This is a genomic window from Mesorhizobium sp. LNJC405B00 (assembly GCF_000502615.1).
Lineage (GTDB): Bacteria > Pseudomonadota > Alphaproteobacteria > Rhizobiales > Rhizobiaceae > Mesorhizobium.
Map to the genome: position 1 here is coordinate 343814 of NZ_AYWC01000003.1, position 114720 is coordinate 458533.

Genomic DNA, 114720 nt, shown 5'->3' on the forward strand with positions numbered 1-114720 from the left:
TGCAGGCGAAATTGCAGTAGGCGCCGGTACATTGTCCGGCGCGATCTCCGTTCGATCTCTGGGAGATCGACGCCGGACAAGCAGTCCAACATCGGCGCTAGTTACGCGGTCAAGCGCGAAATCAGCCGGGTCAATATAACGACAGGCGGCTGGCCGGGCATGAAGACCTGCGGATTGGAGAGGGCGCCGACGATATGACCCACATAGTCTGATTTGTCGTAGCCGATTGACGATATCGGGTAGGCGTCGAAATTGGTCAGGGACACATTGTCGAAGCCATAGAGGCGGAAGCGGCTGGGCCGGTTGTCGGGGAAATCCGCCCGGCAGACATCCAGAACACCCATGGCCATCGCGTCGGACGTACAAAAGACCGCATCTGGACAGCCGCGTCCCGTCAGGCCGGCGGCTGCCGCATAGCCCGACTCGTAGGAATAGTCTCCCTGGACCGTCTGCAGCAGTTCAATTCCATGATGCCGGAACGCTTCGAGGTAGTGGCCGATGCGCAGCTGTTCGACCCGCGAGGACGAACGGCCGGTCAGCAGGCTGGCCGTGCGCGCGCGCTTGGCCGCCGCATCCGCCACGGCCTCGGCGATGCCGACGACTTCATCGGGAATGACGGTGGGTGACAGATCGTCATGCAGTCCGTTCAGCATGATGACCAGGTCCGAGCGAAACATGCGCCGCATCGTCGCTGCATCGGCAAAGTCGGAGAACACCACGGCGGCATCGACATGATAGGCAACGCCGTTGCGCAGAAAATCCTCGACCCCTTCCGCCGAGCCGATGCGGATGAGGATGACCTGCTTGCCGATCGACTGGATTGCGTCGAGCAGCCGGTCGAACAGGTCGAGATCTGAAAGGTCGTGAATGTGGTTGACCACGACGGCAACCAGATTGACGGTCTTAGTGGTCAGGCTTTGCGCCAGGAGATTGGGTTTGTAGCCGAGCTGCGCGGCGGCCTGCACGACACGTTCGCGTTTGTCCGCCGAGACCGGTCGCGGTCCGCTCGACAGCGCACGGCTGGCCGCGGCACGCGACACGCCTGCCAGCCGCGCGACATCGGCGATCGTTGCGACGGCGCCTCGGGTGTGCGCCGATCGGTTACCGGTAGTGGGTGTCACCACAGCGGGTTGAGCGTCGGCGGGTTGGAGTCCGGCCCCCACCACTTCTTGTAGGTCGTCTCATAGGTGCCCGACTGGATGAAGTCGGACACGAACATGTCGAGCCAGCGGACGAATTCGGGATCGCCCTTGGCGACCGCGATGCCGATCGGATCGTTGGAATAGAGGCCAGGCAGCGTTACCAGGCTCGGTGTCTTGGTCGCGAGGTAATCGAGCAGCGAGGAATCCTCGATCGCCGCATCGACGCGCTTCTGTTGCAGCTGCAGAACCCCGTCGGGCGCGAACTGGTCGACATAGACGAGCTCTGCTTCCGGCACGGCCGCCTTGAGGAAGGTTTCGCCCGTGGTGCCGCGGCCGACGACAACCTTCTTGCCGGCGAGCCCCTTGAGGTCGGTTATCCCGGCATCCTTCTGGACGATGACGCGCAGCCCGGCCCGGTTGTAGGGGATGGTGAAGTTGACGGTCTTGGCCCGCTCGAGCGTTGCCGAGGTGTTTGCGACCGCGACATCGATCTGTCCCGACACCAGCATGGAAATACGGGCATCGCCCGAGACGTCGACGAACTCGACCGGCACCCCGAGCTTTTGCGCCAGCAGCGTCGCGACATCGACATCGTAGCCGACAGGGTTGTTTTGTGCATCGCGAAAGCCGATCGGCTCGCCGCCGAGCGATACGCCGATGCGAATGGTGCCGCGTGAGCGGATGTCGTCAATCATGCCGGCAAGGGCCGGAAAAGCCGAACCGGCCACGATGGCCAGCGCGGCGAAGGCACGCAGTACGGTTTTCATGGTTCCTCTCCTTATTTTCTAGTGACACGCTTTGCTGTCCGCAATTCGGGTGCGGGCATGGAATCCTTCCAGAGCCAGTAGCGGACCTCGCCCTCGCATCTGAAATTCACCACCTCGTGGTTCTGCTCGGCGTCGACGGCGTGGATGACCACTCCGGCCAGGAAGCCGGTGTCGAGTTCAGCCAGTTCCTCGACCGCCAGCGCGACCGCATCCGACAGGGATCGGCCAAGCTTCATGGCCAGCACGACGGTCCGTGCGGTGGCGCAGCGCATCGTCATCTCGCCGGTATGGGTGCACGCCGCCGCGCCATAGCGGCTGTCGGCGTAAAAGCCTGCGCCGGGAATGGGAGAATCGCCGAGCCGGCCCGGATATTTCCACGCCCAGCCCGAGGTCGAACTCGCGGCATGGACGCCGCGCCGCGCATCCGCCGACAGGAAGACGGTGGTGTCGCGGACCCGCTCGGGATCGGTGATAGTACGGCTGAGCGGCGCCAGATCGATATCGGGGAATTTCGCCAGCTGTTGCGGTGTGAGTTCCTGTTGCAGCCGCTCCCACCAGACGCGCTTGCTGTCCTCGAACAAGACTTCGTCTTCGGCAAAACCGATTTCGCTGGCAAAGCGCCGCGCCCCTTCGCCGGTCAGCATCACATGCGGCAGGCGCTTCATTACCTGCTGCGCCAGGGCAGCGACCGCCAAGGTCCTTGGCACGGCGCCGACTGAACCGACCTCTCTTGTATTGCCGTCCATGACGCCGGCGTCGAACTCCATCTCGCCCAGCATGTTCGGCCAGCCGCCATAACCGACGCTGCGAACCTTGACCTCTTTCTCCACCATGCCGATGCCGGCAACCATCGCGTCCAGGCTGACGGCGCCATCGCGCAGCATTTGCACCGAGGTTTCGAATCCCGGCCATGCTTCGTTGTTGGCTAACAGCAGCATTCCTAGTCCTTGCGCATCTTGGAGAGAAACTGCGCAACCCGCGGCTGCGCCCGGCCGCCGTCCGCGGCGAAGAAACGATCCGTTGGCAGATCGACCACCAGCCTGCCCTTGTCGAGGAAGACGATGCGGTTGGAAATCTCGCGCGCGAATTCGATCTCGTGGGTGACGAACAGCATCGTCGTGCCTTGCGCGGCGAGCTCTGCCAGGATGGCCAGCACCTCGGAAGTCATTTCCGGGTCGAGCGCGCTGGTCACTTCATCGAGCAGCAGATAGCGCGGCTGCATGGCGAGCGCCCGGCAGATGCCGACACGCTGGCGCTGCCCGCCCGACAACTGCGCCGGGTAGGCGTTGGCCCGATCGGCGAGGCCGACGGACTCGAGCAGCTTGCGCGCCAGCGCCTCGGCCTCAGGGCGCGGCATCTTCAGCACCTCGATCGGGGCGAGCGTAATGTTCTGAAGCGCGCTCATATGCGGATAGAGGTTGAACAGCTGGAAGACGGTGCCTGAGCGCTTGCGCGCCTCGGCCAGCTCCTTCGGCTTGCTGACATCGAAATCGTCGACCGTGATGCGGCCCGACTTCAGCTTTTCGAGGCCGTTGATGCAACGGATCAGTGTCGACTTGCCGGACCCCGACGACCCGAGGATCGAGACCACTTCGCCGGGCGCGATCGTCAGGTCGACGCCGTCCAGCACAGTGACCTCGCCGAACGCTTTGTGCACGTTTTCGATCTTGAGCATGTTAAAGCCCCCGCCAGGCGCTGTGCGCCCGCAGGCGGTTTTCAAGACGCTCGCCAAGCAGGGCGACCAGCTTTGCCGCGCCATAGTAGAGCAGCCCGACGACGGTCCAGACCACGAACGGCTTCAAGGTTCGCATGTTGAGGATGTGGCCAATCTTGGTCAGGTCGACGACGCCGATGACAGAAATCAGCGACGTCACCTGAAGCTGGTTGACCAGCAGCGCGACGAGCGGGCCGACCGCGAAGGCGGCAGCCTGGGGCGAAACGATATGGCGCAGGACCTGCCACCGGGTCAGGCCGAAGACACGCGCGGCCTCGACCTGCTCGCGTTCGATCGACTCGATCGCCGAGACCGCGATGACATAGACGAATGCCGCGGTGTTCGCCGACAGAGTGATGGTCGCTGCGGTGACAGGCGTCACCCTTATATGCAACAGCGCCGGCAGGCCGAAGAACACCAGGAACAGCTGCACCAACACCGGCGAGTTCTTCAACAGCTCCGACAGGAAGGTGACGACCTGGGCCAGAACCGGCACACGGTAGAACCGCACCAACGCCCAGCTCAGGCCAATCAGCAGTCCGATCAGAGAGGTGACGAGAAACAGCGCGATGTTGGTGCCGAGACCTTGCGCCAGCAGGATCAGGTCGTAGGAGGTGAAGTCGCTGAACCGCATCAGTCGACCGCCTCCATCATGTCCCGATTGAGATGGCGGTGGAGCAGGGTGACGCCCAGCGAGACCAGATAGGTCAGGGCCGCATAGGCACAGAGCAGCACCATATAGACCTCGAAGGGCCGATAGGTCTGCGAGACCACGATCTGGGCTGAGCCGGTGAGCTCGTTGAGCGTGATGGTCGAGAGGATCGAGGACGTAAGGATCATGTTGATGAGCACGGATCCGAGCGGTCGCACGGCGGTGCGCAGCGCAATCGGCAGCACGATGCGGGTGAAGATCTTGCGCCTGGACAGGCCGCTCACTTCAGCGGCGTCGATGATGCCCTGGTCGATGGCGAGGATGCCGGCGCGAATGATGTCGGAGGCATAGGCGCCGCCGGCAATCGAAAGCGCCACGACGCCGGTGGTGAAGGCATCGATGTAAATGCCGAGCTCGGGCAGGCCGTAATAGAAGAAGAACAGCTGGACGATGAACGGCACATTGCGGAAGAGATCGACGTAGACGAAGGCGATCCGTCGAAGCAGTGCCGAGGCGGAGGTGCGTGCGATCGCCACCAACGCGCCCATGACGACGCTTCCCACCAGCGACAGCGCGCAAGCCGCCGCCGTAAGTTCGGCGCCGCGCGCCAGAAAACCCAGATGCGGGAGCAGAATGGACAGATCGAAATGCACCGGCGGTCCCCAGTGAAACCGGTTTCACTCTTTTGGCTTTCGCCTCGTCTGTCAAGATGCAGGGTCTGGTTGCCGGCCTGTGGCTTGCATTCGTTGCGATGATTCCGGTTCGCCTCATGCGCGCTATGTCTCAAGCGCCGGCAATTCGCCGCCGGCTTTCAGCTCGAGGACGCCTATGCCAGCCGCGCGTCGCCGCAATCCCTCGGCCATGGCGGCTGGGGGCGGCGCCCTCGATTTTGCCGATCCCGGCGCCGGTGTCGGATTCGGCTACGTCACCAACCGCATGCTGGGTTTCGACGACGTCGATCCACGCCGCAAGGTGTTGATTGATGCCGTTTACGACGCGCTCTGACGTTGGGAGCCGTTATGGGCGGATGTTCCACATGGCGTCCGGCACAACCACCAGCTTGCCGACGAAATCCTTGGCGATGAAGTCGGCCTGCGCCTTGTGGAAATCGGACAGTTTGTAGACACCGCCGACCAGCGGCCGGATTTTCTTCGCTTCGATGTATCCAATGATGCGGCGGAAGTCGGCGCGCGTGCCCTGGCTTGAGCCATGCAGTTGCAGCTGCTTGAGATACATGGTCCGGAGATCGAGCTGCACGACCGGGCCGGCGATGGCGCCTGCCGTGGTGTAACGGCCTTCAGGTCGCAGGATGCGCAGCAGGTCGTTGAAGATCGCGCCGCCGACGAGATCGGCGACCACATCGATCGGCTGGCCGCCAGTGGCTTCATTCACGGCGGCGGGAAGATCGGCAACCCCACGGGTAATAACCGCTTCGGCGCCGATGTCGCGCACCGCCTGCTCCTTGCCCTTGCCGACGACGGCGTAGGGAACGGCGCCGCGCGCCCGCGCCAGCTGCACGATGCCGGAACCGACGCCGCCCGAGGCGCCGGTGACCAGCACGCGTTCGCCGGTTTTCAGCCCGGCGCGCTCCAGCATCTGCTCGCCGGTGAGGTAGGCGCAGCAGAAGGTGGCGAGTTCGACGTCGCTCATGTCAGTATCGACGACATGCGCATTCTCGCCCGGCACCGTCTGGTACTCGGCGTACCCGCCGTCGCGACCGTGGCCCATATAGTCGATGTCGGCGAGGGAATCGTCGTCGCGGTTGTAGATCGAAAAATCGACCATTACCCGTTCGCCGACACGGCCCGGGGAAACGCCTTCGCCGACGGCAGCGATGGTGCCGACCGTGTCGGTGCCCTGGATGCGCGGGAAGGTAAGCGTGTTGCCTTGCCGCCGCCACGTCGACACGGCGGCAGCGTCCTCCTCCGTGCCATAGGCGCCCTGGCGTACCCAGACATCGGTGTTGTTCATACCGCAAGCGCTGACCTTAACCAGCACCTCGCCGGCGGCAGGCACAGGCACTTTCACATCGCTGCGATAGACGAGCTTTTCCGGTCCGCCATGCCCGGTGAGCAGCACGGCGGCCATGGTGGCGGGGAGGGTCTTGGTCATGGCATTCATGGGTCGATCTCAGAGATTGGAAAACACGCTGTTGACGGCATCGGCGGTTTTCGAAACGACGATGTCGGCTTCCTCACGCGTCAGGCAGAGCGGCGGCGCGAAGCCTAGTATGTCGCCCTGCGGCATGGCGCGGCCGATGACGCCGCTGGCGGCAAGTGCTGTCGCCACTTGCGGCCCGATCTTGAGCGAGGCGTCGAAGAACACCCGGTCGTCCTTGTCGGCGACAAATTCGACCGCCGCCAGCATGCCATCGCCGCGCACGTCGCCGACGTGTCTGTGCCCGCCGACAGCCTTGGTCAGTTCGGCGCGGAAATAAGCGCCGGTCTCACCGGCGTTCGTTACCAGGTCCAGTTCGTCGATCAGTTCGAGATTGGCGACACCTGCGGCGACGCAGATCGGATGCGCGGCATAGGTCCAGCCATGGCCGAGCGAACCGAGCTTGTCGGAGCCCTGCACCAGCACCTGCCACATCTTGTCGGCAACGATGACACCCGACAGCGGCGCATAGGCCGAGGTCAGCCCCTTTGCGATGGTGATGAGGTCCGGCTTGATGCCGTAATGGTCGGAGCCGAACATGGTGCCCAGACGGCCGAAGCCCGTCACCACCTCGTCGGCGACCAGCAGCACGTCATACTTCTTCAGCACCGCCTGGATCTTCTCCCAGTAGCCGGCCGGCGGCGGCACGATGCCGCCAGTACCGAGGATCGGCTCGCCGATGAAGGCGGCGACGGTTTCGGGACCTTCGGCCAGGATCATCTCTTCAAGCTTGTCGGCGCAATGCTGCGAGAACTGCTCCTCGCTAATCGAGCGGTCGGCGCGGCGGAAATAATAGGGCGCCTCCGTGTGCAGGACCGGCGCGCGCGGCAGGTCGAAAGCGTTGTGGAACAGGTCGAGCCCGGTCAGTGATCCCGTCATCACGCCCGAGCCGTGATAGCCGCGCCAGCGCGAGATGATCTTCTTCTTCTCCGGCCGTCCCAGCACATTGTTGTAGTACCAGATCAGCTTGATGTTGGTCTCGTTGGCATCCGAACCCGAGAGGCCGAAATAGACCCTCGACATGCCCTTCGGCGCGCGGTCGATGATCATCTTGGCCAGCGTGATCGAGGCCTCGGTCCCGTGGCCGACATAGGCGTGGTAGTAGGCGAGGTTCTTCGCCTGGGTGGCGATCGCGTCGGCGATCTTCTGGCGGCCATAGCCGACATTGACGCAATAGAGACCGGCAAAGGCATCGATGCTCTTCCTGCCATTGTTGTCCCAGACGGTGACGCCTTCGCCGCCGGCCATGATGCGGGTCGGCGATTCACCCCGCGCATGCGTGCCCATATGGGTCGAAGGATGGAAGAAGTGGTCGCGATCCCAGGCATTGAGTTCGTTGGATTGGTCGAGCATTTTTTGACTCCTTGAGAGATGGCCGGACGGACTTATGCGACGTCCAGGCAGAGGTACTTCAGATCGGCGAAAGCTTCGAGCCCATGGCGCGAGCCTTCGCGGCCGATGCCGGATTGCTTGACGCCGCCGAATGGGATCGGCGCGCCGGTGATCTTGACGCGGTTGATAGCGACCATGCCGTAGTCGAGCGCGCGGCCCAGGCGCTGCTGGCGGGCGCCGTTCTCGGTAACGACATAGGCAACCAGGCCATATTCTGTGGCGTTGGCACGGGCGATCACTTCGTCCTCACTGTCGAACGGCGTGACGGCGGCGACCGGCCCAAAGGTCTCCTCGCGCATGATCAGCGCTTCGTCGCTGACATCGGCCAGCAGCGTCGGCTGGTAGAACAGCGGCCCGGCCTGATGCCGCTTGCCGCCGGTGAGACAGCGCGCGCCACGAGCGATGGCATCGGCGACCTGCTCTTCGACCCTTGCGACGGCACGCTCATGCATCAGCGGCCCGATGTCGATCTTGTCGGTAAGGCCGTTGCCGGTGCGCAGCGCCTCGATACGCCTGGCAAAAGCGGCGCAGAAGCGATCGTAGATCGGGCGCTGGACATAGATGCGGTTGGCGGCGAGGCAGTCCTGGCCGGAGGTGGCGAATTTGGCATCGATGGCGATGCTCACCGCCTTGTCCAGATCGGTATCGGCAAAGACGATCAGCGGCGCGTGGCCCCCAAGCTCCATCACCAGCCGCTTCATCGTCGGCGCGCTTTGCGCCGCGATCAGCCGGCCGATCTCGGTCGAGCCGGTGAAGCTCATGGCGCGAACGCGCGGGTCTTCGCACATGCGGCCGACGATGGTTGCAGCCTTTCCGGTGATGACGTTGAAGACACCGGCGGGGATGCCGGCGCGCTCGCCAAGTTCCGCCAGCGCCAGCGCCGACAGCGGCGTCTCGGATGAAGGATGCGCGACGATGGTGCAGCCGGCGGCAAGGGCGGCCGCCGCCTTGCGGGTCAGCATCGCCGCCGGAAAATTCCAGGGCGTGACGACGCCGACAACGCCGAGCGGCTCTCGTCGCACCATCATTTCCGCTTTGGGCAGATGGCTGGTGACGCTCTCGGCGTTGAGGCGCTTTGCCTCTTCGGCATACCACTCGACGAAGGAGGCGGCGTAGTCGATTTCGCCAAACGATTCCTGCAGCGGCTTGCCCTGTTCCAGTGTCATCAGCAGGGCCAGATCATCCTTGGCTGCAACGATCAGCTCGAACCATTTTCGCAGAATTCTGGACCGCTCCTGCGGCAGCAGTGACCGCCAAGCCGGGAAGGCACGCGCGGCGGCACCGATTGCCCTTGTCGTTTGCTGCGCATCGAGCGCGGCGACAAACGCGACCGTCGCGCCTGTGGCCGGATCGGTGACTTCAAAGCTTTCGGCCGCTTCGCTCGCGGTCCAATGCCCATCGACATAGGCAAGCTCGCGCAGCAGCCGGCGGTCGGAGAGGCGGTCGAGCGCCTCATGGCGATGCGAGCGGGCAAAATGCGCGGACATGGTCGAGGCCTCCCGGTTCGGACGATGCGGGAAGACTATCCGTCACATGCAGACAGAGAGACTGTTTCGACGCCCTGAAGGAGAGAGACTCTCTCTATTGTGCCGTCCCGACAGACATTCTCTCCGGGCTTATGCCGACGCCGGCAGCAGATCGGCTATCGGCAGCACGATTTCGTCCTTCACCGTCTTGGTGACGATGTAGGTGAAGTAGCGGTCGATGCCGATCTCGCGCTCCAGCAGGTCGTCGACCAGCCGCTGATAGGCGTCGATGTCGCGCGTCATCACCTTGACCACATAGTCGACGCCGCCGCCCACCGACCAGCAGGCGACGATTTCGGGGATGTCGCGGACGACGCGTTCGAAGCGGTCGAAATCGGCCTGGCGATGGCTGGCCAGCGTCACCTCCATCAGCACCGTTGCGACCGGCGCCACGACGCGCATGGCGATCCTTGCGTGATAGCCCGAGACGATGCCGGCCTTCTCCAGCTTGCGCAACCGCATCCAGCACGGCGTCGGCGACAGCCCGACCTGTTCGGCCAGCGCCAGCTTGGTGATGCGCCCGTCGCGCTGGATGACGTCGAGTATCCTGAGGTCGATCGCGTCGAGTTTCGCTGATGTCATCGGCGTCCGCTTTTTTGTCGGCATCACCATGACGGCGCATTATTTCGATTGTCAATTGCACTGATTTCGATCTCTAATAAGTCATGACATTATGGCAACCCGACCCCGCGCTCCTCCGCCGGCCAGCCTATCAATCGCTGGCCGACCAGTTCGCGCGCGCCATTCATGACGGGCGGCTGGCCAATGGCGCGCGGCTGCCGACGCATCGCCGGCTGGCCGACGATCTGAAACTGTCGGTGCAGACCGTCAGCCGCGCCTATGAGGAACTGATCCGGCGCGGCCTCATCTCGGGCGAGATCGGCCGCGGCAGCTTTGTCCAGACGCAGCGCCGCGAGCCGGAACCGCCCTATCTGCCGGAGCGCCTCGGCGAGGTCATCGATCTGTCAATCCTGAAGCCGGTCTGCGAGCCGATGCATTTGGAGCGGCTGAAGCAGGCGCTGGGCTGGCTGGCCGAAAACCTGCCATCCAGTTCGGCGTTGTCGTTCCGGCCCAACATGGTGTTCCCGCGTCACCGCGCGGTGGCTGTCGAATGGCTGAAACTGTGTGGGCTCGACACCTCCGCACAGAATATCAGCCTGACCAATGGCGCGACCGCCGGGATGACCGTGGCGCTGATGAGCGTTGCGCCGCCGGGATCGACTGTCGCCACCGAGGCTATCGGCCACCACACGCTGGTGCCGCTGGCGCGCTATCTCGGCTTCAACCTGGAAGGCCTGCCGATCGACGGCAATGGCCTGATCCCGGAGGCGTTGGACGAGGTCTGCCGGCTCACCGACATTCGCGCGGTATTCGTGCAACCGTCGGTGATCAACCCGACGGCGACGCTGATGGACGCTCGGCGGCGCGAAGAGATCGCCGCGGTCGCGCGCAAGCACGACATCGCCATCATCGAGAACGATGTGCTGGGTCCGCTGGTCGAGGACCGGCCGCCGCCGGTCGCCGCCTTTGCGCCGGAGCGCACGCTCTACGTCACTTCCTTCACCAAGATCACCGTACCTGGCCTGCGCATCGGCTATCTCGCGGCGCCCGACCGCTATGTCGCCGCCGTTGCCAACCGGCATCTGGTGTCGAACTGGATGGCGACGCCGCTGGTGGCCGAGATCGCCACCAAATGGGTGACCGACGGCACGGCGATGGAACTCGTTCGCTGGCAGCGCGCGGCATTGCGCCGCCGCCAGGACATCGCAGCCGAGGTGCTGGGCGGGGTTGGTTATCGCGCCAGGCGCGACGGGCTGCATGTCTGGTTGCAACTGCCCGCGGACCGTGCCGAGGAAAGCTTCGTCGCCCAGGCCCGCCTGCAAGGCGTGGCGATCGCGCCCGGCACCTCCTTCCGCATCTCGGATGCGCCCTGGCATCCGGCGGTGCGCATCTCGCTAGGCTCGACCACCGAGGGGGAACTGCGCGCCGGCTTAGGCGTTGTCACCAAGCTGCTGCTTGGCGATCCGGAGCATCTGTTGCTCGCAATCTAAGCGGGAATTGCTCTGGAATCACTCAGCGCCGGAAATATTGTCATGATTTTATTTTCCCAATTGACATGATTTGGCGCGTTCCGCATCGTTAAGGGCACAGGCTTCTCCAGTAGGGGAAATTCATTTGTCCGCACCCATCATCAAGGTCGACGCCATTTCGAAGAGCTTCGGCTCGTTCAAGGTGCTGGACGGCCTGTCGATGCAGGTCATGCCCGGCGAGAAGCTGGCGCTGATCGGCCCGTCCGGCTCGGGCAAGACGACGATCCTGCGCATCCTGATGACGCTGGAGAAGATCGACGGCGGCCATATCCAGATCGATGGCGAGCAGCTCTACCACATGGAGCGCAATGGCCAGCTGCTGCCCGCCGACGAGCGGCACCTGACCAAGATGCGGCAGAAGATCGGGATGGTCTTCCAGCTGTTCAATCTGTTTCCGCACAAATGCGTCATGGACAATGTCACGCTGGCGCCGATGCTGACCAAAGGCACGCCGCGAGCCGCTGCCGAGAAGCGGGCGATGGAGCTGCTCGACATGGTCGGCATGGCCGACAAGGCGAAGTCGATGCCGGCGCAGCTGTCCGGCGGCCAGAAGCAGCGCGTGGCGATTGCCCGTGCGCTGGCATTGTCGCCGAAGATCATGCTGTTCGACGAGGTGACGTCGGCCCTCGATCCGGAGCTGGTCGAGGAGGTGATGAACGTCATGCGCAAGCTCGCGGCCGAGACCGACATGACCATGCTGCTGGTCACCCACGAGATGGGCTTTGCCCATGACTTCGCCGACCGCGTGCTGTTTTTCGACCGCGGCAAGATCGTCGAAGAGGGCAAACCCGACGAGATTTTCCGCCATCCCAAGCAGGAGCGCACGCAAGGCTTCCTGAAGAAGATCATCGCGGCCGGACATCGTGTCTGACCGCTTTGCGGGGCGGAAGACCGCCCCAGACAAAACCAAGAAGACAACAAGGAGTTGGGAACAATGAAGAAACTTGGCATTCTGGCCGGCGTCGCCGGTCTCGCACTGACGGCGGTGCTCGCCGCGTCGAGCACCGGTTCGGCCGATGACAGCAAGCTCGAGCAATTGAAGGCGCAGGGCTTTGCCCGCGTCGCCATCGCCAACGAGCCGCCCTACACTGCGGTCGCCGCCGACGGCAAGGTTTCAGGCGCGGCGCCGGACGTGGCCCGCGAGGTCTTCAAGCGTCTTGGCGTTGGCGACATCGTCGCTTCGATCTCTGAATATGGCGCGATGATCCCCGGCCTGCAGGCCGGCCGCTTCGACGTCGTCACCGCCGGCCTGTTCATGAAGCCAGAGCGCTGCGCGGCGGTGGTCTATTCGGAACCTGTGCTGTGCGACGCCGAGGCGATGCTGGTCAAGAAGGGCAATCCGAAGGGCTTCAAGAGCTACGAGGATGTCGCCAAGGACATGTCGGCCACCATCGGCGCGCCGGGCGGCGGCACCGAGGAGAAGCTGGCGCTCAACGCCGGCGTGCCGCGCGAGCGCGTCATCGTCGTGCCGGACGGCCAGAGCGGCCTGAAGATGCTGCAGGACGGCCGCATCGATGCCTATTCGCTTCCCGTCCTGTCGATCAACGACCTCGTCAAGAAAGCCAACGATCTGAACCTCGAAGTCATCGCCCCGGTGGTCGGCGCGCCGGTCTATTGCGACGGCGCCGCCTTCAAGAAAGGCGATGAGGCCCTGCGCGATGCCTTCGATGTCGAGCTCGCCAAGCTGAAGAAATCCGGCGAGTTCGCCAAGATCATCGAGCCCTACGGCTTCTCGGCCGCAGCCGCGATGTCGACAACGCGAGACAAGCTCTGCGCGGCGAAATAGCGCCGTTTTTGCCTTCTCCCTGTTCACGGAGAGAAGGTGGCCCGAAGGGCCGGATGAGGGGCGGCGCCAGGTTCTGAGAATTTAGCGCTGCCCCTCATCTGCCTGCCCGTCCTCCGCAGCAGCTGCGCTGCAGCTTCGGAGGGTCGACTGGCATCTTCTCTCCGTGAACGGGAGAAGGAAGCTAACCGCCAACGTTGGAACCCGAATGACCCAGTGGTCCGGCTACCTCGGCCTGATATTGCAGGGAGCGCTTGTCACCATCGAGCTGACGCTGATGGGGTCGGTGCTCGCCCTGATCATGGCCTTCCTCGCCGGCATGGGCCGCGTGTCGCGCTTCTTTGCGCTGCGCTGGCTGGCCACCGCCTATATAGAATTCTTCCGCGGCACCTCGATCTTCGTGCAGCTGTTTTTTGCCTATTTCGTGTTGCCGTTGATCGGCCTCGAACTGACCCCGCTGCAGGCGGGTGTGCTGGCGCTGGGCCTCAATGTCGGCGCCTATGCGGCCGAGGTGGTACGCGGCGCCATCCAGTCGGTCGGCCGCGAACAATATGAAGCCTGCATCGCGCTCAACCTCGGCCGCTGGCAAGGCATGCGCCACGTCATCCTGCCGCAGGCGCTGCTGGTCATGCTGCCGACCTTCGGCAACAATGCCATCGAACTGCTCAAGGCGACCTCCGTGGTGTCGCTGATCTCGCTCGCCGATCTCACCTTTCAGGCGCAGGTCGTGCGCTCGCAGACCGGCAACACGCTGGCGCCGTTCACCACCATCCTGATCATCTATTTCGCCCTGGCGCTGATCATCTCCTGGGGCGTGCGTTCTCTGGAACGCCGCATGGCGCGCGGCCTCGACGGGGTGCGCGTCTGATGGCCGGAGCTTCCTGATGGATTGGGATTGGAACTTCGTTTGGGAAATCCTGCCAACGCTGATCCAGGGCGTGAAGATCACCATCCTGGCGACGCTGCTCGGCTCGGTGCTGGCCGCGATTGTGGGTCTGGGCATCGCGCTGGCGCGACGCTCGCCCAACAAGGTCCTGTCACGCAGCATCGGCTGGGCGGCCGAATTCATCCGCGGCACGCCACTTCTGGTGCAACTTTATTTCATCTTCTATGTCCTGCCGGATTTCGGCATCCTTTTGCCGCCCTTGGTCGCCGGCGTCATCGGGCTCGGCCTGCACTACGGCACCTACACGGCGGAAGTCTATCGCGCCGGCATCGACAACGTGCCGCGCGGCCAGTGGGAGGCGGCCAAGGCCTGCAATCTGAGCGCCACGCAGACCTGGACCAACATCATCATTCCGCAAGCGATCCCACCGATGATCCCGGCTTTGGCCAACTATTTCATCGCCATGTTCAAGGAGACGCCGCTCCTATCGGCGATCACCGTGCTGGAGCTGATGAACCAGGCCAAGAGCGTCGCCAACACCTACTACCGCTACATTGAGCCGATCACGCTGGTCGGCGCTTTCTTCCTCGTCATCAGCCTCTTCTCGGTCGTGCTGCTGCGCTGGCTGGAACATCGCTACGGCAAGATCGAAAGGTAATTCTCAAGATGAAACCGCTGCCCGAGATCAGGCTGATGCCGACAAGGCCGGCGCTCGATGCGCGCCCGCTGGAAAAGCGCGTCGGCCTGATCATCCTTGCCACCGACCACACCAGCGAACCGGATTTCCGCCGCATGGTGGCGAGCGAGCGGGTCGGCGTCTATGTCGCGCGCATTCCCTACAAGAATCCGACCACACCCGAGAATCTCCGCAAGATGCAGCCCGAGCTGGCGGCGGGTGCTGCCCTCATCCTGCCCGATGAGCCGCTCGACGCGATCTGCTACTCCTGCACCTCGGCCTCGGTGGTGATTGGCGACGCTGAAATCGAGGCCGCGATCCAGTCTGCCAAGCCGGGTGTTCCCGTCGTCACGCCGCCGATGGCCGGCGTGCGCGGGCTGCAGGCGCTGGGCGCGAAAAAGATCAGCATCCTCACCCCTTACACCGTCGAAACCTCCAGGCCGATGGCGACGTATTTCGGCGAGCGCGGCTTTGAGATCGTCAGCTTCACCTGCCTCGGCTTCGAGGACGATCGCGAGATGGCGCGCATTGCGCCGGCAGCGATCGTCGACCTAGCTCGTGAGGCGACGCATGCGCAGGCCGATGCACTGTTCGTATCCTGCACCGCATTGCGCGGAGCGCTCGCGGTTCCCGGCATGGAACAGGCGATCGACAGCCCGGTCGTCACCAGCAATCAGGCCAGCGCCTGGAATTGTTTGCGGTTGTGTGGCGACGGGACGTCGCATCCCGAATTTGGCCGTCTGATGACGCTGCCTTTGCCGCGCGATTGACGATCATGACGAGAGTTACCCTTAGCGATATCCGTGCCGCCCGGGAGCGAATTGCCGGCAAAATCGAGCGCACGCCAACCGTGCCATCCCCTAGTCTATCCGGGCACCTCGGCGTCCCCGTCCATCTCAAGCTTGAACACCGCCAGACCACCGGCAGCTTCAAGCTGCGCGGCGCCTCGAATGCCGTTGCTTCGCTGAGCACCGAGGAGAAGGCGCGCGGCATGGTCGCGGCGTCGACCGGCAATCATGGCCGTGCGCTGGCCCATGCCGCGAAGCTGGAAGGCATGCGCGCGGTGATCTGCATGTCGCGACTGGTGCCGGGCAACAAGCTCGACGAAATCCGTCGGCTTGGCGCGGATGTCCGCATCATCGGCAACAGTCAGGACGAGGCGCAGCAGGAGGTCGAACGGCTGGTGGCGCAGGAGGGACTGGTGATGCTGCCGCCCTTCGACCACCCGGCCATCATCGCCGGGCAAGGCACGCTCGGACTGGAGATGATCGAGCAGGTCCCGGACGCCGCTCTCGTCCTGGTGCAACTCTCAGGTGGCGGACTCGCCTCGGGCATCGCCGCCGCTGTCAAGGGCGTCAGCCCCGGGACAAAAATCATCGGCGTTTCGATGGCACGTGGTGCTGCGATGAAGGCCAGCCTCGACGCCGGCCGGCCGGTCGAGATCGAGGAGTTGCCGACACTGGCGGATTCGCTCGGCGGCGGCATCGGTCTCGACAACCGGCTGACCTTCGCCATGTGCCGCGATCTGCTCGACGACGTCATCCTGCTCAGCGAGGACGAGATCGCCGCCGGCATCCGCCATGCCTATGAACAGGAGCGCGAGATCGTCGAAGGCGCCGGAGCGGTCGGCATCGCTGCGCTACTCGCCGGCAAGGTCAGGGCGACCGGGCCGGTGGTCGTTCTTCTCTCGGGCCGCAATATCGACATGAACACGCATCGCAAGATCGTCTGCGGTGACGCAATCGCGGAGCGCGCGGCATGAAAACTCTCCCACGCCGAATTCCCGCCCACCCCCCTCTGCCCTGCCGGACATCTCCCCCGCAAGGGGGGAGATCGGCAGCTTCGATGCGGTCGCTGTTCTTGCTGCGCTGGAGATTGGCGAAGGCAGGAGTGCAGTCCAATCTCCCCCCTTGCGGGGGAGATGGCCGGCAGGCCAGAGGGGGGTGTGACGGAACACTATCCTTCGTGGTGCGCGCTAGTACGGAGCGCGTCGCATGAGCCGGATGACGATCCTCACCGAGAATGAACTGCGCACAATCGTGACGCTCGATCTTGACGCGGTCGCCTGCGTCGAAAACGCTTTCCGCGCGCTCGCCACATTGCCGGTGGCGATGCCGCCGATTCTGCGGTTGGACATTCACGAGCAGCGCGGCGAGGTGGATGTGAAGTCCGCCTATGTGCCTGGAATAGACGGTTTCGCCGTCAAGATAAGCTCCGGCTTCTTCGACAATCCGAAGCTCGGTCTGCCCAGCGGGGGCGGCATGATGGTGTTGCTCTCGGCAAGAACCGGTGTGGTCGAGGCGCTGCTGCTGGACAATGGCTATCTCACAGATGTCCGCACCGCTGCTGCCGGCGCCGTCGCGGCGAAGCATCTGTCGCGGCCGGATTCGTCCGTCGCCGCAATCTTCGGCGCCGGCGTGCAAGCCGGGCTGCAACTCGAAGCACTCATGTTGGTGCGGCCGATCGCCGAGGCACGTATCTGGGCGCGCGATGCGGTCAAGGCGCAGACGGCCGCAGGCGCGCTGCGCGAAAAGCTCGGCATTCTCGTGCGCGCCGAGCCGGATGCAGCCAAAGCAACCATCGGCGCCGACATCATCGTCACCACCACGCCGTCGACCGAGCCGCTGATCAAGGCCGGCTTTGTCGTTGCCGGGCAGCACATCACCGCCATGGGCTCGGATGCCGAACACAAGAACGAGATCGCGCCGGCGATCCTGCGCATGGCCGATCTCTATGTCGCCGACAGCGCCAAGCAGACACGGCGTCTGGGAGAACTGCATCACGCCATCGCATCGGGCGTGATGGGAGCCGATGCCGCGGTCACCGAACTCGGCCAGATCATCGCCGGCGAACGGCACGGAAGGCGCTCACCCAGCGATATCACCATCGCCGACCTCACCGGCACCGGCGTGCAGGATACGGCGATCGCCACGCTCGCTCGCAACCGGGCGCGGGCGGCCAATGCCGGAACCATTTTTGAAAGCTGATGCTGGCCAAAGCGTGATCCGGAAGTGGAACCCGGTTTTTCCCAGAGATCACGTTCAAACAAGAACGACGAGCCTGTTTCCAACAAAGTTGAAACAGGCTCCAGGCCCAACAAACGAGGACCAAGAACAATGCAGCCGAACCTAAAATTCTCGCGTGGCGAATTTGCGGATCGCCTCGCCAAGACGAGAAAAGCCATGGAGGGGAAAGGCGTCGATCTGCTTGTTATCAGCGACCCATCCAACATGGCCTGGCTGACCGGCTATGATGGCTGGTCGTTCTATGTGCATCAGGCGGTGATCGTGCCACCATCGGGCGAGCCGGTCTGGTACGGTCGCGGCCAGGATGCCAATGGCGCCAAGCGCACCGCCTATCTCGCGCATGACAACATCGTCGGCTATGCCGACCACTACGTGCAGTCGACCGAGCGCCACCCGATGGATTTTTTGGCCAGAGTGCTCAGTGATCGCGGCTGGGGCAAGCTGACCATCGGCGTCGAGATGGACAATTACTGGTTCTCGGCTGCCGCCTTCGCCGCGTTGCAGAAGCACCTGCCCAACGCCCGCTTCGTCGACGCGACAGCGCTGGTCAACTGGCAGCGCGCCGTGAAGAGTTCAACCGAGATCGACTATATGCGCAAGGCGGCTCGGATCGTCGAAGCCATGCACCAGCGCATCGTCGACAAGATCGAAGTAGGCATGCGCAAATGCGATCTGGTCGCCGAGATCTACGATGCCGGCACGCGCGGTGTCGATGGCATCGGCGGCGACTATCCGGCGATCGTGCCGCTGCTGCCGTCGGGCGCCGACGCCTCGGCGCCGCATCTCACCTGGGACGACCAGCCGATGAAGTCGGGCGAGGGCACCTTCTTCGAGATCGCCGGCTGCTACAACCGCTACCATTGCCCGCTGTCGCGCACCGTCTTTCTCGGCAAGCCGACACAGGAATTCCTCGATGCCGAGAAGGCGACACTGGAAGGCATGGAGGCGGGGCTGGCGGCGGCAAAGCCCGGCAATGCCTGTGAGGACATCGCCAACGCCTTTTTCGCCGTGTTGAAGAAATATGGCATCGTCAAGGACAACCGCACCGGCTATTCCATCGGTCTCTCCTATCCGCCGGATTGGGGCGAACGCACCATGAGCCTGCGCCCCGGCGACCGCACCGAACTCAAGCCTGGCATGACCTTCCATTTCATGACCGGTCTCTGGCTGGAGACCATGGGACTGGAAATCACCGAATCCATCCTGATCACCGAAACCGGTGTAGAGTGCCTCGCCAATGTACCGCGCAAACTGGTGGTGAAGAATTGAGCCCGATGCCTAGCCTTCGCCCATCCCCGATCGCCCCGACCGTCGATTTCGACAAGGACGGCGTGCAACATGGTTTCCTGCGCCTGCCCTACAGCCGCAACGACTCGGCGTGGGGCTCGGTGATGATCCCGATCTGCGTCATCCGCAACGGCAAGGGGCCGACTGCCCTGCTCACCGGCGGCAATCATGGCGACGAGTATGAGGGGCCGCTGGCGCTCTACGATCTCGCCCGCACGCTCGATCCCAAACAGGTCAGCGGCACGGTGATCATCGTGCCGGCGATGAACTATCCGGCCTTTCGCGCCGGCACCCGGACATCGCCGATCGACAAGGGCAATATGAACCGCAGCTTTCCCGGCCGTCCCGACGGCACGGTGACGGAAAAGATCGCCGACTATTTCCAGCGCGAATTGCTGCCCCGCGCCGACCTCGTCTTCGACTTCCACTCCGGTGGCAAGACACTGGATTTCGTGCCCTTCTGTGCCGCCCACACGGTGCCCGACAAGGTGCTGGAGCAGAAAGCCTTCGATGCGGTCGCGGCGTTCTCTGCCCCGTTCTCGATGCGCATGATCGAGATCGACTCCGTCGGCATGTACGACACGGCGGCGGAGGAAATGGGCAAGGTCTTCGTCAGCACCGAGCTTGGCGGCGGCGGCACCTCGCGCGCACAGACTGTGCGGATCGCGCGGCGCGGCATCAGCAATGTGCTGCGCCATGCCGGCATTGTTGATGGTGCGGTCGAGAAGGGCAGAACTCAGTGGCTCGACATGCCGTCAGGCGATTGTTTCTCCTTCGCCGAGGAGGACGGCATGATCGAAACCATGGTCGATCTCGGCGAGCCTGTGAAAGAAGGCTCGGTGCTGGCGCGCATCCATTCCACCGGCCGCACCGGCATCGCTCCGCAGGAAATCCGGGCAAAAATGTCCGGCATTCTGGCGGCGCGGCATTTCCCCGGCCTGGTCAAAGCCGGTGACTGCGCCGCCGTCCTGGCCGTTGTGGTTTCATCGTGATTCGCAGAGTACGCCGCGCGAATATCAGTCGGTCTGGATCCAGACCGACTTGGTCTCCAGATACTCGTGCAGATGCTCGATGCCGCCCTCGCGGCCATAACCCGACATCTTCGTGCCGCCGAACGGCACCGCCGGGTCGATGGCATGGTACATGTTGACCCAGACCGAGCCGGCCTTGACGCGGCGCGCAAGCTTGTGCGCGGTGCCCAGATGTGTCGTGAAGATGCCGGCGGCCAGGCCATAGGGCGTCGCATTGGCACGCGCCACCGCTTCGTCGAGCGAGTCGAAGGGCATCGCCGAAATGACCGGGCCGAAAATCTCCTCGCGCGCGATGGTCATCTGGTCCGACACGGCGCCGAAGACCGTCGGCGCAATGAAGTTGCCGCCATCGTAGAGCTCGCCGGTCAGCCGCGAGCCGCCGGCGACCAGTTCGGCGCCTTCGTCGCTGCCGGCCCTAATATAGCCCTCCACCTTGGCTGCCTGCTTGGCATTGATGAGCGGTCCGATTTCCGTCTCTGCCTCGATGCCATGGCCGATCCGCAGTCTGCCGGCGAAATCGGCGAGCCGGCGGACGAACTCGTCATGGATTTCGCGCGCCACGAACAGCCGCGAGCCGGCAATGCAGATCTGGCCCGAATGCACGAACACCGCCATCGCCGCGATCGGAACAGCCTTGTCGATGTCGGCGTCGCGGCAGACGATGATCGGCGACTTGCCGCCGAGCTCCAGTGAAACGCGTTTGAGGTTGGCCACGGCTGCCCGCGCGATGGCCTGGCCGGTCAGCGTCGATCCGGTGAAAACGATCTTGTTGACGTCTGGATGTTCGGCGAGCCGCGCACCGGCTTCGGCCCCGGTGCCGGTGACGACGTTGACGACGCCGTCGGGCACGCCGGCTTCCTGCATCAGTTGCGCGATCAGCAGCGGCGTCAGCGACGCATCCTCGGACGGTTTCAGCACGATGGTGCAGCCTGTCGCCAGCGCCGGCGCGATCTTCCAGATCGAGGCGGCGGTCGGCGCGTTCCAGGGAATGATCGCACCAACGACGCCCACCGGCTCGCGCCGGGTGAAGGTGACGATCTCGCCGGGAATCGAATTGTCGATCGCCTCGCCATGCAGCGCCGTCGCCATGCCGGCATAGAAGCGCAGCATGCCGATGACGCGGCGCCGGTTGGAGAGCGTGCGCGTGATCGGCAGTCCCATATCGAGCGTGTCGGAAACGCTGAGCTCTTCCCAATGCGTCTCGAACAGATCGGCGATCCTGAGCAGCACGCACTGCCGCTCGTAGGGCGAGAATTTGGACCATGGGCCTTCGAAGGCCGCGCGCGCGGCGGCCACCGCCGAGTCGATATCGGCAGCCCCGCCGCGCGGCACTGTCGCCAGCACCTCGCCTGTTGCCGGATTGAGTGCCTGCATGCCCTGGCCGGACTGCGCGGCGACCCACTTGCCGCCAATGAACATCGGTCGGAATTCGCCATGGTACAACGCCGTGGCCTTCGCCTTCGGGTCGAAGTTCAGCGTCATCTCTTCCTCCTCGCAATTCCTTGGCGACTATTACTTCCGCCGCCGACCTCAAACAAGGAAAGCTAAAGGGCGCTCAGATAACCAGGTTGTGCGGGTGACTTCCGAATCGCGCCAGCAACAAGAAACAGACAGCCGCTAGAGCATGGTCCCGAAAAGTGGAAACCGGCTTTCGGAAAAGATTGTGCTTCGACAAATGGCATCTAGAAAAATCATCGCGAGTTGTCGGAGCGCGTCGCTAAAAGCTCAATGAGGCAAGCCGATCATTGCCCACGGCGACCGTGATGCCGGCATTGCAGACGAGAGCGCAACAGGCAGTCGCCAGCCGCCACCCAGCGCTCACCCGTGGCCGGATCGATCGTGGCCGTTCCAGCCGGCTTCACCGTGACAGAGGTTTCGCGCGCCGCTTCGCTGCAATCGCTGTTGGATGACTGCTCGCGGAAGCAAGATCGGTCGAGCGGCCTCGCGACGTGCAAACATTGGCAGGATTGATCCGCAACCGACGGTGCCTGGCATCGATCGAGCACGCCGGTCCGTCACTCCGGAAGGCCGGCCTTTCGGAAGCCATCGACGAAATGGTCGAGCGTGGCAGTGTCGCGGAACGGCTCCGTCTCGACCCAGTGACGGGTGGTGAAATGTGGGTTCGCGACAAGGAACAAGTCGACCTCGGCGCGCGCCTCGTCGATCCGGCCGAGTTGCGCAAGGCTTGCCGCAAGGAAACGGCGCGAGCTTGTCCGATACGTCTCGTCCCGGCGCGTCGTCTCGACGGCGGCTTCATAGTCGCGCGCCGCATATTGCGCCTGGCCGAGCGTCAGATAGTACCAGCTTGCCGGAAACGGGTTCAGCCGGAACGCCTTGCTGATATAGTCGAGGCCCTCCTCGACGCGCCCGGCCAGGACCGCGATGTCGGACAATGTCGCCCAGGCATCGGCCTCGTTCGGGTCGAGCTCGAACGCCTTGGCAAATCCCACATCCGCTTCGTCGAATCTGCGCTCATAGGCAAGCAGGTTAGCAAGCACCCAGTGGCAGCCGGCATCGTTGGGATCGATCGCCACAGCCTTGCGCGCCAGTTCCAGGGCAAGGCCGCGGGCAGGCTCAATGGGCTCTCCCCAATGCACCCATCCCATCCAGTGGTTCATGGCAAGCCAGCGATAGGCTTCGGCATAGTCCGGATCGAGCGCAAGCGCGCGCGTCAGCAACAGATGCGCTTCGCGCGCCGTCTCCGGCGAGACGTCGATCAGGTTGCGGGCTCGCACGCACAGATCGTAGGCCTCGAGATTTCGGGGCCGGTTGCGCGGCAGCGGCGCGCGCAGCCGGCCAAGCAGCGCCTCGACGATCTTGGCCGTCACCTCGTCCTGAACGGCAAAGATATCTTCCAGGCCGCGATCGAAGCGGTCTGCCCACAAATGCTCGCCGCTCAGCGCGTCGACCAGCTGGGCGTTGATGCGCACGCGCCCGGCGGCGCGTCTGGCGCTGCCCTCCAAGAGATAGCGCACGCCTAGTTCTCTGGCGACCTCGCGCACATCCACCGCCTTGCCCTTGTAGGCAAAGGTCGAGTTGCGCGCGATGACGAACAGGCCGCCGATCCTCGACAGGTCGGTGATCAGGTCTTCGGTCAACCCGTCGGCGAAGGCTTCCTGCTCGGGGTCGTTGCTGAAATTGGCAAAGGGCAGCACGGCTATCGACGGTTTGGCGGGCAGCGGCAAAGCCTGTCGCTTCTCGTCGCCGAGCTGTTCGATGGCGCCGGCGAAGCGATAGCCGACGCGCGGAACGGTCGATATCCATTCTCCGCCGTTCGTGGCCGGACCCAGCAGCTTGCGCAATTGCGCAATCTGGACGGTGAGGTTGCCTTCCTCAACGGCGGTGCCTGGCCATGCCGCATCCATCAACTCGGCCTTGGCCACGATCTCGCCGGGCCGGGCGACGAGCGCCGCCAGCAGCTGCAGTCCGCGGTGGCCGGCGGCGACGGGAACTTGGTCCCGAAGGAGCGTTCCCGCACCCGGATCGAGCACGAACGGACCAAAGGCAAAGCGCGATCCCTGCATAACGCGCATCTATAGAGCAATTCCAGGAAAGGTGTGAAGGCGGTTTTCCCACGGGAAAGCGCAGAGCGCTTCACGGACGTATGGCGTCAAAACAAAGAGTTGAGCACCTCGTCGTTTCGATGAATCGGCGAGGTGCTCTAACTGCTTTGGAACTTTTGAGAACTATTTGGCCGCGCTTAATTACGGCGCCGTCCGCATGCGGCAGAATTCAACCTCTTTCAAGCCGAGGGCTGTCGCCCCTCAAACCGAATGGAGGTTGCCATGAACGATACCCTTGCTTCTGCTCGTGCAGCCTTGCCGGAAAAGGCGGTGTCATCGGGCCGGCGTCCGACGGGCCCGCGGGGCATGATCGCGGCCTGGCGCGAGCGGATACGCTTTCGCTGGGACCTCAAGCAGATGGCGGAGACCAATCCGCACCTTATCGACGATATCGGTCTGACCAGACGCCAGGTCGAGGCCGAAATCGTCAAACGCTTCTGGCAAGTGTGAGCTGATGTCGCGGATAAGACCCGCCCGCCTGTTTGGGCGTACCGCGGCGTTTTGCCGGCATTTGCACTTGCCGGAACGTGCCGATCCTGCTTCGAAGTCGGCATGAGCGCCGAAGACGCGACGTCACCGCCGGAGAACCACATCGCATGGGCCGCGATGGCCGGCATCATCGCGACAGTTACGGTGTTCGCCATAGCACAGGGGCTGACGTATCCGCTGCTCAGCTTCATCCTGGAACGGCAAGGGACGACACCGGGCCTTATCGGCCTCTCGGCCGCGATGACGCCTCTGGGTTTCATTATATCGTCGCTCTTCACGCCGGCGCTGGTCCGGCGGGTGGGCGCGGCGCGCTTTGCGGTTGTGTGTTCGATCCTGGCAGCAACCGTCCTGATCGCGATTGCCTGGACGCAGGATGTATGGGCCTGGATGCCGTTGCGCTTCCTGCTCGGCTTCTTTGCCAATCCGCTTTACGTGATCAGTGAAACCTGGCTGGTCTCGATCACACCCGCCGCACGCCGAGGCCGCATCATGGGCCTATACTCCTCCATCGTTTCCGCCGGCTTTGGCCTCGGCCCGCTGTCGCTAGGCTTGGTCGGCACGCAAGGATGGCCACCCTTCATCATCGGCAGCGCGGCCTTCCTTGTCTGCGGCCTGATCGTGCTTGCCGTCGCGCCACGCCTGCCCGACATGCCGCGTGAGGGCGAAGCGGTGTCGGTCGGCGGCTTCTTCGCGCTGGCGCCGCTGCTCTTGTTCGCAGTCTTCACGGCTGCCGCCTTCGAGCAAGTCCTGCTTTCGCTGTTCGCGGTCTATGGTGCCGCGCTCGGCAGCACTGAGCAGCGCATCGCTTCGCTCATCACCTGTTTCATCGCCGGCAATGCCGTGCTGCAGGTCGTGCTTGGGCGCGCCGCCGAACGGTTTGGCTCGAAGCCGATGATGCTGTTCTGTGTCCTGGCTTGCCTGGCCGGTTGTTTGCTGTTGCCGTTGCTCTTCGCTACATGGCTTGTCTGGCCGCTCTTCTTCGTCTGGGGCGGGGTCTCGTTCGGGATCTACACGCTGTCGCTGATCCAGCTCGGCGAGCGTTTCACCGGTCAAGCCTTGATCGCCGGCAATGCCGCCTTCGCGTTCGTATGGGGGGTAGGCGGCATCGTCGGCTCACCCGTGGCCGGGCTGGCGATGCAACTGACCGGACATCAGGGACTGCCATTGTCGCTTGGCCTGCTGTGCTGCGTGCTGGTGGTGTTTCTGCTGGCGGAGTTACGGCGGGTTGACCGCGTTCAGGCGTAAGGCGTGCCTGCCATTGCGGCCTTCAGGCCGATGCTGCCCTTGTCGACAATAGCGAGAAAGGCCGGACCCGCCTCGTCGCCGTCCTGGGTTTCTCGAAGCGTCCGATCCGCCTCGATGAACGCCACGGCCGCCAGGCGGGTGTCGGGGTCTGCAGCTTACGCCCGCCGCCTTCGGATAGTGCCACCATTAGGATATCCCAGCTCGTCGCGTTCGCTCTCGCTCGCGCCGACGCCGGCCCAGTCCGGACCAGCAATGTCTTCAGCTGCCATGTCTTCAAACCTCGATGTCAGGCGAAAACGCGGCCGCCGTAGAAACTCGGCGGCCGCCAATGGCGACGCTATATTCGCCCGAGAACAACCAGAATGATCACGATGATCAGCACCAGCCCGAGGCCACCGCCGCCATAGTAACCAGTGCCGTAGAACGGGCCGCCGCCGAGGCCGCTGAAGCCGCCGAGCAACGCGATGATCAGGATGATAATAAGAATGGTACCCAGGCCCATATGCCGTCTCCTTCGCTGCCGCGCCGTTCACGGCGCGGCTCGAAGAACTAAACTCCCAGCAAGCCTTCCTGTTCCCCGGCGATTTTCATCCGACGGCTAAGGAACGAAAGCCATCATGACGGCGTTTGCTGAGGTTCAGGCGCAAGCTGCGCGTGCATCGCGCGCCAGGCGGCGCGTAGAATTCAGAATTTACGCGGGATTGCCCTTTAGGCGGCCGGCCGCTCCTCCACCTGAACGCGCGGCAGGCGTGACGCCGGGCTTACGCTGGAAGGCGAGCTGAAACGTGTCGTCATCTGAAGCCGAATTGGTCGACGACGAGTTTTGGCCCCGCACCATTCCCAGTCGAGCTGAACCGGCAGCAGCTCACGTCGCCTTGCCGGCCGGCGCGCCTATGTCTTCCTCGGCAATATCGTCGAACGATGCGTAGTTCATGTTGTAGAGCCTGGCATAGAGGCCCTTGGCCGCCATCAGCTGCTCGTGATTTCCGCTCTCGACGATCTCGCCGTTCTGTAAGACGATGATGCGGTCGGCGCCGCGTATGGTCGCCAGCCGGTGCGCGATGACCAGCCCGGTGCGGCCTTCCAGCAGCGTGACCAGTGCCTTCTGGATCAGCATCTCGGTGTAGGAATCGATGCTCGCCGTCGCCTCGTCCAGCACCAGGATTTTCGCATCCGCCACCAGTGCGCGTGCAAAGCTGATCAGCTGGCGCTGGCCGAGGGACAGATTGCCGCCGCGCTGTTCGAGCTCGGTGTCGTAGCCGTCAGGCAAATGCTCGATGAAGTCGCGCGCGCCAACGGCTTGCGCGGCGCGCACAACCTCTTCGCTGGTAGCCGATGTCTTGTGGTAGCGGATGTTCTCCAGCACCGTGCCGGAAAACAGGAACGGCTCCTGCAGCACCATCGCCACCTGATCGCCGAGCGAATCCTGCGTCACGTCGCGCACATCGTGGCCGCCGACCCGCACCTCGCCCGACCAGACATCATAGAAGCGGTGCACCAGCGCCATGCAGCTCGACTTGCCCGAACCGGTGGGGCCGACAAGCGCAACCGTCTCGCCCGGATTGACGCGGAAGGAGATGTTTTTCAGCACCGGCTGGTTCTGCCGGTAGCCGAAGGTGACGTTCCTGAACTCGACCGAACCGTCCATGTCGCGCGTCAGCGTCACCGCGCCCTGTCTGTCGCTGACGTCGACCGGTACGTCGAGCACTTCGGAGATGCGTTGGCCCGACGCCATGGCGCGCTGCATGACCGAGTACTGCATGGTGAGCGAGCGGATCGGGTCGAAGAAGCGCTGGATATAGAACAGGAACGCCACCATGACGCCGATGTCGAGGCTGTGCGACAGCACCATCGAGCCGCCGACGACGATCACGGTTGCCATCGCAATGCCGGTCAGCGTGTCGACGATCGGCACCATCACCTGCGCATATTTGGCCGAGGTCAGGTGAGCCCTGAGATTGGCCAGCACCTTCTCGTCATAAAGGTCGAAATTGACGTGCTGGCGCTCCAGGCTCTGCACCGTGCGAACGCCATGGATGCCTTCGGCCAGCGCGCCATTGGCGATCGAGTTGGTCTCATGCGCGGCCATGAAGGCGATCTTGGCGCGCGGCAGCCAGAACAGGCGCACGATGAACAACGCCGGCATGGTCGACAGCGTCAGCAGACCGAGCCGGAAATCGAGCCACAACAGAACGCTGACGATGCCGAACAGCAGCACGATGTCGCCCACCGACATCACCGAGGTCTCGAGGAATTCCTGCATGGAATTGACGTCGCCCTGCAGGCGCGACATCAGCCGGCCCACCTCGGTCTTGTCCATGAAGCTCAGCGAGACGCGCTGCAGATGGCTGAACATGGCGCGGCGCAAATCCGACAGCACATTCTCGGCCACCTTGCCGACGACGCTTTCCTGGACATAGCTGGCGGCATAGTTGATCAGGATGATCAGGGCGAAGGCACCGATCGCCCAGTTCATGACGGAGCTGTCGGCCTTGCCCGCCGCCATGCCGTGGTCGATGGCGTAACGGATGACCAGCGGGATCGCCAATTGCGTCAGAGTGAACACCAAAACGGCGGCCACCGAGATGAAGATCCGGCCCTGGTACGGTCTCACGAAGCTCCAGATGCGGCGCACGATGCGCGGATCGTAGACCTTGCCGAAGACCTCTTCCTCGTCGCGGTGCGAACCGACGACGGCCCTGGTGGGCCGCCGGCTGGTGTCTTCTTTTTCGTCGTGACCCGGTGTCGACATTATGCGGCTCCCACCGCCACCGGCAAATCGTCGTCCGGCCGCAGCTGCAGGTCGTAAAGCGCGCGGTAGCGACCACCCAGCGCCAGCAATTCCTGGTGCGTGCCGCGCTCGGCGATGCGGCCATTCTCGATGAACAGGATCTGGTCGGCATGCATCAGCGAACTCAGCCGGTGCGAGATGATCAGCGTCACGCGGTCCTTGGCGAAGCGCTTCATCGCGGTGCGGATTCGCTGCTCGGTGCCGGCGTCGACAGCCGCGGTGGAATCGTCGAAGACCAGCACCGAAGGCCGCAGCATCAGGGTGCGGGCGATGGTCAGGCGCTGCCGCTGGCCCCCGGAAAGCGATGACCCGCGCTCGCCCACGACCGTGGTGTAGCCGGCCGGAAGCCCGATGATGTAATTGTGCAGCTGGGCGTATTCAGCCGCCTGCCCGATGCGGGTCTCGCGCGCCCACGGATTGCCATAGGCGATGTTGTTTTCGATCGAGGTGGTGAACAGGAAAGCGTCCTGCTGCACGACGCCGACCGCCTTGCGCAGCGATTGCAGCGTGACCTCGCGTATATCCTGCCCGTCGATGGTGATCGCGCCTGACCTCACATCGTAGAAGCGCGGGATCAGATGCGCGATGGTCGACTTGCCGCTGCCCGGCGGGCCGACAATGCCGACGGTCTCGCCGGACCTGGCCTCGAAGGAAATGCCCGACAGCGCCGGCCGGCCCCCGGCGCCCGCGTAGCGGAAGCCGACATTGTCGAAGCGCAGCAAGCCTTCGGTGACCACGAGATCCTTGGCATCAGGCGCATCCTCGATGTCAAGTTCGGCGTCAAGCAGTTCGAACAGCCTTGTGCCGCAGGTCGAGGCGCGGGCGAACGAGTTGACCATCAGCCCGAGCTGGCGCACCGGCATCTGCAGGATGGTCATGAAGGTGAGGAACTGCGCCAGCGTGCCGACGCTGATCTGGCCCGCGATCACCTTCTGGCCACCGAACCACAGCACCAGGCCCATGGCCGCCAGGAAGGAAAAATTCATGGCGCTGGTGTTAGAGACGCGGATGTCGACGCGCTGGTCGGCAAGCTCCAGCGCCGACTTCTTGGCGCGGTCGAATTTTTCCAGCTCATGCCGCTGCGCCGCAAAGGCGCGCACGACGCGGATTCCGCCGAGGTTCTCGTCCATCACCCGGCTCAGCACTGACAGCCGCTCCTGCAGCGTCAGCCAGGTGCTGCGCAGCCTGAGCTGTGCGACCGAGGAGCGCCAGGCGACGAACGGCACGAAACTCAGACTGAGCAGCCCGAGCTCGAGATCGGTGCTGATCAGGAGATAGGAGCCGACGCCGATCAGCACGCCGAGCAGCACCACGCGCAATATGCCGGTGGAAAAGAACATGCGCACGCCGTCGAGGTCGAGCAGGCCAAGCGTAATCAGGTCGCCGGTATGCACCCGGTCATGGAAGGAGAAGCTCAGCCGCTGGATCTTCTCGTAGAAGGCCAGGCGCAGCTCATAGCCGGTGCGGTGGCCAACGGCCTCGCCATAATAATTCTGCGCCATGGTGAAGAGGCCGCGCAGAATGCTGACGACGAGCAAGGTGATCGCCGTCGTCCACAGCGCCTGCTCAGCCGCCGCGCCGCCGCCTCCAGCCATCACGCCTTGCGCCTGGTCGATGGCGTGGCCCAGCAGGCGCGGGATGAACAGCTGCAGCGTCGCGGCGGTGAAGGTCGAGGCGATGGTGATCGCAACCTGCCAGGGATGGCGCAACGTCATGCGCAGGATGCGCAGCAGCGTGCTGAGGCCCTTGCCCCAGGACGCCTCCGCCACATGGGCAAACGATTTGCCGCGCATCGCTGCGCCGCGGGTTGCATCCATTGCCAAGGAAAATACCCAATCCGATCCGGACATTAGCCCAGACGAATGAAAACAGACTCAGTTTCAGATACCGCGATGGTACGCCTCGATTTTGACCGTTCAAGGGCCAATGGCGGTATCGCACTGTGCCTGAAAGGGGCTGATCGTCCGCGGCTGCCTAAGCCCGAGTCGGCGTTAGAAGCGGCTGGTCGTCACGTTAGGCCGATTGAAAAGATGCGAGCATGCACCAGCCACCATCATGCCCGACCTCGACCAATATGGTCCGCCGCGGGACCGAGCGCCGTGAGCAGCGCCTTGCCGCTTTCCAGCGTTGCATTCTGGTGCGGGGCGCGCAGGTTCAGCCAGCGTTTGTCGCCGGAGCGCACCGCCAGCACGGCCTTCATTGCCGGGATCAGGCCTGCATCCTGGATCACCTTGCGGAACGCCCTGATCGCGGCGTCCGCTTCCGTGACGTCTTGGCCAGCGATCGTCGCGTCGTAGAGGTCGCGGATGGCCGCAGCGTTGAGATTGACGGTCGCGGAGATACAGCCCGCAGCACCACTGGCGAGCCCCTTGGTCAGTTGCGCCTCCGAGCTGGGGAACACCGCGACGTCGGGTGCGGCGGCAATCACCGCCGCCGTGTTGTTCCAGTCGCCGGCGCTATCCTTGTAGGCGACGACCGTCTCTGGAAACGCCGCGCTCAACCGGGCGGTCAGGGCAGGGCTTACCGGCACGCCGGAGTTCTGCGGGATGTGGTAGAGGATCATCTTCAGCGCCGGGTTGGCCACCCTTTCGATCAGCTCGCTGTAGTAGCGCGCCTGGCCATCGTCCCCGGCGGCCGTGTAGAAGAACGATGGCAGCACCATCACGGCGGCGCAGCCGAGGCCGACCGCGTGCTTCGACAGTTCGACGGTTTCGGGGAGTGCGGTGACGCCGGTGCCGGGCATCATGCGCGCCGGCGAAATGCCGGCCTCGATCAGCCATTCCAGCGCCTGCATGCGCTCATTGAGCGAGAGCGACAGTGCCTCGCCCGTGGTGCCGAACGGCGACAGGAAATGCGCGCCCTGGCCCAGCACCCATTTGGCGTGTGAGATCCACAAGTCACGAGCAATCCGGCCGTCATTTTCGAACGGTGTCAGGATCGGGGCGATGGTTCCTTGCGGGCGGGGCATGTCGGTCCTTCCATCGGTGCTGGAAATCAGCTTGGCATAGAGCATACGTACGATGCGATCTGCCAGAGGCGATCTCTTGGGCCACCGCGCCGGCCGTGGGAAAACTTGCGGGTCATTGCCGCGAAATTCTGGCCCTTCGGTCTGCCGCAACCAGATGACGCCGGCGTCAATGGGTTGCAAATGGACCGGGGTTGCAAATGGACCAGGGTTGCAAGTGGACCAGCCAAGCCCGAAATGTCGAACAGAGACAGATCCGGAAACGGCATGCACCCACGATTGCTCAAGACCTTCCTCGCCGTGGCGCGGCACCGCAACATCACCCGCGCAGCGCGGGAGGTTCATCTGGCCAGTCGAGCGTCAGCGACCAGATCCAGTCGCTGGAAAGCGAACTTGGTGTCGTCCTCTTCATCCGCTCGCGCCACGGCCTCGACCTGACGACGGCCGGCGACGCGCTGAAACCCTATGCGGAAGAGATTCTGCAACTGGCGGAGGAGGCGCGTATTGCCGTCGAGGCAACGACGGGAATGACCGCCGGAACGGTTACGGTCGGCGCGCTGGAGACGATTGCCACCGTCAGACTTCCGCAATTGCTGGCGGCCTTTCAAGGCGACCACCCGGAGATCGGTCTGCGGCTGAAAATCGCCGGCAGCGATGCCCTGCTGCGGCAGCTCGAAGAGAGCGAGATCGACATCGCCTTCTGTTTCGACAAGGGCGGTCTGGACGAACGTCTGGCCCGGCGCACGATATCGGCCGAGCCGCTGGTCCTTGTCGCCTCGCCCGAAGATGCGGCCGCATCGCGACAAAACGACCTGGCCGCGCTCGCCGCGATGCGTTTCGTGGTGACGGAAACCGGATGCGTCTACCGGCATCTGTTCGACACTGCCTTTGCCGAGATGGCAGCGCCAGAACTTGCCGCCGAAGTCGGCAGCATCGGGGCCATTGCGGGTCTGGTGGCGACTGGTGTCGGCATGGGCCTGGTGCCGCGGCTGGCCGTTGCCGACGCGCTCGATCGCGGCGAGATCGTCGAATTGCCGTGGCCGGGGTCGGCCCGCACGGCGTCGCTGGTCATGGTCTGGCGCCGCCGGCGGGTTCAGCCGCCGGCGCTGAAACTGCTGCTGGCGGCCGCGGCCAGGAATTTCGCTGCGCTCAGATCAGCCGATGACCGCCCTCGACATGCAGAACCGTCCCTGTCGTAAAACCGTTGCCCATCAGAAAGGCGATGGCATCGGCAATGTCGTCCGGCTGTCCGACGCGGCCGACCGGCAGGCGCCTGGCCAGTGCATCGAGCGTCTCGTCCTTCTTGTCGCCGGCCACAAAACTCCAGATCGGCGTGTCGACCCAGCCCGGCGAGACGGCGTTGACACGGACCGGCGCCAGCTCGACCGACAGCGCCCGCACCAACCCTTCCAGCGCAGCGTTGACAGCGGCAACGACCGAGCCGCGCGCCGCCGGCCGGTAGGCGGCGATGCCTGAGGTGAAGGTGATGGAGCCGTTGGCCGAAAGCTGCGGCGCGCCATGCTTGGCGAGCAGCAGCGGCCCGTAGAATTTGCTTTCGACGACCCGCTGCGCCGCCTTCAGGTCGACTGAAGGCAATAGCTCATAGGCGCCTTCGATGTCGGCGGCGGTGCTGACGATATGGTCGAGCCGGCCAATTCGCTTGAACAGGTCAGCGACCTGATCCTCCCTGGCAATATCGGCGGCGACGGCGCTCAAAGCGGAAGGGTTCTGCAGCGCCTCGCCGGCACGCTTGAGCCTGGCTTCACTGCGGCTGACGATGATGACTTCGGCGCCTGAGTCCAGGCACCGCCTTGCCAACGCCAGCCCCATTCCGGAGCTGCCGCCAATGATAGCGATTTTCGATTTTGCGATGTCTGCCATGTTTCCGTTCCTGTCCTGAACCGCTCCGGCGAGAGTCGCAGACCGGCGGCAGGAGTGGAAACGGAAGAAAGCGATAGTGCCATCGGAGGCTCCGATGGCACTATCGTCGATAGGAACCGACGCGGGCCGCTCCGTCGAGTGCCCCTGTCAATGAAGTGCGCTCAGTAGCCGACCGTGAAGCGCTGCTTGATATGCGCCGGCTTTTCGATCTCGTCGGCCATGACGATGGCGTAGTCCTCGAAGGAAATGCTGCTGCCCTTGTCGGACGTCAGCAGCGTGTCCTTGCCGATGCGGTATTTGCCGGTCCGCTCGCCGGCGACGAACAGCGCCGAAGGCGACAGCAAGGTCCAGTCGAGATCGTCGACCGTCCGCAGCGTGTCGAGGAAGTCGGCGCCCTTCTGCGCCTCGGCCTTGTAGATATCAGGGAAGGTCGGCGTGTCGACCAGGCGCTTGCCGGGCGCAACCTCAAGGCTGCCGGCGCCGCCGACGACGAGGTAGCGTTTGACGCCGGAAGCACGCACGGCTGCGATGAGCGTATCGGGATCGCTGTCGAGGAAATGAACCGAGGAGATCACCGCGTCATGACCCTTGATCAGGGCGGCAAGGCCATCCTTGTCGAAGACGTCGCCCTTCTTGGCAGTCACGCCCGGAAGTGCCGCGATCTTGTCTGGATGCCGGGCAATGGCGGTGACGCTGTGACCGCGATCGGAGAGTTCCTTAAGCAGGCGCGAGCCGACCTGGCCGGACGCGCCGATAAGTGCGATTTTCATGGGGATTTTCCTTTCGTCTGGGGAGAATTTCGTCTGGGGAGAATTTCTGGGACTACGCCGCCTCGATGTGAGCGACGAGATTGTCGTAGCTGCCGAACAGCGCGTTGGCGCCGATCAGGCGCGGCGCCGTTTGGCCGATCACCGCGAGCGCGGGAACGCCATTGACATGCAGCCGCTGGAACAATGTCCGCCCGCGGCTGACCAGGTCGTCATGCTTCGCCAGAAACGCCTGCGTCGGCGCTTTCAAAAGCTTTGCCGCGTCGCTCATGCCGGCGTCGGCCAGTACCGCGGCGACGCCGTCAACCGTCACAATATCGCGGCCGTCGACATAGCGGGCATGCTGGATCGCCTTCAGTGCCGCAAGTCGCTGGCGCCAGTCGTCCAGTCCGGCGGCGTTGATGCCCATGGTGGCAGCGGAAGAATCGAGCAAGGTGCCGCTGACATTGAGCACATTGTCGAGATAGGCCTGGCTGAAGCGCTGTCCGCTCAGCCGCGCGATGCGCTGGTCATTGTCCCAGGCATGGGCGGCGAAGCCTGCATCCAACGGCCGCGCGCCGGCACCGGAGAAAAGCCCCACCGGCAGCAGTTCGAGCGCGGTCCCGGCGGCCAGTCGATCCAGCATCGGCGTGGCGCCATAGCACCAACCGCAGAGCGGGTCGAAAAGATAGGTTAGGGTTGCATTGGTCATGGCGGCCTCATTCTGTTGCCCGATAGATGACAGCTGGACCGCTTGCGAGAAATAGCGATCAATCATACAAACTGTCTGATAAAATCAGACAATGGCGGCCTATGACCGAACTCCTCAATCTCAATCGGCTCGTCTACTTCGCCACCGTGGTGGAGACCGGCTCGTTCACGGCCGCTGCCGACCGTCTCGATGTTGCCAAGGCTGTGGTCAGCCATCAGGTCGGCAAGCTCGAAGAAGAGCTTGGCGCTACGCTGTTGCGGCGCACGACCCGGCGCGTGACGGCGACCGAAGAGGGTCGTCTGTTCTATGACCGGACCGCGATCATCCTGCGCGAGGCGGAGGCAGCCTATGGCGACATTTCGCAGCGAGCGGCGCAGCCGACGGGGACGCTGCGGCTGACGGCGCCGCTCGATTATGGCGAGAAGGTCGTGGCGCCGACCATCGCCGCCTACATCAGAAAATACCCGAAAATGCGGGTCGAGACGATCTTCGACGATGCGGTCAGCAACCTGGTCGACGAGCAGATCGATCTTGGCATCCGCGTCGGCTGGCTTGCCGGTTCCAGCAATCTGGCGCGGCGGCTGGGCAGCCTGCAGCAATTCGTCGTCGCCAGCCCGGAACTGGCCGCCAGGCTGCCTGGGGAAGCCAGCCCCAGGCAGGCGAAGTCGCTGCCCTGGGTCGGCAACGCCCAGTTGCGCGGGGTCGGCCAATGGCTGTTCTCGAGGGGCACGGAAACGGTGCTGGCCGAACTCAACCCCGTCGTCAGCTGCGACAAGACACCAGGCGTGCTGTCCTGCGTGCTGGCCGGCATCGGCCTCGGCATCTTTCCGGATTACAGTGTCGCCGACGACATTGCGCGCGGCCGGCTGGTGCGGGTGTTCGCGGACTGGACCTTGCCGTCCGGTGGCATCCATGCCGTCTTCCCGCCGGCGCGCTTCAGGCCGGCCAAGGTGCGCGTTTTCGTCGACCTCCTGGTTGCAGCCGAACGGCGGCGCGCGCGCAGTGCGGGCTGATTTCGGCACCGGCCGGCAATGCCGGCGAGGGAACCTTTGTTCGGCAGGCGCTTTTGGATATGCTGCGATTCCGAACCGTCAGAAGGGGTACTGCCGATGACCACCAAGATCTTTGCGACCTGCATGCTCGCTCTCGCTGTCGGCTGCAGCCTGTCCACAGCGGCTGTCGCCAAGGACAAGCATCGCCATCGTCAGCCAGAACCCGAACGCTACGTCCCCGCCCATCGCGACCTCATCTACGCCCTGTTCGGCGGCCCGCGCTACTATGACAAAATGCTGATCACCACGGCGGCCGGCCCGTGCTCTTACGACCGGGTCGGGCCGGACGCGAATGCGCTGAACAAGGTCAACGATCACCATTGCGGAAAGTAGATTGGTCCCAACGGCGGTGTTGTCCTGCGTCGCAGGTTTTACCGGCTGACGCCGCCGCGAACACGATAGAGACAGTCGATGACCGCTGGTGAGAAATGGTCTCCGTCCGAAAAGAAAGTCGCCCGCACTGCCTATGACGCAGCGCTGAAGGTGACGCTCGACAAGACGTTGGCTGAACTCAAGAGCAGGGCCCACGTTGCGGCAACGCCTTCCGAAATATGGGATGTCGAAGACTTTCTGCGGCAGCAGCGACGGAAGATCGACCAGATGTTCGCCTATCGGTATTCACAGCTAATACAGGTCTTCGCCAATCTCATCCGGCAAGGCTATCTCGAGGAGAATCTCCTTGTTGGCTTGTCGGAAGACAAGCGGCAAACGATCCGAAAATACGCCAGCTGGAATCGCGAAGGGTAGGGGTCCTCTTCGGGGACCTTGGCGCTGCATTCAAAATGGACCATTCACCATCTTCGCGCGCGCCGCGCAGCTCGAGTTCAGCCATGGCGTGCCTCCGTGGCATCGGCGGTCGCGCCTCTGTCCTTGTCGTCCTGCGCCATCGCCAGCGGCGCACCCGGTTCGCCTTCCCACAGGATCAGGCTGGCGGCGCCGATCAGCCCGGCGCGGTCGCCGAGTTCAGCCTGCACGATCGGCACGTCGCGATAGGCCGGCATCGCCCGCTGCTGGATGACCGCTCTGATCGACGGTGCCAGAAGGTCGAACCCGTTGGAAAGGCCGCCACCCATGACAATCAGATCGGGCGAATAGAGATGCAAGAGATTGGTGAAGCCGATGCCCAGCCATTGTGCTTCCGCCTCGATCAGGTCGAGAGCGTTGGCGTCGCCGGCCTTGGCAGCCTCTACGACATGCCTGGCCGAGACGTCGCCGTCATTTGACAGCCGTCGTAAGAGCGAGCCGTCGCCCGGCGCGGTCAGTCGCGTGGCGCGGCGGCCGAGCGCGGTTCCGGAGGCAACGGCCTCGAAGCAGCCGATGGCGCCGCAAAAGCAGCGGTCGCCTTCACCGGTGATGGTCATGTGGCCGATCTCGGCCGCCAGTCCGCGCCTGCCGTGATAGATGTGGCCATCGGCGACGACGCCGCCGCCAATGCCGGTGGACACAGTCACGAACACCAGCGATCCGCTGCCACGTCCGGCGCCAAAACGCCATTCGCCGAGCGCCGCCGCATTGGCGTCGTTTTCCAGCCGCACCGGCAGCCCGAAATGCCGCCCCAGAATGTCGATCAGCGGCACATCATGCCAGCCGGCCAGCGTTGGCGGCGCAATGACGATCCCCGCCTTGGGGTCGAGTGGCCCCGGCGCACCGACGCCGATGCCGGCGACGTTTGCCTGCGGGTGTTCCCTGAGGAGCGTGCCTGCCAGAGCGACGATCTGGCTGATCACCGCCTCCGATCCCGCACCGGCAAGCGTCGGCGCCGAAGCATGAGCGACGATACGGCCATCGCTCTCGACCAGCGCACCGCGCAGCGCCGTGCCACCGAGATCGAAGGCGAGCGCAAGCTTGGTCATCAGGCGGCGACCTCCAGCCCGTGCAGCCAGGCCATGCGCCGGGCAAGGTCGGGATCGCCGAAGGCCAGCGAGCCCAGCACCACGGTCTCCGCACCTGCGGCGCGCAGCAGCGGCACGGTCTCGTGGCGGATGCCGCCATCGGCGGCAAGCACGATGTCGGCCTCGCGGCCGGCTTTGCGCATCAGCGCGCGCGCCTCGATCAGGCGCGGACACGCCTGCTCCGACAGGCTCTGGCCCTTGACGCCGATGGAGGTGCCGAGCAGCGTCACGAACGCCACTTCCGCCAGGAAGGGCGTGACGGCCGCGACCGGTGTTTCCAGCCGCAGTACCACGCCGGCCTCGGCCCCGAGTTCATGCGCCAGTTTCACGGCGCGCAGGCCGGTCTCGCCGTTTTCGGCGTGCACGCTGATCAGGTCGGCGCCGGCCTCGATGAACTGGCGCGTCTGTTCTTCGACGATCTCGGCTTCGACCATCAAATGGACATGGATCGGCTTCGCGGTGAGCTTGGCGATGCGCGCCACCAGGTCCGGGAAGAACAGGAAGCCAGGGGTGAAGCGGGCGTCGGCGACGTCGATATGATGGACATCGGCATGGGTCTCGATGCGCTTCAAATCGCGCTCCATGTTGGCGAGGTCGGCCGACCACAGCGAGAACTCGCCGATCAGCCGGTTGCGCGGCAGGGCAGCGATCGCGGCGGGGCCGGACAGGGGCTTGTTCGTCGTCATCGTCTCAGGCTCCGTAGCCGCGCATTGTCTGGCGGTTGGTTTTGACGGCGCCGGCAGGGTCGGCGGCAGCCGTTTCGGATTCTTCCTCCAGCACCAGCCAGCCGTTGAAATTGGGTGCAGCACCAGCGATCTCGATCACCTTCGCCGTGTCACAGACGCCCTTGCCGAGCATCGCCCAGGTTCCATACGCGTCGACATCCTTCAGATGCAAATAGCGGATGCGGTCGCGATAAGTGGTGAGCGTATCCGCCATGTCCTGGCCACCGCGCAAGATGTGGCCGGTGTCGGGCACCCAGCCCACCAGCGAGGCGTCGAGCAGCCCGAAGATGCGGTCGTAGTCGGCGCGGTCGAACAGCAGCGTATTGTGATGCGAGCTTGGATGCACCGCGACCTGGACGCCGGCCTCGCGCCCGAGCTCGCCGGCTTTGTTGTAGACCTCGGCGGCGATGGCAAACTTGCCGTCGCGCGGCCCGTCGGAAACGATCGTGGCCGAGCCCATCGACACCAGCGCGCCGGGAAAGGCGGCGGCGAAGTCGATCCAGCGTTTGGCGGTCTCGAGGTCGGCGCCGATCTCATCCCTGAGCGTGAAACCGCTCTTCGAGCCGAAGGCGAAGGAGACGAGCGTCAGTCCGGATGATTTCAGCGCGGCCGCGAACTCCGNGAAACCGCTCTTCGAGCCGAAGGCGAAGGAGACGAGCGTCAGTCCGGATGATTTCAGCGCGGCCGCGAACTCCGCCGGCTTTTCGGCATAGCGGCCGATCATCGTGTCGGTGATCTCGATGCCGGCATAGCCGCCATCGGCGATCGCCTTGAGCAGATCGTCCGGGCCGCCGGCGAAGCGGTCCCCGAGCATTTCCCAGGTAAAGGTCTGGCAGCCGACTTTCAGGTCTTTCACGGTCATCCTTTCATTCCTTGATTCCACCTCCGTTCGAGGGATACCCTACTTGACCGAGCCCGCGGTCATGCCGGCGAGGAAGAACCTCTGGGCAACCAGGTAGATAACCAGCAGTGGCAGCGAGCCGAGCACGCTCATCGCCATCATCTGGTTCCATTCGAAGGCGTGTTGTCCCATCAACAGCTGGATGCCGATCGGGACGGTGCGCATGGACGTCGACTTCGTCAGCGTCAGCGCAAAGAGAAATTCGTTCCAGCACAACAGGAAGGTGTAGACCGACGTCGCCACGATACCAGGCAGTGAAATCGGGACGATCACCCGCCACAGTGCGGTCCAACTGGTGCCGCCGTCGACAGCCACCGCTTCATCGAGGTCGCGGGGCAAGGTGTTCAGATATCCCGTCATCAGCAGGATCGCATAGGGCAGCGTAAACACCAGATAGGTCAGGATCAGCGCGACATAGGTGTCGAAGATGCCATACGAGACGACAAGCCCGAAGAACGGGATCAAAAGCGTGATCGGCGGGATCGTCTGCGTGCTGATGATGAGCGTGTTGAGGCTGCCCTTGCCGCGAAAATTGAAACGGCTGAACCCATAGGCCGCCAGCAAGGCGATCAGCACCGTCAGCACGGTCACCGCTCCAGCCACGAAGTAGCTGTTGAAGAAGAAGCGCAGCTTTACCGGGTCGCTCAGGATGGCCGCATACGCTTCCAGCGTGAAGGCCTTCGGCAGGATGGTTGGCGGCAGGGCAAAGATTTCGGTGTTCGACTTGAACGAGCTGCTCAGCATCCAGTAGATCGGGAAGGCCGCGAAAAAGAGCCCTGCGGCAAGCGCGACATGGAGCGCGGCGGTGATCAGCCTGTCTTTCGGCGTGTGCCTTTTCCTCATGTGACTACCGAGCCTTTTGATAGCGGATGTAGAACAGCGTCAGGCCGAGAGAGATCAGCAGGATGACCACGGCGCTCGCCGAGGCCTGCGACAGGTTGTAGCTCGAAAACGCCAGCTTGTACGTGTAGGTGCTGAGGACCTCGGTCGAGTAGATCGGACCGCCACCCGTCGTTATCCAGATCAATGGAAAGACCTGCATGGTCCAGATGAAGTCGAGCAGCGAGATGCTGATGATGATCGGCATCAGCTGCGGAATGGTGATGAAGATCAGCTTCTGGTAGGCCTTCGCGCCGTCGATATCGGCGGCCTCGTAGAAATCCTTGGGAATGCCCTGCAAGCCTGCGAGCAGGCTGACCATGAAAAGCGGGTAGCCCGCCCAGATGTTGGCGAAGGTGACGGCGTGCAGCGCGGTCGCGGGCGAGGAAAACCACTCGACCTTGGAACCGATGATGCCCATCTGCATGAGAACGCTGTTGACGACACCGTTCGGCTCAAGCAGCAGGCGCCAGATCACCGCGATAATCACCGCGGTGAACAGCCAGGGCAGTATGTAGAGCACGCGCAGGACATTGCGCAGCGTCGGATTGATGCGGTCGCTGTTCAGCATGAGTGCGAAGAGCATGCCGATGGTCATATGGAAGACGACACTCATGCAGGTGAAGTAGAGCGTGTGCCACAGCGAGGCCCAGAACACCGGATCGGCAAAGATCGCCTGGTAGTGTTTCAATCCGGCAAAGGACGGGTCGCGACGCAGCACCGCGCTGTTCTGGAACGAATAGCCAATCACCGTCACCATCGGCAGCAGCATCAACAGGCCGATTATGAGGAGCGAGGGTGACAGATAGAGATAGGGTGCGACCGCTCGTTTCAGTCGATGGTGGGAGCGCTTCTGCCCGGTCATGTGCGACCCCTGGGATGTGCCTTGAAGAGGAAGGTGCGCTTCAAAAAAAGGTCCATCTCAAATTGCCGATCCGTTGTTGACGGGTGGCCTGGCGAGGCCGGGCCACCCGGTGGAAGATAGCAAACGGGGAATGGGCCGCTCAGAATTTCGCCATCCAGCCCTTTTGAGCGTTGGTTGCGGCTTGTTCCGGAGACTGCTCGCCGGCAAGCATCTTCTGAGCCTCCACGTCGAACTGGGTCATCAGGTCTTCAGCCACCGGCAGGCCCGTGAACTCGTTGGCGAGATAGCCGGTCTTGAAGATTTCGAAAGCCTTGGCGAAAGCCTTGTCCGAGGTCACGAAATCGGGCTTGGCGTTGACGTTGCCCGGGAAGGCGTTTGCAAGCGACACGAGCTTGGCATTCACCTTTTCGCTCATCAGATATTGGACGAGCTTCCAGGCTTCATCCTGATGTTTCGAGGCGGCGGAGATGCCGATGCCCCAGGAGGCGTAGGGAAGGCCGCGCTTGCCGTTGTAGTCCGCCACGACCGGGACCGGGATGAGGTCGAAGTTCAGCTTGGGATTGCGTTTGCGGATGAGATTCACATGCGCAAGCGAGTCGATCATCATTCCGACCCGATCGTTGACGAATTCCTCGACCTTCTCCTGCTCGGTCTTGGTGGCAATGCCGGGCGAGATGACGCCGGCGTCGTTCAGTGATTTGACGAAGGTGAGCATATCGACGACCGGCTTGCCCTCGAGAGCCGGCTTGCCCTCAACCATCATCGATTGGCCCGAGGCCCAGACCCACGACATCAGGTCGTTCTGGACACCGGACGGCGTTTGCAGCGACAAGGGCAGCACCCAGCCATACTGGTTCTTGTCGGCGTGGGTCATCTTCTTGGCGGCTTCGAGAAACTCCGCGCGGGTCGACGGCAGCTTGGTCACGCCTGCCTGGGCGGCGAGGTCCAGATTGACGAAGACCGGATAGACGAACGAAGCCACGGGAAACATCACCGCCTTGCCGTCCACCTTGATGATATCCGCGACCTGGGTCTTGTCGAACCCGCTCGCATCCATCATCGGGTTCATGTCGGCCAGCGCACCCTGCGCGTTCAGATTGTTCACCCAGGCGCCGTCGAGACCGACGACGTCGCTAAGCGTTCCGGTTGCGGCGCCGACCGAGATCTGGTCTCGCGTGGTCGCATAGGGACCGCTGACCAGCGTCACCTTGATGCCGGGGTTTGCAGCCTCGAAGTCGTTCATGATTGCCCTGAGCGATCCCGCCGGCAATTCGGGCTCCCACCATTGGGTGAATTCCAGCGTCGTGTCCGCCATGGCGCCGGTTGCACCAAGCAACCATGCGGCCGCGGCTATTTTCAGCATCGCGGGTCGTATCCGAAACATCATTTTCTCCTCCTTCTTCAAGATCGGCCGCACAATGCGGACGATCGTCTGTTCATTCAGAAGCCTTCTTGTATCTTCCGCAGGCACCTCGCTCCCGCCCGCGGTCTTCCGCAGATCTTCAGATCGCCAGATGCGTTTCGGGATCGAAGAAATGGAACTTGGCATCATCCACGGCCAACCGGATTTCCGAGCCGGAGCGGACGGCGCTGATCGGCTCGAACCTCGCCACCGCGTTCGACGCCAGGCCGAAATCATCCACCGCATCCGGATCGCCGGAGTCCACCCGGACCGCGTCGATGTTCATGTGGACGATCTGTTCGGAGCCGAGTTCCTCGATCGAGGTCACCCTGGCCGGTATCGTCTGATACTTGCGACCGGATTCAAGGCTGCTGTCATAAAGATCCTCCGGTCTGATCCCGAACACGACCTTGCGCCCCGCATACGACCTCAAGGCCGGCCTGCGCACGAAGGCTGCATCCTGCAGCCGGACGGCGAAGTCGCGAAAAGCGAGCTCGCCGCCCTTCAGGGTCGCCTCGAAAAGGTTCATCGAAGGAGAGCCGATGAAGCCGGCAACGAAGGCGTTAACCGGCGATTCATAGAGCCTCTTGGGTGTGTCGACCTGCTGCAGCACACCGCCTTTCAACACCGCGACTCTGTCGCCCATCGTCATCGCTTCGATCTGATCGTGGGTCACGTAAATGGTCGTGACGCCGAGCTGCTTTTGCAGGCTGGTGATTTCGGCGCGCATTTGCACACGCAGTTTCGCATCCAGATTGGAAAGCGGCTCGTCCATGAGAAAGGCGGCCGGCTCGCGCACCATGGCGCGGCCCATGGCAACCCGTTGACGCTGCCCGCCTGACAGGTTCGCGGGTTTGCTGTCCAGCAAAGACGTCAGCTGAAGAGTTTTGGCGATCTCGTCCACGCGCTTCTTGCGCTCGGCCTTCGGCTTGCCTGCCAGCCGCATCGAAAAGGCGATGTTTTCGGATACCGTCATATGCGGGTAGAGCGCGTAGCTCTGGAACACCATCGCGATGTCGCGGTCCTTGGGCGGCATGTCGGCGACGTCGACCCCGCCGATCCGAAGGCTGCCGCTGGTGATGTCTTCCAACCCCGCGATCATTCGCAACGCCGTGGATTTGCCGCAGCCCGACGGCCCGACGAGAATCAAGAACTCGCCGTCCTTGACCGATAGGTTCAACTGATCGATTGCGCGAAAACTGTTCCCGTAGGTTTTGCAGATATTCTCAAGAATGACTTCTGCCATATTCCTCCCTCCACAAGTATAAGCCCCGATTTTTATGATTCTCCTGGGCTTGTGTTCGCCTGCGAAATGTTTCCTCGGATCGTTTCAGTTCATGCTCCAGCATCCACATGCGCATTTTTCAGGTCGACTGCTGACGGCGCGTTCGCCGATGCCAGGAGTTGCGTGACCTGGTCCTCGGTCGGAAGCGCCTCGCGCCCGCCACGCCCCGTTATCGAAACGGCCGCCGCCGCGGCCGCGAATGCGATCCGGCCCGCGGTGTCGGCTCCGCGCGTCAACGCATGGGCATAGGCGCCATGAAAGCAGTCACCCGCGCCTGTGGAGTCGACGACCGCAACCCGGTGCGGGGGCAGGTGCCAGAGACCTGTCTCTTCACGGCCGCGATAGTACACACCCCTGCCTCCATCGGTCAGAACCACGGCGGATCGCGATGGCAACCACAAGACATCGAGCATCTCGGCAGGCGATCGGCGCCCCGTGGCAGTGCGTGCAAAGCTAAGTGGAAGAATGAGATGGTCGCAGAGCGCGATCAGCCGCTCCGTGGCGGGGCCGCTGCTCCATTCGATATCGCCGAGGATCGCAAGGCCGAGATCGCGAGCCCGAGCCACTACATCCAGCGACCCGGTCGCGTAGCTATCGACGATCAGGACGGTCGCGCGGCTGAGGATATCGTCCGGAAAGTCCGGAGCGGTGCCCAGCATCGCATCGTCGTCATACGCGATGAACCTTTCCCCGTCCGAGCCGACGGTGATCCGCGAGTGCACCGGGCGCGCGTCGGGATGGCGCGGCGCGAATGCGGTTTCAATACCGCTCGCCACGAGATCGAGCTGCACCGCGTCGTCCGCGGCACTGGCCAGCCATCCGACGAACCCGGCGGTTCCGCCGAGCCGCGCGACGGCGGCCAGCGCCGTCGCGACATTTCCCCCGAAGGCGCGGGTACTTTGCAGAACCTTACCCTTGCCCGCCGACAATGGCTGATCGACGTAGACGATGTCGTCGATCGCAATAGCGCCGAAGCCGAGGATCGAGGGGATGGTGGGCATCGTTCAGGCACCCACCTTCGCCAGGGCGTCTTGCGCCGAAAGGCCGTCATGGATGACGCCGCGAAAGGCAAGCGCTGCCTTCTCCGGATCGCCGTGCCCCCAGAGATTGCGGCCGACCACGGCGCCGTGCGCGCCGGCACGGATGGCGTCCGCCGTCTGCTGAAGCGCGCCGAGCAGCGTATCGGTCTTTGGACCGCCCGCGATGACAACCGGCACCGGGCAGGTCCGGACGGTCTCCCGGAACGACTCGAAATCGCCGGTGTAGCCGATCTTGATCACGTCGACGCCGGACTCGTAACCGATGCGCGCCGCATAGGCGATCTCGTCGGGGGTGAAGACGATCTTTGCTCCGTCGGTGAAATCGCGAGGGTAGATATGCGCCACCACAGGCATGCCGTAGCGGGCCGCCGCATTTACCGAATCGGTCAGCCAGCGTATGTATTTGCCCTCCGTCGCGCCGCGCACCGGAATGGCCACGGCCAACGCATCGGCCCCCGCGCGCACCGCGTCCTCGGGCGTTGCGATCAACTCGCTGATGCGATCGTCCGCAGTGAAGCAGCCCGCCTGAATCACCAGGGAAGCTTTGCCCGCATATTGCGGCCACAGATGGCGCGCGGTGCCAGGCTGGATGCTGACGTAGTCGGGTTTGCCCGCCATGACGCGTGCGAGCGCACCCGGCAGGTCGGCAAGGCCGCCTTTGCGCACGTCGCCATAGCCGACGAAGTGGTCGACCGCGCCGCCAAAAAGGTTCCCCGATGGATGCGAGAAGAGGCGCGCGAGGCGCACCTTGGTTCCTAGGCTCATGAGTGCAAAATTCCCTGATCGGTTGATTTAAAAATGCTCGATCCAGTGTTTCCGAAAGAAAAAAGAAAAACAATCTTTCGAAAGCTTTCGAATCTGCATATTTCCGGTAAGGTGAGCCAAGGCCAGGGCGATTGCCTGGCGCGGGAAGGCAAGGGCAGGGCAATGTTGTCGGAGCAGAGACGCCAATCGATCCTGGGCGAGGTGCAACGCAGCGGACAGGTTCGCATCAAGGACCTGTCGGACGGGTTTGGCGTGTCGGAGGTCACGGTGCGCTCCGACCTCGAAATACTGGACCGCAAGGGACTGCTGACCAAGACCCGTGGAGGAGCGGTGACCCGGACTACCGATTCGACGACGGCCGCGTTCGCCCGCCGGATGCAAACGAACCTCGACGCAAAGAAGCGCATCGCCCGGGCGGCGCTGGACCTGTTCGAGGACAACCAATCGGTCATCTTCGACGGCGGCTCGACATTGATGCAGCTTGCCATGCAGTTACCGCCGCTCAGCAATGTCGTGGTCGCGGCCACGGCCATGAATATCGTGCAGCATCTTATGCATCGTCCCGGGCTCGACGTTCATATGATCGGCGGCCGGGTCTATCCCGACACGGTGAGCACGCTGATCACCGATGCCGATACGGCTCTCGGCGGCCTGGTAGCGCATCAGGTCTTTGTTGGAGCGCATGCGATAGACTCGTCACTGGATGTGGTCGACGTGAACGAAGACATGGCGCGAACGAAGCGAAACCTCGTTCGCATGGCCCGGCGCGTTGTCCTGCTCGCCGATTCGAGCAAATGGGGCGTCAGCGGGACGTCCAAGGCATTTTCGCTGTCGGCCGTCGACGTGGTGATCACCGACGATGGCCTGCCCGGTCCAATACGCAGCGAGCTTGATAGGATCGGGGCCAAGGTGATCTATGCCTGAACCCATCCCGGTCTCTGATGCGCGACGGAAGACGCGCATGACCCACGGGCTTCGCAGCGGCCGTCGGCCGTTTTTCATGCCGGTCATGTTCTCCTCCTCACGCTGGCGGCCTCCCAATCCTGCGCCAGAACTCTCACATGCTCTATAAAAAATTTACGCGCGTCAACATTTAAAGTCCTGTATAGCGGATTGCGGGGGGTCGTGGGAACTGCAACGGTTGCGCAGCATGCCCTTGGCTTGGGAGGAAAGCTGGAAATGCACGGAAAATCAGAGACAAAGCTCGGCATCGGTGTCATCGGCTGCGGCAACATCTCGATGACCTATCTGCGCAATGCAGCGCTCTTCGGTGGTGTCGAGCTACGCGCCTGCGCCGACATTTCCGCTGACATGGCTGAGCTGCGCGCCAGGGAATACGGCATCCGCGCCCTGGGCGTTGACGCGCTGCTGGCCGACCCCGATATCGACCTCGTGCTGAACCTGACAATCCCCGCGGCGCATTTCGACATTTCGTTGTCAGCGCTCTCGGCGGGCAAGCATGTCTTCACCGAAAAGCCGCTGGCAACCTCTGCCGCCGACGGCCGCCGCCTTGTCGCCGAGGCCGCGAAGCGCGGCCTGCTGATCGGCTCGGCGCCGGACACATTCCTGGGTGCAGCCGGCCGCCGCGCGCGCCGGCTGATGGATGACGGCGCGATCGGCAAGCCGGTGACCGGCACCGCTTTCATGATGGGACGGGGCATGGAGCACTGGCATCCCAATCCGCAATTCTATTATCAGCCCGGCGGCGGTCCGGTGTTCGACATGGGTCCCTATTACCTGACCGTGCTGGTCAATCTGCTCGGGCCGGTCGAGCGCGTCATGGCGATGGCGACGCGCGGCCAGGAGGAGAGGCTGATCACGGCCGACGGGCCGTTCAAGAACACGACATTCAAGGTCGGCACGCCGACCAACATAATATCGCTGCTCGAATTCCGCTCGGGCGCCACCGTCACCTTCGGCGCCTCATGGGATGTTTTCAAACACTCCAACCATCCCATTGAACTGCACGGCACCGAAGGCTCGCTCAGGCTGCCCGACCCCGACACGTTCGGCGGCACCGTTTCGCTGTCGGAGCGTGGCGCCGACTGGGTCGATTTCGCCAGCGACAGCGAACTCTACGGCGCCCGCAACTGGCCCTATTCCGCGCCCGACCGTGCCAATTACCGCATGCTCGGCGTCGCCGATCTGGCGGGCGCGCTGGCCACGGGCAGAAAGCCGCGCGCCTCCGGTGAGCTGGCGCTGCATGTGCTTGAGATCATGGAGGCGATCCTGGCTTCGGGCGAAAGCCGTGGCTCGGTTGCCGTCAGCGGCACGGTCGACCAGCCGCCGCTGCTTGGCGAAGAGGAAGCGGCAACCCTGCTTGCCTGACGGGAGGTTCGTCCGTGACATCGCCGCCGTCCCTGCCGACACTCGATCCGGAGGCCCGGCATGTGCTCGAGCTCGGCAGCCAGGCCGGCGCGCCGCCGTTCGAAACGGGAACGCCAGAACAGGCGCGCCTTGCCTACAATGAAGGCTTCCCAAACCTGCAAGGCGAGCGTGAGCCGGTCGCAGCACTCAGCGAGCGCATCGTCGCCGAACCCGGCGGACCACTTAGGCTCAGGATCTATCGCGGGCAGGGCGCGCCTTCGGCAGGCGCTCCGGCGCTGCTCTATCTCCATGGCGGCGGCTGGGTGATCGGCAATCTCGATTCGCATGACGAGATCTGCCGCTGGTTCGCCAACGAGGCAGGCGCTGTCGTCGTTTCCGTCGACTACCGGCTGGCGCCGGAACACAAATTCCCGGCGGCGATAGAGGATTGCCGAGCGGCACTTGCCTTCATGCAAAGCGCCGCGGACGAACTCGGCATCGACGCTGCCCGCATCGCGGTTGCCGGCGACAGCGCGGGCGGCAATCTCGCCACGGTGCTCGGCCTGCTCACGCGGGGGGACAAAAATCCGCCGGCAGCGCAGCTGCTGTTTTATCCCAACACCGATGCCGGGCAGACGACGGACAGCTATCGCCGCTTCGCCATAGGCTTTGGCCTGACCGCCTCGACCATGGCCTGGTTCCGCGACCATTATGTCCGCAATGCCGCCGACATCGGCGACTGGCGCATCTCACCGCTGAAGGCGGAAAGCCTCGCCGGTGCGCCGCCCGCCTTCATCGCCATCGCCGGTCACGACATCCTCGCCGACGAAGGCGAGGCCTATGCCAGGCGTCTGCAGGAGGCCGGCGTGCCGGTCGTGCTGGAACACTGGCCCGGTCAGATCCACGGCTTCGTCTCTATGGGCCGTCACGGCCCGGCAGCGAGACAGGCGGTTGCCGCCGCCATTGCCGCGTGGCTCAGCTTCGATCCCGCCTTTGGAAATTTCAAGCGGACTGACGCATCACCAGGGCGGCGTCAAGGCTGACCTTCGGCGCGACGTTCGCCCTATCCTCGTTGAGCAAAGCGAGCAATGTCTCGACGCTGCGCCCCGCCATGGCGGCAAAATCCTGCGCGATGGTGGTCAGTGCGGGGCAGGTGTAGCGGCTCAGCGGATGGTCGTCATGGGCGGCGATACGCAGGTCGCAATCGGCCTTGCGGCCGATCTTCAGCCCTTTCGCGAAGGCTGCCGCCATCACGCCGAAAGCCAGGCGGTCATTCGCACACAGTATGGTCTTGCCGGGCAGACCTCCGGTCTTGCCGGGCAGACCCCCGGTCTTGCCGGGCAGACCCCCGGTCTTGCCCGGCAGGCCACTGGCCCCGAGCATCTGTTCCATCTGCTCGTAGCCGATGCGCTCGAAATCCCATGTGTAGTCTCGGGTGTTGCCGATAACCACCGGGTCCTGGCCAAGCTGACGCATCGCGGCTACGTAACTGTTCAGGCGCTCCGGCGAATTGTGATTGACATGCGGGATATCGAAATAGACCGGGGCGTCGCCGGAGCGGCAGAGATAGTCGACGATGGTCGAGACACTCTGGGCATTGTTGTTGCCGACAAAGGGCGTGCCGCCTTCAAGATAGGTGTCGAAATAGACGACCGGCATTGTCTGGGTCAGCTTCTCCAGCGTGCGCCGGTCCGAACGCAAGCCGAGCGGCGCGATCAGCGCGCCCGAAACTTTCAGCGACAGGATGGTACGTGTCGCCTCCATTTCGAGCTCGGTTGAGCCATGCGAGGAGATGACGATCGGCCAGTAGCCCTCGTCGCGCAGCCTGAGCTCGATGCGGCTGACCATTTCGGAATAGAAGGGATCGGTGACCGTCGGTACGACAATGCCGATGGCGCGGGTGCGCTTGCGGTTGAGGTTGCGGGCAAACAGATTGGGCTGGTAGTCGGATGAGCGCAACGCCTCTTCGATGCGCTTGCGCGTTGCCGGCTTGACGCTGGTCGGATCGTCGAAATATTTCGACAGCGTCGGCCTGGAGACGCCGCAGGAGCGGGCGAAATCCTCCATCGTCTTGTGCGTCATCGGCATTCAATCCCTCGTCTGGCACGCGCCAGAACCTCGGTCATCCCTTGACGCTGCCCAGGGTCCTGCAGCCGGCGCGTCCGCCACGCAACGGCAGACGAAATTTACAGGAAACGTCAGTGGGTTCAACGCGCAATGACAGATTATACCGTGCGTAAAATTTGTTCAATTGACGCGAAAATTGTCGCGCATCAAAGTCTCGGTCACAAAGAGCGCTGAAACAGTCCAGGCACCATGACACAACAGATCGATCGGCTTCTTTCCCAGCTTTATCGTCGGCTCGATGCCGCCGCGATTGTGATCGGCGATGCCATCGATCCGCGCTACAGCGACGACCTCTCCGGCAAGGGCGGCGGCCAGCCCGAACTGGTCTTGCGTCCGCGCAACGCCGCCGACGTCGCCGAAATCCTGCGCCTATGCAGTGGTATCGGCCAGAAGCTGGTCGTCCATGGCGGCCGCACCGGGCTGGCCGGCGGCGCGCGCGTGCAGCCGGGCGAAGCAGTGCTGTCGCTGGAGCGCATGACCGCGGTCGAAGCGCCCGACGGCGCCGCGGCAACCATCATCGCGGAAGCCGGCGCGCCGCTGCAAATGGTGCAGGAAGCGGCCGATGCGTCCGGCCTGATGTTCGGCGTCGATATCGGCGCGCGCGGCACGGCGACGGTCGGCGGCAACATCGCCACCAATGCCGGCGGCATTCGCGTGCTGCGCTACGGCATGTACCGCGCCCAGGTGCTGGGGCTGGAGGCCGTGCTTGCCGACGGCTCGATCCTGACTTCGTTGCGTGGCCTGGCCAAGGACAATTCGGGATACGATCTCAACCAGCTTTTCATTGGCAGCGAAGGCACGCTGGGCGTGGTTACTCGCGCCTGCCTGCGGCTGCATCCCAAGCCCGCCACCGAGGTTGCCGCCTTTTGCGCCCTTGGCTCGCTGGAGGCGGCGATTGCGTTGCTGGGGTTGCTCAAGCAGCGGCTCGGGCCCTTGCTTTCGGCCTATGAGGTAAACTTCTCGCCGCTCTACGGCGCCATGATTGCCGGCATGGCCGCGCCGGCGCCGCTGCCTGCCGGCGCGCCGGTTTATGTTTTGGCCGAGATCCAGGGCAACCAGGCCGAGCTGGACGGCGAGCGTTTCGCTTCGGTGCTGATGCAGGCGGTCGAGGACGGCATCGTCGACGACGTGGTCGTCTCGCAGTCGCCGCGCGAATTCCGTGCGCTATGGGATGTGCGCGAAGAGGCCAACCGATTCCTGTTTGCGATCGAGGGCATGATCGGCGTCGACATCAGCATCCCGTTGGCGACCATGGCGGGTTTCCTGCGCAACGCCGAAGCCGCGATCCACGCCGTCGACAGCCGCGCCGAGATCTACGTCTTCGGCCATCTCGGCGACGGCAATCTGCACTATCAGGTCGACACCACGGAACCGGCGGCCGCCTATGAGATCATCTATCGCGGCGTGGCGGCATGCGGTGGCGCCGTCTCGGCCGAGCACGGCATCGGCCTCGACAAGAAGAAATGGCTGAACCTCGTGCGCAGCGACGCCGAACTATCAGCCATGCGCCGGCTGAAGGTGGCGTTCGATCCGCACAACATTCTCAACCCAGGGCGGATTTTTTGATCGCCGGGAGGATCTAGCTTGCAACTGGCGAGAGCAGCGCGTGGAAGGCGACCGTTCTCATCTGCTCGACGCCGTCCAGAGTCATATTTCCCGCGACATAGACGATGATTGCCAGACCGAGCCAGCCGATCCAGCGATACTTGGCAAGCAGCGCCGCCACCAGCGTCGAGGCGACCGCCATCAGAACCACCGACAGGATGAGACCGAACACCAGCGCATTCATGTCGTGGGCGGCGGCTCCCGCCACTGCCAGCACATTGTCCAGCGACATCGAGACATCGGCGACGACGATCTGCAGGATCGCGGTGCGCAGCGCCTTGGCCGGCCGCGCCGTCGCAAGTGCTACGGCTTCAGTGTCGACGTCCTCGCCGTCGCCGGCCGAGCGCAACTCCTGGAACATGTTCCAGCACACCCAGAACAAAAGCATGCCGCCGACCAGCATGATCCCCGGAATTTCCAGCAGCTGCACCGCGATCACGGCAAAGACGATGCGGATCACCGCCGCCGCGGCAATGCCGGCGATGATCGCCTTCTGCCGCAACGCCTTGGCGAGGCCTGCGGCCGCCATGCCGATCACCACGACATTGTCGCCAGAGAGCACAAGGTTGATGGTGATGACTTCCAGATAGGCGGCGACAGTCGTCTGGTCGAAACTCATAAAGCGGTCTCCCCGGAAGGCTCCGGCTGGTTGCGGGCGCATCGGACCGATGTCTGCGCAAACGCGAAGACAGCTGATTTGAGTGCAGCCCGGTATTGAAACAAGACGCCAGCGCGGCCAATCGGTCCTCATCCACGGAATTCATCGCCGGGTCGTGATTTCCGACCAGAAATGCCCGTCCCAGAATGCCCATCATGGAAGGAAGACAAAAACGTTCCGCTTGCCTATCAATATTGCCGACCAAAGGAGAGACGAGCATGAGCAAGACGGCACTGATTTTCTGGGGCGGATGGGAAGGCCACACGCCGGCTCGCAGCGCCGCTGTCGTCAGCGAGATATTGACCCGGCATGGCTTCGAGGTGCGGACAGAAGAGGGCACATCGGCGCTTGCCGATCCGCAGCTCCCGGCCATCGATCTGATCGTGCCGGTGATCACCATGTCGACGATCGATAAACCGGAGCTGCAAAACCTCACCGCCGCCGTCAGCGGCGGGACCGGCCTTGCCGGCTTCCACGGCACCATGGGCGACAGTTTTCGCAACGAGCCGAACTATCAGTTCATGACCGGCGGCCAATGGGTCGCGCACCCCGGCGACATCATCGACTACCGTGTCGACATCATCAGCGACGATCCGATCGTCAGGGGTATCGAGGGTTTCGCCTACCATTCCGAGCAGTATTACATGCATGTCGACCCGAGCAACGAGGTGCTGGCGACGACGACGTTCAGCGGTGAGCATCTCGACTTCATCGACGGCGTCGTCATGCCCGTGGTCTGGAAGCGCCGCTATGGCAAGGGCCGCGTCTTCTTCAGCGCGCTCGGCCACACCGCGGATGAGTTTTCCGTGCCGCAAATGCGCACCATCTTCGAGCGTGGGGTGCTGTGGGCCAGCCGGTAACCGGGGCCTGTCCAAGCAAGCAACGGCGATATCACGCCTCCGCTACTCGCTAAGCCGCGGCTAACGCACTATGGTGGCTGAGGTGACGACGTTCGACCGCCGTCATCGCAACTGAAATGTGTTGTCACGGGGGGCATGCATGTTCGGGGTCGTCGGATTAGTAAGGCATGGAAAGCCGTCGCAGCGCTGGCGTCCGCCGGCTCTGGTGGTCGTGGTGTTCGGGCTGTTGCTGCTCGCACCGGAAGTGGCGAATGCGAAGCCGAACTGGACGCTCGATCCGGCGAATTCGACGCTCACCTATCAATCGGTGAAGAAGAACACCATTGTCGAAACCAACAAGATCAGGAACCTCTCGGGCACGCTGACATCGGATGGCGCCGCCAAGGTCACGTTCGACCTCAACTCGGTCGACACCGGTATCGACCTTCGCAATGTCCGCATGCGCTTCCTGTTCTTCGAAACCTTCAAATTCCCGACGGCGGAAGTGACGGCGAAAGTCGATCCCGCCGCTTTTGCCGATCTCGCCACCAAACGGCGCATGAGCGCGCATATCCCGTTTCGCCTGAGCCTGCACGGCGTCGACAAGGACCTTGAGGCCAATGTCGTGGTCACCATGATCACCGACAGCATGGTGTCGATCGCCTCGGAGGCGCCGGTCGCCGTGCATGTCGAGGATTTCGGCCTGTTGCCCAACATCGAAAAACTCCAGCAGGCGGCCAATGTCAGCAGCATCGTCCCGACGGCTTCGGTGTCGTTCGACTTCGTCTTCACCGCTGATGGCGCCAAGCCTGCGGCCACGCCTGCCGTCGCGGCCGCAGCCCCAGCCGATGCCGGGCCGGTCGCCACAGATGCAGGCAAGACGTCCTTCAGCGACGATGAATGCCTGAACAGGTTCGAGGTGCTGTCGCGCACCGGCGCCGTCTATTTTCGCCCAGCCAGCGCTCGGCTCGATGAAAAGAGCCGCCCACTGCTGGCCGAGGTGGTCGGCGTCGTCGGCAAATGTCCGAAACTGAAGGTCGAGGTTTCGGGCCATACCGATTCCGACGGCTCGCCGACGGCCAACAAGAACCTGTCGGAACGGCGCGCCAAGGCGGTCGCCGACGCGATCATCGCTGCGGGCATTCCATCGGCGCAGATCACGGCTTCCGGCTATGGCGAGGAAAAGCCGGTGGCGCCGAACGATACGCCGAAGAACAAGGCGCTGAACCGGCGGATCGAGTTCTCCGCCACGCCGCTCTCCAACTGAGCCGGTCCTTAACTGAGAAGGCCCGTCAACCGAAAAGGAACCCGGTGCGTTTGGACATGATTGCAAGTTGCGGCAACTTCATGCGCGGCATCGGCCTCGCCGTGCTGGCGCTTGCGTTGACCATGACCATTACCATGACCGCGGCCAGTGCCGAACGCCGCATCGCCCTGGTGCTCGGCAATTCCCATTACCGGAACGCGCCGGTGCTGCCCAATCCGGTGAACGATGCGCAGGCAATGTCCGATCGCCTGAAGGGGCTGGGCTTCGAAATCGTCTCCGGCCTCGATCTCACCAAGGCGCAGACGCAGGAAAAGATCGCGCAATTCGCGCGGCAGGTGCGTGGCGCCGATATCGCGCTGTTCTTCTATGCCGGTCATGGCCTGCAGGTCTCGGGCAGGAATTACCTGCTGCCTGTCGATGCGGCGCTGGAGGACGAGACCTCGCTCGACTTCGAAGCCGTGCAGGTGGACTTCATCCTGCGGCAGATGTCGCGCGAGACCAGCATCAGGCTGGTGTTCCTCGACGCCTGCCGCGACAACCCGCTCGCCGATGTGCTTGCCAAGGAGACTGGCGGCGACAGCACGGCAAGCAGCGGCCTTGCCGAAATACCGATCGAGAATGGCGGCGCCGGCACGCTGGTCGCCTTCGCTGCCAGTCCCAACCAGCTCGCCTATGACGGACCGGGCGAGCACTCGCCATTTTCGGCGGCGCTGCTTGCCCATATCGGCGAGGTCAACGTCTCGATCACCGAAGCGATGAACCGGGTTACGTCGGATGTGTTCAAGGCCACAGCCGGACGCCAGCGGCCCTGGATCAACGTTTCGCTGACCACCGATGTCGTGCTTCACAAGGTCGATCTCAAGGCGCCGCTGATCGTCGGCGATTCCGGCCCGGCTGCGCCCGAAGGCGATACGCAGGCGCGCACCGGCGCGGCCGCCAATCCGCCGGGTACGGACGCCGGCGAGCAGGCGCTGGAACAGCTGCGTGAGGAAATTCCGAAGCTGGGCTCGGACGCGCCAATCCTTTTCGATGTTCCGGTCAATTTCGGCGACCCGGCGATCGACGGCAAGAGCATCGCCCAACTCATCCAGGGCAAGCCGCACTTCAGTCCGGTCGAGGGCCTGGAAAAGTCCGTCTGGGACAACCAGTGCAGCAACTGTCATCAATGGACCGAGGAGCGGCTGTGCGACCAGGCCAAGACCTACGTCACCAATGATGCCTCGGTGTTGCGCCTGCAACACCCGCTGGGCACGCGCTTCAAGGTGGCACTCGGCAAATGGGCGCAAAACGGCTGCAAATGAGACCGCCAACAATGGGTTGGATCAGATTTCAATGAAATCTCATCACGATCCAGAGCAATCAGGCTCGGCGCAGCGCCTCGGTTTCGGCCAGATGGATGCCCATCTCGACAAAGGCGGTGAGCACGGAGAAACGGTCCGCCACCGCAACCCGCGCCAGTCCGGCCAGTATGCCGGCATTGACGGCATGCGCAGCCGGCAGCGGCCGCAGCCTCGACCCGTTGGTCTGCGGCGTCAGGCCATTGATGTGCCGTTGCGCCGCTAGCGCGATCCAGCCGGCAGGCGTGTGCTGCTGCGTCATCGCCGCCCCGGCGACAGCCTCCCGGCGGGTTGCATTGTTGGGGTCGCCGACCCACTCCTGGATCAGTGTCAGCGTTGCGAGGTCCTGCTCTTCGAGCAGCTCGGTCAGATGCCCCAGGCACTCATGGCCCCACCAGATTGCGGCCCGGTCAGGCAGGAGATAGGCGCAAAAGGTAATCGCTTCCTCGGGGATGCGCCCGGCCATCAGCCGGCGGCAGAACTCGAGCGAGGGTTGGTCGGTCGGAACGGCCGTCATGTCCCGAGCGACAGCCGTGTTCGCGGCGAAGAGATCGCGTGCGGTCTGGAATCGAAGCCCGTTGACCATCGCTGCTGTTATCCTCCCCCAGCCCTCACTCAACCCGCCTGCGAGGCGCGGGTCAAGTCTGTCGACCACCACATGTCCATGACGTTGTTCACAGACAAACGCCTCACGGTTTGGTATATTCCACAGCCGACCGTGATCTCGACAGATCATTGTCGAACAGGAAGAGTTGGCCCGGATCCATGGATCGGGCCTGAGTGAAAATCGGATGCTCGAAACGGGAGTAACCGTTATGCAGCGGCACATTTCAGTCTTGGCATTGGCGACCGTGCTTTTCTCGACTCACGTCTATGCCGACCCACTTCAGAAATCGGAAGACATTGTGAAGTTCTTTGCCGGCACGATCGATCACGGCGCGGCACGCGGGATTTGTGTCGGCACCGAGGACGAGTGCAAGAGCAAGACCGGCCAGAAAGAAAAGCCTCCGGAGAAGACCGGCCTCGATATGCTGATCAATTTCAGCCTGGATTCGTCCGAGCTCGACGCCAAGGCGCGCAGCGAACTCGACGAATTCGCCAAGGCGCTGAAGGACGATCGGCTGAGCAAGCTGTCCTTCGTCGTCGAAGGCTATACCGACGCATCCGGCTCGGCGACCTACAATGAGGGGCTGTCGCAGCGCAGGGCGCAGTCGGTGACGGCCTTCCTCGAATCCAACGGCATCGAAGCCACCCGCATCAAGGCGGTCGGTCTCGGCGAGGCCAATCCACGCAACCCCGACCCCTACGATCCCGTCAATCGCCGGGTCGAGATGCGGATCAAGGCGCAGTAGCGTCGCCGGCTGCGTTTTCCGGCCATCAACGCCGCGCGTCCAACGGACACGCGGCGTTTTTGTCGTTCGATGTGATCGATCAGTTCTTGAGCACGCCGCCGACCGCTACGCCGGTGCCGAAGATCAGCGCCTTGGTCAGGAAATCATTGTTGTCCCGCGGCGGCGGCTCATCCTCGCGCACGACCTCCCGGTTGCGCCTTTTCTGCACGAACTGCTGCTGTCGGCGCGGCTTCTGGGCGTACTGCTTCTTGCGTGGCTTTTCCGCCACCGGCTTCAGCGTGCGGGCCTTCTGCACCATCTGTTTTTTCGGCTTGTCCACGCCGGCCTGGTCGGCCTCATGCTTGGCACGCACGGCCTCCATCATCGGATCCGTCTGGATAACCAGGAATGCCAGTTGCTCGCGCGTCAGGAAGGTGGTCGGAGGCAGCCCGTTCCCCTCTTGCCAGTCGCCGATCGCTTGCCGGGTCTTGGCGCCGATATTGCCGTCAACGCGGCCAAGCTCGTTGCCCAGCGCCTCGACGCGCAATTGCAGGTCGATGCGGCCCTGGCGATCGAGACCGATCGCGTTCTCCGTCGCCTCGGTGCCCAGCACCTTCTTCATGTCGTCCGAAATGCCGACCGAGGTGCGCACGGCAGAACCCGAGTTCGCTTCGTCGGCATCGAGCGCTGCCACCTGCCGTTCCTGGGCTTTCGGATCGTTCAGCGCATCGATGTTGAGCCGCGCCACCGTGGCGAAGCGGCCATTCGGGAACTGTTCGAGATAGGCTTCGTAGAATGGCGCGGTGTTGCGCTTCGAGGCCTCGTCCCAAAGCCGCTGCTCGACTTCCCACGAAGGCGGTTCGCTGGTGACGGGGGCAGGGGCGGGCGCTGTCGCGGCGTTCGCGTCGTCGGCGGCCGGTTTTGCCACCGGCACGGCTTCGGCGGCCGGTTTGCCAAGGAAAACCTCGCGGCCCAGCGATGCGTTGTGCCATGGCCGCTGGCGGCCTTGCGTGGTCTCGGCCACTTCGCCGCGCACCCGCGTCAGCGCGCTCTGGATCTCGACGCCGGGTTCGGTCAGGTGCCTGGCGAGCGCGGTCGAGTAGGGGCTGTCGACGCCGTTGCCGTCAAAGGCGATGGCGCCCGGGTCGGTGGCATAGGCAATCAGGATGCCGCCGGTGCCGACGCCCTCTGATTTAGGGTCGATCGGCGCCAGGCCGGTGCCCAGCGCGGTGGAGCGGGTCTTCGGCATCGCGGCCGCCAGCGTCCGTGCCAGCGGATTGTCGCGGCAGGCATCGAGGATGATGACGCCGACCGCCGGGTCGGGCGGCAGTGCGGCCATGAAGTCGTCGATCTGGACGGTGCGGGTCTTGAGATAGGCAGGTGACGTCAGTTCGGCGTCGACCGGGATCAAAAAGTTCTTGCCGTCGACTTGCATGCCGTGGCCGGCATAGAAGATGACGGCGAGGTCGGCATCGTAGGACTGCTCGGTGAATTTGCTGATCAGGCTGTGCATGCCGGCATTGTCCTGGTCGACGCCCTCGATCACCTCGAAGCCGGCATTGCGCAGCGTCGATGCGATAAGATGCGCGTCATTGGCCGGATTGGGCAATTCGACGGCATGGACGTATTTGCTGTTGCCGATGACCAGCGCGACGCGTTTGACGCCACCGGCATCCGGCGCCGCCGCCTGGACGGTGTCAAGCGCGGTCAGCATTAACAGAAAAAATCCGCTCAAAAGGACGGCAAACGCTTTCATGAGATCGGCCCTCCGCCCCAATGGGGCGCGTTATAGATGGCTGCGCATGCTAGATTTCACCAGCGACTGTATCGCTTCTGCCAAAATGGCCCTTGGGCGTATGTGATCCCAGCCACAGTTTTGGTTCACAAGGACCCAAAAACCAAATATCCGCAAACATACCATTCGCCGGCCTCAGAACCAATCGGCTTGGCGAAAGCCGGGGCGAACTGCCAGCTCTAGCCCGGCTCAAGAGTATTTTGGATCGAGCCGACCAGTGCCGTTATCGCCTGCTTGTATTTTTCGAACTCCGGCGATGTCTGGCGGACTTCCGTCGTCGTCGGCTGGCCCGCATCGGTGGTGGCGGGCGTCGGCAATTTGCGGCCCATCTTCCGTTCCGCCCAGTCGACGACGTAGCTGGCGGTCTTGCCGGCAAGAAATGGGTTGGCCTGGATAACGGACGATCCGAGCACGGCGCTCAACTGCGCCGATCCCGGCGACGCCAGCACCTGATGTGCGCCTTCCATGCCGAGGAAATGGCAGAGATAGAGCCGGCCGGCGGTAATCTGATGGCCGCGCGCCTTGAGATAGGCTTCGCCCTCGCGCGCCAGATTGCGCACCATCTCACGCGAGATGGTGGCGTCGTAGCGCAAAGCGAGCAGGTCTGCGGTCGACAGCGATCGCGCGAGTTCGGGACGATAGGTGTTCATCATCCGGATCCAGGTCTTGGATATGAACTGGCCGGCGCCTGTCGCCGAAGACAGCGGGTTCTTGGCCCGCGCGCTACCGCCCGATTCGACGTGGACGATACGGTCGGTCAGCGTTTCGACGGCGGGATCGCTGGAAGTGACGGCGATTGCAGCGGTCACTGTTCCGAGCGGATCGATCGCCTGACCGCTCTGGTAGAGTTCGAAATGCAAATGTGGCCCGGTCGACAGGCCGGTGGTGCCGATATAGCCGATGATGTCGCCGGCCTTCACCTTGGTGCCGACACCGCTGGCAATGGCGAATTTCGACATATGCGCGTAGCGCGTCTCGCGGCCGCCGCCATGGGCGATCTTGACCACATTGCCGTAGCCGCCGCCGTCGCCCTGGAAGATGATCTCGCCGTCGAAGGCTGCGGCGATCGGGGTCCCCACGGGTGCTGCCCAGTCGACGCCTTTGTGGATGCGAACAACGCCCAGGATCGGATGCTTGCGCGGCCCGAAGGTCGACGTCATGACACCGTTGACCGGCGTCACCATGCCGTTGGCCACCGTCAGCGAGCGCACCTGGTCATCGCCCGAGACGCAGGAAAACTGGCCGTCGCTCTGCTGGAAAACGAAACAATCGAGGCTCTTTTGCGTGCCTTGGATGCCGACATAGAGCACCCGTCCGTCGGTCTCGTTCTTGCCGCGCGGCGTCTGCGAATAGATCAGCACAAGGCGCTGGTCCTCGCTGGCGAAAGCATCCAGATCCTGTCCGCGCGACAGATACATGATGGCTTCGCCGATGATGCCGCTCGGCACATTGTTGCGGGCCGCCGTCGAGTAGATCGCGTCGAGCAGGCGGTATTGCCGTTTCTGCGTGCCTTCGGTCTCGGCGCCCGAATAATTGAACAGGTCCTCGCGCACCCACGGGTCGACGCCCGACACGAAGGCGCCGGCCGCGTTGCGTGTCAGCGTGCCTACAAAGACGTTCCTGGCGTAGATCGAGACCTGCATCAGCGACATCGTCGTGGTCTCGCGCGTCGGCCTGAAGCCGCGCATCGCCACGACATAGCCAGGCTGCAGGCCGTCCTTGTCGAACAGCGCCTTCAGCGCCTCGCCGGCAAGCTTTGCGTCGTCGGCGGAAAAATGCGCATCGAGCGCCACGCTGTCCAGGCTGCGGTCGTTGAGGATTTTCACGAAAATGTCCTGGGTCGCCTCGAAGCGCTGGTATTCCGAGCTGACGGTGGCAACGCTGGTGTTGTTTTCGACCGCTGTCTTCTGAAAGGCGGGGAGTGCTGCTTCGCCCTCATCGATGGTCTCGCCCCAGCCGGCCTCGGGGTCATCGGCCGCCGTCGATGCACCCGGAGAGGTCTGCGGGTCAGGAGCTGGGCCGGAGGCCGCCGGAGCCCCGTCCGCGCCGGGCGATGGTTGAAGATCGTTCTGCAGGTCATTCTGCGGATCGTTGGGTTCGGCGGGTGGCGCGACCGCGGTCTTCCGCTGCGCCTGAAAGAAAGCGAAATCCTCTTGCGTCGAGGGGATCGTCGTCATGAATTTTTCGCTGGCGCTCAGCATCACGTCGGAGAGAACCATGATCTGAGGGGAGATGCCGGCCTGGTCGAGCTCCGTCGGGCGCGGCATCCCGCGGCTCTTGGCGGCGCCGGCTTCTGGCGCCAGTGTGATCCACATCGGGTCGCCGGCAAGGTCGATGATGGCCGGCACGTAGACCGATGCGTCGGCCGGTACGTCGTCCGAGCCTTCGACGGCGTGCAGTTCCTCGTCCTCGTCGCCAAACGACCAGTAGTCGGCGGTGAGATAAAAGCCGGTGGCAATCGCGGCGAGGACGATTGTCGCCAGGCCAGCCGCCAGTCCGAGCCAGATCCTGCGCCTGCGCAGCGCGGCGCGCGCCTGCTTCTTTGCTTTGAAGCTGGTGTCGATGCTGTGCGTCACGGCGCGCTTCCGGTCAGGAAGAAGGTCCAGCGCACCTGTTCCTGCGTGTCGACTTCGAGAAACTTCGCCGCGATATGGCCGCGCTGCCAGCATTCATCGATGCCGCGGATCGAGAACCGCCGCCGCTCGATGCACATGTCGGTGGAGCCTGCCAGAATGGCGTGGCCGAAGACATCCGTCGCGTAGATGTAGATGTAGCGGTTGGTCAGCTCCTCGCGGATGACGTTGACGCATTGATTGGCGCCGATGGTCCACCAGCCATCGGTCTGGTCGGCATCGTCGACCTTCTGACCGACGGCAAGATTGACGACGTCGAGCGTCTGGTTGCAGACGGTGAATTCGGCGCGCGCCTGCCCGGTGGAAAGAAGCGCCAGCAACAGCGTCGCGACCGCGCTCGCGGCGAGCTTCACGCGCACGTTCCGGGCAAGCAGGACGGGATCTCGGCGACGGCGTTGCATCGGCGTCGGTGCTAGCCGCCGAGGCGGAAGTATTTGGCGGTCGCCGAAAATGCCGAACTCCTGGCGCCGATCTCGTCGAGTATCCTGGGCAACAGCACCGAGGCCGGCGTCGGCGTTGTGAAGTCCGCCGCCTTAATGTCCTGCGGCCCGGTGATCACCATGATGATCTGCGGCAACGCCTTGCCTGCCGCCTTGTCGGCGGCGCCGAGCCCGATCGGGATCGAGAAGGTCGCCTTGTCGGCTTGTACGACAACATGGTCGTCGAGGTTGAAGGCGATGCCCCTGTGGTCGATCAGGAACACGCTCGACACCAGCCCGCCATGCGTCACCAGCGTGCCGTCGATCGGCGAGCCGTCCGGCACCGATGTCTGGTCGAGGACAAGCTGCGGCCTGTCGGCCGTGCTCGCGCCCATGAAACGCAGGAAGCCGGTGATCCCGCATTGCGGGGGCTGGATAAGGCGGACGCTGATATCCGGCTCGACATGGAACTTCGCCTGGAATTCCCCAAGCAACTGTTCGAAGGGTGGCACCGACGTGCCGAAGCCCTCGATCGCGACACCCTTGTCGGCGGCCGACGTCACCGTCGCAAAAAAACAATCACCACCATTGAAGGCGCGTACCCAGGTGACCCGCTCCGCGGCCGCATCGGCCGGTGGCGGCACCTCCGGCTTGGGCACGTTCATGGCAATGTCGGGCTCTGCGGACTTGTCGGCCTGCTCGCCGCTGGCGATATTGGGCCGGCTTGGGTTGGGCTCTGCGGTCGTTTCAGGCGCCTGCGTGTCCGGCTTGGGCGCCTGTGTGTCCGGCTTGGGCGCCTGCGCGGTCGGTTCAGGCGCCTGCGCCTTGGGCTCGGGCGGTTGAGCGGTGGGTTGCGGCGCCGATGCTGTGGGCGTGGGTGCCTGGGCCGTTGGTTCAGGTGTTTGCGTCGCCGGCGCTGTCGCCTTGGGCTCTACCGGCGGACTGACAGGCTCGGGGTTCTTCGCGGCATCGGACTGTGACGGGCCGGATGGCGGTTGCAGCGCAACGGTCTTGTCGATTGGTGCGGCCGGCAGCGGGGCCGTAGCGCTCGACGCGACTGGTGGCGTCGGCTGCGGCTCGACCGGCGTTTTGGCCTGATCTTCAGCCGCAGTCTCCGCTGGTTGCGTCTTTGGCACCGTCTTCTCGACCGGCGCAGTGTCCGGAAGGGGCTTGTCAGCGACGATCGGCTTTGTCAGTTCGGGTTGGAGCGGCTTGCCGGTGTCGGTGACGCGAGGCCGGTCTCCGAATCCCACGATACCCGATGCATAGAGCCCTCCAAGCGATACCATGACCACCGCCGCCAGCACCGCGATCGTCAGATTTCTGCCTGTAGTAGCACGCTTCGGCGGTGTGCTTGCTCGCTTGGGAGTTTCAGCAGCCGGTTTCGGCTGCGACAGGTGCGCCGGGCGCACGTGCGGCACGAAAGACGGCTCCGCCGTGCCGCTTGGCGGGGCCGAACCGAAGCCTTGGGCCGGCGAGTCCCCGATCTTCGAGACAGGCCCTGCGGTCTGCCCGGTTCGCGGCAGACCGGGCCGGGGCGCGAGCGATGCCGGCGGCAAGGTCGCGTCGCTGTCGTCGCGCGTCAACCGGGCGATTTCGGCCATGCTGGCCGGTCGATCATCCGGGTCAGGCTGCAGCATCGCTTCGACAATGTCCCTGAAATCGGCATCGATGCCGGAGAGATCAGGGACGGTCCGCCGTTTTTCGACGATCTCGTATTGCGAGCCGCCCATGTCGATCGGCTTGCCGCGCAGCGCCGCCGCCAGCACCAGCCCCAGGCTGTAGATGTCGGACTGTTCGCTGACCTCGCCGCCAAAGAGCCCGAGCTGCTCGGGGGAGACGTAATTATATTTTCCGGCAAACTTGCCGCCGATCAGCGTCTCGCCACCGACCGCGGCCGATCGCGCAATGCCGAAATCGATGATCTTTGCCCGCTCGACCCGGCCGCCCGGCAGGATGATGTTGTCAGGCGACAGATCGCGGTGGATGGCGCCGGCCTGGTGCACGGCGCTCAGGCCCGAGGCCAGCCGGTGGCACAGTTTGCGCACATCCGGAGCCGCCATCGCCCCGCCGCGCATGACGTCGTACAGCGACTGGCCGTCGACGAATTCCATCGCCAGATAGGGCCGCCCGATGCCGGGATCTATGGTGAAGACGTGGTAGCGCACGACCGCGTCATGCGACAGATGGTTGAGGATCGAGGCTTCCTTGCGAAACAGCGACAGGATCGTCTGATCGCGGGCGAATTCCGGCAGCACGATCTTGATCGCGACATGATCGCCGGTCTGGATGTTGTGGCCGCGATAGACTTCGCCCATGCCGCCCGACGCGATGCGTTCGTCGAGCTCGTAGATGCCGCTGAGCTGCGTGCCGACGCTGGTATCCGCCATGTTGGGCAATAGCCGGGTCTTGTCGTCGGAGCTCATCGGTCGCGGCCTTCTGCTCGGGACAGGCCATTGCCTTTGTCTCTGATCTTGACCAGAACGATGGTGACGTTGTCCGTGCCGCCGCGCTCAAGCACCATGGAAAGCAGCTTTTCGCAGGCAGCCTGCGGCGCTGCCGAGAGCACTGCAGCGGCAATCTCCGCGTCACTGACATGCGCCGTCAGGCCGTCCGTGCTGAGGATGAAAATGTCGCCGGCAAGGGTCTCTCCCTGCTGGAAGTCGATGGCGATTTCGTCGTTGACGCCGATGGCGCGGGTGATGACGTTGCGGCGCGGCCAGTTCTCCGCTTCGGCTGCGCTGATCGCGCCGCTGTCGAGCAGTTCCTGGACCTCGGTGTGGTCGCGCGAAATCTGCGAGATCGCGGCGTTGCGCACGAGATAGACGCGGCTGTCGCCCGACCACAGGCAGGCGAACCTGCCCTCCATGGCCAGCAGTGCGGCAACGGTGGAGCCGATGGTCACGCCGCGTGAGCGCGAAATCCGGCGGATCTCGGCATGCGCCCGGTTCAGCCGATCCTCAAAGCGGGCGCGCAGATCCGGCGCCGAACTGGCGATGCCGATCGTCGCCAGATGCTCGACAATGCTTGCCGAAGCGACTTCTCCGGCCTCGTGCCCGCCCATGCCGTCGGCCACCACCCAGAGGCCGATCCGCGGCTCGACCAGGAAGCTGTCCTCATTGTGGTCACGCACGCAGCCCTTGTGGCTCACGCCGTAGCTCTCAAAGGCGGCATCGTTCACTTGCCTACGCTCCGCAACGCCTTGGCTGACGTGCCTGGCCAGTCTGCCACAGCCCCATTCATTAGAGTATCGAAATCTAAGCCGCTGATGACGGTGCCGCCGCTGTCTCTGCGTCCTGCAATCGCTGGTCCTGCCATGCAATTCCCCATCAGAAAGCCTTCGGGCAGCTGAACGCGGAAAGCGCCGGCAGCGTGAATGGGTTGCCGTCCTCCCCGGTCTTGATCGTGTAGGCGACATCCCGTCCGCCGATGACGAAATGCGCTTCGAGACTATCGCCATTGGCGGTGACCTGCCCCTTGTCCAGCAATCGTTTCAAAGCCCAGGGACCGTCGAACTTGATTGCGGACTCGCGGCCGGGCAGCTCCGGCGTCAGGCTGAGACTGGCCGAACCGGTCTTGCCCGGCCACGGAATCAGTCCCGGCGTGTTGCCGGCCTGGGTGGCCTGCAGCACCTGGCCGTCGATATTGAGCAGCGCCATGTCGGCATCGCCATGCAGCGACAGCGGCGTGAAGGTGATGTTGATCGACGGCACCGGCCCGCCGAGCGGAAAGAAAGCCGCGCGGATTTGTGCCGCGAGCTGAAAGTTCTTCAGCGTCGATTTCGCCAGATTGCGGCCGAACCTGGTGTCCTGTTTCCAGTCCCAGTCCTGGCCGCTCATGTCGACCAGCGACGCCAGGTTCTGCGCGAAGAACCGGTCGAGAACCCCGCCCGGAGAAAACAATCTGGCAAAATCCGCCATGGCGACATCGTCGGTGCCGGCGGGGGCAAATGGAAAGCGCCCGGCAATCACCTCCTCGCACAGACGGCCGACGGTCTCCTCCAGCATCTCGTTGAGACGCGTGGTCGATGTTTCGGCGACGGTGCCCTCGAAATCGTCCGCCGCCGCGCTCACCATCCTGGCCAGCGCCTTCGGCAGCCGCGAGGCGTTGGCGCGTAGAGTCGATATCTGCAGCTGCAGATTGGCGTTGGCCTGGTCCGTCTGGGCGGGGACATCGGCGGCCAGCCGCACGCTCTGATAGATTTCGCGGAAATTCTGGGTCAGGGCGTCGAGCGGCCGCTGCCCCGGCGCCCCGGCCACCAAAGCCTGGAAAGACCGGAACTGGGCTTCGATGTTGGCGCCGGGATCCTGGTTCTGGGTGCTGACAAAGGCGGTCCCGGCCCTGCTCTGCGATTTGCGCGCCGCAATCTCGATGCCGATGCGGGCGAGGCCCTTGGCGCGCGCGGCGGTTTCCTGGTCGCTGTCTTGAGACGGCGCAGCCGGATTGCGCTCTTGCGTCAAAGCTGTTTCGCGCGCGATCGCCTCGAACAGCTGCATCAGCGGCGAACTCGGTGATCCCGCTGCGGACAGTGCCAGATATTGCGGTTTGTCGGCGGCCATTGCCTTGAACTTCAACCTGTCGAGCACCTCGTTCCACGCCGCCGCAAAGCCCTTGCCATAGCGATCGAGCAGCTCCGGGCCGAGCTTGAGCAATTCCTGGTCGAAACCGGCTTGCTCGCCGCTCGAGCCGATCACCCATTGATCGTCGACCAGCGCCTGCGCGCTCCTGGCAAGTTGCGCCAGATAGAAGTCGAAGCCGGCATGGGTGTAGAGACCGGGGACGCGAAGGCCGGCGACATCGTTTCCGTCATTGCGCTCGAACAGCATCGGCGCTTCCGGGCCGGCTTGCGAGGCCACCGAAAAATCGTCCAGCGCCGCCGCATAGGTGGCCGACTGGATGAGAGCGGTGGCGCGATCGGCAAGGCTCATGCGGCCGAGCGAGCGCTGGGCGGATTCGACCAGCGTGCGGTTGAGTTCGAACGAGGGATCCTGGTCGTTGTCGAGCGCCAGCATGGCGCGCAAATGCTTCTCCAATTGCGCCCGGCCGTCGCGATTGTGGGCGCCGGGATAGCGGTTCTGTTCCCAGTCCCGTTTCAGCCAGGTGACGACCAGCTCGTCATCCACTTTCGGCGCCTTGCCGCCCAGCATCAGGTAAATCTTCAGCGGCTCGTACAGCGCCATCGGATCGGCCATCCTGGCCTCGATCGTGCGTTCGAGCTGGAACAGCAGGCGCGAGCGGAACATGCGCTCCAGCCCTTGCCGGTAGGCAGTCTCGGAAGCCGAAAGGATACGCTCGCGCTGGCTGAGGCCGAACGTCGCCGTGGCCGGCGTCGGCTGATCCTTGGTGTCATAGCCGGCCGGCAGGCCGCGCAGCGCATCTAGCGCACCGATGACGGTTTCGAGGTCGGCATCCGACACCGTCGTGCTGGCCAGCAGCGGCGCGGCTGTCGCGCGGTATTGGCCTGCCGCCTGTCCGGTCGCGGCGACCAGCGATTTGTTGGTCGTAAAGCTCAGGCCGAGAACGCCAAGCGCGGCGATCGCTATGGCCGCGATCGCTGTCAGGCCGGCGTAGCGGGCGATCGCAACGCGCCTGTCGGCCGCCCTGTCATAGGACACCCAGCCGGACTCGGCGAAAATGACGCGGCTCAACAGATCGTGCAGGAAGAAGCTTTTGCCGGTGCCGGAAAGATGCGCCTGGGCACTCCTGCCGAAAGTGCGGCCTATGCTGCCCAGCAACTGGTCGATCGGCGTGCCTTCCTGCGTGCCGGAAGAAAAATACAGGCCGCGCAGGGGGGCGTTCAGCTGCTTGCGCGTCGGCTCGAAAACGCCCTCGAGGAAATGCACGATCCGGCCTTTCAGCGCGCCGAGCTGCGCGGCGAAGCCGAAAATGGCGATGCGCGCGACCGGATCGGTCTCCGCCTGCAGCCGCTCGCTCATCTCTTCGGTCAGGCGCTTCACCAGCGCGTCGAATTCGGCTGGCGCTTCCGCGACCATGTTCAGGCCGCGCTCGGCGGTCTGGAAGGTCGCGCCCCACACCTTGCGCCGGCGTGCTTCGTCGAAACCGCCGAAATATTCCATGAATCCGGAGACCAGGTCGGCCTTGGTGAACAGCACATAGACGGGAAAGCGGACCTTCAGGACCTCGTGGATTTCCTGCAGGCGGCTGCGGATCTCGGCGACGCGGGCCGCCTGCTCGCTGTCCGCCATCAGATCGGAAAGGCTGATCGCCAGGATGACGCCATTGATCGGCTGGCGCGTCCGGTGCCGCTTGAGCAGCGACAGGAACGCCAGCCAGCTTTTGCTGTCGGTCCGTGCATGGGAATCCTGCGTCGTGTAGCGCCCGGCCGTGTCGATCAGCACCGCCTCGTCGGTGAACCACCAGTCGCAATTTCGCGTACCGCCGACACCCGCCACCGGCTGCGCCTGGCCCGACCCGGCAAGCGGAAAGTTCAGGCCGGAATTGACCAGCGCGGTGGTCTTGCCGGCGCCCGGCGGGCCAATGACGATGTACCAGGGGACGTCGTAGAGGAAGTTGCGCTTGCCGCTCGACTGCCTGAGCGTCGCGACTGCTTCGTTCATGCGAGCTTCCAGCATCTTTGCATCGCTGCCGTCATCCTCGGCGCTGGCCATGGCGGCCTCCAGCGCCTTCTGCGCCTTGCGCCTGCGCCAGAGCCGGATTGCGTAGATGATCGCCACCGTTCCGACGACGATGCCGATGATCATTGCCCGCAGCCAGATGGGATCCAACGGCCGGGCGCCGGCAAAGCGGATTAACGGGCCGGCGTACCAGACCGCGGCGGCAAAGCCGGCGAGCGCGAGCGCGCTGAAGATGCGCAGCAGCCAGCCGGTCACAGCGTCTCCTCCCGCGGGATCATTACATCGACACGGCGGTTTTTGGCGCGGCCCTCCGGCGTTGCATTGTCGTCGATGGGCTCGTCCTCGCCCTTGCCCTCGACCTTTGTCCGCGACGGATCGCTGAAATGCGCTGCGATCATCTTTTCCACCGACTGGGCACGTGCGACGGAGAGGTCGAAATTCGATTTGAAGGCGCTGGTCTTCTTCGGTTTGACGTTGTCGGTGTGGCCGACGATCCGGATCGGCCCGCGCTCCGCGTCGAGAGCCGCCGCGATGCTGGCGGCCACCGGCTCGAACTCCGGCTTGACCTCGGCTCGTCCCGACTGGAACAGCAGGGCGTTGCTGATTTCCACGATGATGAAATCACCCTTGGTGCCGACGCTGACGCCGCCGCCTTCGATCTCCTTGGCCAAGGCAGTGCGGATGCGATCGACCTGCGCAATCGTCGTTGGCGCTGCGACGACTTTCACCTCCTCGGTCAGCGGCACGAAACCGGTGCGCTCGATGGTGACCGGCGTCGCCGGATTGAGCGCCAGCAACTCGCCGGCAACAGCCTCGCCATCATTGGTGATGAGCACGCGCAGCGTGAAAAAGGCTGCGGTCAAAACTGCCGCGGTTGCAGCGGCTATGGCCCAGAGCGGAACCCGCCTGGAGCCTTGCGCCGATGTGACCGACAAGCCTTGCCAGCGCGGCGAGATGTCGTCGTCACCGAGGACGCGGAAATAGGCTGATGTCTCGTAGACGTCGCGGCGGACCCGTTCGAGGCTCTCGCGCGGCTGGCCGCGATACTGGCCTTCGAAGCCAAGCGACAGGCAGACATGCATCAGCTCGATGAGATTGCGATGAGGTTCCGGCGTCGCCAGCACCGTGTTCAGCGCCTGGAAAAAACCGGCGCCGGTGGGTTTGACCTGGAAGAAGCGCTGCAGCATGGCGTGCTGCGCCCACGCATCCCGGCTGGAACCGGGCAGATTGGCGACGATATCGTCGGCGGTTTCGCAAAGCACATAGCTGGCGATGCGCGCATCCTCTTCCGAGGTATCGGTCCTGGCGATCTTGCGGTCGAAATCCTCGATCAGGCCGGCGACATGCTGCGCCAGCGGCTCGGCCGGTCTTTCGACAGCCATCAGCCGCAGATGCCCAAGCAGTATCAGCAAGGGCGCCGCGGCAGCGACGATCGGGTTGGCCGCGCCATAATCGACGGCATCGCTGGCGCCGAGCAGCGCATCCCATGGCGTTTTCCCCGCCGTCCCGGCTGAGCCGTGAACGGGCGGATCGGCCGGCGCGTTGGCGAAGGGCGTTCCCTGATAGATCACCGTCCCCGTGACGTCGGACGGCGGCTGGCGGCCGGCGTTGGGATCGAAAACCGTGGGTTCCGGGACGCTGGCAGGGGCGATCACCGTACTGCCGGGGGCCGGCGCATCGCGGGCGAGAACCGTCTTTTGCTTGCGGCCGGGATTGGGGCGGCTGGGGCGGATGACGGTTTTGCCGGTCGGATCGAAAGGATCATCCTTCGAGCTCATCGCCGATCCCTGCCTCTACGCCCGCGCGCCGCGACGCACAGCGCCATGTCCGCGCAAACGCGGACCGCAGGACGCTATCTCGCCGTGACATGACATGTGCCGCAGACCCCCGAGGTCGACCAACCGTACCCGCGTGCTCAATCGTCGTATGTGATCGTAGTCTCAGAAGGTTGCGATGGAAACCCGGCGCAATTTTGGTGGCCGGCCCGTGCTCGGGTCGCCTTCACGGTGTCTTCAGCGGTGCGCGGGCTTAGCCCTTGCCGGTCTTCTGTTTGGCGGCCTTGGCATAGGCTTCACTGAAATAGGTGAGGAATATGTCCAGCATGCCATTCTCGTGCGCTTCCTCCTTGGCCCGCCAGGTCGCGACCAGCGCGTCCCAGGCGCGCGTTTTCTTCGAGGCAAAGGAGGATGGCGGCAGTTTTTTCGCAATCGCCTCGGGCGACAGATCGTCAAGCAACCGCGACAGCGCTGCCTGCATGGCGGCGAAGGTGGCGAATTCATGCGTCTTGAGGTCGTGGAAAGCGTCTTCGATACTGTGCCTGGCATCAAGATAGCCGGCCCTGCGCCGCGCGAACATGATGTCGAGGATTTCGTCGGTCCCGGGCACGAACTTCAGCGGATTGTTGTCGGCGGAATTGATCATGGTCCGATCGCTAGTCTTGGCCAGGACTTTCGCGGCGGCGCGCGCCTTCAACAGCAGCACGAGTTCGTCGACGACGATGCGCAGCACCGCGCCGATCTCGCCGGCCACCTCCTGCGGCTGGCGCAGCAAAAGCACCTCTGGCGGAATGCCGGCGCCGGCGGCAATCGCGCGCAGGATCTCGTCGGCTTGCTGTGGCCGGCTGGAGACCGAAGCGGGCGGCGCGGTCAGTGGCCGTGGCGAAGCGGCATGGTCTGGAAAGGATCCGGCAACGGGCATCTGCCGTTGCGTCGAGCCATGGCCACCGAAGGCTGGGTTCCCGTCATCGATCGATACCGAGACGATATAGCGGCCGATCCGGAGCCGGTCCCCTTGCGCCAACCGATGCGGGCCGGTCAGGCGCTGGCTCGACCTGTTGACGAATGTGCCGTTGCGCGAGACGTCGTGGAGAAAAAAGGCGCCGCCTTCGTAGCGGATCTCGCAATGTCGGCCGGAGATGAACTTGTCCGGATCGGGCAAGGTCCAGGCGCAGTTCTCCCGCCCGATCTCGAAGCCGCGGTCGCGCGATGCGTAGCCGGGCGGCAGCCCGGCAGGCAGGACATCGACATTGCTGATCTGCAGACTGATGAACATGCGCTATGGACCGTCGACCGCTGCGCTTCCATTGATCCGATGTGCCACAGTCTAGCAGCTTGCGGGCACAGCGGGAGAGCGGCGTTTCACACTGGCGAAAGCGGCGCAAACAGCAACGGCCTGCCGCCTTGTCCTCTTTGGTCTGCCATAGAACATGTGGTAGGCTCAACATGGCTTGGGTGGCAAGTTGCGAAATATCCCTGAACGTGAGGTCGTTAACACAAGAAGGGCTTCGAACCTGCCACACTAGCGCTCAGGAGGGGCACGACCCATGCCGAGTGAACAACGCGCCGCGCTTGTGCAGACGCCGGTCGGCGCCGAACTGTTGACTTTCACGCATCTCGTCGGCCGCGACGAGATCAGCCGCTGCCTTGCCTACACCGTTGGATTTGTTTCGACCAATGCCGATATCGACCCGCTGAAGATGCTGGGCGGCGCCGTTTCGATCGAAGGCGAGGCCGACCCCAAGCGCTGGTTCAGCGGCCTCATCGCCGAGTTTCGCCTTACCCGCATCGAAGATCGGCTGGCTCACTACGAGGCGGTCGTCAGGCCGTGGCTGTGGTTCCTCGGCAATACCACCGACTGCCGCATTTTCCAGGACAAGACTGCCGTCGAGATCGTGGAGGAGATCTTCTCCAAATATGGCGGCATCGCCAAGTTCGAGAAGCGCTTGCAAGGCTCCTATCCGCCGCGCGAATATTGCGTGCAGTACGACGAGAGCGACCTCGATTTCGTGCAGCGGCTGCTCGAGCATGAAGGCATAATGTACTTCTTCGAGCATGCCGAGGGCGAGCACACGCTGATCCTGGCCGACGCCATGAGCAAGCTCAAGCCGGCGCCGGGCTATGAGACGGTGCTATATCAGTTCGAAGGGCAGGGCTCGCGCCGCGACGTCGAATACATCACCGACTGGATTCCAGGCAGCGCGGTGCGCCCCGGCGCCTATGCCCACACCGATTATGACTTCGAAAAACCCGCCGCCGATTTGATGGCGAAGTCGGAGCAGCCCTTCGGCCACAAGCAGGCCGCGGGCGAGAACTATCGCCACCCCGGCGCGCATCTGGAAGTCGGGCGCGGCGACAGCCTGGCGGCGATCAGGCGCGAAGAAATCCAGGCGCCACACCTGCGCATTGCCGCCGTCGGCACGGTGCGCGGCCTGTTTTCCGGCTGCACCTTCAAGCTCGACGGCTTTCCGCGCGACGACCAGAACAAGGACTATCTGGTGCTCAGCGCCGAGTACCGGCTGTTCGATCCGGGCTATCGCGCCGGCGTCGACACCGATGGCGAGAATTTCAAGGTGGTGCTCGGTGTGGCGCCGACCTCAGTTGCTTATCGGCCGCCGCGCATCACGCCAAGGCCGATCATGCGCGGGCCGCAGACGGCGACCGTGGTCGGTCCGTCCGGCGAGGAGATCTTCACCGACAAATATGCCAGGGTGAAGGTGCAGTTCCACTGGGACCGCCTCGGCAAGAAGGACCAGAAGAGCTCCTGCTTCGTGCGGGTGTCGCAGACCTGGGCCGGCAGCGGCTGGGGCTTCATCCAGATCCCGCGCATCGGCCAGGAAGTTATCGTCGATTTCATCGAAGGCAATCCGGACCTGCCGATCATCACCGGCCGGGTCTACAACGCCTCGCAGATGCCGCCCTACGGACTGCCTGGCAACGCCACGCAGTCCGGCTGGAAGTCCAACTCGTCGAAGGGCGGTGGCGGCTACAACGAACTGATGTTCGAGGACAAGGCCGGCTCGGAGCTGGTCAACTTCCAGGCGCAGAAGGACCACCACCTTCTGATCAAGAATGATCGCCAGAAGCTGGTCCAGCACGACCAGTCCGACCGCATCGACCACGACGCCAAGCACTCCGTCGGCCACAACCTCGACGAGGACGTCGGCAACAACAAGACGGTCAAGGTCGGTGTCGACCAGACCACCGATATCGGGTCGAACGACACCGAGACGGTGGGCAAGAACCGCTCACTGACGGTGGGGGTCGATGAAACGATCAACATCGGCTCGAACTCGACCGAGACGATCGGCGCCAATCACACACAGACGGTTGCGATCGTCCAGACGGTGACGGTCGGCGCGGCGCGGGTCGACAGCGTCGGTGCGGCGGAGACCAGGACCGTCGGTGCCGTCCAGACTAACACCATCGGCGCTTCGCGCTCGGTGACGGTTGGTGCAGGGCAGAGCCACAGCATCGGCGCAAAGGACAGCTGGCAGATCGCTTCCGACCAGAGCGTGTCGATAGGCGGCGGCCACACCGAGAGCATCGCGAAGGATCAAGGCTCGACGGTCGGCGGTGGACGCACCGCTTCGGTGGGCAAGGACGATTCGACATCCGTGGCGGGCGCGCATTCGCTTTCCGTTGGCAAAGACAGTGCCATTTCGGTCACTGGCAATGGCACCATCAAAATCGGCAAGAAGCTGGTCATCGACGCGGGCGACGAGATACTGATCCAGACTGGGTCAGCAAAAATTATGATGAAAAAAGATGGCACGATCGCGATCGAAGGCAAGGATATCTCGGTCAAGGCGTCGGGCAAGATCAGCATCAAGGCTTCCAGCGACATCACCATGAAGGGCTCGAAGATAAGCGAGAATTGAGGTCCAACGATGAGTGACGTTCGTGAACGCATTGACGGTGTGGTGATAGGAATCTTTCTCGGTTTCGATGATGATGCATCACCGCTGGTGGTGTTCCCCGGTAACCCGGAAGAGACAGCCTTACCCGCGCGAAGCCTGTCCGAGCTGACAGCCGACATGATCGGCTCCGAAGTGGCCTTGCTGTTTCAGGAAGGTGACGCGATGAAGCCGCTGATCGTCGGCCGCATCGTCGAGCCGGCGCGCAAGACCGGTGCGCCGCAAATCGTGCGCGACGGCGAGCGCGTTCGCGTCATCGGCGAGGAGCGTATCGAACTGCGTTGTGGCAAGGCGACGATCATCATGGAAAAGGACGGCCGCATCACCATTCGCGGCACTTACGTCACCAGCCAGGCGAGCGCCGCCAATCGTATCCGCGGCGGTTCGATCGACCTGAACTGATGATGGCCGCGACCCGCAGTCAAAATTTGAAAGGCGCGCCGGAACGGCCAATCGTTCCTGACATCGTCAGGCAGCACGCCGAGCAGGCCGCCTTCTTCTGGGCGCAGCGCGACACGCTGATGATGGACGATCCGCCGGACCTTCATGTGGTCGCCGGCGTCGACCGGCGCATGGAAGCCAACCTCGATGGTTTGCGCATCGCCGGCCCGGCCGCCTGGCCGTTCGTCGTCGCGGCCTATGAAGACTTCCCCGAAAAGGGCGAACTGTTCCTCTACGCATGGATGGCGATCGAGCAGCGCGACGGCGGCCGTCTGGCAGAGGCTGTCGAGCTCGGCCGAAAAAGCCAGGACGATGCACGTGGGTTGGTCGGCGCGCTGGCTTGGCACAAGCCGCAAACCATCGCCGCGGAGGTGCGGGACTGGATCGGCGCGCAGGATGCGTTCAAGCGATTTCTCGGCGTGTCGGCCTGCCTCGGGCACGGCGTCGATCCCAAGCAGATGCTGACGCGGCTTGTGCGCGATCCGGATGCGCGTGTGCGCTCCGCCGGCCTGCGCCTCGCCGGCAAGCTGAAACGCAAAGACCTTGCCCCGGATCTACGGACGGCGCTGGAGGATGCTGAAGAGCAGCCGCGCTTCTGGGCCGCATGGGCGCTGGCCGAACTCGGCTCCGGCGACCTCGCCAGTCCCGCGCTGCGCAAGGTGGCGGTTAGCGGCGGCCCCGACGCAATGACGGCGTTGCGTGCGGCGGTCAAAGCGGCGCCCGACAAGGATGTACGGGCCTGGATGGGAGGATTGCTCAAATCGCCTGAAACCGCGCCGTTGGCCGTGCGCGGCGCCGGCATGCTGAGTGACCGCGCAGTCCTGCACTGGCTGATCCACCAGATGCGCGCACCGGCGCTGGCCGTGCCGGCGGGCGCCGCGTTTCTGGAGCTGTTTCCCGAGGCGCGCGCGGCGGATCTCTTCACCGCCGAACCGAGCCAAATTGGCCAGGCTTTCGAGGATCATTTCGGAGATGACAGTGCTAGAGTTCCGATATCGGACAAGGTGAAAGAGTGGGGTCAACTCTGCAATCTGCTGTAAAAATATTACACGCGACGGATTCTATCGGCTGATAGTAACTTCCTTGATTCGAAATATATTGTGATGAAGCCATTCAAAGATATTCAACAGGCTGTCCAGAGCTTCCATCTGTGTTCGGAATCGATCGACGTACCAAATTAGGCTATCGGGCTCTATATCGATATCTTCCCCCGGGAAAACTCCAGATGCTGACGGCTCGAAAGTGTCGCTGGAAAATGCACCGCGGTGTGTTGCCATGAACCAGATATCAACTACATCTACAAATTGTTTAAGTATATCATCACTAGCTAAGCCGTCTAGATCGACCTCTATATCGAACTCGTCGGATATTTCATCGATCCTTTGATTAAAAGATAATTTTGGAAATGTGCTCGGGAATTCAACAAATGACGCGTCCTTAACTAATTGTTCAGGAGGCCATAGAATGAAAGCCGATCTGAGAGAAGACACCTTGATGTGAAACCAGTGAAGCATGTTTACAAGTATAAAGTGCGATGAAGGGTCAACAATAAGATTTTGTAAGGAGCATTGTGCGGAACGTTGTGAAAGCGTAACTCTCCATGTCAGTCCTTGAAAAGCGCCAGGGTAAATTGAGTCTCCAGATAGGCCCCCGTGATCTGCCAAGTTGGCGAAAACAGAGAGAACATCGTTGTTAAGAGAGTTCATGGCGAATTCCGTTGGAATATCCGTGAATTCGACAATTACGTTCAACTCGCGAGGGGACGAGTTCGGGGAAAACGAAACGGGAAATGGCCGATCCATATCTTTAAGCGCTCAATTGTTTAATGAATCGAAGCGACTAAGCCACCGTTCGGCAAAGTCTGGAATGCTCGGTCCAACGTTGGCCACCTCGATTCTGGCTGGCTTTGTCACCGTGGCAAGCTGAACCATAGGCTCAATGTCTTTCATCCCTCGGTTTACGTCGCCAGCAACAGGCTTTTCCGACGACTGTATCAGAAGGCCGCCATTGATTTCCGTGACCTTGAGAGAAGCTGCGAGGGCGCGTCGCAAGCCGTCGCTTCCACCAAGTTTCCTCATGATATTCGGACCAAGCAAAGTTATCCAAGAAACATTGTAAACATGACCTCGCGCCCAAAGTCTTACCGCGTCTTCTGGCACATCGAATCCTACAAAGCGCATCGCCTTGGATGCGATAAAGGCGAAGGCTTGGTCAGTGAACGTCATAAAGAGGTGCTTAAACGCGTACCCACAATAGCCAGAATCCGGCATTCTGAATCGTATAAGTTGCTCAACGAAGCTGGCTAGCCTCGCCGCTTGTGGTTCCTCAGCGTAATAAAGTGGAAATTCCAGGTGAAGGACATTAGTCGAACGATCGAAAAAGGGGTCGTTGAGTGGCCCCGCCTTATAATGCGCTCCGAATTCTCCAACGTTTGAATTCGGTTCTTGACCGAAATGAAACTCAGCAAAGTTGCCCTTCTTGACCCTTCTAAGATTCTCAAGGGTAGAGCTGAAGACCTTAGATTTCGCGGATTTCCAAGCGCCGTCCGTGGCCAGGTAGGAATTCAAGTAGTTCGGTTTGATGAAGTCCATATAGGCTTCAAGTATCCGTGCAACGTCAGCGCTGATTTCAGAAGCTGGTTCTGCGTAAAAAAGGCATATCGAAAGCCCCGGGCGTACCGCCAGATAATCTCCGGAACGCATGGTAACTACATGATTCAACTGGTCGAGGTTCATCACTTGCACATCTCGCTTGTGAGCAAAAGTGGTGGGTTGGTGACCGGTGGTTTCTGTTTCGCTCCGAGTTCAACAGTCCTGGTGCGCTGATCGGCCTTTTTCATGACGCCTTTCTTATTAAATTTTGCCGGGGTCCAAGTCTGCGGGGTTGTTCCTTCAGATAGGCCCCTTGGAGCTCCGGTCGCCTTGGCATAGGCAACCGGCGTGCCTTTCGGACATTGAAATTTGTACTCGGTAAATCGATCAACTTTCCCATTAGCATCGAGAATTGCCCCATCTGGAAAGATCTTTCCAGACAGCCATCTGCGATGTTGCCAGAACGGCACATTAGGTGGGCACTGACGGGAAACGTTCGGAATATGGTCGCCTGTCTCCACACTGTAGCATTCCTCGGCCTGTAATTTCGGTGTTTTCCCTTGCGCATTATGCAAACGGCACCCGGCATCCACACAGGAATGCTTCTGCTCTCCGAGTTCAGGACAAGTAGCCTTCCTAGATCGACCGGCATCGACATCGTCAATGTGTTTGTGGCACTCGCAAACAATGTCAAGGAGTGCCTGTCCGCCAGGTGGAAGAGGGTCAAGATCGCCAGCTAAATTGACCGTATTCTTGTCATTGTGGAACTTCTTATCTGTATGCCGGCAGGCATTCTTGCCGTCCATCTTCACGTCGAACGAGTAGGTAATCCAGTCCGTCGCCTTCTTGAAGACGTTGGACTTCACGCCACCGACCGTGCCTGGCTCGTCGCCTGAACTCATCCCATACTGCGAGCCCTTGACGGCGATCATCTTGCCGCCCTTGGCGAAGACGGTTGTCGTTCCGTCCTTCAGTGTGCTTTGCGTCGCGATATTGGGATAGGGCAGGGGGATCGGTCCACCGGGGCTGGGTGTCTTGCAGACGTCCGGGATCGTCGCTATCGAGAGGCCGATAGTGCCTTTGTAGGTTAGCCCGAGGCCGTTGACCGTGATGTGGCTTGGCATCAGGCAACCTTTCTCGGTCCACCGAGCAAGACACCTGCCCGGGCGCCATTTTCGGAGCTTGCCCAGATCAGTGACAGCGGGCCAGGTTGATAACCGCGCGCTTCGGCTTCCGTGATCAGGCTGACGAACAGCGGCCCCGACGCTGCGCCGACGTCGCCCCAGCAATCGGCGGGCGTCTCGAAATCGGCGGCATCCTTGAAACGGCCGGGATTACGGATGACCGCGAACCCATATTCATTGCCGCGATAGCGCTCACCGTTCATGTCGCAGATGATGCGGTCGACCTTGTCGATCGGCGCATCCTGGAAAAGAAAACGGAAGGCTGCGCCGAGACCTTCGCCCAATACGACCGTCTCGGTCTTGATCCTGTTCTCTTCACTCGCGATCGAGGAGCCGACGACTTCCAGCAACGGGTGAAGCCTGTGGGCACGCGCCACGGCAAGCGTCGTGAGCAGAGTGAAGCCCGCCGCCTCGCCTGGGCAAAGGCCATAGATGTTGCCTTCGGAATGAAGCTGCTCGTTCTCGTCAAGCCATTCCAAAGTTTCCGGTTCGAGATAAGTATCGACGCCGCCGGCGAGGCAGAATTTGGTCCTGCCTTCACGCAACGACTTGCAAGCGTGGTAGATCGCTATCAGGCCCCCGGCATGGCCGCCCGCGGTAGAGCCACCGCCTTCCAGAACGACATGCTGAGCCAACCGCTTGCGCAGTCGCATATCGACTTGCGCGGCGAAGCCATCAGGCTGGCCAGGCCGGGGCTCACCGGTGGACAGGATCAACGTAACCTCGGCTGAGTGGCCCAATTCCAAAAACGGCCGTAGCGCGTCAAGGGCCGGGAATACTGCTAGCTCGACGGCCCGGTCAGGTCCACGCAGACCATCATCGAGGCCGATGTCACGAGTGACCTTCATCCGCTCGCCGAACCGGTCGATCATGTAGGGATGGTCCTGAATGGCAGAGATACCGGCGCGGACAGCCGCCGCGCTCGAGGCCGTGTCGAAACCCAGCGGCGTGCGGGCTCCTACACCGACCACGACGATCGTATCTCTTTTGGTCGTCATTCTCTTTCTTTCGCCTGCCAGACGCCTGTCGCCGCGATTGTTGGCGAAAATCCGGTACGCCTTCTGATGCGCAGATTCGTGGTGTTCAGGCGCTCCTCGTCGTAAGGCACCGGCAGGGTCGACATCCAGGTGATCGAGAACTGCCTGAGATCGGGCTTGATGCGCAGCGTGTGGATGATGGCTTCGCCGTTCTTGCGGTCCGGGCGATTGTAAAACTCGGTCGTCATATCGAACGTGATGCGCGGCAAGAGAAACTGCAGGAAGCCATCGGCGGTGAGATTGCCGAGCCGCACATCTTCGTAGCCGATGAGCGGAGCCCTGGTCTGCTGATCCTCCGGTGCGCATTGATAATACATGCGGCTGAAATCGCTGGGCAAAAGTGGATCGCGCGTCTTTTCCCACTCCGCGCCATAAGTGCCGGCGTGTTTCATGCGCGGCTGCCAGTGCCGCGCCACCGGACCGAAACCGGCCGGCTTGCCGCTTCTATGATCGCGATAAGGCGCGTCGGCATATTCGAAGTTAGGCCCCGTCTTGCTGATCAGCCGCTGCGGATCTACAGCAAATCCGATGCCGACCGGATTGCGCTGGTCCCAGTCCGGTTTCGGGGCCTCTATATCGGTGCCGCCATAGGTCCGGCGCCAGCTGATCGGCATTTTGGTGAAGGGTTCGGCCCGGCTCATCCGCACCGACACCGCGCCGGGCAGGAAGACGCGGTCGCCCACCACATGGACGGTCTTGTCGACGTCGCCGACTTTTATGCGCGCCGCACTTCCGACGCCCGGACGACCACCGGGCGTATACACATGTCCCTCGACCAGAATGTCGGTGTGCTTCTTCTCCAGATTGAGATCCGTCTCGTCGAGAAGCTCATTCGGATCCGCGCCATAGACGGGCGCCAAATTGACCGGCGTCTGCTCCTTCAACAGCCGCTGTTTGCCGTCGGCATCGATCTCGAACGACGCCTTGATCGCAATCAGCCAGACCTCGTGCCCGCGCTCGTCACGCGTCCAGCTTTCCTGGGCGGCGAATGGCGTATGGTTGGACAATATCCACATTCGAAACCACACATCCTTACACGGTGATAAAACAGCGGGCCCTTGGCTGCGCTGGACATAATTATCGATCGGGTCTGCGTCTGTGCCGTGTTTTACACATCGTCGAATTCACCCTCATCAGCTGGTCTCCCAACTGCCGGCGAGGATTGTCTCCAGCGTCGTTTGCGGCGATTGCGGGTCGATGTCGAAAATGTCGGAATGCGCCGTCCACATCACCATGTCGGCGATCAGTTCCTCGCCCGGCTCGACCGACGGAACAGGCAGTGCCGCCAAAGCTGCATCCAGTTCGTCGGGCGTCAGTTCGCCCTGCTGGGCGGCGATGGCCGCTTCTTCTATCCCCGCAAACCATGCCTCGGCATGCGTCAGCGTGACAGGCGCTTGAGGCAGCTGGGCAACGACGCTCAGGGGGAATTTCCGGCCGACCTTGTCGGCGCTTTGCACGATGATGCCCGCCGAAGCGCCGAAGGAATTCGTGCCGGCCAGAAAGCGCAGCGCGGTGCCAGTGGCCCAGATGTCCTGGCCAAACAATGGCACCAGATGCTGCGCCAGCCAGCGGTCCCACAGCCGTACGAATTCGCCCTTCAGCCGCCGCGTCACGAAGTCGCCGGTGGCGGGCATTTTGCCGTAGAAGCCGGGCAGGATCATATCTGCGGCGGACATGAGAATTTCTTGAACATCTGGAGGTTGTAGGGATTTTCCACGCTCGCCGCCTTGAGCTTGAAGTCGGCGTACATGCCTTTCGTTCCGAGCCGCAGGCTGTAGACGTCGGACAGCGACGTGCCGGTGAAGCGGCCTGCGCGCAGCATCCTCAGCCACGCCCAGCTGCCGGTCTCGTTGAGCATGATTTCGGGCGAGCCGTCGATCGGCTGGAAGGCGAGCGAGATGACGCCGGTGCCGTCCTTGCCGGGCCAGGTCATCGGCTGCGGCCGCGTCGCATTGTTGAAGTAGACCAGGTTCTGGCCGTCGAGGTTGAGGGTGACGCGGGTGATGTTGGGCGACAGGTCGGTCGGCTCGAGCGTGAAGGCCATCACCGGGCCCTGACCGCCGGGAAAGAGATCGTCGCGGATGCGCCGCGCCTGCTCGAAGGCGGCGAGCGCCGATGGGTCGAGGCCGAAATCGGCACGCCATTTCCAAGGCTGCGCCGAGGTGTCGACATAGCCGATCAGATGGTCGTTGATGAAGCCGTCGATCATCCCTGCCGGTCCGAACAGGCGGGCGAAGTCGCGCACGTTGACGTCGACGGCACTGTCGGGGCTGAACGGATAGCGGTCGTTGAGCGCGGCCTGGCAGAAGGGCAGGATGTCGGCGCGCCAGATGGCGTTGAGCTCGGAAGCCACGGCCTTCTGCGTCAACCCGCTGGTGTCGCCGGCAATGCCGCTCAGCCAGGTGTTGACCGGGTCGGGCAGGATTTGCGCCTGGCGGGCGACGGCGCCGGTCAGTTCGGCAAGCCCGCCCTGTTTCTTGATCGCGTCCTGCGGGTCGGGATTGGCGGTCACCGTCTGCAGCACGTTGGACAGCGCCGTCAGCGCGACGACCGCGGCATCGAGCGCCGGCGGCTGGCCGTCGACCTCGGCAATCGTGCTCTTGAGCGGCTTGAAGTGTTCGGCCACCAGCGTGCCGGTCAGGTCGACTTCGCTCGCCGAGCCTGCCCGCGGCAACAGCTTGGCGCCGGTCTTGACGATCTTGCCCAGTTTGCCGAGTTTGCCCAGCAGTTTCGAGCCGCCCTTCGCCGCCGCCTTGTCGTCGGTCGGCGCCTCGTCCGAGCGGGTGAGGTCGACCTCCTGGACCACCGCCGTCAACAGCCGCTTGAGCGCGGAATCGGCGCTGGAAAGGTCCTTCAGATTCTCGCTGGCAATGTTGAGGTCGCTGAGCGGCGCCAGCCGCATGTCGCGCAGGAAACTGTCCCACTGCGCGATGTAATCGTCATAGTAGAGCTTCAGGATATCTTCCGACAGTGCCGACACCGAGGTCTCGGAATTTTCCGAGCAACCGCCGGCAAACACCGCGCGGTCGAGTGCCGCCTGGGCGGCGACATCCTCGACCCGGTCGAGGATCGCGTCGTGGAAGCCGTCATAGGTGAAGGCGCCTGATATGCCGACGCGCAGCGTCTTGTCGGAGCGTCGCGAAAATACCTTGGCGCCATTCGGCCCGGCGAAATTGGCGGGGATCCATTCCTTCAATCCGGCCACCGCCGGATCGGCCAGCAATTGCTTGTAGGCCCGCGCCGGCAGCGAGATCGTGCAGACCGTTTTCAGCGCTTCGGCGACCAGCGCCTGGTCGGGCGCGATGTAGCTGTCGTCGACCGCCATGCGCCGGATCGCGGCCAACTGGTGTTCTTCGGCATCGGCGGTCGGGAAGGGCGCGGCCGGCGCGAATTCGGGCAGGTCGTTCACCCACCAATTCTCGACGAAGTCGGAGTCCATCTGAGACAGACCGGTCATCATGCGGTAGGTCTTGAGTGCGCCCAGCATGAAGTCCGGATCGCGGATCTGCCGCCACATGGTCGCTTCCAGCAACGCCACCATGCGCGGCTCCAGCACGTTGCGCAGAGCGTGGTCATAGGTGTCGGTCTGCGCCCGCATCATCTCGGCCGAAGCCGATGGTCCGAGCAGGTCCTGTGCCTTGTTCGGAGGCGCAGTCCTGGCATTGGCGACTTCGTCCATGGCGTTGAGGGCAACGTCCATAGCCGGCTGCAGCACCGAGGCGGGCGTCGCGGCGGCCGACGTCAGCGGCGCCTGCAGTGCTTCGAACTGGCCGGCTTGCGCGGCGATGGCGTTGCGGTTGTCGTAGTAGGACCAGGTGAACAGGCCGCCGGCGAGTATGGCCGCAGCCGCGCAGGCAGCGGCGGCACCGCGCCAGATCCAGCTGCGGCGGCGCTGCGCCACAGGATCGAAGGTGCCGAGCCCGGCCTCCTTGAAGATCACCTCGGTCAAAAGGTTCTTGAGGAAGAAGCTGCGCTTCTCGAAACGCTGCGCCGGCATCGTGCGTCGTGCCGGCAGGCCGAAGGAGGAGGCGAGCGCCGCGGTCAGCCGGTCGATCGGCGCGCCTTCCTGGGTCGCCGAGGTGAGATAGAGGCCGCGCAGCCAGGCTGCCTCCTCGTAGCGGCTCTCGCCGAACATCGCCTCGACCAGCACCTGGATCGGCTCGGACAGGCTTTGCAGCTGTGCGGGAAAGCGGAAGATCTCGGCCCGTTCGGCCAGCTTGTCCTCATCCTCCAGCCGCGGCACCAGCCGCTTTTCCAGCTCCCTCGACAGCGTCGTGATTTCGCCCGCGATCGTCTTGGCGTCGACGCGTGCATCGAGCGGGAAGGTCGTCCCCCATACCTGTTCGCGCGCCGCCGTCGACAGGCCGCCGAAGAAGGCCTCGAAGCCTCTGATCAGATCGGCCTTGGTCAGCATGAGATAGACCGGCAAGCGGATCTCCAGCCGCTCCTCGAGTTCGGCCAGGCGCCTGCGGATCTTGCGGCCATGCGCCTTGACGGCTTCGTCGCCCTCGGACAGCGCGTCGATCCCAAGCGCGACGATGACGCCGTTGAGCGCACGACGGCCACGATGCTTCTTCAACAGATCGAGGAAACCCAGCCATTCCACGGCGTCGACATCGGGCTGGCTTTCCTGCTGGACATAGCGCCCGGCGGTGTCGATCATCACTGCGTTTTCGGAGAAGAACCAGTCGCAGTTGCGGGTACCGCCGATGCCCTGCAGATCGTCGGTGAGGTCGATCGGAAAGTTGAGGCCGGATTGGCGCAAGGCCGTCGTCTTGCCGGTCGCCGGGGGGCCGACGATCACATACCACGGCATCTCGCGCAGGAACTTGCGGCCGCCGAGCTTGCGGCGCTTCAACTCGACCATGACGTCCTGGAACTTGGCGCCGACCGCGGCGACGTTTTCCTCGCCCGGGCTGAGCCGCTTTTCCTCGACCGGGGCGGAAATCTCGGCGACGAACATGCGGTTGGCGCGGATCGCGCGGCGCTGCGCGACAATCAGCCAGATCAGCCAGAAGATCACCAGAAGCGCGATGATGACGATGCGCACCGTCTCCGACGCCATCGGCACATAGTCGCCGACCCGTACGATCGGGCCGAATACCCAGATGATCAGCGACAGCAGCGCCAGGCCGATCAGCGTCCACAGGAAACGCGAAGTCAGGACCGCCCAGAGGAAGCGCAGGATGAACATGTCACAGCCTCTTTTCGACCAGCACTTCGACGCGGCGGTTCAAGGCCCGCCCTTCGCGTGTGCCGTCGTCGGCCACCGGATCGGTGGCGGCCCGGCCTTCGGAGCGCACGCGCTCCTTAGGCACGCCGTTCTGGACCAGGATATCGGCAATTTCCGCGGCGCGGGCTTCAGACAGCCGCTGGTTGGTGGACAGTGGGTTGGTCTTTTGCAAGGGAACGCCGTCGGTGTGGCCGACCACGGTGATATCGCCGATCAACTCCTGATTCTCGAGGATCACCTTGGCGACCGAGGCGATGAGCGGATCGAAGCCGTCTGTCAGCTGTGCTCGCGACGACTGGAAGAGTTCGGGATTGGAGGCCTGGATGACCAGCCGCGCCAGCGACACGCTCTCCGTGCCGCTCAGCGCTCTCTTGAGCTCGTCCGGCGCCGCCGCCTGGAATTCCGGCAGCAGCGCGAAATCGACCGCCACCGGCGGCGGCGCGTCGACCTTCGGCGAAGCGCGGGTTACATCCATACGCGTCGGCGGCGGCAGTGCGCGCACCAGCGCCGAAAGCTCGACCGCCTGGCTGCTCAGGCTCATCGACAGGCCGATATGGATGGCTGTCGCGATCACCGCCGCTGCCGCAACCATCACCCAGATCGGCACGATGAAACGTTGTGGTTCATCGGACGCGATCACGCCTTTCCAGTTGGGCGACAGCGGTGCGCCTTCGCCGTCGCTGTCGCGCAGGAAACGCGCTGCAGCCACCCGCACCGCATTGAGCGAACGGTCGCCGGAGCGGCCAGGCACGCGATATTTGCCGCGGAAGCCGAGCGCCATGCAATGATACTGCAACTCCAGCATTTCGCGGTCGCGATTGGGATGGCGTTCAAGCTCTTCGAGCCGGGCGAAGAACTGCGCGCCGGCATCGACGTCGCCGCGCAGCATCACCACCAGCGGCTGGCGTGGCCACGCGCTGGCTCCGCCCCACGGCGTATTCAGCGCCAGATCATCGAGCAACGCAGCCACCAGCCACGCGGCCTGGTCGGCGCGCTCGAGCGAGGAGCCCTGCGCCATGGTGGTGTCGCGGCAGCGCACAAGTTCGTCGAGCAGCCTGGTGCGCAGGGCTTCCGGGTTCTCCGGCGGCTGCGCGTTTTCGAGTTCGGGTGCAAATTCCAGCAGCGGCGAGAACGCGTTGACGAGCACGTTCGGATGCGCGCGCGCGGAGCGTTTCGCGGTCACCCCTGACGCCGGCAGCGGCATGGCGCGCGGCGTTGGCGCTCCGCTCAGCCGAATGCGCGTCCGCTCCCGATCCTCGGACAGTCCGAATGGATCGTCCCTGCTCATCATCTCACCTGTTGACCGAGTAGCAGTCGACCTGCGGTTCGCTGGGCAGCACGCCCGAAACGCCGATCACGAAACCCGGCGCTTCGAGCAGCGAGGCCCAGTGCTCGCTTTTCTGGTCCAGTTCGAGACACAGCCGGTCGCCGTCATAGGGAATTTCGCGCGGCTGCGAATGAAGGGGCTTCAGCGGAATGCCGGNGAATGCCGGGCAGGCGTGATTTCCACAGCCCTTCGAATTCGCTGGCCGAGCCGACCGTCGCCTGGTTGACGAAAATCTTGCGCAAGGCATCCTCCGACAGTTCGGAGCCGATCCGCACCACGATGCGGCTCGCCACCAGAAGTTTCGGGTTGTCGATGCGGATCTTCCACACATTGGTGGCATGGCGCATGACCGGCAGGGCGCGCGATTTCGGCTCGATGTAGCGCAGGCTGAGGATCAGCGAGCGCAGCGCATCGGCCAGCGCCGAATAGGCGGGTCCGGGCGCCATGTGGTCGTAGACAGGCAGTTCGCCGAGCCGCCTTGCGCTCGAACCGTAGGTCGCCATCGAGCCGGCAAGGCCGGCAAGTTCCATGTAGACCTCAGCCGGATGGAAGACATCCTGCGCCAGCATGTGCGCCAGCCGCGGCCGCGCGGCGTTGACCAAATTGAGGATCAGAAGATCCTCGACGCTGCGCCCGGGGCCGCCCAGCACCATCTTGCCATGCGCCTCGGCGATCTGGTCAAGGCCGGTGACCACTTCCTGCAGCAGGCGGCTGTACCAGGACGCCGCGCCGATGACCAAGGTCGGCGGCAGGAAGGTGTCGTCCAAGGCAACGCCGCCATCGGCGCGCACGCCCTTGAGTTCGGCCACCGGCAGCGCGGTGTAGCCGCCGACGGCCGTGCCCGGCGCCAGCAACAGCGCCTGCGGCCGTGCGATCTCGATTTCCTCAGGATCGGAGCCGCCATGCACGGCGTCGCGCACCGAGACGATCCGGCCGCGATAGCGTGCGCCTGACGGCTCGGCGTGAGCCGGGTCGAAGCCGACGCCGCCGGGCGGTTCGAGCGGCAGTGCGATCAGCACTGGCCCCGCGCCCATCTCCGGCGTCACCGCCAGCGGCCGCGGCGCATCCATCGTCTCAGGGATCGCGAACGGCGTCCCGTCGGGAAAGATGCCGCGCGCCGAAAGCACCGAGATCTGGCCGGCATCGAGCTGTGCCTGATCGAGCATCAGCGTTCGAAAGCCGAACGTATGCAGATGCCCGGCCTGCAAGGCGCCGCGCACCGTCGCTTCGAAGAAGCGGTCCTGTTGCTGGAAATGCTGGGTGCGGAGGAACAGTCCCTCCGACCACAGCACCCTGTTTGCATCGCTCATGCCGACACTCTCTGCTTCCTGCTCATCGCCTCGCGCGGCTTTGCGGATTTCGCCGCCCAATGCATGTCGCTCAAAAGTGGTCACGGTTTTGAGAGAACGACATGCATAAAAACAAAGACCTAAAGCGCGTCGCCTGGATCGCGTTCAAACGCGACGCGCTTTAGGCGGAAATGCCGCCGCTGCCGAGCTTCACATTGACGGTGAACTTTGATCCCGGCGAAACCGATTTGGTCGTACGCCAGTTGCGCCCGCCGGGTTCCCTGATCAGCGCGACGAAGCCGAGTGCTGCCACTTCCGGCTCGACCGTGATGGTCTTCGATGCGGTCTTGCCGGGTCCGACGGAAATCGTGTCGGAGCCGATGAGATCGCCGCCAAGTGCGGAGCCGGCACCGCCCTGCAGGGCGAAATAGTCGGCCGAATTGAAGGCGCCGGTGCTCTTCAGCCGTAAGACCATTACCGTTACCGGCCTGTCGCCGCCGCCCGGTCCCGGGTTCATGCCGGCCCCACCGGCCAAATTGACCGTTATGACGGAGGGTTTAGGCGGGCCGCTCTGGCAAGCCGTCAGCAGTCCCGTAGCCCCGATGGCCAGAATGAATTCGCGTCTGTCGATCATGTCTCAGTCCTCCTCATATGCGTCCCTAAAATCAGCGCCGATTTCGCCCAGAAAGCGCGTCTCGGCGCTGTGAGCGATTTCACGGTGGCGTTTCTGGTACAATTCCCAGAGCTTGGCGCCGCGCCCGCCGGTCAGCAGATTGCCGATCGCCGAACTCGACTTCAGTTCCTGCTCGATCGCCGCCGGATCGAAGCGGTCGATCATGCGCTTGAGCGCGCCTTGCACGCCGCGCCAGGCACGAACGTGGTGCTGCGCCAGATCGCGCACCGCGTCCTTGATCGCCGCTTCGGCGCCGAGGAAACCGGGGCTGCGCTCGGCCAGCATGGTCACCAGAGCATCGTCGACCGAAGGCAGGAATTTGAGCGGGTTGACCTCGGACGCGCCAACCACGGTCTGGGCGACGCGGGCGTTGCCCTTCTCTTCGGCGCGCTTGCGCAAAAGTTGCATCAACCCTTCCATCATCAGCCGGTATTCGCGGCCGAACTTCTCCATGTCGGCCACCGGATCGCTGCCGGGAAAATCGGACTCGCCCATGCCCATGCCGCGCAGGAAAGCGGCGCGCAATTCCGCGTCCGCCTGTCCGGTCGACGGCCGCGCAGCAGCTTGCCGGACAGGAGCACGTGGTGGCGGTGGAGGCGGGGTTGGCGGTGGCCGCTGTGGCGATGCCTCGGCCGCGCGGACCGGCAGATCCCAGGGCGCCGGGGCAGGCGAGGGCGCATCCACTGCGCCGCCATCCGTCGCGCCTGCGTCGAGACTGGTGGACTCGGCCGGGCCAAAACCAAACCCGTCATCGTAGGCCGGCGGCTGCTCGGAACTGGATCTGCTCGGCTCTCTCGACAGCGGTGCGGAATCGAGGCCGAAGGGATCGTCGAACAGCGGCTTGCCAACACCCTTGTCGGGGGCGGTCTCGGCCACCGGCGTTGCCACAGGGTCGAGGCTGAACGGATCGTCGAACGCCTGCGAGCTGCGTTCATCGGACCGCGCACGCGCGAATGCGCCGGGCACCGGCTTTTCGAATGGATCGGGCAGGTTGGCAGGGCGTGGCCGTCCCGGCTCTTCTTCCGTGGTGGACGAAAAGAAATCGTCGCCGCCGAGGCTGACCGGCGCCCGCGACGCCGCCGGCTTGCTGGCAGGCGCTGAAGGCCTGGAGGCCGGCGCCTCGGTCTTCGCCGTCTGCAAATCGACCCACACCACATAGTCGCCCAGTCGCAGTCGCATGCCGCTTTGCAGGCGCGCGGTATTTCCCGCGCCGAGCGGGCTGGCGGCATCGTCGATGAACAACCCACTGCTGGAGGTATCGGTGACGAAATAGCCGCCCTGCTTGCTGGTGATCTTGCAGTGGGCGCGCGAGACGAACATGTCGGGATCGTTGATCTGCCAGTCGGCGTCGGCGCTGCGGCCGATTACCAGCTCGCCCTCGTCCAGCCGCGCCTGCCGCGTGACTTGCGCGCGTGGTCCCTGTTCGAGAGTCAGAAGCAGGCTCATGCCGCCACCTCTTCCCGCCAGCCGACGATGGTCCGCAACCGCATGTCGTCGGCGTCCCCCTTTTCGACCGGTCGCGCCAGCCAGGTGGTGCGGGCAAGCTGGACGGTGCCGAGCTTCGCCGGCGGCACTGCCTTTGCCGCAAGCACGATCCTGAGATCGACATCGATGGTCTCGCCGATCAGGTCGCGCACCGCCTGCTTCAACAGCTTCAGCCGCTCACCGCCCGGCAGGAAGGCCTTGTAATCGATATAGCTGAGCGCGCCGATGCGCAGCTCGATGCGGCTCTGCCGGCTGAAGCTGCGCGGGCCGATGGTGGCGCTGCGGCCGAGCGTGGCATAGCTGCCGGCAAGCCGCGTCTGCAGCGCCTTGGGGATGGTCATCCAGGCCGCGACGAACTCCTTCAGCACCACCGGCACTTTGAAGGCTTCGGCCAGGAACAGCGTCAGTCGCTCGGGGCCGTCGACTTGGGCAGCGAGCGAGGCGGCCTGGCGAAGTTTTACTGTATCGAGTTCGGCATCCTGCGTGCCCGGCAGCCCGATGCCGGCCATCGCTTCCAGCATGGAACGGACGCGGCCGCCGACACCGCGTTCGACCTGCACAGCCGGATGCGCATCCGCCCAGGCCCGATAGTAGAGCGCGATCATCCTGTGCTGCAGGATATTGACAAAATCGACGAAGGTCGTATCGCTCGTCTGCCGCGCCTCGGCGCCGGCATACCAGCGTTGCGACAGGCGATCGAGCACCCAGCGCGTCAGATGCAGTGGCATCGGCCCTTCGGGTCCGAGCAGGCCGAGATTGTTGACCGTGACGCGTGCCGGCGACTTGTCCGTCGGTTCGCGGAAATCCACCACGTCCTGCACTGCGAAGGACAGCCGCACATTCTGGCCGAGCCTTGCCGGCTCGCGGTCCGGCCGGCCGGAATGGCCGAACAGGCCGCCTTGCCGCTCCAGCCGGCGCAGCAGTTCGAAAAAGTCGAAACTCTCGGACAGGGTTGCGGCTCGCTCTAGATCAGGTAGCGATTGCCGGGCGTCATCGGCCATGGCACATCCTCCTGTTTCTGGAGCAACCGCGTGCGCGTGCGCACGAACCCGTTAATGCCGGCATGGCGGGCAAACAGCCGCGACAGCAGGCCCGACAGCAGCAGAGTGCTCTGTCCCGCCAGCACCGACTGGTCGACATGCAGCGTCACCTCCGTGCCGCGCCCAAAACACATTGGTCCTTCGATCGCCAGCCTTTCGATCACCGCGCTCGAATCGATGCGCACGATCGAGCGTACATTGCGGGCAAGCCCGGGATCGCCGCGTTCGGCATAGAGATCGAGCAGCGCATGCAGCGGATCGACGCCGCGGCCTTCCTTGGCCAGGCTGAGGAAGTTCAGCGCCAGCTGCGACACCAGCCGCCAGGCCAGGTCGTCGGCGCGCGACTCGCTGTCGGCGCCGGTCGGCAGCGCTGCCGGGATGGCCGGCTGCGGCGAACGCAGCGCGCCGAGCAGCCTGACCGATTCCACCGGGTCGCCCGCTTCCAGCGTCAGCGTTGGCGTGTCGTCGAGGATGGCAAGATCGCGGTTTGTGCACAGTGCCACGACGTCGACGCGCTTGAGCGGCCGGTTGGCCTGACTGTTGACTGGGCGCGAAACCGCCAGGAAGACGTCGTCGCCGGCATAGGAGGTCCGCGTAACGCCCTGGCGCCGCTCGTCCTCGGTCGGCCGGCGCGGCCGCCGCTCCGTTGAATAGACCCAGCCGCTGCCGCGATTTTGCCCAAGGCTGAAGAGTTCCGGTATCTCCGCGTCGGGTCCCTCGGCATCGGCGTCTTCGACGCGGATGACGCGGTAGATTTCAAAGTCGCGCGCCCGCGTGCGGTCGGCATGCAGCACCTGGCGCGTCTTGCGCTGGTCGAGCTCGACGATGTTGCACTCGCGCTCGAAGAGATTGATGATCGGGGTGGCGAAGAGATCGAAATCCGCCGGCGTCAGATCGGCGAGTTCGGGCACCGGACGCCGGAACAGGAAGATGATTTCGAGCCCGGCCTGGCATTTGCGCACGACCGGCAGCAAGCCGGTGACGCGCCCATAATGGAAGCGCTCGGGCATCATGAAATATTCGCGCAGCAGGCGGTAGCCTTCGAAGGTCGGCCGCGTGCGCGGCATCAGCGCCTCGGCATCGGCAATGCCGACCATCTCCGGCGGCGGTAGCGGCGACAATGGATTGGTCTTGCCTTCCGGTCGAGCGCCGACACCAGAGCAGACTCCGAAGATGGCGTCGAAGATCAGCGGCGCCTTGGTGCGGTTGGCGAAATAGAAGTCGAGCCGGTCGAGCGCCAGTTCGTCGAGCTTGCCTTTGCCGGTCCGCGCCAGCGTGATGCGAAGTGCCGCTTCGCCGGCCTTGCCGGCGATCGGGCCGATGCCGGCGGCGGCAAGCGCGCTGCGGTCCTGGAAATAGCCGACCGAACTGATCGCGATCGGAAACAGCGTCATGTCCTGCGCGGTGGTGAAGGTGCAGCGTGTCGACAGGCCAGCCTGCAGGCTGGAGACCAGCCGCGTGCCGCGCTTGACGACGTGGCCGGCAAGCATTGTCTGCACCTGCTGGCCGGGCTTCAGCACCACCATGGCGGTTGCCGGCACCGGCGTGACGAGATCGGGATAAAGCACGTCGAGGATGCTGCGCGAAAACCGCGAGCGCTCGGCATCCACCTTCAGGCGCGTGCGCGCGGCGAGGAAGGCGACGCCGTCGAGCAGCCGCTCGACATAGGGGTCGGGACACGGCACCGTATCCAGCGACAAATTGCGGGCAACCGCCGGATGCATGTCGGCGAACTCCGCCGCCAGCCCGCGTATGTGGGACAGTTCCTCCTCGTAATATTCTACGAAGACCCGGTCCATCTCTCAGGCTTCCCTGAACTCGGTGCGCGCCAGTCCGTTGTCGAGATTGATCGTCGTGCGCAGGCGCATGCGCTCGGGCGTCGGCGTCATGATCAGCACGGCGTCGATCTCGATCTTCAGGCCGGTCTTGTCGCCGAGGTTGACCGTGACTTTCGTCGCGCTCTCCTTCAGCCGCGGCTCGAATGCGGCGAGCACGGCGCGGATTTCGCGTGCCAGAACATCGCGATCGAAGTCGCGCGACGAACGGCCGGAGAAGGACGGTACGCCATAATTGACGACGCTGCGGCGCACCTCCGGAAAGTCGGCCAGCGATGTCGGACTGTCTGTCATCTGCTCGGCCTCGAGATCGGATAAAAGCGGCGCGGACTCGAAGCGCTCGGTGTTGAACAACGCCTCGATGTCGCGCCGCACGGCCTCGCGCAGCACGTCGGGCGATACCACGATGCCGCGGCTTTCGAGCTCGCCGCGGTGCCGGTTCTGAAACGCCAGCCGGTGCAGCCGGCGCTTCTGATCGGGGTTCAATGCGTTATCGGCGTCGATGCGCCTCGGTCCGTCTGCCAGCAGCTCGTCCAGGCGCTCTGCGCCAAGCTCCTCCTGCAGAGCCTGCCTGAGCCCGTCTATCTCCGAGCTCAGGCCCGGCAGATCGTTGACGAGGCGGTCCCACAGCGAAGGCTGTACCGCCTCGCGCTTGGCCCGTGAACCGCCCGCCTGTACCTTGTCGGCGGCAGGGCGCTTTGCTCGCCCCTCACTTGCCGACATAGACATCCATTTCGGCTTCGTCATTGTCGTCATAGACGAACTTGATCTTCTTGTAGGCGAAGGAGACTTCCTCCTGGATCAGGTCGGCTTCATCATCGGCCTGCGACATGTCGTATTCCATGATCGAGGCGTCGGTCAGGGTAACGACCAGATAGTCCTTGCTCTCGCCGTCGATGGTCCGCCGCGCGGAGAATTTGACCTCGTCCAGCGCCTTGTTTTCGAACAGGGCCTTGGCCAGATAGGGTGAGGCCTTGTCATAGTGCTTGGTGAACTTGATCATGCCCATCGACACGCGGCCTCGGCGCGAGAGGGAATTGGGGTCGTAGGGCGCGACCATCTTGTAATCGACGCCATGGATTTCGATCTCGTCGTCATGGCCGTCGCGTGTGCTAGGCCCCTTGATATCCGGAACTTTCAGAAAACCGTCGATCTTCATTGTGGGCATTTTCGTTCTCCACCGCTTTCAAACAAAGGTTTGGTTGCTGCAATCAGGTCTTCACGGACGGCAATTCCGACACCAGCCTGAGCGAGGCGTTGATGCCCTCCAGCTGGTAGTGCGGGCGCAGATAGAAGCGGGCATTGTAGTAGCCCGGCCGGCCCTCCACGCTGTCGACCTGCACCTCGGCGGCGGCAAGCGGACGCTTGGCGCGTGCCTTGTCGTCGGCGAAGGCCGGGTTGGCCAGCACGTACCGGTTGATCCATTCGGTCAACCAGATCTGCATGTCGGTGCGTTCCTTGAACGAGCCGACCTTGTCGCGCGCAATCGCCTTGAGGTAGTGGGCGAAGCGCGAGACCGGGAACAGATAGGGCAGGTTGGCTGAGAGCCGCTCGTTGGATTGGGCGTCGGGGTCGACCAGGCGGCCCGCCCGCGTCTCGTCATCCTGCAGCGAATGGGCGCCGATAAAGGCCGCGAGATCGGTGTTCTTGCGGTGCAGGATCGGCATCAGCCCGAGCTTGGCCAGTTCCGCCTCGCGCCGGTCGTCGATGGCGACTTCCGTCGGGCATTTCATCGCGATCGAGCCGTCATCGGTCGGGAAGGAGTGCACCGGCAGGTTAAGCACAGTGCCGCCATTTTCGACGCCGCGGATCTGGGTGCCCCAGCCATAGAGCTTGTGGCTGCGGTTGATGTTGACGCCCATCGGGAAGGCAGCGTTCATCCAGACATATTTGTTGTGATCGCCCTGCACTTCCTCCTCGAAGGAGAAGCCCTTGACCGGGACTGTCTCCGAGCCGTAGGGCAGCCGCGCCAGCACGCGCGGCATGGTCAGCCCGATATAGCGCGCATCCTCGCTCTCGCGCAGCGATTGCCACGAGGCGTAGGCCGGGTTGGAGACGATCTGCTGCAGGTCCTGCGGGTTGGGCAGTTCCTGCCAGCTGTCCATGCGGAACAGCCGTGGCGAGGCGGCGGCGATGAACGGCGTGTGCGCCGAGGCGCAGATGCCGGAGATGTTGCGCAACAGGCCGACGTCGCGCGGGTGGTTGGAGAACTCGTAGGCGCCGATGACGCAGCCGATCGGTTCGCCGCCGAGCATCGAATACTCGTCGGTGTAGACCTTCTTGAAGATCGGGCTCTGGTCCCACATCTGCCCTTCATAGTCTTCGAGCGTATCGGCCAGCTGCTCCTTGGAAATGTTCATCACCCGGATCTTCAGCTTCTGATCCGTCTCGGTGTTATTGATGAGATACCAGAGGCCGCGCCAGGTGCCTTCCATCTGCCGCACTTCCGGCGCGTGCAGGATTTCGTTGACCTGGGTCGTCAGCATCTTGTCGATGCCGGCGATCAACGACTTGATCGACTTGATCGAGTTGGACGAAATCGTCGTCGTCTCGGAGCGCGACTGCGCCGCCAGCGCCAGGTTGCGAACCAGCTGCTGCAGCTTCTCGCTGTCGTCCTTCTTGACCTTGAAGTCCTTCTCCAAGAGCTGGCTGAATTCGCCGAGATCGACGGCCTCGGCCTCGGCGACGGATGCTGCGGTCTTTTGCTGTTCGGCCATGATCTATTCCTCACCCTTGTCGTCGGACAGCGCCCGGGCGGCGATCTGGCCAAGCAGCGGCTGGTTGTTCAGCAATTGGGCGATGCGCTTTTCGGCATCGACGCGGCCGTCCATGAAGCCGAGCAGCTCCTCGAGCTGGCGCCGCATCTTGAGGATTTCGGCCAGTTGCGGGACCTGTTCGGCGATCTTGTCGGGGGCGAAATCGCCCATCTTGGTGAAGGTCAGGTCGAGCGCCAGTTCTTCGTCGCGCTCCTGTCCCTCGGCCTGCGGCAGCGTGTTCTTCACCCGCGCCTTGACCCTGGGTCCCAGCGCTTCCATGAATTTGGGGAAGCGGTTGGCATCGGTCTCGACAAAGGAACGGTCGAGCACCGTCTTGGACGCTTCCCTGGTCTGCGATGCGCCCGACAGGTCGGCCATCACGCCCATGACGAACGGCAGTTCGATCGTCGTCGGGCTGCCGTAGGTTTCGACATCGTAGGCGATCTGCACGCGCGGGGCGCGATTTCGCTCGATGACCTTCGCTTTGCTTTCGGCTGGCATGTGTTGCTACCTTTCATCCTTCTGGGCAGTCTTCTTGGCGTCGGGAACGCCGGCGAGCAGCCGGAATTCCTTGAGCCCCGACGGGGCGAGGTCTTCCATCAGTTCAACGAAATCCATGTGCACCATCCTGCGCACCCGGCGGGCGAGATGCGGGATCGGACTCGACGGCTCGGTGCGGTCGTAGAACGCGACCACAAGGTCGAGGCACTTCACCACATCGTCGCGCGAGGAAATCCTGTCCGGGAGCCCCGCACCGGTCTCCGCGTAGCTTGCCATCGTCTCGGCTCCATGACCGTTTCTGACCGGCGCGGCCGGGCTTGCCGGGGGAGCAGCCGGGCTGGCAGCCCCCTTCGTCGCTGCCTCTTCCGTGGTCTCGACCGCCGTGTTGCGTTCCAGCGTCGTCAGCACGCGCTGCAAAAACCGCTTCAGGTCCGGGACGGCAGCCCCGTTGCTGTCGAGGCGGGCATTCAGCGCCGCATCGACTGCGTCGAGCGCCTCGATCGCTGCGTGCGCCCCGGCGATGAGCGCTGTCATCTGTTCACCGGCCTGGTCCTGATGGGCGGCACAACCGCTGCCCACCCGGTTCAGGAGCTGTCCGTGCGCGCTGACCAGCGCTGCCTTCTCCGTGGCATTCAATCCCGACGCCGCTTCCTGAAGCATGACGCGATCGTCGAGCGCACCCTGTTCGAGATCGCGTCCGCTGATCGGCCCGATGGGACGCGGCGCGAAGAAGACCATCTGCCTGAGGTTCGCCAGCAGGCCTTCCTGGCCGTTCTGCAGGTCGGCCAGCGCGTTGAGGCGGCGCAGGGCGGCGTCGCGCGGCTGGCCGCCGGGACGCAGCGCCGGGTGCATCGTCTCCCAATGCGTCTCGAAGGTCCTTGCAATCAGGGTCAGGCCCTGTGCCAGTCCGGCCAATCCCTCTTCATTGGCCAGCGCCCGGGCGACAATGACAAGCAGGCGCAGGTCGCGGCCATGCGAACGCAACTCCTCGGCCTTGCCGAGCACGGCAGGCCAGTCGACCGGAATGGTCGATTGCGCGGCTGGCTTATTGCGCCCGTCATGGACGACCTTGACCTGCGGCTCCGTGAGCCGCTCCAGCTCATGAAAAGCCGGATCGTTGCGCAAGTCTTCGCCTGACGGATTTTCACCGTCCAGCGGAGCAAGCCAGAGTGCGAGATCGATCACAGATACCCCCGGCGACCGGCTCTAAAACCGTACGTGACCCAACGTTAGCACACGGTTGCATATTCCCACAATTCGCCATCCGCTCAAAAGTTAACGAGCGCTAATGAATGTCGGTGCAACTGCGTCTCGGATGGCGCAATTCATGGCGCGCCTGCCCGACCTCGTATGTGAAGCGCATCGCATAGGATTATAAAAAATCGTGGTTGTCTGCATTTGGCGGCGCGGGACTCTCCACAAAGGGAAAAGGCCGGCTGCATTAAGCGCTTTGTCAAGCGGCTGCTTATGTGGCAGGCTGTCGACGGGCAGATTGCAGGAGCACGTTCGATGGAACAGCGCCGGTCGTCGCAGGGGTTCAAACGCAAGGAACTGGTTGGCAAGCTTAATCCGGTCTGCCTGCGCGCCTTCAAGGCCGCCGCCGACAGCGCCAAGCTGCGCGGCAATCCTTACGTCGAACTCGTCCATTTCATAGAACAACTGGTGCTGTCCGAGCGTTCGGATGTGCAGATGATCATTGCCGATGCCGGCGTCGATGCCAGCCGGCTTACCAGCGAAATGACCCGCGCCGTCGACAAGCTGCCCTACGGCGCCACCTCGATCGAGGAATTTTCCGACCACATTTTCCACGCCATCCAGGAAGCCTGGAACCTGGCGACGCTGGAATTTGGCATGGAGGAGGTCCGCAGCGCCCATATCGTGCTCGCCTGCCTGAAGACGCCGGTGCTGGAAGGCCTGATGGCGAAGATCAGCGGCGAATTCGACAAGATCGACGCCGACGGGGTCATCGCCCGCTTTGCCGAGGTGGTGGAGGGCTCGCTCGAAGCCGGCGCCATGGCAGCAGTGGCTCCCACCGCGGAGGCGCCGCGGCGCGCTCCGGGCGGGGATTCGGCGCTGGCCAAATACGCCACCGACCTCACCCAGCGCGCCCATGACGGCAAGATCGACCCGGTCGTCGGCCGCGACCCGGAGATCCGGCAGATCATCGATATCCTGATGCGCCGCCGGCAGAACAACCCGATCCTGACCGGCGAGGCCGGTGTCGGCAAGACCGCGGTGGTCGAGGGCTTTGCCTTGCGCATCGCCCAGGGCGACGTGCCGCCGCCGCTGCAAGGCATCAGCGTGCGCATGCTCGACGTCGGCCTGATGCAGGCCGGCGCCAGCGTCAAGGGCGAGTTCGAGAAGCGCCTGAAGGCGGTGATCGACGAAGTTCAGTCATCCGAGACGCCGGTCATCCTGTTCATCGACGAGGCGCACACGCTGATCGGCGCCGGCGGCGCGGCGGGAACCGGCGATGCCGCCAATCTCTTGAAGCCGGCGCTGGCGCGCGGCGAACTGCGCACCATCGCGGCAACGACCTGGGCCGAGTACAAGCAGCACATCGAAAAGGACCCGGCGCTGACCCGCCGTTTCCAGGTGGTCAAGATCGACGAGCCGTCGGAAGCGGTCGCCGTGCTCATGCTGCGCGGTGTAGCCGGCGTGCTCGAACAGCATCACGAAGTGCAGATCCTGGACGAGGCGATCGAGGCGGCGGTCGGCCTGTCGCATCGCTACATCCCGGCGCGGCAATTGCCCGACAAGGCGGTCAGCCTGCTCGACACCGCTTGCGCCAGGGTCGCGATCTCGCAGCATGCGACGCCGGCCGAAGTAGAGGACATTTTGCGGCGCCGCGAGGCGCTGGAAGTCGAAAGCGGCATCATCGGCCGCGAGGCAGCGATCGGCATCGAAGTAACTGACCGGCAGGCGCGGGTCGAGGCCGGGCTCACTGAGACGGGGACCATGCTCGCCGCCGCCGAGGAGCGCTGGGAGCGCGAAAAGGCGCTGGTTGCCGAGATCCTCGAACTGCGCGCGCGGCTGCGCGGCGACGGCGTCCCGCTCGATGCGGTGGCGACAGCTGAGGCCGATGCCGAACCGGCAGCGCCGGACGAAGAAAAGACCAAGGTGCCCAAGGCCGAGACGCCCAAGGCCGAAACGTCCGAGACCGAAGCGCCGGCGGCCGAAGCTGCGCCGTCAGATCCTGTCGCCGATCTGGCGCGGCTGCGTGAACTCATGGCCGAGCTTGCCACCGCGCAAGGCGAGACGCCGCTGATCCTGCCGTTGGTCGACCGCAATGCGGTCGCTGCCGTGGTCCAGGACTGGACCGGCATCCCGACGGGACGGATGCTGTCCAGCCAGACCGAAAAGGCGCTCAAGCTGGCCACCACGCTGTCCGAACGTGTCGTCGGCCAGGATCACGCCATGGAGATGATTGCCAAGCGCGTGCAGACCAGCCGCGCCGGGCTCGGAGCGCCGGAAAAGCCGGTCGGCGTGTTCCTGCTCTGCGGCCCCTCAGGTGTCGGCAAGACCGAGACGGCCCTGGCGCTGGCCGAGACGCTCTATGGCGGCGAGCAGAACCTGATCTCGATCAACATGTCCGAATTCCAGGAGGCGCACACCGTCTCGACGCTCAAGGGCGCACCGCCCGGCTATGTCGGCTACGGCAAGGGTGGCATTCTCACCGAGGCCGTGCGCCGAAAACCCTATTCGGTGATCCTGCTCGACGAGGTCGAGAAGGCCCATCCCGACGTCCACGAGATCTTTTTCCAGGTCTTCGACAAGGGCATGATGGATGACAGCGAGGGAAGGCGCATCGACTTCAAGAACACGCTGATCCTGCTGACGTCCAATGTCGGCTCCGAAGTCATCATGGAGCGGACCGGCAACGGCACGGTGAGGGCAGGGCTCGACGGCCTCGATGCTGCACTGCGCGCTCCACTGCTGAAGGTGTTTCCAGCGGCCTTCCTCGGCCGCGTCGTGACCATCCCTTACTATCCGCTCTCGGATTCGATGATCGAGGCCATCACCCGCCATCAGTTCGGCAAGATCGCGCGGCGGCTGCGCGCCAGCCACGACGCCGAACTGGTGATCGGCGACGGCGTCATGGCGCTGGTCAAGGCGCGCTGCACCGAAATCGAGTCTGGTGGCCGCATGATCGACGCCATCCTCACCAACACGCTGTTGCCGGAACTCAGCCGCGGCGTGCTGAACCGGTCGCTCGACGGCGAGAAGATGACCAAGGTGACCGTCAGCGCTTCCACTGACGGGTTTGCCTATTCGTTCGAATAGTCAGGCCTGACTGCTCGGCTCCGTCTCGGCGCGGATCAGCTTTATGTCGGCGCCGGCTGCCCAGGCGCCGATATCCTCGCGCCGCAACGCCGCCGCCATCATGTCGGGAAACAGGTCCGGCGTGCAGGCGAAGACCGGTATGCCAAGTGCCGCGACCGAAGCCGACATCGCCTGATCATAGCCCGGCCGGCCCTGATCGGTCAGCGCCAACAGCACGATGACATTGACGCCGGACCGGACCAGCGCCGCAAGCCGCCGCAGCAAGTCCTGGCCGTTGCCGCCCTCATAGAGGTCGGTGATCAGCACGAAGTGGGATTTGGTCGGCCGCTCGATGCGGTCGGCGCAATAGGCGACCGCCTGGTTGATGTCGGTGCCGCCGCCGAGCTGCACGCCAAACAGCACCTCGACCGGGTCGCTGAGCTCTTCGGTCAGGTCGACGATGGCCGTGTCGAAACAGACCAGCTTGGTGCGCACGACCGGCAGCGACGCCATCACCGCGGCGAAAATCGAGGCGTAGATCACCGAGCTCGCCATCGAGCCGGACTGGTCGACGCACAGCACCACTTCGTCGAGATCGACCAGCCGGCGTTGCTTGCGCATGAAGCCGACCAGTTTTTCCGGCACGACGGTTTTGTGCTCAGGCTGGTAGTGGCGAAGATTGGCCGAGATGGTGCGCGGCCAGTCGATGTCGCGTTGGCGCGGCCGGTTGGTGCGTCGCGACTTGTCGAGCGCGCCACGGATCGCCTCGGCGGTCTTCTGCTCCAGCCGCTGCATCAGCTTGGCAACGATGTCGGCGATAATGGTGCGGGCGATGTCCTTGGTCTTGGCCGGCATCACCGAACGCAGCGAGATCAGGTCGGCGACGAGGTTGACGTCGGCCTCGATCGCCTTGAGGAATTCCGGCTCCATCAGCATCTGCTTCAGGTTCAGCCGCTCAAAGGCATCCTTCTGGACGATCTGGACTACCTGGGCGGGAAAGAAGGAGCGGATATCGCCCATCCATTGCGCCACGCGTGGCGCCGAGCGGCCGAGCCCGCCGCGCCGCTTGCGCGGGTCGGCATCCGCATTGGCGCCGTCGCCGTAAAGCGCATCGAGCGCCGAAGACAGTTTTTTGTCATCACTGGAAAGGGCGGAGGAAGCCTCGTCATCGGCGCCGATCGCCAGCCGCCAGCGGCGCTCGCGCCCGCTATCGGAGGATGCTGGGCCGGGTTCGGGCACTTCGGCTTCGTCATCCATTGTCACACTCCGCCCGCCAGCAATGGCCCAAGCCGCTCCAGGTGACGGCGCCAGCCCTCGCCGCCATCCGGCGCCGGCGTCAGGCCGGCCGGCAACCTTGCGGTGCGGCCGAGCACGGCCTCGATCAACCGCCGCCGCTCCATCGAGTCCAGATTGGAGAAGACGCGGCGCAGCAATGGCAGATGCGCGATGAAAGCGTCCTCGTCGAGCGATTTCAGCCACCCATCGACGGCGCCGCGCAGGCCCTCGTCGTAGATCAGCCGCTGGCCGGCAGTGCTGAAGAAACCTTCGAAGAACCCCGCTGCCTGGGCGACCGGCGTCCCCGGCGACAGCCTGCGTCCGAGCAGCCCGGCGGCGTCCTCTGCCGACAGTTGGCCGGCTTCATAGAGCAGATGCGCGGCGCAGCCGGCGAGCAGCGCCGTCGAGCCCGGACCTTCCAGCACGCCGGTCAGGCCGTTGCGCCATGCATCGAGCACGCCTTCGCCGGGCTCGACCAGCCGGATCGCCGTGTCGGCCTTGCGCACAGCACCGACCAGCGTGGTGGCGGCCTGCTCGTCCAGGTCGCGCACCGCATAGGGCAGCGCGATCGCGCCCTCGACGATCAACCGTTCCAACAAACCGGACAGCCGGTTGGTTTCGGTCTTGCGCGCCTCGCCGTAACGGATGATGTCGGCAAGCGGCGGCACCGAGGCCAGCATCTCCAGGCATTCGCTGCTGTGCGCTGCGCGCGCCTCCAACGCTACAAGGCCGGCGCTCGCGGCCTCCGACAGATCCGCGGTAATGGCGCTCTGGACAAGGGCGGCAAGCGTGTCGAGGCTCGCGGCCGCACCGAGCATCTGGATCAGGCGGCCATTGGCGGCCTTTTCGATAGTCGGGCCGTAGATCAGGTTCTCGACCAGGCGCACGGCATATTCCGGCTCCCAGGCCAGCGTCCATTTTTCGCGAAAGGTGCCGCGGCTGCGGCCGGCGTCGGCCAGCCTGCCCCATTGCACGCCAAGCACGTCCAGCCGGTGCAGCAATGTCGAACGAAACAGTCCGCTTTCGCTGCGCAGATCGACCGACAGCTCGCGTTCCAGCGCCTCCGGCTTCAGCCGCGCCGCCTTCTGGTTGCGCTGCAGGTCCTCGATCAGCGGCGCCAGCGGCGTGTCGGGCGGAATCTCGCCGACATCCGCGCCCAAAAGCAGCTCGGCCTCGACCAGCGCCCACAGCACCGCTTCGCCGTTGAACAGCGCCGCGATCGCGGCATCGCGCAATTCCTCGAAGCCGGGCTTCGGCCGCTCGCGAATGGCAGCCAGTGTGCGCGCAAGCCGCTCGGCCTCGATCAGCGACGCGGTCGACACCAGATGGCCCTTCGCCCGCAGCACCGCCGCGATCGTCGCCAGCCACAGCGTCGCGGCGTCGCGCCGCCCTCGTGTGCGCCACAGATGCTTGCACCAGCCGGGCGCGACGACGCCAGCGCCATAACCATAGCCCAGCGCAAGACGCGGCCCGGTCCATGGCGCCCATGTCATGATGCTTTTGCGCCGGGCAATTCCCTTGATCAGCGCCTGGTCGTTCTTCTGCGTGTGCGCGGCCTGCAGGGCCGGCACATGCCATGCGCCGCAGACGACGGCGATCGGTCCGGCGAATTCCTTGCGCGCGGCGGCGATTTCCAATCGCATATGCGCTTCACGCTTGGCCTCGAACGGCGCGATCGCACCTTCGCCGTCGCGCAGCGTCGTCATCGCATCGGTGATGGCAGCGAAGATTGGACCCGGCTGCGGATTCTGCTCGATAATGTCGGCCCACCAGCTTTCGCCATCTTCATAGCCGGCGGCCGCAGCCAGCGTGCCGATCGGGTCGCGATGCGATGCGGGCTCGCCATCCTCACCGGTTTCGTCCTTGGGTTCGGGCTTGTCGGCGTCAGCCGTTTTGTCGGGGTCGTCGGTTGCCGGTGCGGCGAACCGTGCCGATGACGGCAGGTCGATGAACCGCAATGCCGCCTTGTTCGCCACCGCCCACACCGCCGCCTGGTATTCCGGCGAGAACTCGGCGAACGGCCAGAAACTTGTCGCGGCCGGATCGTCCTCGGGGTAGCAGAGCAGCGCCACCGGCGGCTGCATCTGCGGGCGCGCCAGCAATGGCAGCAGGGCGGACGCGTCGCTCGGCCCTTCGATCAGCACCGCGACCGGCTGCAAGTCCCGCAGCGCCTGCACCAGGCTGTCGGCGGAGCCCGGCCCGTGATGGCGGATGCCGAAATAGGCGACGTCGCTCATGACCTCAGATCGCTGCGTTCAGCGCCGCGTAATAGCCGGCATAGTCCGGCCGCTTCTTGAGCACCGTTTCGAGATATTCCTCCAGCACCACCTTGTCCTGCACCGGGTCCTTGACGATGGCGCCGACAAGGCTGGCGGCGAGGCCTTCGGCGCCGAGCTTGCCGCTGTCGAACCACGCCGCCTGGCTGAGGCCGCCGACCATGGTGGCGATCGCCTCGGCTGTCGAGAGCGAACCCGAAGGCGTCTTCAGCGTCACCTTGCCGTCGGCGGTTGCGCCCGAGCGCAGCTCGCGGAAAATGGTCAACACTCGAGCGATCTCCTCGCCGACATTTTTCGGCACCGGCAGGTCGAGCCCGCCGGCCATCTCGTCGACCCGCTTGGAGACGATCGCCACCTCTTCCGCCATGTCCTCGGGCAGCGGCAGCACCACCACATTGAAGCGGCGTTTCAGCGCCGAGGACAGCTCGTTGACGCCCTTGTCGCGGTTGTTGGCGGTGGCGATGATGTTGAAGCCGCGCTGGGCATAGAGCGAGGTGTTGAGTTCCGGGATCGGCATCATCTTTTCCGACAGCACGGTGATCAGCGTATCCTGTACATCGGAGCCCATGCGCGTCAACTCTTCCAGGCGGCATAGCTTGCCGCTCTCCATGGCGCGGTAGAGCGGCGTCGGCACCAGCGCCTCCTGGCTCGGCCCTTTGGCCAAAAGCTGCGCATAGTTCCAGCCGTAGCGGACCTGGTTCTCGTCGGTACCGGCCGTGCACTGCACGATCAGCGTGGAATTGCCCATGATGGCGGCGGCGAGATGTTCCGACACCCAGGATTTTGCGGTGCCGGGAACACCGAGCAGCAGCAGCGCGCGGTCCGTGGCGAGTGTCGCCACCGCCGTTTCCATCAGCCGGCGGCGGCCGACATATTTTGGCGATATCACGGTGCCGTCGCTTGCCTTGCCGCCGAGCAGGTAGGTCAGAACGGCCTTTGGCGACAGGCTCCATCCCGCAGGTTTTTGCTTGTCGTCATTGCGCGCCAGCGCCTGCAGTTCAGCGGCATAGGCCTGCTCGACGGGGAGGCGGATGGCTGCGTTCATGGTGCTGTTCTCCGGATTGTCATGGGTTGGTTCCCGTCAGGGCCGCGTTGAGGCGCAGGAAAGCGAGCGAGGCTGCCGCCGGCGGCATGCCGGCCGCAACGACATGCTCGATCAATTTTTCCGCTGTCGCCGCAGTGGCCAGAAAGCCTATCGTTTCCAGGGCGTGGTCCGCGCTTCGCTTCGCGGGCTCGTCGTTTCCCGCAACCATGGTGCGCAGTGCCGACAGCGCCTTGCCATTTGTCAAATCGTCCCATTCAAGCCAACTCGCTTCGGCGCCTTCGACCAAGTTGAGCGCTTCAAGATTTTGAGCGTCCTTCAGGATCCGCCTGATCAGGTTCCGCTTCCTGCCGCTGTCCAAACGCAACATGAGGTGGAAGACAAACAATGCCGACTTGCCACCTTCGGCGACAAGCGTATCCGCCAACAGCGCCACCGTGGCATCGCTGCCGGACACGGCGACCATCCGAACGAGAGACAGATCCGCTCTGTCATCGGCACCGAATTGCCATGCCCCGATGAAATCGGACTCTGTTTTGCCGAAATGCGCCGCAAGATCGACCAGGTAACAGCTTGCGAACAGGTCGACGCGACGACTTTCTTGCGCAGCCGATTTGAGTTTTGCCGGCGTGTATGTGGTGCGGCGGCGGATGAAGCCGGATTTGCCTTCTGTGATGAAGGCGGCGAGTTCGGCAACGGGGTCGTCGGCTCCGTCGTTGCCCGGCCGGCCATGCTCGCCCAACCTTGCCAGCAGCCGGCCCGCCAGCTCCTGCACCTTGCCGGAGCGGTCGGTTGCCAGGCTTTTCAGGAATGGCGCGTCCGTGGGCGTCAGGTTGAAATGCATGAGTTCGATGAGCGCCAGCCGGACTTCAGCCGGCTCGCCCGTCGCCTTCGCTTCCATCAGGCTGCGGGCCGTGGCCGGATCGCGACGGCGCATCTCGGCCAACGCGATACGGCGCGCGGCGGGGTAAAAGTCATCCCAGTTCTGCGCCGTCAGCTGCTCCTGCGGGGCAATCTTCAGCCCCTCGACGCTGGCCTGCCAGTCGATCCACGGCGCATAGATGTCAGGGCTGTTCTGGTCTGATGCCGACGGCATCCAGTCCATCGGATGCAGCACGTAGCCGCGGCTGGCGACGAGCGTCGCGACACGCGACTTGCGCTGCGCATCGGCGGCGTTCTTCAGGGCCGCCCGCAACAGCGGCCGCAACCGCTCCGGCAGCAGCGGCAGGCCAAGCCTCGGCAGCGGCGGGCGCCGCTTCAGCGACTTCGGCGCGGCTGGCCTTAAGCCCACATCGAGCGCCTGCGCCGCGATCGCCAGCAGACGTCGCTCCCGTTCGTCTGGGCTTGCGCCACCCGCGATCTCCTTCCATGCGGTTGGCGCCAGATCGAACGCGGTTCCGCCGGTGATCCAGCAGTCGCGCATCGTCGCCAGGCCGGTTAGTTCGAGCTCGTTCATGACAGATCGAGCCTCCCGAAGCCGCTTTGCGCGGCCAGCAGATCGAGCCGCGCGCCGTTCCAAAGCGCTGCCGTGGCCGCGAGGTCGAGGCCAAGCACGGTCTGATCGACGGTCCCGCTAACAGGCAGGGCGATCCCTTGCGGGTCGTGCGCCGCTTGCCACCAGGCGGTGCCGCGCTCATCGAGCAGGATCGCGCCGGCAGGCAGCATCAGCGGGCTATCGGTCGACCAGGGCGCTGCGTCCTGGTGCGCCGCATGCGCCGCGAGCGGGTCCTTGACAGCGTCGAGGCCGAAATCCGGCCAGGCGCCCGACACGACGTCGCCCTTGCGCTCCGCCACCAAGGCCCGCAGTGGCTGGCGCGACGGGTAGAATACCAGGCGGGCGTGGAACCGGTCACCGGGCGTGAACGCCGCCGAGCGGCGGCCGGCCGAAGCCGGAAAGAAATCGAGCAGCAGCCCAAACTGCGGCGTCGGGCTTTTCAGATCGAGCAGCCAGGTCGAATGGCTGACGAGACCGTCGCGGCGGGTCTCGATCTTCTCGCCGACGACCTCCCAATGGCTGTCGACCTGCTTCGCGTCGGGACTGGACAGAACCTGGTCGCGGGTTTCGGACGCCGACACCAGTCGCTTCAGCTCGGGATCGTCGGGCGCCGAGCGCCAGGCTTTGGCCAGCAGCACCAGCTTGCCGAGTTCGCGGATCGCCGCGTCCGGCCGTTCCTCGCTGCGCAGCGCCATTAGCCGGGCCGGGATTTCGTCGATGCGTCCCGCAAGCGCCGTCGCCTTCATGTCGACAAGCCGCGCCGCAATGCGGCGGCAGCGCTCGCTGCTGGCGTCGGCAAAGGCGGAAAGGCCGAGCCGCAGCTGGTCGGCAATCCACTGGTCGAGTTCGTCCAGCGCGCCTGCCACCGCGGTGCGCGTATCTTCCGCCCGCTTGCGCTGCGCCGTCTCGCGGCGCTCCGTCGCGGCGGCGTCATCGACGGTGCTTTCCTCTGCCTGCGAGGCCTCGCCAATGCTCTTGCCAGACGCGCCCCTGCCAGGCTTTGCGTCGACCGGCGGGGGCGCACTCTTCCTGCGCCGGCCAAGCCAGTCATTGACCCATTCCGGCGTTGTTTCGGCTGATGTGAAGCTGGCCGGCGCCGTGGCGGCGATCCACATCAGCGCCAGCGTGTGCTTGCAGGGAAATTTTCGCGACGGGCAGGTGCATTTGTAGCCGTGGTCGCCGGTGTCGACGACGGTGCGATAGGGGTTGGATCCCGAGCCCTGGCATTCGCCCCAGATCAGCGCCTGCTGCTCGTTCTTCTCCAGCCGCGGCCAGTTCGAGCGCTTGGTGAGCTTCGAGGCGGCGCTTAGCGACGCCTGATCGGGGGCCAGCGCCTCGATGGTTTTCAGTTCGAATTCCAAGCCGCGCCTCTCGTCACCCCAAATCAATGCCTGGCATCAATATAGGGTGCCGTTTGTGAAGGATTGTTGTGGCCCCGGCAAGACGAAGATAGCGCAGATCAGTACAGCGGCGTGGCCATATGCCGGGGCGTCGGCCATTGCGCCGTGATCTCGGGCTGCACAGGGCGCTCGAGATAGGTCGACAGCACGACATAGCTTCGCGTCGAGGTGACGCCGGGCGTTTCGTAGAGACGCGCCAGCAGGCCTTCGAGCGCCCTGGTGTCCTCGGTGCGGACCTTGAGAAGCATGCAGGTGTCGCCGGCCACCGAATGGATTTCCTCGACCTCAGGATATTGGGAGACGGCCATCAACTCCGGTGTCTTGCCCCAGCCCTTGGTATCGATATGCACGAAGGTGAGCAGCGGCTTCTTCACCGCCTTCGGGTCGATGATCACAGCCGTGCCGCGGATGGCGCCGCTGCGCCGCAGGCGCTTGACCCGCTCATGCGCCGCCGGCGGCGAAAGGCAGACGCGTTCGCCAAGTTCGGCGTAGCTGATCGTCGCATCCTCGACCAGCACGCCTAATATTTTTCGGTCGATTGCGTCGAGCTCGCGGGGAGCTACCTTGTTCTGCAGAACCCCATCTGTTTCTTCGTCCATATCGAAATTCCTTGTTGTCGCGGAATCCAGTTCGGCCATTATGACCCGATGACGAACGCGCATCAAGCTGCAACGCTCCATCAGCCGATCCCGGCGCTGGCCTACCTCCTGACCGGCTGCATCGCCGTCATCGGCTCGAACTCGCTGGTCCTGGGTCCAATTGCTCCGGCAGTCGCCGCATCCTTCGGCACCAGCGTGCCGGCGGTGATGGCCGCGTCGGCTGCCTTCGGTCTCGGCACCTCCGCCAGCGCTTTGTTTCTCGCCCGCTATATCGACGGCGTCGGCGCCCGCCGCATGCTGCAGGGCGCGCTGCTTCTTCTGGCGGTCGGGCTTCTCGCCAGCGCGCTGGCGCCGACGGTGATCATGCTGGTCGCGGCCCAGGCCGTCGCCGGCATCGCCGCCGGCGTCGCCATGCCGGCCATCTATGCCAGTGCAGCGGCAATTGCGCCGCCCGGCCGCGAAAGCGGCACGATCGGCGTCGTGCTGACCGGCTGGACGGTCTCCATGGTGGCCGGCGTGTCGCTGTCGGCCGTGCTTGCCGATCTCGTGCACTGGCGCGCCGTCTTCGCCGCCGTCGCGGTGCTTTCCGCCATTGCGCTTGCTGCCTTGTCGATGACCTCGCTCAGCGACGTCAGGAAGAGCGGCCCGGCGCCGTCGCCGTTCGTTGCGCTGGCCATTCCGGGCATCGTGCCGCTGCTCATCGCCTGCATCGCCTTCATGACCGCTTTTTACGGCGTCTACGGCTATCTCGGCGATCATCTGCACCAGGATCTGGGCGAGCCCGTCAGCGCCAATGCGCTGGCCGCACTCGCCTACGGCGCCGGCTTCGGCGCCGCGGCCTTCCTCGACGGCGTCATCGACCGCATCGGCGCACGGCGCGTCATGCCTTTCGCCTATCTGCTGGTCGCCGTCGTCTATGTCGCGATCGCGCTCGCAAGCAGCAATTTCGTGCTGATCCTGGCTATGATCGCCATCTGGGGCCTTGCCAATCATTTCGGCCTGAACGTGCTGGTGATGCGCCTTACCGCGCTCGATCCGTCGCGCCGTGGCACCATCATGGGCCTGAACAGCTCGGTCACCTACCTCGCCGTCTTCATCGGCACCACCAGCTTCGGGCCGCTTTATTCATCGTTCGGCTTTGCCATCTGCGCCATCGTCGCCGCCGTGCTGATGCTGGTTGCGGCAGCAGCGGGGTCATGGCGGTCGCCTCCGCCCATCAAGCCGCAAAGCTTGCGTCCTCATCCCGTCCTTCGCTAGAGCTTGGCTTGCCATGCGAGCCCCGCCCGGATGAAGACGACGCTTGAAACCACTGCCGACCCCTCGTCAGACGACCTCGCCTTCCTGGCCGAGCGGCTGACGGCGTTCAATGACGGCGATGTCGGCCCCTCCGGCCGCAAGCCGATCGCGGTCTTCGTTCGTGACGAGCACGGCGCTGTCGTCGCCGGCATTTCGGGATACACCGCCTGGGGCTGGCTCTATGTGCAATGGCTGTGGGTCGACGAACGCCTGCGCGGCCAGCATATGGCCGGCGACATGCTGGACGCTGCCGAGCGCGAAGCAGTCGCCCGGGGCTGCCAGAATGCCTGGATCGACACGTTCAATCCGACAGCGGCCAAAGTCTATGAGCGGCAAGGCTACCGGCGCTTCGGCGAACTGCCTGACTTTCCCACCGGCCGCAGCCGCATCTTCCTGCAGAAGAAGCTCTAACCTGCCAGCCGCCCGCCTTGCATCGGCCGCGGCACGCCGGTGGTGCTGGGAAAGCTGATCGGCAGGCCGCGCAGCACGCGCACGGCAAGGAAGGCAAAGCATTCGGCCTCCACCGCATCGCCTTTCCAGCCCAGTGTCTCGGCCTGCACAACCTCGACGTTGGCGCGCCTCGCCAGCATCGCCATCATCGTCGGGTTGCGGCGGCCGCCGCCACTGACCGCCAGCCGCTTCGGCCGGCGCGGCAACAAATCGAGCGCCTTGCCGACGGCCGAGACGGTGAAGGCCGTCAGCGTCGCCGCCCCATCCTCTGCGCCGAGGCCGTCGGCCATGGCGGCGCCGAAGTCGAAACGGTCGAGCGATTTCGGATAGGGCTTGGTCAGATACGGATGCTGGAGCAATTTGGCCAGCCGCACTTCATCGACGGTGCCGGCCGCGCCCAGTGCGCCGTCGCGGTCCATCTCGCCGAGGCCGTTTGCCTTGATGAAATCGTTGAGCGGCGCGTTGGCCGGGCCAGTGTCGAAGGCGACGATGTTGTCCTTGCCGTCCCACCAAGTGACGTTGCCGACACCGCCGAGATTGAGCACAGCGGTGTCCCCGCTGGCGTCGGCTTCCCTCAAAAGCGCCGCGTGGTAGGCAGCCGCCAGTGGTGCGCCCTGGCCGCCAGCGCGCACATCGTCCGAGCGGAAATCATAGGCGACCTTGGCGCCCAAAATGGAATGCATCAGCGCGCCATCGCCCAACTGGCGCGTATCGCCGCGCCGCCCGGGTTGCGGGGCACGATGCAGCACGGTTTGGCCGTGAAAACCGACCACGCCGATATCGCCCATGGTCAGGCCGTAGCTTTCGACAAGGTCCTTCACCGCCGCCGACTGCGCCCGCGTCAGCGCCTCCTCGGCTTCGGCAAAGATCGCCGGCTCCGGCCCGTCGAAATTCCACACCCGGGCCTGACGCAGCGTCTCCTCCAGCAAGGCACGGATCGCTGCGGGGTAGGGGGCCAGCGTATAGGTGCCGAAATCGGCGATCCGCTCGCCATCGGTCTTGATCAGCGCCACGTCGATATTGCCGTCAAGCACGGTGCCGGTCATCAGGCCGACGGCCCAGATTGGTTCCACGGTCGACTCCCTTGCGACACCGTTTGCGATTCCAACGCAATCACCTGTCGGACGGATTGTCTCGCCAGGCAAGACCCTGGCCGCGGTCGATTGCTCCGAACCTGCCGGCAGGGTTTTTCACCGAACAGCGAAAATCGAGCAACGCCGTTCTTGCGTCTCGCCGCTCAAGACGCCAGCTATGAGACGAACACGTCATCGCCAAGGAGAAACGACATGGCATCCGAAGTCGCAGTGATCGCCGGCGCGGGTGCGGGCCTGAGCGCCTCTTTGGCACGCCTTCTCACCACGGAAGGCTATCGTGTGGTGCTGGCCGCCCGCAACACGGCCAAACTCGCGGCGCTGGTCGGGGAAACCGGCGCGCTGGCCGTCGAAACCGACGTCGCCGATCCGGCCTCCGTCGCCGGCCTGTTTGACGCCGCCGACAAGCAAGGCCCGCTGGCCCTTGCCGTCTTCAATGCCAGCGGCCGCACGCGCGGCCCGATCGCCGAGGTCGATCCCGATGCGGTCAAACAAGCCTTGCTTGTCGGCGCCTATGGCGGCTTCCTGGTCGGCCAGCAAGCGGCGCGGCGGCTGCTTGCGCGCGGCTCCGGTTCGATTCTTTTCACCGGCGCCTCCGCCAGCATCAAGGGCTTTCCCAACTCCGCCGGCTTTGCCATGCCGAAATTCGGCCTGCGCGGTCTGGCTCAGTCGATGGCGCGCGAACTCTTCCCGAAGAACATCCATGTCGCCCATTTCATTATCGACGGCCAGATCGAGCCGGTCGGGACGAAGCCCGAGCGACCGGACAGCCAGCTGTCGCCCGATGCGATCGCGCAGACCTATCTCGCGACCCATCGCCAGCATCGCAGCGCCTGGAGCTTCGAGGTCGAGCTGCGGCCCTTTGTCGAGACATTCTGACCGGTCCGGCGTGACCGTTCTCGCAATTGCGAAATCTTTGAGAGAATATTCCCGGCTTCGTGTTTGAGAAGAAATGCGGTTCTTTGATCCGGCAAGCAGCATTGCCGATGATGTCGTCAAGGCTTGGTATTCCACCTCGCCGCAATGACTTCAGGATTACGAGGGATCGACAATGTCCGAACGCGGAAACGCTTCCAGCTCTCTTCTTTTTTCAGCCATCAGCCGGCGAGCTGCCCTTGCGGCACTTTTTGCCTCGGCCGTCACGCTTGCCGGTCTGGCTCAGCCGACGCCGTCCTTCGCCGAGGACAAGAAGTCTATCAAGGTCGGCATCATCAGCGGCGAGGATGAGGATGTCTGGCGCGTCGTCGTCGCCCAGGCCGCCGAAAAAGGCCTGACCGTCGAGACCGTGGTGTTCAACGACTACACCCAGCCCAACGAGGCGCTCGAGCGCGGCGAGATCGACGCCAACGCCTTCCAGCACCAGCCCTATCTCGACAACCAGATCAAGACCCAAGGGTACCACATCGTGCGCGTCGGCTACACCGGCGTCTGGCCGATCGGCCTCTACTCCAAGAAATACACCAAGGTTGCCGACCTGCCCGAAGGCGCCGTCATCGGCTTGCCCAACGACCCCTCGAATGAGGGCCGCGCGTTGCGCGTTCTGCAGAACGAAGGCGTGATCAAGCTGAAGGACGGCACCGGCATCCTGGCGACCACCGCCGACATTGCCGAGAACCCGAAGAAGGTCGTCATCAAGGAACTGGATGCCGGCATTGTCGGGCGCTCGGTCGAGGATCTCGACGCGGCTGTCGTCAACACCGACTGGGCGCTGAAGAGCGGTCTCGGCCCGGACAACCGCATCGCCCAGGAGCCAGTGGCCGACAACCCCTACCGCAACTTCATCGCCGTGAAATCCGGCAACGAGAACGAGGCGTGGGTGAAGACGCTGGTCGCGTCCTACCAGAACGAGGCGGTCAAGGCCGAGTTCGACAAGGTCTACAAGGGCACCGGGATCAGCGCCTATTGATTGGCGCCTGGTTGTCAGGAGCAGGCGGCCCGCTGTTGAGCGGGCCGCTGTCGCATTTGTCGAGCGTTGAAACGGACAGTGAGATGAACCAGCACGTCACGGCCGAGGCATCCGGTCCGGTCAATATATCGGCCGGGCAAGAAGATGTCGTACGCCTGGTCGACCTCAAGCGCCGCTTTGGCGCGACGCCTGCGCTCGACGGCGTCTCGCTGACGGTGAAGAAGGGCGAGATCCTCGGCATCATCGGCCGCAGCGGCGCCGGCAAGTCGACGCTGATCCGCTGCCTCAACGGGCTGGAGCGGCCGGACTCCGGCGACGTCTTCATCGAGGGCCGCGAGATCGGCCGGCTCGGCGAGCGTGAATTGCAGCCGCTGCGGCGTCGCATCGGCATGATCTTCCAGCACTTCAATCTGCTGTCGGCCAAGACCGTGGAGGACAATGTCGCGCTGCCGCTGAAGATCGAGGGCCGCCCAAAGGCCGAACGGCTGGCGCGCGCCGCCGAATTGCTCGACCTCGTCGGCCTGTCGGAGAAGGCGAAGGCCTATCCGTCCTCGCTGTCGGGCGGCCAGAAGCAGCGCGTCGGCATCGCCAGGGCGCTGGCCGCGCGGCCGGCGCTGCTGCTGTCCGACGAGGCGACCTCAGCGCTCGATCCGGAGACGACGCGCTCCATCCTGGCCTTGCTGAAAGACATCAACCGGCAGCTCGGCCTCACCATCCTGCTCATCACCCACGAGATGGAGGTGATCCGCTCGATCGCCGACCGCGTCGCGGTGATCGATGCCGGGCGCATCGTCGAACAAGGCCCGGTGTGGTCGGTCTTTGCCGAGCCGCGTTCCGAAATCACCAGGAGCCTGCTCGGCGGCATCCGCCCGCAACTGCCGGCCGAGATTGCCGGCCGGCTTGCTCCCGGAGGCGGCGCCGAGCTCATCCTCAGGGTCGACGTCGCAGGTGAGGCCGCGCGCGGTCCGCTGCTGTCCGATCTTGCGGTGGCCGTGCCGGGACGGTTCCGCCTCGTCCATGGTGGCATCGACCATGTCCAGCAGCAGCCGGTCGGCACGCTGTTCCTTGCGGTCGCGGGCAACGATCCGAAACATCTGTCCAAAGTAATCGCATTCCTGAAGGCCCGCGACGCACGGGTGGAGGTGCTTGGCCATGTCGCCGGTTCTGTTTGAACTTCTGCTGCGCTCGATCTGGGAGACGGTCCTGATGACGGCGGCATCGGGCCTCATCTCGCTCGTCTTCGGGCTGCCGCTCGGCCTGGCATTGATTGCCACCGAGCGCGGCGGCATTGCCGAAAGCCTGTGGGTGAACCGCGCGCTCGGCGCCGTCATCAACGGCTTCCGCTCGGTGCCTTTCATCATCCTTCTGGTGGCGCTGATCCCGGTGACGCGGCTGATCGTCGGCACCTCGATCGGCACCTGGGCGGCGATCGTGCCGTTGTCGATTGCGGCGACGCCCTACTATGCCCGCATCGCCGAAGTGTCGCTGCGCGAGGTCGATCGCGGCCTGATCGAGGCGGCGCGCGCCATGGGCGGCAACCGCTGGACGATCATCCGCGAGGTGCTGGTGCCCGAAGCTTTGCCCGGCATCGTTGCTGGTTTCACGGTGACGCTGGTGACCCTGATCGGCGCCTCGGCCATGGCCGGCGCCATCGGTGCCGGCGGGCTTGGCGACCTCGCCATCCGCTACGGCTACCAGCGTTTTGAGACCAGCGTCATGGTCGCCGTGGTCATTGTGCTGATCATCCTCGTTTGCGGCATCCAGTGGGTCGGTGACCGGCTGGTCGCCAGGCTGGACCGGCGCGGATGAGCGCCACGAACGTTATTTGCCGGCAGGCTGCCAAACGCAGCGCCGGCTTTCTCTATCGGCGCCGAGATTGGATTGCGCGTTGCTTTGATCGGACCGGCCTGCGTGCCACCGTGACAGCGGAACAAGGAGCTTGACCATGCCCAGGATCGTACCCGTGCTTGATCTCGGCCGTCTCGAACAGGGCGCTTCCGAGCGGCGAACGTTTCTCTTCGACCTGCGCACGGCCGCGCGCGATGTCGGCTTCTTCTATTTGACCGGCCACGGCATATCGGCTGCGGATACCGCAGAAGTGCTCGACGCCTCGCGCCGGTTCTTTGCCTTGCCGGAAGCCGACAAACTGGCGATCGAAATGGTGAAGTCCTCGCAGTTCCGCGGCTACACGCGCGCCGGCGGCGAGCTGACCAAAGGCAAGGCCGACTGGCGCGAACAGCTCGACATCGGCGTCGAACGCCCGGCCATCGAACAAGGCCCCGGCGTGCCCGCCTGGACGCGG

General features: G+C 64.0%; 100 protein-coding genes and 2 pseudogenes (2 of these 102 only partly in view). 37 read left to right on the forward strand and 65 right to left on the reverse strand.

Annotated elements, in window-relative coordinates:
* A protein-coding gene (locus X756_RS157100; RefSeq protein WP_023692246.1) for an ABC transporter substrate-binding protein crosses the window boundary here: on the forward strand, positions 1-20 show its 3' portion. The gene continues 1240 nt to the left of window position 1, outside the view; 20 of the gene's 1260 nt are visible here — the last part of the coding sequence; the start codon falls outside the window, past its left edge; the stop codon is at positions 18-20.
* Between the two features lie 81 nt (positions 21-101).
* Here the strand turns inward: X756_RS157100 and X756_RS157095 are convergent, their stop codons facing one another.
* Genes X756_RS157095 through X756_RS157070 form a run of 6 tightly spaced genes read right to left on the reverse strand, consistent with a single transcriptional unit; the run spans position 102 to position 4928 of the window.
* A complete protein-coding gene (locus tag X756_RS157095) occupies positions 102-1163 on the reverse strand; it encodes a LacI family DNA-binding transcriptional regulator (protein ID WP_245264462.1) in 1062 nt (353 codons plus the stop codon).
* Entirely contained in the window at positions 1118-1909 is a 792-nt protein-coding gene (locus tag X756_RS157090) for a transporter substrate-binding domain-containing protein (RefSeq protein ID WP_023729192.1), read from the reverse strand. The genes X756_RS157095 and X756_RS157090 overlap by 46 nt, the downstream gene beginning before the upstream one ends.
* An 11-nt stretch (positions 1910-1920) precedes the next feature.
* Complete coding sequence (locus X756_RS157085; RefSeq protein WP_023729193.1) at positions 1921-2847, reverse strand: isoaspartyl peptidase/L-asparaginase; 927 nt, start codon at positions 2845-2847, stop codon at positions 1921-1923.
* A gap of 2 nt (positions 2848-2849) precedes the next feature.
* Positions 2850-3584 (reverse strand): amino acid ABC transporter ATP-binding protein, encoded by a 735-nt coding sequence (locus tag X756_RS157080; protein ID WP_023729194.1) that lies wholly within the window; start codon positions 3582-3584, stop codon positions 2850-2852.
* Between the two features lies 1 nt (position 3585).
* Entirely contained in the window at positions 3586-4257 is a 672-nt protein-coding gene (locus X756_RS157075; RefSeq protein WP_023667866.1) for an amino acid ABC transporter permease, read from the reverse strand.
* Positions 4257-4928: an amino acid ABC transporter permease gene (locus X756_RS157070; RefSeq protein ID WP_023729195.1), complete on the reverse strand. Its 672-nt coding sequence runs from the start codon at positions 4926-4928 to the stop codon at positions 4257-4259. The genes X756_RS157075 and X756_RS157070 overlap by 1 nt, the downstream gene beginning before the upstream one ends.
* Positions 4929-5103: 175 nt before the next feature.
* Here X756_RS157070 and X756_RS1000000167220 point away from each other — a divergent pair, with 175 nt between their 5' ends.
* The gene (locus X756_RS1000000167220; RefSeq protein WP_023692240.1) at positions 5104-5280 is read left to right on the forward strand and encodes a hypothetical protein; all 177 of its coding nucleotides are present in this window, start codon (positions 5104-5106) and stop codon (positions 5278-5280) included.
* A 12-nt stretch (positions 5281-5292) separates the two neighbouring features.
* Here the strand turns inward: X756_RS1000000167220 and X756_RS157065 are convergent, their stop codons facing one another.
* The 4 genes from X756_RS157065 to X756_RS157050 form a co-directional block, all read right to left on the reverse strand.
* On the reverse strand, positions 5293-6396 hold the full coding sequence (locus X756_RS157065) for an alcohol dehydrogenase family protein (RefSeq protein WP_023729196.1): 1104 nt from the start codon (positions 6394-6396) through the stop codon (positions 5293-5295).
* Between the two features lie 9 nt (positions 6397-6405).
* Positions 6406-7785: an aspartate aminotransferase family protein gene (locus X756_RS157060; protein ID WP_023729197.1), complete on the reverse strand. Its 1380-nt coding sequence runs from the start codon at positions 7783-7785 to the stop codon at positions 6406-6408.
* Between the two features lie 32 nt (positions 7786-7817).
* The gene (locus X756_RS157055; RefSeq protein ID WP_023729198.1) at positions 7818-9311 is read right to left on the reverse strand and encodes an NAD-dependent succinate-semialdehyde dehydrogenase; all 1494 of its coding nucleotides are present in this window, start codon (positions 9309-9311) and stop codon (positions 7818-7820) included.
* A 129-nt stretch (positions 9312-9440) separates the two neighbouring features.
* Positions 9441-9932, reverse strand: coding sequence for an Lrp/AsnC family transcriptional regulator (locus X756_RS157050; protein ID WP_023729199.1), 492 nt, complete (start codon positions 9930-9932; stop codon positions 9441-9443).
* An 83-nt stretch (positions 9933-10015) separates the two neighbouring features.
* Here X756_RS157050 and X756_RS157045 point away from each other — a divergent pair, with 83 nt between their 5' ends.
* From X756_RS157045 to doeB, 10 genes are all read left to right on the forward strand, one after another.
* Positions 10016-11401, forward strand: coding sequence for a PLP-dependent aminotransferase family protein (locus X756_RS157045; protein WP_023729200.1), 1386 nt, complete (start codon positions 10016-10018; stop codon positions 11399-11401).
* Positions 11402-11525: 124 nt separating this feature from the next.
* On the forward strand, positions 11526-12311 hold the full coding sequence (ehuA, locus tag X756_RS157040) for an ectoine/hydroxyectoine ABC transporter ATP-binding protein EhuA (RefSeq protein ID WP_023729201.1): 786 nt from the start codon (positions 11526-11528) through the stop codon (positions 12309-12311).
* Between the two features lie 63 nt (positions 12312-12374).
* Positions 12375-13226, forward strand: a complete 852-nt coding sequence (gene ehuB / locus X756_RS157035) for an ectoine/hydroxyectoine ABC transporter substrate-binding protein EhuB (protein WP_023729202.1) — start codon at positions 12375-12377, stop codon at positions 13224-13226.
* A 205-nt stretch (positions 13227-13431) separates the two neighbouring features.
* On the forward strand, positions 13432-14091 hold the full coding sequence (gene ehuC, locus X756_RS157030; protein WP_023667875.1) for an ectoine/hydroxyectoine ABC transporter permease subunit EhuC: 660 nt from the start codon (positions 13432-13434) through the stop codon (positions 14089-14091).
* A 16-nt stretch (positions 14092-14107) separates the two neighbouring features.
* Positions 14108-14767, forward strand: a complete 660-nt coding sequence (gene ehuD / locus X756_RS157025; RefSeq protein ID WP_023729203.1) for an ectoine/hydroxyectoine ABC transporter permease subunit EhuD — start codon at positions 14108-14110, stop codon at positions 14765-14767.
* An 8-nt stretch (positions 14768-14775) separates the two neighbouring features.
* On the forward strand, positions 14776-15555 hold the full coding sequence (eutA, locus tag X756_RS157020) for an ectoine utilization protein EutA (protein ID WP_023729204.1): 780 nt from the start codon (positions 14776-14778) through the stop codon (positions 15553-15555).
* A gap of 5 nt (positions 15556-15560) precedes the next feature.
* Complete coding sequence (eutB, locus tag X756_RS157015; protein WP_023729205.1) at positions 15561-16547, forward strand: hydroxyectoine utilization dehydratase EutB; 987 nt, start codon at positions 15561-15563, stop codon at positions 16545-16547.
* 232 nt (positions 16548-16779) lie between these two features.
* Positions 16780-17772, forward strand: coding sequence for a cyclodeaminase (locus X756_RS157010; RefSeq protein ID WP_023729206.1), 993 nt, complete (start codon positions 16780-16782; stop codon positions 17770-17772).
* A 129-nt stretch (positions 17773-17901) separates the two neighbouring features.
* Entirely contained in the window at positions 17902-19080 is a 1179-nt protein-coding gene (gene doeA, locus X756_RS157005; protein ID WP_023729207.1) for an ectoine hydrolase DoeA, read from the forward strand.
* A gap of 5 nt (positions 19081-19085) precedes the next feature.
* Positions 19086-20090: a N(2)-acetyl-L-2,4-diaminobutanoate deacetylase DoeB gene (doeB, locus tag X756_RS157000; RefSeq protein WP_023682666.1), complete on the forward strand. Its 1005-nt coding sequence runs from the start codon at positions 19086-19088 to the stop codon at positions 20088-20090.
* Between the two features lie 24 nt (positions 20091-20114).
* Here the strand turns inward: doeB and X756_RS156995 are convergent, their stop codons facing one another.
* Positions 20115-21611 (reverse strand): aldehyde dehydrogenase family protein, encoded by a 1497-nt coding sequence (locus tag X756_RS156995; protein ID WP_023704768.1) that lies wholly within the window; start codon positions 21609-21611, stop codon positions 20115-20117.
* 533 nt (positions 21612-22144) lie between these two features.
* Positions 22145-23662, reverse strand: a complete 1518-nt coding sequence (locus tag X756_RS156990; protein ID WP_023714884.1) for a winged helix-turn-helix domain-containing protein — start codon at positions 23660-23662, stop codon at positions 22145-22147.
* A 252-nt stretch (positions 23663-23914) separates the two neighbouring features.
* Between X756_RS156990 and X756_RS156985 the strand changes: the two genes are divergently transcribed.
* Both X756_RS156985 and X756_RS156980 read left to right on the forward strand, forming a co-directional pair.
* The gene (locus X756_RS156985; RefSeq protein ID WP_023729208.1) at positions 23915-24142 is read left to right on the forward strand and encodes a DUF1127 domain-containing protein; all 228 of its coding nucleotides are present in this window, start codon (positions 23915-23917) and stop codon (positions 24140-24142) included.
* 102 nt (positions 24143-24244) lie between these two features.
* Positions 24245-25426, forward strand: coding sequence for an MFS transporter (locus tag X756_RS156980; protein ID WP_023704772.1), 1182 nt, complete (start codon positions 24245-24247; stop codon positions 25424-25426).
* Here the strand turns inward: X756_RS156980 and X756_RS1000000170350 are convergent.
* From X756_RS1000000170350 to X756_RS156965, 5 genes are all read right to left on the reverse strand, one after another.
* On the reverse strand, positions 25417-25551 hold the full coding sequence (locus X756_RS1000000170350; protein ID WP_023682661.1) for a hypothetical protein: 135 nt from the start codon (positions 25549-25551) through the stop codon (positions 25417-25419). The genes X756_RS156980 and X756_RS1000000170350 overlap by 10 nt on opposite strands.
* A 212-nt stretch (positions 25552-25763) precedes the next feature.
* Positions 25764-25928 (reverse strand): DUF3309 family protein, encoded by a 165-nt coding sequence (locus X756_RS1000000167230; RefSeq protein WP_023667887.1) that lies wholly within the window; start codon positions 25926-25928, stop codon positions 25764-25766.
* Positions 25929-26291: 363 nt separating this feature from the next.
* Positions 26292-28178 carry an ABC transporter ATP-binding protein gene (locus X756_RS156975; RefSeq protein ID WP_031237965.1) on the reverse strand — a complete coding sequence of 629 codons (1887 nt, stop codon included), beginning with the start codon at positions 28176-28178 and terminating at the stop codon, positions 26292-26294.
* Positions 28178-30010: an ABC transporter ATP-binding protein gene (locus X756_RS156970; RefSeq protein WP_245264463.1), complete on the reverse strand. Its 1833-nt coding sequence runs from the start codon at positions 30008-30010 to the stop codon at positions 28178-28180. The genes X756_RS156975 and X756_RS156970 overlap by 1 nt, the downstream gene beginning before the upstream one ends.
* Positions 30011-30270: 260 nt before the next feature.
* The gene (locus X756_RS156965) at positions 30271-31185 is read right to left on the reverse strand and encodes a dihydrodipicolinate synthase family protein (RefSeq protein WP_023729211.1); all 915 of its coding nucleotides are present in this window, start codon (positions 31183-31185) and stop codon (positions 30271-30273) included.
* A 264-nt stretch (positions 31186-31449) separates the two neighbouring features.
* On the opposite strand from X756_RS156965, the pseudogene X756_RS01000000165325 reads away from it, so the two are divergent.
* Positions 31450-32381: pseudogene (locus X756_RS01000000165325) on the forward strand (LysR family transcriptional regulator).
* Here the strand turns inward: X756_RS01000000165325 and X756_RS156960 are convergent.
* The 3 genes from X756_RS156960 to X756_RS156950 all read right to left on the reverse strand — a co-directional run bounded on the left by X756_RS156960 (position 32332) and on the right by X756_RS156950 (position 34521).
* A complete protein-coding gene (locus X756_RS156960) occupies positions 32332-33063 on the reverse strand; it encodes an SDR family oxidoreductase (protein ID WP_023729212.1) in 732 nt (243 codons plus the stop codon). The pseudogene X756_RS01000000165325 and the gene X756_RS156960 overlap by 50 nt on opposite strands.
* A 161-nt stretch (positions 33064-33224) precedes the next feature.
* Entirely contained in the window at positions 33225-33833 is a 609-nt protein-coding gene (locus X756_RS156955; protein WP_023692222.1) for an NAD(P)-dependent oxidoreductase, read from the reverse strand.
* Between the two features lie 52 nt (positions 33834-33885).
* Positions 33886-34521, reverse strand: a complete 636-nt coding sequence (locus tag X756_RS156950; RefSeq protein ID WP_023729213.1) for a DsbA family protein — start codon at positions 34519-34521, stop codon at positions 33886-33888.
* 101 nt (positions 34522-34622) lie between these two features.
* Between X756_RS156950 and X756_RS156945 the strand changes: the two genes are divergently transcribed.
* From X756_RS156945 to X756_RS156935, 3 genes are all read left to right on the forward strand, one after another.
* Complete coding sequence (locus X756_RS156945; protein WP_023729214.1) at positions 34623-35534, forward strand: LysR substrate-binding domain-containing protein; 912 nt, start codon at positions 34623-34625, stop codon at positions 35532-35534.
* A 96-nt stretch (positions 35535-35630) separates the two neighbouring features.
* The gene (locus tag X756_RS156940) at positions 35631-35906 is read left to right on the forward strand and encodes a hypothetical protein (RefSeq protein WP_023729215.1); all 276 of its coding nucleotides are present in this window, start codon (positions 35631-35633) and stop codon (positions 35904-35906) included.
* Positions 35907-35984: 78 nt separating this feature from the next.
* Positions 35985-36320 carry a hypothetical protein gene (locus tag X756_RS156935; protein ID WP_023729216.1) on the forward strand — a complete coding sequence of 112 codons (336 nt, stop codon included), beginning with the start codon at positions 35985-35987 and terminating at the stop codon, positions 36318-36320.
* A gap of 77 nt (positions 36321-36397) precedes the next feature.
* Here the strand turns inward: X756_RS156935 and X756_RS156930 are convergent, their stop codons facing one another.
* The 9 genes from X756_RS156930 to X756_RS156890 form a co-directional block, all read right to left on the reverse strand.
* Entirely contained in the window at positions 36398-37426 is a 1029-nt protein-coding gene (locus X756_RS156930) for an ROK family protein (protein ID WP_023729217.1), read from the reverse strand.
* A complete protein-coding gene (locus X756_RS156925; RefSeq protein WP_023714874.1) occupies positions 37426-38151 on the reverse strand; it encodes a ribulose-phosphate 3-epimerase in 726 nt (241 codons plus the stop codon). Before X756_RS156925 ends, X756_RS156930 begins: the two co-directional genes overlap by 1 nt.
* Positions 38152-38155: 4 nt before the next feature.
* Positions 38156-39052: a sugar phosphate isomerase/epimerase gene (locus X756_RS156920; RefSeq protein ID WP_023729218.1), complete on the reverse strand. Its 897-nt coding sequence runs from the start codon at positions 39050-39052 to the stop codon at positions 38156-38158.
* Positions 39053-39091: 39 nt separating this feature from the next.
* The gene (locus X756_RS156915) at positions 39092-39934 is read right to left on the reverse strand and encodes a carbohydrate ABC transporter permease (protein ID WP_023729219.1); all 843 of its coding nucleotides are present in this window, start codon (positions 39932-39934) and stop codon (positions 39092-39094) included.
* 4 nt (positions 39935-39938) lie between these two features.
* On the reverse strand, positions 39939-40835 hold the full coding sequence (locus X756_RS156910; protein ID WP_023729220.1) for a sugar ABC transporter permease: 897 nt from the start codon (positions 40833-40835) through the stop codon (positions 39939-39941).
* Positions 40836-40974: 139 nt separating this feature from the next.
* Positions 40975-42222 (reverse strand): sugar ABC transporter substrate-binding protein, encoded by a 1248-nt coding sequence (locus tag X756_RS156905; protein ID WP_023729221.1) that lies wholly within the window; start codon positions 42220-42222, stop codon positions 40975-40977.
* 115 nt (positions 42223-42337) lie between these two features.
* On the reverse strand, positions 42338-43483 hold the full coding sequence (locus X756_RS156900) for an ABC transporter ATP-binding protein (protein ID WP_023729222.1): 1146 nt from the start codon (positions 43481-43483) through the stop codon (positions 42338-42340).
* Positions 43484-43572: 89 nt separating this feature from the next.
* A complete protein-coding gene (locus tag X756_RS156895; protein WP_023729223.1) occupies positions 43573-44523 on the reverse strand; it encodes a PfkB family carbohydrate kinase in 951 nt (316 codons plus the stop codon).
* A 3-nt stretch (positions 44524-44526) separates the two neighbouring features.
* On the reverse strand, positions 44527-45327 hold the full coding sequence (locus X756_RS156890) for a class I fructose-bisphosphate aldolase (protein ID WP_023729224.1): 801 nt from the start codon (positions 45325-45327) through the stop codon (positions 44527-44529).
* 162 nt (positions 45328-45489) lie between these two features.
* On the opposite strand from X756_RS156890, the gene X756_RS156885 reads away from it, so the two are divergent.
* The 3 genes from X756_RS156885 (at position 45490) to X756_RS156875 (ending at position 48677) form a co-directional block, all read left to right on the forward strand.
* Positions 45490-46251 carry a DeoR/GlpR family DNA-binding transcription regulator gene (locus X756_RS156885; protein ID WP_023692210.1) on the forward strand — a complete coding sequence of 254 codons (762 nt, stop codon included), beginning with the start codon at positions 45490-45492 and terminating at the stop codon, positions 46249-46251.
* Between the two features lie 255 nt (positions 46252-46506).
* Positions 46507-47655, forward strand: coding sequence for a Gfo/Idh/MocA family oxidoreductase (locus tag X756_RS156880; RefSeq protein WP_023709982.1), 1149 nt, complete (start codon positions 46507-46509; stop codon positions 47653-47655).
* A 14-nt stretch (positions 47656-47669) separates the two neighbouring features.
* Positions 47670-48677: an alpha/beta hydrolase gene (locus tag X756_RS156875; protein WP_023729225.1), complete on the forward strand. Its 1008-nt coding sequence runs from the start codon at positions 47670-47672 to the stop codon at positions 48675-48677.
* Here X756_RS156875 and X756_RS156870 read toward each other — a convergent pair.
* Positions 48637-49722 carry a LacI family DNA-binding transcriptional regulator gene (locus X756_RS156870; protein ID WP_031237971.1) on the reverse strand — a complete coding sequence of 362 codons (1086 nt, stop codon included), beginning with the start codon at positions 49720-49722 and terminating at the stop codon, positions 48637-48639. The genes X756_RS156875 and X756_RS156870 overlap by 41 nt on opposite strands.
* Positions 49723-49950: 228 nt before the next feature.
* Between X756_RS156870 and X756_RS156865 the strand changes: the two genes are divergently transcribed.
* A complete protein-coding gene (locus tag X756_RS156865) occupies positions 49951-51327 on the forward strand; it encodes an FAD-binding oxidoreductase (RefSeq protein WP_023729227.1) in 1377 nt (458 codons plus the stop codon).
* Positions 51328-51340: 13 nt separating this feature from the next.
* On the opposite strand, the gene X756_RS156860 is transcribed toward X756_RS156865, so the two are convergent.
* Positions 51341-51985 (reverse strand): YjbE family putative metal transport protein, encoded by a 645-nt coding sequence (locus X756_RS156860; protein WP_023729228.1) that lies wholly within the window; start codon positions 51983-51985, stop codon positions 51341-51343.
* 257 nt (positions 51986-52242) lie between these two features.
* On the opposite strand from X756_RS156860, the gene X756_RS156855 reads away from it, so the two are divergent.
* The 3 genes from X756_RS156855 (at position 52243) to X756_RS156845 (ending at position 55431) form a co-directional block, all read left to right on the forward strand.
* The gene (locus X756_RS156855; protein WP_023729229.1) at positions 52243-52884 is read left to right on the forward strand and encodes a ThuA domain-containing protein; all 642 of its coding nucleotides are present in this window, start codon (positions 52243-52245) and stop codon (positions 52882-52884) included.
* 139 nt (positions 52885-53023) lie between these two features.
* Positions 53024-54130 (forward strand): OmpA family protein, encoded by a 1107-nt coding sequence (locus X756_RS156850; RefSeq protein WP_023709977.1) that lies wholly within the window; start codon positions 53024-53026, stop codon positions 54128-54130.
* A 56-nt stretch (positions 54131-54186) separates the two neighbouring features.
* On the forward strand, positions 54187-55431 hold the full coding sequence (locus X756_RS156845) for a caspase domain-containing protein (RefSeq protein WP_023695269.1): 1245 nt from the start codon (positions 54187-54189) through the stop codon (positions 55429-55431).
* Positions 55432-55489: 58 nt separating this feature from the next.
* Here the strand turns inward: X756_RS156845 and X756_RS156840 are convergent, their stop codons facing one another.
* A complete protein-coding gene (locus X756_RS156840) occupies positions 55490-56053 on the reverse strand; it encodes a hypothetical protein (protein ID WP_023687008.1) in 564 nt (187 codons plus the stop codon).
* Positions 56054-56282: 229 nt separating this feature from the next.
* Here X756_RS156840 and X756_RS156835 point away from each other — a divergent pair, with 229 nt between their 5' ends.
* Complete coding sequence (locus X756_RS156835; protein WP_023682635.1) at positions 56283-56819, forward strand: OmpA family protein; 537 nt, start codon at positions 56283-56285, stop codon at positions 56817-56819.
* A 79-nt stretch (positions 56820-56898) separates the two neighbouring features.
* Here X756_RS156835 and X756_RS156830 read toward each other — a convergent pair whose 3' ends face one another.
* The 8 genes from X756_RS156830 to tagH (X756_RS156795) all read right to left on the reverse strand — a co-directional run bounded on the left by X756_RS156830 (position 56899) and on the right by tagH (X756_RS156795) (position 71292).
* On the reverse strand, positions 56899-58512 hold the full coding sequence (locus X756_RS156830; protein ID WP_245264464.1) for a caspase family protein: 1614 nt from the start codon (positions 58510-58512) through the stop codon (positions 56899-56901).
* A gap of 260 nt (positions 58513-58772) precedes the next feature.
* Positions 58773-61169: a M23 family metallopeptidase gene (locus X756_RS156825; RefSeq protein WP_023729232.1), complete on the reverse strand. Its 2397-nt coding sequence runs from the start codon at positions 61167-61169 to the stop codon at positions 58773-58775.
* Entirely contained in the window at positions 61166-61627 is a 462-nt protein-coding gene (locus X756_RS156820) for a DUF1036 domain-containing protein (protein WP_023667922.1), read from the reverse strand. Before X756_RS156820 ends, X756_RS156825 begins: the two co-directional genes overlap by 4 nt.
* Positions 61628-61638: 11 nt before the next feature.
* Positions 61639-64071, reverse strand: a complete 2433-nt coding sequence (locus tag X756_RS156815; protein ID WP_023729233.1) for a serine/threonine-protein kinase — start codon at positions 64069-64071, stop codon at positions 61639-61641.
* Positions 64068-64826, reverse strand: coding sequence for a protein phosphatase 2C domain-containing protein (locus X756_RS156810; RefSeq protein ID WP_023729234.1), 759 nt, complete (start codon positions 64824-64826; stop codon positions 64068-64070). The genes X756_RS156815 and X756_RS156810 overlap by 4 nt, the downstream gene beginning before the upstream one ends.
* A gap of 148 nt (positions 64827-64974) precedes the next feature.
* Positions 64975-68496, reverse strand: a complete 3522-nt coding sequence (gene tssM, locus X756_RS156805; protein ID WP_023729235.1) for a type VI secretion system membrane subunit TssM — start codon at positions 68494-68496, stop codon at positions 64975-64977.
* The gene (gene tssL, locus X756_RS156800) at positions 68493-70019 is read right to left on the reverse strand and encodes a type VI secretion system protein TssL, long form (protein WP_023729236.1); all 1527 of its coding nucleotides are present in this window, start codon (positions 70017-70019) and stop codon (positions 68493-68495) included. The genes tssM (X756_RS156805) and tssL overlap by 4 nt, the downstream gene beginning before the upstream one ends.
* 250 nt (positions 70020-70269) lie before the next feature.
* Entirely contained in the window at positions 70270-71292 is a 1023-nt protein-coding gene (tagH, locus tag X756_RS156795; protein ID WP_023729237.1) for a type VI secretion system-associated FHA domain protein TagH, read from the reverse strand.
* A gap of 271 nt (positions 71293-71563) precedes the next feature.
* On the opposite strand from tagH (X756_RS156795), the gene tssI reads away from it, so the two are divergent.
* From tssI to X756_RS156780, 3 genes are read left to right on the forward strand one after another with little or no spacing between them, the layout of a single operon-like run.
* A complete protein-coding gene (gene tssI / locus X756_RS156790; RefSeq protein ID WP_023729238.1) occupies positions 71564-73897 on the forward strand; it encodes a type VI secretion system tip protein TssI/VgrG in 2334 nt (777 codons plus the stop codon).
* 9 nt (positions 73898-73906) lie between these two features.
* A complete protein-coding gene (locus tag X756_RS156785) occupies positions 73907-74335 on the forward strand; it encodes a DUF6484 domain-containing protein (RefSeq protein ID WP_023729239.1) in 429 nt (142 codons plus the stop codon).
* 2 nt (positions 74336-74337) lie between these two features.
* Positions 74338-75414: a HEAT repeat domain-containing protein gene (locus tag X756_RS156780; RefSeq protein ID WP_245264465.1), complete on the forward strand. Its 1077-nt coding sequence runs from the start codon at positions 74338-74340 to the stop codon at positions 75412-75414.
* Positions 75415-75435: 21 nt separating this feature from the next.
* Here X756_RS156780 and X756_RS0133875 read toward each other — a convergent pair whose 3' ends face one another.
* The 18 genes and pseudogenes from X756_RS0133875 to tssA form a co-directional block, all read right to left on the reverse strand.
* Positions 75436-76080 (reverse strand): hypothetical protein, encoded by a 645-nt coding sequence (locus X756_RS0133875; protein ID WP_156941350.1) that lies wholly within the window; start codon positions 76078-76080, stop codon positions 75436-75438.
* Positions 76081-76188: 108 nt separating this feature from the next.
* A complete protein-coding gene (locus X756_RS1000000166610; protein ID WP_023729241.1) occupies positions 76189-77109 on the reverse strand; it encodes a type VI immunity family protein in 921 nt (306 codons plus the stop codon).
* Positions 77109-78089, reverse strand: a complete 981-nt coding sequence (locus X756_RS1000000169750; protein ID WP_023729242.1) for a DUF4150 domain-containing protein — start codon at positions 78087-78089, stop codon at positions 77109-77111. The genes X756_RS1000000166610 and X756_RS1000000169750 overlap by 1 nt, the downstream gene beginning before the upstream one ends.
* The gene (locus X756_RS156775; protein WP_023729243.1) at positions 78089-79147 is read right to left on the reverse strand and encodes a beta-ketoacyl synthase N-terminal-like domain-containing protein; all 1059 of its coding nucleotides are present in this window, start codon (positions 79145-79147) and stop codon (positions 78089-78091) included. Before X756_RS156775 ends, X756_RS1000000169750 begins: the two co-directional genes overlap by 1 nt.
* Positions 79144-80202, reverse strand: coding sequence for a DUF2169 domain-containing protein (locus X756_RS156770; RefSeq protein WP_023729244.1), 1059 nt, complete (start codon positions 80200-80202; stop codon positions 79144-79146). The genes X756_RS156775 and X756_RS156770 overlap by 4 nt, the downstream gene beginning before the upstream one ends.
* Before the next feature lie 117 nt (positions 80203-80319).
* Positions 80320-80862, reverse strand: coding sequence for a type VI secretion system-associated protein TagF (tagF, locus tag X756_RS156765; protein ID WP_023729245.1), 543 nt, complete (start codon positions 80860-80862; stop codon positions 80320-80322).
* Positions 80844-84380, reverse strand: coding sequence for a type VI secretion system membrane subunit TssM (gene tssM, locus X756_RS156760; RefSeq protein ID WP_023729246.1), 3537 nt, complete (start codon positions 84378-84380; stop codon positions 80844-80846). Before tssM (X756_RS156760) ends, tagF begins: the two co-directional genes overlap by 19 nt.
* Position 84381: 1 nt before the next feature.
* Positions 84382-85707 (reverse strand): type IVB secretion system protein IcmH/DotU, encoded by a 1326-nt coding sequence (gene icmH, locus X756_RS156755; RefSeq protein ID WP_023729247.1) that lies wholly within the window; start codon positions 85705-85707, stop codon positions 84382-84384.
* Between the two features lie 4 nt (positions 85708-85711).
* Positions 85712-87056 (reverse strand): annotated as a pseudogene (gene tssK, locus X756_RS01000000165330) (type VI secretion system baseplate subunit TssK).
* Between the two features lie 160 nt (positions 87057-87216).
* Positions 87217-87669 (reverse strand): type VI secretion system lipoprotein TssJ, encoded by a 453-nt coding sequence (gene tssJ / locus X756_RS156750; RefSeq protein WP_023687030.1) that lies wholly within the window; start codon positions 87667-87669, stop codon positions 87217-87219.
* Positions 87670-87672: 3 nt separating this feature from the next.
* Positions 87673-89154, reverse strand: a complete 1482-nt coding sequence (gene tagH / locus X756_RS156745; protein WP_023729248.1) for a type VI secretion system-associated FHA domain protein TagH — start codon at positions 89152-89154, stop codon at positions 87673-87675.
* Positions 89151-90194, reverse strand: coding sequence for a type VI secretion system baseplate subunit TssG (tssG, locus tag X756_RS156740; protein WP_023673712.1), 1044 nt, complete (start codon positions 90192-90194; stop codon positions 89151-89153). Before tssG ends, tagH (X756_RS156745) begins: the two co-directional genes overlap by 4 nt.
* The gene (tssF, locus tag X756_RS156735) at positions 90158-92032 is read right to left on the reverse strand and encodes a type VI secretion system baseplate subunit TssF (protein WP_023729249.1); all 1875 of its coding nucleotides are present in this window, start codon (positions 92030-92032) and stop codon (positions 90158-90160) included. The genes tssG and tssF overlap by 37 nt, the downstream gene beginning before the upstream one ends.
* A 3-nt stretch (positions 92033-92035) precedes the next feature.
* Positions 92036-92791, reverse strand: coding sequence for a type VI secretion system baseplate subunit TssE (gene tssE, locus X756_RS156730; protein WP_023729250.1), 756 nt, complete (start codon positions 92789-92791; stop codon positions 92036-92038).
* Complete coding sequence (locus X756_RS156725; protein WP_023673716.1) at positions 92778-93227, reverse strand: Hcp family type VI secretion system effector; 450 nt, start codon at positions 93225-93227, stop codon at positions 92778-92780. The genes tssE and X756_RS156725 overlap by 14 nt, the downstream gene beginning before the upstream one ends.
* Before the next feature lie 52 nt (positions 93228-93279).
* Positions 93280-94785, reverse strand: a complete 1506-nt coding sequence (gene tssC, locus X756_RS156720) for a type VI secretion system contractile sheath large subunit (protein ID WP_023682611.1) — start codon at positions 94783-94785, stop codon at positions 93280-93282.
* A gap of 3 nt (positions 94786-94788) precedes the next feature.
* Complete coding sequence (tssB, locus tag X756_RS156715; RefSeq protein ID WP_023729251.1) at positions 94789-95325, reverse strand: type VI secretion system contractile sheath small subunit; 537 nt, start codon at positions 95323-95325, stop codon at positions 94789-94791.
* Positions 95326-95331: 6 nt separating this feature from the next.
* Positions 95332-96510: a type VI secretion system protein TssA gene (tssA, locus tag X756_RS156710; protein ID WP_023729252.1), complete on the reverse strand. Its 1179-nt coding sequence runs from the start codon at positions 96508-96510 to the stop codon at positions 95332-95334.
* Between the two features lie 324 nt (positions 96511-96834).
* Between tssA and tssH the strand changes: the two genes are divergently transcribed.
* A complete protein-coding gene (gene tssH / locus X756_RS156705) occupies positions 96835-99609 on the forward strand; it encodes a type VI secretion system ATPase TssH (protein WP_023729253.1) in 2775 nt (924 codons plus the stop codon).
* Here tssH and X756_RS156700 read toward each other — a convergent pair whose 3' ends face one another.
* The 6 genes from X756_RS156700 to X756_RS156680 all read right to left on the reverse strand — a co-directional run bounded on the left by X756_RS156700 (position 99610) and on the right by X756_RS156680 (position 107675).
* Positions 99610-100845 carry a VWA domain-containing protein gene (locus X756_RS156700; RefSeq protein WP_023704819.1) on the reverse strand — a complete coding sequence of 412 codons (1236 nt, stop codon included), beginning with the start codon at positions 100843-100845 and terminating at the stop codon, positions 99610-99612.
* A gap of 2 nt (positions 100846-100847) precedes the next feature.
* On the reverse strand, positions 100848-103100 hold the full coding sequence (locus tag X756_RS156695) for a DUF5682 family protein (RefSeq protein WP_023729254.1): 2253 nt from the start codon (positions 103098-103100) through the stop codon (positions 100848-100850).
* Positions 103101-103104: 4 nt separating this feature from the next.
* Positions 103105-104184: an AAA family ATPase gene (locus X756_RS156690; protein WP_023673899.1), complete on the reverse strand. Its 1080-nt coding sequence runs from the start codon at positions 104182-104184 to the stop codon at positions 103105-103107.
* A gap of 19 nt (positions 104185-104203) precedes the next feature.
* Positions 104204-105637, reverse strand: a complete 1434-nt coding sequence (locus X756_RS20615) for a DUF5691 domain-containing protein (protein ID WP_023729255.1) — start codon at positions 105635-105637, stop codon at positions 104204-104206.
* Positions 105634-107037 (reverse strand): SWIM zinc finger family protein, encoded by a 1404-nt coding sequence (locus X756_RS156685; protein ID WP_023729256.1) that lies wholly within the window; start codon positions 107035-107037, stop codon positions 105634-105636. The genes X756_RS20615 and X756_RS156685 overlap by 4 nt, the downstream gene beginning before the upstream one ends.
* Positions 107038-107135: 98 nt before the next feature.
* Complete coding sequence (locus tag X756_RS156680; RefSeq protein WP_023687041.1) at positions 107136-107675, reverse strand: Lrp/AsnC family transcriptional regulator; 540 nt, start codon at positions 107673-107675, stop codon at positions 107136-107138.
* Positions 107676-107723: 48 nt separating this feature from the next.
* Here X756_RS156680 and X756_RS156675 point away from each other — a divergent pair, with 48 nt between their 5' ends.
* Together X756_RS156675 and X756_RS156670 are read left to right on the forward strand one after the other, a co-directional pair.
* Positions 107724-108932 (forward strand): MFS transporter, encoded by a 1209-nt coding sequence (locus X756_RS156675; protein WP_023729257.1) that lies wholly within the window; start codon positions 107724-107726, stop codon positions 108930-108932.
* 30 nt (positions 108933-108962) lie between these two features.
* Positions 108963-109382, forward strand: a complete 420-nt coding sequence (locus X756_RS156670) for a GNAT family N-acetyltransferase (RefSeq protein WP_023726346.1) — start codon at positions 108963-108965, stop codon at positions 109380-109382.
* On the opposite strand, the gene X756_RS156665 is transcribed toward X756_RS156670, so the two are convergent.
* Entirely contained in the window at positions 109379-110494 is a 1116-nt protein-coding gene (locus X756_RS156665; protein ID WP_023709949.1) for an anhydro-N-acetylmuramic acid kinase, read from the reverse strand. The two genes, X756_RS156670 and X756_RS156665, sit on opposite strands and share 4 nt — an antisense overlap.
* Positions 110495-110707: 213 nt before the next feature.
* Between X756_RS156665 and X756_RS156660 the strand changes: the two genes are divergently transcribed.
* The 5 genes from X756_RS156660 to X756_RS156640 all read left to right on the forward strand — a co-directional run.
* Positions 110708-111391 carry an SDR family NAD(P)-dependent oxidoreductase gene (locus tag X756_RS156660; protein WP_023668581.1) on the forward strand — a complete coding sequence of 228 codons (684 nt, stop codon included), beginning with the start codon at positions 110708-110710 and terminating at the stop codon, positions 111389-111391.
* Positions 111392-111563: 172 nt separating this feature from the next.
* On the forward strand, positions 111564-112418 hold the full coding sequence (locus tag X756_RS156655) for a MetQ/NlpA family lipoprotein (RefSeq protein WP_023668580.1): 855 nt from the start codon (positions 111564-111566) through the stop codon (positions 112416-112418).
* A gap of 83 nt (positions 112419-112501) precedes the next feature.
* Positions 112502-113590 (forward strand): methionine ABC transporter ATP-binding protein, encoded by a 1089-nt coding sequence (locus X756_RS156650; protein WP_023729258.1) that lies wholly within the window; start codon positions 112502-112504, stop codon positions 113588-113590.
* On the forward strand, positions 113571-114227 hold the full coding sequence (locus tag X756_RS156645; RefSeq protein ID WP_023668578.1) for a methionine ABC transporter permease: 657 nt from the start codon (positions 113571-113573) through the stop codon (positions 114225-114227). The genes X756_RS156650 and X756_RS156645 overlap by 20 nt, the downstream gene beginning before the upstream one ends.
* A gap of 136 nt (positions 114228-114363) precedes the next feature.
* A protein-coding gene (locus X756_RS156640; protein ID WP_023729259.1) for an isopenicillin N synthase family oxygenase crosses the window boundary here: on the forward strand, positions 114364-114720 show its beginning. Its footprint extends 750 nt past the window's final position; only the first 357 of its 1107 coding nucleotides appear in the window; the start codon lies at positions 114364-114366; the stop codon falls past the right edge of the window.

What these genes read in the sequence shown, in the direction of transcription:
- X756_RS157090 (WP_023729192.1), bottom strand. Translation starts at nt 1,909, where the DNA reads ATGAAAACCGTACTGCGTGCCTTCGCCGCGCTGGCCATCGTGGCCGGT.
- X756_RS157085 (WP_023729193.1), bottom strand. Translation starts at nt 2,847, where the DNA reads ATGCTGCTGTTAGCCAACAACGAAGCATGGCCGGGATTCGAAACCTCG.
- X756_RS157080 (WP_023729194.1), bottom strand. Translation starts at nt 3,584, where the DNA reads ATGCTCAAGATCGAAAACGTGCACAAAGCGTTCGGCGAGGTCACTGTG.
- X756_RS157075 (WP_023667866.1), bottom strand. Translation starts at nt 4,257, where the DNA reads ATGCGGTTCAGCGACTTCACCTCCTACGACCTGATCCTGCTGGCGCAA.
- X756_RS1000000167220 (WP_023692240.1), top strand. Translation starts at nt 5,104, where the DNA reads ATGCCAGCCGCGCGTCGCCGCAATCCCTCGGCCATGGCGGCTGGGGGC.
- X756_RS157065 (WP_023729196.1), bottom strand. Translation starts at nt 6,396, where the DNA reads ATGAATGCCATGACCAAGACCCTCCCCGCCACCATGGCCGCCGTGCTG.
- X756_RS157060 (WP_023729197.1), bottom strand. Translation starts at nt 7,785, where the DNA reads ATGCTCGACCAATCCAACGAACTCAATGCCTGGGATCGCGACCACTTC.
- X756_RS157055 (WP_023729198.1), bottom strand. Translation starts at nt 9,311, where the DNA reads ATGTCCGCGCATTTTGCCCGCTCGCATCGCCATGAGGCGCTCGACCGC.
- X756_RS157050 (WP_023729199.1), bottom strand. Translation starts at nt 9,932, where the DNA reads ATGACATCAGCGAAACTCGACGCGATCGACCTCAGGATACTCGACGTC.
- X756_RS157045 (WP_023729200.1), top strand. Translation starts at nt 10,016, where the DNA reads ATGACATTATGGCAACCCGACCCCGCGCTCCTCCGCCGGCCAGCCTAT.
- ehuB (WP_023729202.1), top strand. Translation starts at nt 12,375, where the DNA reads ATGAAGAAACTTGGCATTCTGGCCGGCGTCGCCGGTCTCGCACTGACG.
- ehuC (WP_023667875.1), top strand. Translation starts at nt 13,432, where the DNA reads ATGACCCAGTGGTCCGGCTACCTCGGCCTGATATTGCAGGGAGCGCTT.
- ehuD (WP_023729203.1), top strand. Translation starts at nt 14,108, where the DNA reads ATGGATTGGGATTGGAACTTCGTTTGGGAAATCCTGCCAACGCTGATC.
- eutA (WP_023729204.1), top strand. Translation starts at nt 14,776, where the DNA reads ATGAAACCGCTGCCCGAGATCAGGCTGATGCCGACAAGGCCGGCGCTC.
- eutB (WP_023729205.1), top strand. Translation starts at nt 15,561, where the DNA reads ATGACGAGAGTTACCCTTAGCGATATCCGTGCCGCCCGGGAGCGAATT.
- X756_RS157010 (WP_023729206.1), top strand. Translation starts at nt 16,780, where the DNA reads ATGAGCCGGATGACGATCCTCACCGAGAATGAACTGCGCACAATCGTG.
- doeA (WP_023729207.1), top strand. Translation starts at nt 17,902, where the DNA reads ATGCAGCCGAACCTAAAATTCTCGCGTGGCGAATTTGCGGATCGCCTC.
- doeB (WP_023682666.1), top strand. Translation starts at nt 19,086, where the DNA reads ATGCCTAGCCTTCGCCCATCCCCGATCGCCCCGACCGTCGATTTCGAC.
- X756_RS156995 (WP_023704768.1), bottom strand. Translation starts at nt 21,611, where the DNA reads ATGACGCTGAACTTCGACCCGAAGGCGAAGGCCACGGCGTTGTACCAT.
- X756_RS156990 (WP_023714884.1), bottom strand. Translation starts at nt 23,662, where the DNA reads ATGCGCGTTATGCAGGGATCGCGCTTTGCCTTTGGTCCGTTCGTGCTC.
- X756_RS156985 (WP_023729208.1), top strand. Translation starts at nt 23,915, where the DNA reads ATGAACGATACCCTTGCTTCTGCTCGTGCAGCCTTGCCGGAAAAGGCG.
- X756_RS156980 (WP_023704772.1), top strand. Translation starts at nt 24,245, where the DNA reads ATGAGCGCCGAAGACGCGACGTCACCGCCGGAGAACCACATCGCATGG.
- X756_RS1000000167230 (WP_023667887.1), bottom strand. Translation starts at nt 25,928, where the DNA reads ATGGGCCTGGGTACCATTCTTATTATCATCCTGATCATCGCGTTGCTC.
- X756_RS156975 (WP_031237965.1), bottom strand. Translation starts at nt 28,178, where the DNA reads ATGTCGACACCGGGTCACGACGAAAAAGAAGACACCAGCCGGCGGCCC.
- X756_RS156970 (WP_245264463.1), bottom strand. Translation starts at nt 30,010, where the DNA reads ATGCGCGGCAAATCGTTTGCCCATGTGGCGGAGGCGTCCTGGGGCAAG.
- X756_RS156965 (WP_023729211.1), bottom strand. Translation starts at nt 31,185, where the DNA reads ATGCCCCGCCCGCAAGGAACCATCGCCCCGATCCTGACACCGTTCGAA.
- X756_RS156960 (WP_023729212.1), bottom strand. Translation starts at nt 33,063, where the DNA reads ATGGCAGACATCGCAAAATCGAAAATCGCTATCATTGGCGGCAGCTCC.
- X756_RS156955 (WP_023692222.1), bottom strand. Translation starts at nt 33,833, where the DNA reads ATGAAAATCGCACTTATCGGCGCGTCCGGCCAGGTCGGCTCGCGCCTG.
- X756_RS156950 (WP_023729213.1), bottom strand. Translation starts at nt 34,521, where the DNA reads ATGACCAATGCAACCCTAACCTATCTTTTCGACCCGCTCTGCGGTTGG.
- X756_RS156945 (WP_023729214.1), top strand. Translation starts at nt 34,623, where the DNA reads ATGACCGAACTCCTCAATCTCAATCGGCTCGTCTACTTCGCCACCGTG.
- X756_RS156940 (WP_023729215.1), top strand. Translation starts at nt 35,631, where the DNA reads ATGACCACCAAGATCTTTGCGACCTGCATGCTCGCTCTCGCTGTCGGC.
- X756_RS156935 (WP_023729216.1), top strand. Translation starts at nt 35,985, where the DNA reads ATGACCGCTGGTGAGAAATGGTCTCCGTCCGAAAAGAAAGTCGCCCGC.
- X756_RS156930 (WP_023729217.1), bottom strand. Translation starts at nt 37,426, where the DNA reads ATGACCAAGCTTGCGCTCGCCTTCGATCTCGGTGGCACGGCGCTGCGC.
- X756_RS156925 (WP_023714874.1), bottom strand. Translation starts at nt 38,151, where the DNA reads ATGACGACGAACAAGCCCCTGTCCGGCCCCGCCGCGATCGCTGCCCTG.
- X756_RS156915 (WP_023729219.1), bottom strand. Translation starts at nt 39,934, where the DNA reads ATGAGGAAAAGGCACACGCCGAAAGACAGGCTGATCACCGCCGCGCTC.
- X756_RS156910 (WP_023729220.1), bottom strand. Translation starts at nt 40,835, where the DNA reads ATGACCGGGCAGAAGCGCTCCCACCATCGACTGAAACGAGCGGTCGCA.
- X756_RS156905 (WP_023729221.1), bottom strand. Translation starts at nt 42,222, where the DNA reads ATGATGTTTCGGATACGACCCGCGATGCTGAAAATAGCCGCGGCCGCA.
- X756_RS156900 (WP_023729222.1), bottom strand. Translation starts at nt 43,483, where the DNA reads ATGGCAGAAGTCATTCTTGAGAATATCTGCAAAACCTACGGGAACAGT.
- X756_RS156895 (WP_023729223.1), bottom strand. Translation starts at nt 44,523, where the DNA reads ATGCCCACCATCCCCTCGATCCTCGGCTTCGGCGCTATTGCGATCGAC.
- X756_RS156890 (WP_023729224.1), bottom strand. Translation starts at nt 45,327, where the DNA reads ATGAGCCTAGGAACCAAGGTGCGCCTCGCGCGCCTCTTCTCGCATCCA.
- X756_RS156885 (WP_023692210.1), top strand. Translation starts at nt 45,490, where the DNA reads ATGTTGTCGGAGCAGAGACGCCAATCGATCCTGGGCGAGGTGCAACGC.
- X756_RS156880 (WP_023709982.1), top strand. Translation starts at nt 46,507, where the DNA reads ATGCACGGAAAATCAGAGACAAAGCTCGGCATCGGTGTCATCGGCTGC.
- X756_RS156870 (WP_031237971.1), bottom strand. Translation starts at nt 49,722, where the DNA reads ATGCCGATGACGCACAAGACGATGGAGGATTTCGCCCGCTCCTGCGGC.
- X756_RS156865 (WP_023729227.1), top strand. Translation starts at nt 49,951, where the DNA reads ATGACACAACAGATCGATCGGCTTCTTTCCCAGCTTTATCGTCGGCTC.
- X756_RS156860 (WP_023729228.1), bottom strand. Translation starts at nt 51,985, where the DNA reads ATGAGTTTCGACCAGACGACTGTCGCCGCCTATCTGGAAGTCATCACC.
- X756_RS156855 (WP_023729229.1), top strand. Translation starts at nt 52,243, where the DNA reads ATGAGCAAGACGGCACTGATTTTCTGGGGCGGATGGGAAGGCCACACG.
- X756_RS156850 (WP_023709977.1), top strand. Translation starts at nt 53,024, where the DNA reads ATGTTCGGGGTCGTCGGATTAGTAAGGCATGGAAAGCCGTCGCAGCGC.
- X756_RS156845 (WP_023695269.1), top strand. Translation starts at nt 54,187, where the DNA reads ATGATTGCAAGTTGCGGCAACTTCATGCGCGGCATCGGCCTCGCCGTG.
- X756_RS156840 (WP_023687008.1), bottom strand. Translation starts at nt 56,053, where the DNA reads ATGGTCAACGGGCTTCGATTCCAGACCGCACGCGATCTCTTCGCCGCG.
- X756_RS156835 (WP_023682635.1), top strand. Translation starts at nt 56,283, where the DNA reads ATGCAGCGGCACATTTCAGTCTTGGCATTGGCGACCGTGCTTTTCTCG.
- X756_RS156830 (WP_245264464.1), bottom strand. Translation starts at nt 58,512, where the DNA reads ATGCTGACCGCGCTTGACACCGTCCAGGCGGCGGCGCCGGATGCCGGT.
- X756_RS156820 (WP_023667922.1), bottom strand. Translation starts at nt 61,627, where the DNA reads ATGCAACGCCGTCGCCGAGATCCCGTCCTGCTTGCCCGGAACGTGCGC.
- X756_RS156815 (WP_023729233.1), bottom strand. Translation starts at nt 64,071, where the DNA reads ATGAGCTCCGACGACAAGACCCGGCTATTGCCCAACATGGCGGATACC.
- tssL (WP_023729236.1), bottom strand. Translation starts at nt 70,019, where the DNA reads ATGAGCTCGAAGGATGATCCTTTCGATCCGACCGGCAAAACCGTCATC.
- tagH (WP_023729237.1), bottom strand. Translation starts at nt 71,292, where the DNA reads ATGTTCATCAGTCTGCAGATCAGCAATGTCGATGTCCTGCCTGCCGGG.
- tssI (WP_023729238.1), top strand. Translation starts at nt 71,564, where the DNA reads ATGCCGAGTGAACAACGCGCCGCGCTTGTGCAGACGCCGGTCGGCGCC.
- X756_RS156785 (WP_023729239.1), top strand. Translation starts at nt 73,907, where the DNA reads ATGAGTGACGTTCGTGAACGCATTGACGGTGTGGTGATAGGAATCTTT.
- X756_RS156780 (WP_245264465.1), top strand. Translation starts at nt 74,338, where the DNA reads ATGGCCGCGACCCGCAGTCAAAATTTGAAAGGCGCGCCGGAACGGCCA.
- X756_RS0133875 (WP_156941350.1), bottom strand. Translation starts at nt 76,080, where the DNA reads ATGAACTCTCTTAACAACGATGTTCTCTCTGTTTTCGCCAACTTGGCA.
- X756_RS1000000166610 (WP_023729241.1), bottom strand. Translation starts at nt 77,109, where the DNA reads ATGAACCTCGACCAGTTGAATCATGTAGTTACCATGCGTTCCGGAGAT.
- X756_RS1000000169750 (WP_023729242.1), bottom strand. Translation starts at nt 78,089, where the DNA reads ATGCCAAGCCACATCACGGTCAACGGCCTCGGGCTAACCTACAAAGGC.
- X756_RS156775 (WP_023729243.1), bottom strand. Translation starts at nt 79,147, where the DNA reads ATGACGACCAAAAGAGATACGATCGTCGTGGTCGGTGTAGGAGCCCGC.
- X756_RS156770 (WP_023729244.1), bottom strand. Translation starts at nt 80,202, where the DNA reads ATGTGGATATTGTCCAACCATACGCCATTCGCCGCCCAGGAAAGCTGG.
- tagF (WP_023729245.1), bottom strand. Translation starts at nt 80,862, where the DNA reads ATGTCCGCCGCAGATATGATCCTGCCCGGCTTCTACGGCAAAATGCCC.
- tssM (WP_023729246.1), bottom strand. Translation starts at nt 84,380, where the DNA reads ATGTTCATCCTGCGCTTCCTCTGGGCGGTCCTGACTTCGCGTTTCCTG.
- icmH (WP_023729247.1), bottom strand. Translation starts at nt 85,707, where the DNA reads ATGAGCAGGGACGATCCATTCGGACTGTCCGAGGATCGGGAGCGGACG.
- tssJ (WP_023687030.1), bottom strand. Translation starts at nt 87,669, where the DNA reads ATGATCGACAGACGCGAATTCATTCTGGCCATCGGGGCTACGGGACTG.
- tagH (WP_023729248.1), bottom strand. Translation starts at nt 89,154, where the DNA reads ATGAGCCTGCTTCTGACTCTCGAACAGGGACCACGCGCGCAAGTCACG.
- tssG (WP_023673712.1), bottom strand. Translation starts at nt 90,194, where the DNA reads ATGGCCGATGACGCCCGGCAATCGCTACCTGATCTAGAGCGAGCCGCA.
- tssF (WP_023729249.1), bottom strand. Translation starts at nt 92,032, where the DNA reads ATGGACCGGGTCTTCGTAGAATATTACGAGGAGGAACTGTCCCACATA.
- tssE (WP_023729250.1), bottom strand. Translation starts at nt 92,791, where the DNA reads ATGTCGGCAAGTGAGGGGCGAGCAAAGCGCCCTGCCGCCGACAAGGTA.
- X756_RS156725 (WP_023673716.1), bottom strand. Translation starts at nt 93,227, where the DNA reads ATGAAGATCGACGGTTTTCTGAAAGTTCCGGATATCAAGGGGCCTAGC.
- tssC (WP_023682611.1), bottom strand. Translation starts at nt 94,785, where the DNA reads ATGGCCGAACAGCAAAAGACCGCAGCATCCGTCGCCGAGGCCGAGGCC.
- tssB (WP_023729251.1), bottom strand. Translation starts at nt 95,325, where the DNA reads ATGCCAGCCGAAAGCAAAGCGAAGGTCATCGAGCGAAATCGCGCCCCG.
- tssH (WP_023729253.1), top strand. Translation starts at nt 96,835, where the DNA reads ATGGAACAGCGCCGGTCGTCGCAGGGGTTCAAACGCAAGGAACTGGTT.
- X756_RS156700 (WP_023704819.1), bottom strand. Translation starts at nt 100,845, where the DNA reads ATGGATGACGAAGCCGAAGTGCCCGAACCCGGCCCAGCATCCTCCGAT.
- X756_RS156695 (WP_023729254.1), bottom strand. Translation starts at nt 103,100, where the DNA reads ATGAGCGACGTCGCCTATTTCGGCATCCGCCATCACGGGCCGGGCTCC.
- X756_RS156690 (WP_023673899.1), bottom strand. Translation starts at nt 104,184, where the DNA reads ATGAACGCAGCCATCCGCCTCCCCGTCGAGCAGGCCTATGCCGCTGAA.
- X756_RS20615 (WP_023729255.1), bottom strand. Translation starts at nt 105,637, where the DNA reads ATGAACGAGCTCGAACTAACCGGCCTGGCGACGATGCGCGACTGCTGG.
- X756_RS156680 (WP_023687041.1), bottom strand. Translation starts at nt 107,675, where the DNA reads ATGGACGAAGAAACAGATGGGGTTCTGCAGAACAAGGTAGCTCCCCGC.
- X756_RS156675 (WP_023729257.1), top strand. Translation starts at nt 107,724, where the DNA reads ATGACGAACGCGCATCAAGCTGCAACGCTCCATCAGCCGATCCCGGCG.
- X756_RS156670 (WP_023726346.1), top strand. Translation starts at nt 108,963, where the DNA reads ATGAAGACGACGCTTGAAACCACTGCCGACCCCTCGTCAGACGACCTC.
- X756_RS156660 (WP_023668581.1), top strand. Translation starts at nt 110,708, where the DNA reads ATGGCATCCGAAGTCGCAGTGATCGCCGGCGCGGGTGCGGGCCTGAGC.
- X756_RS156655 (WP_023668580.1), top strand. Translation starts at nt 111,564, where the DNA reads ATGTCCGAACGCGGAAACGCTTCCAGCTCTCTTCTTTTTTCAGCCATC.
- X756_RS156650 (WP_023729258.1), top strand. Translation starts at nt 112,502, where the DNA reads ATGAACCAGCACGTCACGGCCGAGGCATCCGGTCCGGTCAATATATCG.
- X756_RS156645 (WP_023668578.1), top strand. Translation starts at nt 113,571, where the DNA reads ATGTCGCCGGTTCTGTTTGAACTTCTGCTGCGCTCGATCTGGGAGACG.